The sequence below is a fragment of the Paracoccus sp. Ld10 genome, from assembly GCF_045064235.1.
In the GTDB taxonomy this organism is placed as follows: domain Bacteria; phylum Pseudomonadota; class Alphaproteobacteria; order Rhodobacterales; family Rhodobacteraceae; genus Paracoccus.
Genome location: NZ_JBISHD010000003.1, coordinates 1 through 110,814 on the forward strand (window position 1 = coordinate 1; position 110,814 = coordinate 110,814).

General features: G+C 66.3%; 113 protein-coding genes, 1 tRNA gene and 2 pseudogenes (1 of these 116 only partly in view). 56 read left to right on the forward strand and 60 right to left on the reverse strand.

Going from position 1 to position 110,814, the window contains the following annotated elements:
• The 3 genes and pseudogenes from ACJJVR_RS00560 to ACJJVR_RS00570 all read left to right on the forward strand — a co-directional run.
• A partial coding sequence (locus ACJJVR_RS00560) for a transposase (RefSeq protein ID WP_405401368.1) occupies positions 1-182 on the forward strand: 182 nt, incomplete at its 5' end.
• A gap of 427 nt (positions 183-609) precedes the next feature.
• A pseudogene (locus ACJJVR_RS00565) lies at positions 610-1,137 on the forward strand (transposase); the annotation flags it as partial.
• A 275-nt stretch (positions 1,138-1,412) separates the two neighbouring features.
• Positions 1,413-1,559, forward strand: coding sequence for a hypothetical protein (locus ACJJVR_RS00570; RefSeq protein WP_405401623.1), 147 nt, complete (start codon positions 1,413-1,415; stop codon positions 1,557-1,559).
• Between the two features lie 298 nt (positions 1,560-1,857).
• On the opposite strand, the gene ACJJVR_RS00575 is transcribed toward ACJJVR_RS00570, so the two are convergent.
• The 11 genes from ACJJVR_RS00575 to ACJJVR_RS00625 all read right to left on the reverse strand — a co-directional run bounded on the left by ACJJVR_RS00575 (position 1,858) and on the right by ACJJVR_RS00625 (position 17,394).
• On the reverse strand, positions 1,858-2,508 hold the full coding sequence (locus tag ACJJVR_RS00575) for a GNAT family N-acetyltransferase (RefSeq protein ID WP_405401371.1): 651 nt from the start codon (positions 2,506-2,508) through the stop codon (positions 1,858-1,860).
• 473 nt (positions 2,509-2,981) lie between these two features.
• Entirely contained in the window at positions 2,982-4,463 is a 1,482-nt protein-coding gene (locus ACJJVR_RS00580; protein ID WP_405401374.1) for a mannitol dehydrogenase family protein, read from the reverse strand.
• An 81-nt stretch (positions 4,464-4,544) separates the two neighbouring features.
• On the reverse strand, positions 4,545-4,769 hold the full coding sequence (locus ACJJVR_RS00585) for a hypothetical protein (protein WP_405401375.1): 225 nt from the start codon (positions 4,767-4,769) through the stop codon (positions 4,545-4,547).
• The gene (locus tag ACJJVR_RS00590) at positions 4,766-5,770 is read right to left on the reverse strand and encodes an ABC transporter ATP-binding protein (protein WP_405401376.1); all 1,005 of its coding nucleotides are present in this window, start codon (positions 5,768-5,770) and stop codon (positions 4,766-4,768) included. Before ACJJVR_RS00590 ends, ACJJVR_RS00585 begins: the two co-directional genes overlap by 4 nt.
• A 10-nt stretch (positions 5,771-5,780) precedes the next feature.
• A complete protein-coding gene (locus ACJJVR_RS00595) occupies positions 5,781-6,605 on the reverse strand; it encodes a carbohydrate ABC transporter permease (protein WP_405401378.1) in 825 nt (274 codons plus the stop codon).
• 10 nt (positions 6,606-6,615) lie between these two features.
• Entirely contained in the window at positions 6,616-7,485 is an 870-nt protein-coding gene (locus ACJJVR_RS00600) for a carbohydrate ABC transporter permease (RefSeq protein WP_405401380.1), read from the reverse strand.
• 63 nt (positions 7,486-7,548) lie between these two features.
• Positions 7,549-8,874 carry an ABC transporter substrate-binding protein gene (locus ACJJVR_RS00605; RefSeq protein ID WP_405401381.1) on the reverse strand — a complete coding sequence of 442 codons (1,326 nt, stop codon included), beginning with the start codon at positions 8,872-8,874 and terminating at the stop codon, positions 7,549-7,551.
• Positions 8,875-9,005: 131 nt separating this feature from the next.
• Positions 9,006-9,962 carry a sugar-binding transcriptional regulator gene (locus ACJJVR_RS00610; protein WP_405401383.1) on the reverse strand — a complete coding sequence of 319 codons (957 nt, stop codon included), beginning with the start codon at positions 9,960-9,962 and terminating at the stop codon, positions 9,006-9,008.
• On the reverse strand, positions 9,959-10,609 hold the full coding sequence (locus ACJJVR_RS00615; RefSeq protein WP_405401385.1) for an HAD family hydrolase: 651 nt from the start codon (positions 10,607-10,609) through the stop codon (positions 9,959-9,961). The genes ACJJVR_RS00610 and ACJJVR_RS00615 overlap by 4 nt, the downstream gene beginning before the upstream one ends.
• Positions 10,610-10,684: 75 nt before the next feature.
• Positions 10,685-15,304, reverse strand: a complete 4,620-nt coding sequence (locus ACJJVR_RS00620) for a DUF3320 domain-containing protein (protein WP_405401386.1) — start codon at positions 15,302-15,304, stop codon at positions 10,685-10,687.
• Positions 15,305-15,459: 155 nt separating this feature from the next.
• The gene (locus ACJJVR_RS00625) at positions 15,460-17,394 is read right to left on the reverse strand and encodes a TonB-dependent receptor plug domain-containing protein (protein WP_405401388.1); all 1,935 of its coding nucleotides are present in this window, start codon (positions 17,392-17,394) and stop codon (positions 15,460-15,462) included.
• Between the two features lie 189 nt (positions 17,395-17,583).
• Between ACJJVR_RS00625 and phnC the strand changes: the two genes are divergently transcribed.
• From phnC to phnE (ACJJVR_RS00645), 4 genes are all read left to right on the forward strand, one after another.
• The gene (phnC, locus tag ACJJVR_RS00630; protein ID WP_405401390.1) at positions 17,584-18,402 is read left to right on the forward strand and encodes a phosphonate ABC transporter ATP-binding protein; all 819 of its coding nucleotides are present in this window, start codon (positions 17,584-17,586) and stop codon (positions 18,400-18,402) included.
• A 19-nt stretch (positions 18,403-18,421) separates the two neighbouring features.
• Positions 18,422-19,321 carry a phosphonate ABC transporter substrate-binding protein gene (phnD, locus tag ACJJVR_RS00635; protein ID WP_405401392.1) on the forward strand — a complete coding sequence of 300 codons (900 nt, stop codon included), beginning with the start codon at positions 18,422-18,424 and terminating at the stop codon, positions 19,319-19,321.
• 62 nt (positions 19,322-19,383) lie between these two features.
• Complete coding sequence (gene phnE / locus ACJJVR_RS00640) at positions 19,384-20,229, forward strand: phosphonate ABC transporter, permease protein PhnE (protein WP_405401394.1); 846 nt, start codon at positions 19,384-19,386, stop codon at positions 20,227-20,229.
• The gene (phnE, locus tag ACJJVR_RS00645) at positions 20,226-21,539 is read left to right on the forward strand and encodes a phosphonate ABC transporter, permease protein PhnE (RefSeq protein WP_405401396.1); all 1,314 of its coding nucleotides are present in this window, start codon (positions 20,226-20,228) and stop codon (positions 21,537-21,539) included. The genes phnE (ACJJVR_RS00640) and phnE (ACJJVR_RS00645) overlap by 4 nt, the downstream gene beginning before the upstream one ends.
• On the opposite strand, the gene phnF is transcribed toward phnE (ACJJVR_RS00645), so the two are convergent.
• Positions 21,536-22,243 carry a phosphonate metabolism transcriptional regulator PhnF gene (gene phnF, locus ACJJVR_RS00650; protein WP_405401397.1) on the reverse strand — a complete coding sequence of 236 codons (708 nt, stop codon included), beginning with the start codon at positions 22,241-22,243 and terminating at the stop codon, positions 21,536-21,538. The two genes, phnE (ACJJVR_RS00645) and phnF, sit on opposite strands and share 4 nt — an antisense overlap.
• A gap of 87 nt (positions 22,244-22,330) precedes the next feature.
• Between phnF and phnG the strand changes: the two genes are divergently transcribed.
• Genes phnG through phnN form a run of 8 tightly spaced genes read left to right on the forward strand, consistent with a single transcriptional unit; the run spans position 22,331 to position 27,798 of the window.
• Complete coding sequence (gene phnG / locus ACJJVR_RS00655; RefSeq protein ID WP_405401399.1) at positions 22,331-22,768, forward strand: phosphonate C-P lyase system protein PhnG; 438 nt, start codon at positions 22,331-22,333, stop codon at positions 22,766-22,768.
• Complete coding sequence (gene phnH / locus ACJJVR_RS00660; RefSeq protein WP_405401400.1) at positions 22,765-23,313, forward strand: phosphonate C-P lyase system protein PhnH; 549 nt, start codon at positions 22,765-22,767, stop codon at positions 23,311-23,313. Before phnG ends, phnH begins: the two co-directional genes overlap by 4 nt.
• On the forward strand, positions 23,313-24,380 hold the full coding sequence (locus ACJJVR_RS00665; RefSeq protein WP_405401402.1) for a carbon-phosphorus lyase complex subunit PhnI: 1,068 nt from the start codon (positions 23,313-23,315) through the stop codon (positions 24,378-24,380). The genes phnH and ACJJVR_RS00665 overlap by 1 nt, the downstream gene beginning before the upstream one ends.
• On the forward strand, positions 24,377-24,976 hold the full coding sequence (locus tag ACJJVR_RS00670; RefSeq protein ID WP_405401404.1) for an HAD family hydrolase: 600 nt from the start codon (positions 24,377-24,379) through the stop codon (positions 24,974-24,976). Before ACJJVR_RS00665 ends, ACJJVR_RS00670 begins: the two co-directional genes overlap by 4 nt.
• The gene (locus tag ACJJVR_RS00675; RefSeq protein WP_405401406.1) at positions 24,973-25,833 is read left to right on the forward strand and encodes an alpha-D-ribose 1-methylphosphonate 5-phosphate C-P-lyase PhnJ; all 861 of its coding nucleotides are present in this window, start codon (positions 24,973-24,975) and stop codon (positions 25,831-25,833) included. The genes ACJJVR_RS00670 and ACJJVR_RS00675 overlap by 4 nt, the downstream gene beginning before the upstream one ends.
• Complete coding sequence (gene phnK / locus ACJJVR_RS00680) at positions 25,830-26,588, forward strand: phosphonate C-P lyase system protein PhnK (protein ID WP_405401407.1); 759 nt, start codon at positions 25,830-25,832, stop codon at positions 26,586-26,588. The genes ACJJVR_RS00675 and phnK overlap by 4 nt, the downstream gene beginning before the upstream one ends.
• 2 nt (positions 26,589-26,590) lie before the next feature.
• Positions 26,591-27,274: a phosphonate C-P lyase system protein PhnL gene (phnL, locus tag ACJJVR_RS00685; RefSeq protein WP_405401409.1), complete on the forward strand. Its 684-nt coding sequence runs from the start codon at positions 26,591-26,593 to the stop codon at positions 27,272-27,274.
• Positions 27,271-27,798, forward strand: a complete 528-nt coding sequence (phnN, locus tag ACJJVR_RS00690) for a phosphonate metabolism protein/1,5-bisphosphokinase (PRPP-forming) PhnN (RefSeq protein WP_405401411.1) — start codon at positions 27,271-27,273, stop codon at positions 27,796-27,798. The genes phnL and phnN overlap by 4 nt, the downstream gene beginning before the upstream one ends.
• Here the strand turns inward: phnN and ACJJVR_RS00695 are convergent.
• Positions 27,774-28,439 carry a DUF1045 domain-containing protein gene (locus ACJJVR_RS00695; RefSeq protein WP_405401413.1) on the reverse strand — a complete coding sequence of 222 codons (666 nt, stop codon included), beginning with the start codon at positions 28,437-28,439 and terminating at the stop codon, positions 27,774-27,776. The two genes, phnN and ACJJVR_RS00695, sit on opposite strands and share 25 nt — an antisense overlap.
• A gap of 95 nt (positions 28,440-28,534) precedes the next feature.
• On the opposite strand from ACJJVR_RS00695, the gene ACJJVR_RS00700 reads away from it, so the two are divergent.
• The 3 genes from ACJJVR_RS00700 to ACJJVR_RS00710 all read left to right on the forward strand — a co-directional run bounded on the left by ACJJVR_RS00700 (position 28,535) and on the right by ACJJVR_RS00710 (position 30,698).
• Entirely contained in the window at positions 28,535-29,671 is a 1,137-nt protein-coding gene (locus ACJJVR_RS00700; protein WP_405401414.1) for an alpha-D-ribose 1-methylphosphonate 5-triphosphate diphosphatase, read from the forward strand.
• Between the two features lie 351 nt (positions 29,672-30,022).
• Positions 30,023-30,385, forward strand: a complete 363-nt coding sequence (locus ACJJVR_RS00705) for a hypothetical protein (RefSeq protein ID WP_405401415.1) — start codon at positions 30,023-30,025, stop codon at positions 30,383-30,385.
• A 172-nt stretch (positions 30,386-30,557) separates the two neighbouring features.
• Positions 30,558-30,698 (forward strand): hypothetical protein, encoded by a 141-nt coding sequence (locus ACJJVR_RS00710; RefSeq protein WP_405401416.1) that lies wholly within the window; start codon positions 30,558-30,560, stop codon positions 30,696-30,698.
• A gap of 414 nt (positions 30,699-31,112) precedes the next feature.
• Here ACJJVR_RS00710 and ACJJVR_RS00715 read toward each other — a convergent pair whose 3' ends face one another.
• Positions 31,113-31,316, reverse strand: a complete 204-nt coding sequence (locus ACJJVR_RS00715) for a hypothetical protein (RefSeq protein WP_405401417.1) — start codon at positions 31,314-31,316, stop codon at positions 31,113-31,115.
• A 283-nt stretch (positions 31,317-31,599) separates the two neighbouring features.
• On the opposite strand from ACJJVR_RS00715, the gene ACJJVR_RS00720 reads away from it, so the two are divergent.
• Positions 31,600-32,022 carry a VOC family protein gene (locus ACJJVR_RS00720; protein WP_405401420.1) on the forward strand — a complete coding sequence of 141 codons (423 nt, stop codon included), beginning with the start codon at positions 31,600-31,602 and terminating at the stop codon, positions 32,020-32,022.
• Here ACJJVR_RS00720 and bla read toward each other — a convergent pair.
• Positions 32,019-32,879, reverse strand: coding sequence for a class A beta-lactamase (bla, locus tag ACJJVR_RS00725; protein WP_405401422.1), 861 nt, complete (start codon positions 32,877-32,879; stop codon positions 32,019-32,021). The genes ACJJVR_RS00720 and bla overlap by 4 nt on opposite strands.
• A gap of 142 nt (positions 32,880-33,021) precedes the next feature.
• Between bla and ACJJVR_RS00730 the strand changes: the two genes are divergently transcribed.
• Both ACJJVR_RS00730 and ACJJVR_RS00735 read left to right on the forward strand, forming a co-directional pair.
• A complete protein-coding gene (locus ACJJVR_RS00730; RefSeq protein WP_405401424.1) occupies positions 33,022-33,909 on the forward strand; it encodes a LysR substrate-binding domain-containing protein in 888 nt (295 codons plus the stop codon).
• 74 nt (positions 33,910-33,983) lie between these two features.
• Positions 33,984-34,913 (forward strand): bile acid:sodium symporter family protein, encoded by a 930-nt coding sequence (locus ACJJVR_RS00735; RefSeq protein WP_405401425.1) that lies wholly within the window; start codon positions 33,984-33,986, stop codon positions 34,911-34,913.
• Between the two features lie 6 nt (positions 34,914-34,919).
• Here the strand turns inward: ACJJVR_RS00735 and ACJJVR_RS00740 are convergent, their stop codons facing one another.
• Positions 34,920-35,423 (reverse strand): cell wall hydrolase, encoded by a 504-nt coding sequence (locus ACJJVR_RS00740; protein WP_405401427.1) that lies wholly within the window; start codon positions 35,421-35,423, stop codon positions 34,920-34,922.
• A gap of 151 nt (positions 35,424-35,574) precedes the next feature.
• On the opposite strand from ACJJVR_RS00740, the gene ACJJVR_RS00745 reads away from it, so the two are divergent.
• The 4 genes from ACJJVR_RS00745 (at position 35,575) to ACJJVR_RS00760 (ending at position 38,197) form a co-directional block, all read left to right on the forward strand.
• Positions 35,575-35,709 carry a hypothetical protein gene (locus ACJJVR_RS00745; RefSeq protein WP_405401429.1) on the forward strand — a complete coding sequence of 45 codons (135 nt, stop codon included), beginning with the start codon at positions 35,575-35,577 and terminating at the stop codon, positions 35,707-35,709.
• Positions 35,710-36,586: 877 nt separating this feature from the next.
• On the forward strand, positions 36,587-36,988 hold the full coding sequence (locus ACJJVR_RS00750) for a hypothetical protein (RefSeq protein WP_405401430.1): 402 nt from the start codon (positions 36,587-36,589) through the stop codon (positions 36,986-36,988).
• Entirely contained in the window at positions 36,964-37,386 is a 423-nt protein-coding gene (locus ACJJVR_RS00755; protein WP_405401432.1) for a hypothetical protein, read from the forward strand. The genes ACJJVR_RS00750 and ACJJVR_RS00755 overlap by 25 nt, the downstream gene beginning before the upstream one ends.
• Before the next feature lie 616 nt (positions 37,387-38,002).
• Positions 38,003-38,197: a hypothetical protein gene (locus ACJJVR_RS00760; protein WP_405401434.1), complete on the forward strand. Its 195-nt coding sequence runs from the start codon at positions 38,003-38,005 to the stop codon at positions 38,195-38,197.
• 1,165 nt (positions 38,198-39,362) lie between these two features.
• On the opposite strand, the gene ACJJVR_RS00765 is transcribed toward ACJJVR_RS00760, so the two are convergent.
• The gene (locus ACJJVR_RS00765) at positions 39,363-39,608 is read right to left on the reverse strand and encodes a hypothetical protein (RefSeq protein ID WP_405401436.1); all 246 of its coding nucleotides are present in this window, start codon (positions 39,606-39,608) and stop codon (positions 39,363-39,365) included.
• Between the two features lie 115 nt (positions 39,609-39,723).
• Between ACJJVR_RS00765 and ACJJVR_RS00770 the strand changes: the two genes are divergently transcribed.
• From ACJJVR_RS00770 to recR, 5 genes are all read left to right on the forward strand, one after another.
• A complete protein-coding gene (locus ACJJVR_RS00770; RefSeq protein ID WP_405401438.1) occupies positions 39,724-40,236 on the forward strand; it encodes a hypothetical protein in 513 nt (170 codons plus the stop codon).
• Positions 40,237-40,449: 213 nt separating this feature from the next.
• Positions 40,450-41,109, forward strand: coding sequence for an HAD family hydrolase (locus tag ACJJVR_RS00775; RefSeq protein ID WP_405401440.1), 660 nt, complete (start codon positions 40,450-40,452; stop codon positions 41,107-41,109).
• Between the two features lie 55 nt (positions 41,110-41,164).
• A complete protein-coding gene (locus ACJJVR_RS00780; protein ID WP_405401441.1) occupies positions 41,165-42,949 on the forward strand; it encodes a DNA polymerase III subunit gamma/tau in 1,785 nt (594 codons plus the stop codon).
• Positions 42,950-42,952: 3 nt separating this feature from the next.
• Positions 42,953-43,297, forward strand: coding sequence for a YbaB/EbfC family nucleoid-associated protein (locus ACJJVR_RS00785; RefSeq protein WP_405401443.1), 345 nt, complete (start codon positions 42,953-42,955; stop codon positions 43,295-43,297).
• Between the two features lie 46 nt (positions 43,298-43,343).
• Positions 43,344-43,901, forward strand: coding sequence for a recombination mediator RecR (gene recR / locus ACJJVR_RS00790; RefSeq protein WP_405401615.1), 558 nt, complete (start codon positions 43,344-43,346; stop codon positions 43,899-43,901).
• Between the two features lie 96 nt (positions 43,902-43,997).
• Here recR and ACJJVR_RS00795 read toward each other — a convergent pair whose 3' ends face one another.
• The 4 genes from ACJJVR_RS00795 to ACJJVR_RS00810 all read right to left on the reverse strand — a co-directional run bounded on the left by ACJJVR_RS00795 (position 43,998) and on the right by ACJJVR_RS00810 (position 48,344).
• The gene (locus ACJJVR_RS00795; RefSeq protein WP_405401445.1) at positions 43,998-44,450 is read right to left on the reverse strand and encodes an Hsp20 family protein; all 453 of its coding nucleotides are present in this window, start codon (positions 44,448-44,450) and stop codon (positions 43,998-44,000) included.
• Between the two features lie 114 nt (positions 44,451-44,564).
• Positions 44,565-45,860 (reverse strand): glycolate oxidase subunit GlcF, encoded by a 1,296-nt coding sequence (glcF, locus tag ACJJVR_RS00800; RefSeq protein WP_405401446.1) that lies wholly within the window; start codon positions 45,858-45,860, stop codon positions 44,565-44,567.
• Complete coding sequence (locus ACJJVR_RS00805) at positions 45,860-46,897, reverse strand: FAD-binding protein (protein ID WP_405401447.1); 1,038 nt, start codon at positions 46,895-46,897, stop codon at positions 45,860-45,862. Before ACJJVR_RS00805 ends, glcF begins: the two co-directional genes overlap by 1 nt.
• Complete coding sequence (locus ACJJVR_RS00810; RefSeq protein ID WP_405401617.1) at positions 46,887-48,344, reverse strand: FAD-linked oxidase C-terminal domain-containing protein; 1,458 nt, start codon at positions 48,342-48,344, stop codon at positions 46,887-46,889. The genes ACJJVR_RS00805 and ACJJVR_RS00810 overlap by 11 nt, the downstream gene beginning before the upstream one ends.
• A gap of 90 nt (positions 48,345-48,434) precedes the next feature.
• Between ACJJVR_RS00810 and ACJJVR_RS00815 the strand changes: the two genes are divergently transcribed.
• Positions 48,435-49,199, forward strand: a complete 765-nt coding sequence (locus ACJJVR_RS00815) for a DUF599 domain-containing protein (RefSeq protein WP_405401449.1) — start codon at positions 48,435-48,437, stop codon at positions 49,197-49,199.
• On the opposite strand, the gene ACJJVR_RS00820 is transcribed toward ACJJVR_RS00815, so the two are convergent.
• Together ACJJVR_RS00820 and ACJJVR_RS00825 are read right to left on the reverse strand one after the other, a co-directional pair.
• Complete coding sequence (locus tag ACJJVR_RS00820; protein WP_405401451.1) at positions 49,117-50,304, reverse strand: MFS transporter; 1,188 nt, start codon at positions 50,302-50,304, stop codon at positions 49,117-49,119. The genes ACJJVR_RS00815 and ACJJVR_RS00820 overlap by 83 nt on opposite strands.
• Before the next feature lie 98 nt (positions 50,305-50,402).
• Positions 50,403-50,870: a hypothetical protein gene (locus ACJJVR_RS00825; RefSeq protein WP_405401453.1), complete on the reverse strand. Its 468-nt coding sequence runs from the start codon at positions 50,868-50,870 to the stop codon at positions 50,403-50,405.
• Between ACJJVR_RS00825 and ACJJVR_RS00830 the strand changes: the two genes are divergently transcribed.
• On the forward strand, positions 50,856-51,641 hold the full coding sequence (locus ACJJVR_RS00830; protein WP_405401455.1) for an alpha/beta fold hydrolase: 786 nt from the start codon (positions 50,856-50,858) through the stop codon (positions 51,639-51,641). The two genes, ACJJVR_RS00825 and ACJJVR_RS00830, sit on opposite strands and share 15 nt — an antisense overlap.
• 235 nt (positions 51,642-51,876) lie before the next feature.
• Here the strand turns inward: ACJJVR_RS00830 and ACJJVR_RS00835 are convergent, their stop codons facing one another.
• From ACJJVR_RS00835 to ACJJVR_RS00850, 4 genes are all read right to left on the reverse strand, one after another.
• Positions 51,877-52,176 carry a hypothetical protein gene (locus ACJJVR_RS00835; protein ID WP_405401456.1) on the reverse strand — a complete coding sequence of 100 codons (300 nt, stop codon included), beginning with the start codon at positions 52,174-52,176 and terminating at the stop codon, positions 51,877-51,879.
• Between the two features lie 43 nt (positions 52,177-52,219).
• Positions 52,220-52,582, reverse strand: a complete 363-nt coding sequence (locus ACJJVR_RS00840; protein ID WP_405401457.1) for a cell division protein ZapA — start codon at positions 52,580-52,582, stop codon at positions 52,220-52,222.
• Between the two features lies 1 nt (position 52,583).
• Entirely contained in the window at positions 52,584-53,051 is a 468-nt protein-coding gene (locus tag ACJJVR_RS00845) for a hypothetical protein (RefSeq protein ID WP_405401459.1), read from the reverse strand.
• 101 nt (positions 53,052-53,152) lie between these two features.
• A complete protein-coding gene (locus tag ACJJVR_RS00850) occupies positions 53,153-54,916 on the reverse strand; it encodes a BCCT family transporter (RefSeq protein WP_405401461.1) in 1,764 nt (587 codons plus the stop codon).
• Positions 54,917-55,122: 206 nt separating this feature from the next.
• Between ACJJVR_RS00850 and ACJJVR_RS00855 the strand changes: the two genes are divergently transcribed.
• From ACJJVR_RS00855 to ade, 5 genes are all read left to right on the forward strand, one after another.
• Entirely contained in the window at positions 55,123-55,779 is a 657-nt protein-coding gene (locus ACJJVR_RS00855) for a potassium channel family protein (protein WP_405401462.1), read from the forward strand.
• Entirely contained in the window at positions 55,776-57,122 is a 1,347-nt protein-coding gene (locus ACJJVR_RS00860; protein WP_405401464.1) for a TrkH family potassium uptake protein, read from the forward strand. The genes ACJJVR_RS00855 and ACJJVR_RS00860 overlap by 4 nt, the downstream gene beginning before the upstream one ends.
• A 45-nt stretch (positions 57,123-57,167) precedes the next feature.
• Positions 57,168-57,755, forward strand: a complete 588-nt coding sequence (gene hisB / locus ACJJVR_RS00865; protein WP_405401466.1) for an imidazoleglycerol-phosphate dehydratase HisB — start codon at positions 57,168-57,170, stop codon at positions 57,753-57,755.
• On the forward strand, positions 57,755-58,384 hold the full coding sequence (gene hisH, locus ACJJVR_RS00870; RefSeq protein ID WP_405401467.1) for an imidazole glycerol phosphate synthase subunit HisH: 630 nt from the start codon (positions 57,755-57,757) through the stop codon (positions 58,382-58,384). Before hisB ends, hisH begins: the two co-directional genes overlap by 1 nt.
• A gap of 62 nt (positions 58,385-58,446) precedes the next feature.
• Complete coding sequence (ade, locus tag ACJJVR_RS00875; RefSeq protein ID WP_405401469.1) at positions 58,447-60,141, forward strand: adenine deaminase; 1,695 nt, start codon at positions 58,447-58,449, stop codon at positions 60,139-60,141.
• A 57-nt stretch (positions 60,142-60,198) separates the two neighbouring features.
• Here ade and ACJJVR_RS00880 read toward each other — a convergent pair whose 3' ends face one another.
• The gene (locus ACJJVR_RS00880) at positions 60,199-60,786 is read right to left on the reverse strand and encodes a (d)CMP kinase (RefSeq protein ID WP_405401471.1); all 588 of its coding nucleotides are present in this window, start codon (positions 60,784-60,786) and stop codon (positions 60,199-60,201) included.
• A 204-nt stretch (positions 60,787-60,990) separates the two neighbouring features.
• Between ACJJVR_RS00880 and ACJJVR_RS00885 the strand changes: the two genes are divergently transcribed.
• Complete coding sequence (locus ACJJVR_RS00885; protein WP_405401472.1) at positions 60,991-61,749, forward strand: LuxR C-terminal-related transcriptional regulator; 759 nt, start codon at positions 60,991-60,993, stop codon at positions 61,747-61,749.
• Positions 61,750-61,937: 188 nt separating this feature from the next.
• On the opposite strand, the gene tsf is transcribed toward ACJJVR_RS00885, so the two are convergent.
• Together tsf and rpsB are read right to left on the reverse strand one after the other, a co-directional pair.
• Entirely contained in the window at positions 61,938-62,849 is a 912-nt protein-coding gene (gene tsf / locus ACJJVR_RS00890; protein WP_405401474.1) for a translation elongation factor Ts, read from the reverse strand.
• Between the two features lie 83 nt (positions 62,850-62,932).
• Complete coding sequence (rpsB, locus tag ACJJVR_RS00895; RefSeq protein ID WP_405401476.1) at positions 62,933-63,715, reverse strand: 30S ribosomal protein S2; 783 nt, start codon at positions 63,713-63,715, stop codon at positions 62,933-62,935.
• A gap of 262 nt (positions 63,716-63,977) precedes the next feature.
• Here rpsB and eda point away from each other — a divergent pair, with 262 nt between their 5' ends.
• Positions 63,978-64,619 (forward strand): bifunctional 4-hydroxy-2-oxoglutarate aldolase/2-dehydro-3-deoxy-phosphogluconate aldolase, encoded by a 642-nt coding sequence (gene eda, locus ACJJVR_RS00900; protein ID WP_405401478.1) that lies wholly within the window; start codon positions 63,978-63,980, stop codon positions 64,617-64,619.
• Positions 64,620-64,623: 4 nt separating this feature from the next.
• A pseudogene (locus ACJJVR_RS00905) lies at positions 64,624-65,836 on the forward strand (MFS transporter).
• A gap of 2 nt (positions 65,837-65,838) precedes the next feature.
• On the opposite strand, the gene xseA reads toward ACJJVR_RS00905, so the two are convergent.
• Positions 65,839-67,422, reverse strand: a complete 1,584-nt coding sequence (gene xseA / locus ACJJVR_RS00910) for an exodeoxyribonuclease VII large subunit (protein ID WP_405401480.1) — start codon at positions 67,420-67,422, stop codon at positions 65,839-65,841.
• 62 nt (positions 67,423-67,484) lie between these two features.
• On the opposite strand from xseA, the gene purD reads away from it, so the two are divergent.
• The gene (purD, locus tag ACJJVR_RS00915; protein WP_405401482.1) at positions 67,485-68,741 is read left to right on the forward strand and encodes a phosphoribosylamine--glycine ligase; all 1,257 of its coding nucleotides are present in this window, start codon (positions 67,485-67,487) and stop codon (positions 68,739-68,741) included.
• Positions 68,742-68,804: 63 nt separating this feature from the next.
• On the opposite strand, the gene ACJJVR_RS00920 is transcribed toward purD, so the two are convergent.
• Positions 68,805-69,824, reverse strand: coding sequence for a ribose-phosphate pyrophosphokinase (locus ACJJVR_RS00920; RefSeq protein WP_405401484.1), 1,020 nt, complete (start codon positions 69,822-69,824; stop codon positions 68,805-68,807).
• A gap of 82 nt (positions 69,825-69,906) precedes the next feature.
• Between ACJJVR_RS00920 and ACJJVR_RS00925 the strand changes: the two genes are divergently transcribed.
• Positions 69,907-70,506 carry a 2-hydroxychromene-2-carboxylate isomerase gene (locus tag ACJJVR_RS00925; RefSeq protein WP_405401486.1) on the forward strand — a complete coding sequence of 200 codons (600 nt, stop codon included), beginning with the start codon at positions 69,907-69,909 and terminating at the stop codon, positions 70,504-70,506.
• On the forward strand, positions 70,503-71,279 hold the full coding sequence (locus ACJJVR_RS00930) for an alpha/beta fold hydrolase (protein ID WP_405401487.1): 777 nt from the start codon (positions 70,503-70,505) through the stop codon (positions 71,277-71,279). The genes ACJJVR_RS00925 and ACJJVR_RS00930 overlap by 4 nt, the downstream gene beginning before the upstream one ends.
• Here ACJJVR_RS00930 and ACJJVR_RS00935 read toward each other — a convergent pair.
• The 7 genes from ACJJVR_RS00935 to ACJJVR_RS00965 form a co-directional block, all read right to left on the reverse strand.
• Positions 71,276-71,623, reverse strand: a complete 348-nt coding sequence (locus tag ACJJVR_RS00935; RefSeq protein ID WP_405401489.1) for an H-type lectin domain-containing protein — start codon at positions 71,621-71,623, stop codon at positions 71,276-71,278. The genes ACJJVR_RS00930 and ACJJVR_RS00935 overlap by 4 nt on opposite strands.
• A 106-nt stretch (positions 71,624-71,729) precedes the next feature.
• Positions 71,730-72,179, reverse strand: coding sequence for a F0F1 ATP synthase subunit epsilon (locus ACJJVR_RS00940; RefSeq protein ID WP_405401491.1), 450 nt, complete (start codon positions 72,177-72,179; stop codon positions 71,730-71,732).
• Between the two features lie 9 nt (positions 72,180-72,188).
• Positions 72,189-73,613, reverse strand: coding sequence for a F0F1 ATP synthase subunit beta (atpD, locus tag ACJJVR_RS00945; protein ID WP_405401493.1), 1,425 nt, complete (start codon positions 73,611-73,613; stop codon positions 72,189-72,191).
• Between the two features lie 21 nt (positions 73,614-73,634).
• Positions 73,635-74,507 (reverse strand): F0F1 ATP synthase subunit gamma, encoded by an 873-nt coding sequence (locus tag ACJJVR_RS00950; protein ID WP_405401497.1) that lies wholly within the window; start codon positions 74,505-74,507, stop codon positions 73,635-73,637.
• Between the two features lie 11 nt (positions 74,508-74,518).
• The gene (atpA, locus tag ACJJVR_RS00955) at positions 74,519-76,054 is read right to left on the reverse strand and encodes a F0F1 ATP synthase subunit alpha (RefSeq protein ID WP_405401499.1); all 1,536 of its coding nucleotides are present in this window, start codon (positions 76,052-76,054) and stop codon (positions 74,519-74,521) included.
• The gene (locus ACJJVR_RS00960; protein ID WP_405401501.1) at positions 76,054-76,620 is read right to left on the reverse strand and encodes a F0F1 ATP synthase subunit delta; all 567 of its coding nucleotides are present in this window, start codon (positions 76,618-76,620) and stop codon (positions 76,054-76,056) included. The genes atpA and ACJJVR_RS00960 overlap by 1 nt, the downstream gene beginning before the upstream one ends.
• Before the next feature lie 274 nt (positions 76,621-76,894).
• Positions 76,895-77,668, reverse strand: a complete 774-nt coding sequence (locus ACJJVR_RS00965; protein ID WP_405401502.1) for a class I SAM-dependent methyltransferase — start codon at positions 77,666-77,668, stop codon at positions 76,895-76,897.
• A gap of 57 nt (positions 77,669-77,725) precedes the next feature.
• On the opposite strand from ACJJVR_RS00965, the gene gloB reads away from it, so the two are divergent.
• Positions 77,726-78,472 (forward strand): hydroxyacylglutathione hydrolase, encoded by a 747-nt coding sequence (gloB, locus tag ACJJVR_RS00970; RefSeq protein WP_405401503.1) that lies wholly within the window; start codon positions 77,726-77,728, stop codon positions 78,470-78,472.
• Between the two features lie 215 nt (positions 78,473-78,687).
• Positions 78,688-81,012, forward strand: coding sequence for an ATP-dependent Clp protease ATP-binding subunit ClpA (gene clpA, locus ACJJVR_RS00975; RefSeq protein ID WP_405401505.1), 2,325 nt, complete (start codon positions 78,688-78,690; stop codon positions 81,010-81,012).
• An 803-nt stretch (positions 81,013-81,815) separates the two neighbouring features.
• Here the strand turns inward: clpA and ACJJVR_RS00980 are convergent.
• The 6 genes from ACJJVR_RS00980 to ACJJVR_RS01005 all read right to left on the reverse strand — a co-directional run bounded on the left by ACJJVR_RS00980 (position 81,816) and on the right by ACJJVR_RS01005 (position 88,299).
• A complete protein-coding gene (locus tag ACJJVR_RS00980) occupies positions 81,816-81,977 on the reverse strand; it encodes a hypothetical protein (RefSeq protein WP_405401506.1) in 162 nt (53 codons plus the stop codon).
• Between the two features lie 125 nt (positions 81,978-82,102).
• A complete protein-coding gene (locus tag ACJJVR_RS00985; protein WP_405401508.1) occupies positions 82,103-82,333 on the reverse strand; it encodes a hypothetical protein in 231 nt (76 codons plus the stop codon).
• Positions 82,334-82,474: 141 nt separating this feature from the next.
• Positions 82,475-83,134, reverse strand: a complete 660-nt coding sequence (locus ACJJVR_RS00990; protein WP_405401509.1) for an aminotransferase class IV — start codon at positions 83,132-83,134, stop codon at positions 82,475-82,477.
• Positions 83,080-84,210 (reverse strand): aminodeoxychorismate synthase component I, encoded by a 1,131-nt coding sequence (locus ACJJVR_RS00995; protein WP_405401511.1) that lies wholly within the window; start codon positions 84,208-84,210, stop codon positions 83,080-83,082. Before ACJJVR_RS00995 ends, ACJJVR_RS00990 begins: the two co-directional genes overlap by 55 nt.
• The gene (gene mfd, locus ACJJVR_RS01000; protein WP_405401512.1) at positions 84,207-87,686 is read right to left on the reverse strand and encodes a transcription-repair coupling factor; all 3,480 of its coding nucleotides are present in this window, start codon (positions 87,684-87,686) and stop codon (positions 84,207-84,209) included. The genes ACJJVR_RS00995 and mfd overlap by 4 nt, the downstream gene beginning before the upstream one ends.
• A 40-nt stretch (positions 87,687-87,726) precedes the next feature.
• Positions 87,727-88,299, reverse strand: coding sequence for a hypothetical protein (locus tag ACJJVR_RS01005; RefSeq protein ID WP_405401514.1), 573 nt, complete (start codon positions 88,297-88,299; stop codon positions 87,727-87,729).
• A gap of 93 nt (positions 88,300-88,392) precedes the next feature.
• On the opposite strand from ACJJVR_RS01005, the gene hemB reads away from it, so the two are divergent.
• Positions 88,393-89,388 (forward strand): porphobilinogen synthase, encoded by a 996-nt coding sequence (gene hemB, locus ACJJVR_RS01010; RefSeq protein ID WP_405401516.1) that lies wholly within the window; start codon positions 88,393-88,395, stop codon positions 89,386-89,388.
• A 70-nt stretch (positions 89,389-89,458) separates the two neighbouring features.
• Positions 89,459-90,085, forward strand: coding sequence for a YSC84-related protein (locus ACJJVR_RS01015; RefSeq protein WP_405401517.1), 627 nt, complete (start codon positions 89,459-89,461; stop codon positions 90,083-90,085).
• 362 nt (positions 90,086-90,447) lie between these two features.
• Here ACJJVR_RS01015 and ACJJVR_RS01020 read toward each other — a convergent pair whose 3' ends face one another.
• Together ACJJVR_RS01020 and ACJJVR_RS01025 are read right to left on the reverse strand one after the other, a co-directional pair.
• A complete protein-coding gene (locus tag ACJJVR_RS01020; protein ID WP_405401518.1) occupies positions 90,448-91,092 on the reverse strand; it encodes a GntR family transcriptional regulator in 645 nt (214 codons plus the stop codon).
• Between the two features lie 31 nt (positions 91,093-91,123).
• Positions 91,124-91,819 carry a M48 family metallopeptidase gene (locus ACJJVR_RS01025; RefSeq protein WP_405401520.1) on the reverse strand — a complete coding sequence of 232 codons (696 nt, stop codon included), beginning with the start codon at positions 91,817-91,819 and terminating at the stop codon, positions 91,124-91,126.
• Between the two features lie 97 nt (positions 91,820-91,916).
• Between ACJJVR_RS01025 and ACJJVR_RS01030 the strand changes: the two genes are divergently transcribed.
• Both ACJJVR_RS01030 and ACJJVR_RS01035 read left to right on the forward strand, forming a co-directional pair.
• Positions 91,917-92,234 (forward strand): FYDLN acid domain-containing protein, encoded by a 318-nt coding sequence (locus ACJJVR_RS01030; RefSeq protein ID WP_405401522.1) that lies wholly within the window; start codon positions 91,917-91,919, stop codon positions 92,232-92,234.
• Between the two features lie 189 nt (positions 92,235-92,423).
• A tRNA-Ala gene (locus ACJJVR_RS01035) sits at positions 92,424-92,499 on the forward strand.
• Positions 92,500-92,554: 55 nt separating this feature from the next.
• On the opposite strand, the gene ACJJVR_RS01040 is transcribed toward ACJJVR_RS01035, so the two are convergent.
• The 9 genes from ACJJVR_RS01040 to purC form a co-directional block, all read right to left on the reverse strand.
• Positions 92,555-94,357: a hypothetical protein gene (locus tag ACJJVR_RS01040; RefSeq protein ID WP_405401523.1), complete on the reverse strand. Its 1,803-nt coding sequence runs from the start codon at positions 94,355-94,357 to the stop codon at positions 92,555-92,557.
• A 138-nt stretch (positions 94,358-94,495) separates the two neighbouring features.
• On the reverse strand, positions 94,496-95,626 hold the full coding sequence (locus ACJJVR_RS01045; protein WP_405401525.1) for a glycosyltransferase 61 family protein: 1,131 nt from the start codon (positions 95,624-95,626) through the stop codon (positions 94,496-94,498).
• Between the two features lie 714 nt (positions 95,627-96,340).
• Positions 96,341-97,672 carry a glutamine synthetase family protein gene (locus tag ACJJVR_RS01050; RefSeq protein WP_405401527.1) on the reverse strand — a complete coding sequence of 444 codons (1,332 nt, stop codon included), beginning with the start codon at positions 97,670-97,672 and terminating at the stop codon, positions 96,341-96,343.
• Positions 97,673-97,676: 4 nt separating this feature from the next.
• Positions 97,677-98,501 (reverse strand): ABC transporter permease, encoded by an 825-nt coding sequence (locus ACJJVR_RS01055; RefSeq protein WP_405401529.1) that lies wholly within the window; start codon positions 98,499-98,501, stop codon positions 97,677-97,679.
• Positions 98,498-99,379 carry an ABC transporter permease gene (locus ACJJVR_RS01060; RefSeq protein WP_405401531.1) on the reverse strand — a complete coding sequence of 294 codons (882 nt, stop codon included), beginning with the start codon at positions 99,377-99,379 and terminating at the stop codon, positions 98,498-98,500. The genes ACJJVR_RS01055 and ACJJVR_RS01060 overlap by 4 nt, the downstream gene beginning before the upstream one ends.
• A 50-nt stretch (positions 99,380-99,429) precedes the next feature.
• On the reverse strand, positions 99,430-100,164 hold the full coding sequence (locus ACJJVR_RS01065; RefSeq protein WP_405401533.1) for a transporter substrate-binding domain-containing protein: 735 nt from the start codon (positions 100,162-100,164) through the stop codon (positions 99,430-99,432).
• 24 nt (positions 100,165-100,188) lie between these two features.
• Positions 100,189-100,986: an ABC transporter ATP-binding protein gene (locus ACJJVR_RS01070; protein WP_405401534.1), complete on the reverse strand. Its 798-nt coding sequence runs from the start codon at positions 100,984-100,986 to the stop codon at positions 100,189-100,191.
• Between the two features lie 93 nt (positions 100,987-101,079).
• Positions 101,080-101,319 carry a phosphoribosylformylglycinamidine synthase subunit PurS gene (gene purS / locus ACJJVR_RS01075; protein ID WP_405401536.1) on the reverse strand — a complete coding sequence of 80 codons (240 nt, stop codon included), beginning with the start codon at positions 101,317-101,319 and terminating at the stop codon, positions 101,080-101,082.
• 14 nt (positions 101,320-101,333) lie between these two features.
• Complete coding sequence (purC, locus tag ACJJVR_RS01080; protein ID WP_042247558.1) at positions 101,334-102,095, reverse strand: phosphoribosylaminoimidazolesuccinocarboxamide synthase; 762 nt, start codon at positions 102,093-102,095, stop codon at positions 101,334-101,336.
• A gap of 131 nt (positions 102,096-102,226) precedes the next feature.
• On the opposite strand from purC, the gene ACJJVR_RS01085 reads away from it, so the two are divergent.
• Complete coding sequence (locus ACJJVR_RS01085) at positions 102,227-102,541, forward strand: DUF1476 domain-containing protein (RefSeq protein WP_405401539.1); 315 nt, start codon at positions 102,227-102,229, stop codon at positions 102,539-102,541.
• Positions 102,542-102,679: 138 nt separating this feature from the next.
• Here ACJJVR_RS01085 and ACJJVR_RS01090 read toward each other — a convergent pair whose 3' ends face one another.
• The 4 genes from ACJJVR_RS01090 to ACJJVR_RS01105 form a co-directional block, all read right to left on the reverse strand.
• Complete coding sequence (locus ACJJVR_RS01090; RefSeq protein WP_405401541.1) at positions 102,680-103,036, reverse strand: hypothetical protein; 357 nt, start codon at positions 103,034-103,036, stop codon at positions 102,680-102,682.
• An 87-nt stretch (positions 103,037-103,123) separates the two neighbouring features.
• Positions 103,124-104,422, reverse strand: a complete 1,299-nt coding sequence (locus ACJJVR_RS01095) for an MATE family efflux transporter (protein WP_405401543.1) — start codon at positions 104,420-104,422, stop codon at positions 103,124-103,126.
• Positions 104,419-104,919 carry a PaaI family thioesterase gene (locus ACJJVR_RS01100; RefSeq protein WP_042247551.1) on the reverse strand — a complete coding sequence of 167 codons (501 nt, stop codon included), beginning with the start codon at positions 104,917-104,919 and terminating at the stop codon, positions 104,419-104,421. Before ACJJVR_RS01100 ends, ACJJVR_RS01095 begins: the two co-directional genes overlap by 4 nt.
• A gap of 2 nt (positions 104,920-104,921) precedes the next feature.
• The gene (locus tag ACJJVR_RS01105; protein ID WP_405401545.1) at positions 104,922-105,347 is read right to left on the reverse strand and encodes a PaaI family thioesterase; all 426 of its coding nucleotides are present in this window, start codon (positions 105,345-105,347) and stop codon (positions 104,922-104,924) included.
• A gap of 162 nt (positions 105,348-105,509) precedes the next feature.
• On the opposite strand from ACJJVR_RS01105, the gene ACJJVR_RS01110 reads away from it, so the two are divergent.
• The 6 genes from ACJJVR_RS01110 to ACJJVR_RS01135 form a co-directional block, all read left to right on the forward strand.
• Complete coding sequence (locus ACJJVR_RS01110; RefSeq protein ID WP_405401618.1) at positions 105,510-105,857, forward strand: MerR family DNA-binding transcriptional regulator; 348 nt, start codon at positions 105,510-105,512, stop codon at positions 105,855-105,857.
• Positions 105,858-105,964: 107 nt separating this feature from the next.
• On the forward strand, positions 105,965-106,357 hold the full coding sequence (locus ACJJVR_RS01115; RefSeq protein WP_405401546.1) for a MerR family DNA-binding transcriptional regulator: 393 nt from the start codon (positions 105,965-105,967) through the stop codon (positions 106,355-106,357).
• 11 nt (positions 106,358-106,368) lie between these two features.
• Entirely contained in the window at positions 106,369-108,147 is a 1,779-nt protein-coding gene (locus tag ACJJVR_RS01120) for an acyl-CoA dehydrogenase C-terminal domain-containing protein (RefSeq protein ID WP_405401548.1), read from the forward strand.
• A gap of 53 nt (positions 108,148-108,200) precedes the next feature.
• Entirely contained in the window at positions 108,201-108,842 is a 642-nt protein-coding gene (locus ACJJVR_RS01125) for a glutathione S-transferase family protein (RefSeq protein ID WP_405401550.1), read from the forward strand.
• Entirely contained in the window at positions 108,839-110,050 is a 1,212-nt protein-coding gene (locus tag ACJJVR_RS01130; RefSeq protein WP_405401552.1) for an acetyl-CoA C-acetyltransferase, read from the forward strand. The genes ACJJVR_RS01125 and ACJJVR_RS01130 overlap by 4 nt, the downstream gene beginning before the upstream one ends.
• 11 nt (positions 110,051-110,061) lie before the next feature.
• Positions 110,062-110,814: the beginning of a 3-hydroxyacyl-CoA dehydrogenase NAD-binding domain-containing protein gene (locus ACJJVR_RS01135; RefSeq protein WP_405401554.1), read on the forward strand. Its footprint extends 1,419 nt past the window's final position; only the first 753 of its 2,172 coding nucleotides appear in the window; its start codon is at positions 110,062-110,064; its stop codon lies beyond the right edge, outside the window.

Here is a 110,814-nt window from a genome sequence, read left to right on the forward strand (position 1 = left end):
GCCGGAAGTCCCGCAAGAAAACCGGGAAATACGACAAGCGCCGCTACAAAAGGCGCAATCGCATCGAGATCATGTTCGGTCGTCTGAAGGACTGGAGACGTGTCGCCACACGTTACGACAGGTGCCCAGAGACCTACCTCTCCGCAATCGCGTTGCCCGCAACCGTTCTGTTCTGGCTGTGATCAAGAGCGAGTCCTGAACCTAGTGGCTTGTAATTAAGCGATAAGCGCGGTCCCTTCGGGTGCACCAGTCGATACCGTATTTCCACAAGGCATTGCTGCCATGTTGCGGCCAGCTGGCAAGGCCTGCGCTATTCAGATGCGTCTGATCTGTTAGGGGTGATCAGGTCAAGGCGGTCGTGGGCTGTCGCCTCCGCCCGCATCAATCCGACCTTTGCTTGGTCAGTGGCATCCTCTCAGACATCCGCCACGCCACCCGCCGATGGGTCATCAGGGTTCGGAATATGACCTTGCCAGCATGCGCCGGGCGGTCTCAAACTGCTCCTTCCATGGTGGCTTTCAACCAAGGGAAATTACCCTTTTCTCTGCCGCGATGCGGGATTGTCAGTGGTAAGGGCATGACTGCCGTTGGTTCAAGAGAGTGCCCGAACGGGAGTACGGTCCAACGAAGACCAGTCGCAATCGCTGGACGCGGTCGCGCGATACAGGCGTCTTTGTCCGGATCATGGTTGACCTGACCTCGGAGGGCACCGATCCAAAGCAGACCTTGATCGATGACCTGTCTGAAGGCGCACTGCACGGCTTGCAGCCTGCGCGCAAAAAAAAGGCCGCGGTCGACAGATTGGCCAAAAGTAAAGACGGCTTGAAAACAACGCTGCACGTCACCGATGAGAAGGGTCGGCCCATCCGGTTCTTTATGTCGGCAGGGCAGATCAGCGATGATACCTGCGCAGCATCACTATTGGGCATCCTGCCAAAGGCGGAGTGGCTTCTGGCTGACAAAAGACATGACGCCGACTGGCTGCACCAAGTGGCGAAGGATCAGGGGATAAGCGCCTGCATCCCCGACCGGACGTCCCGCACGAAGACAGGCAGGTGCGACAAGCGGCGTTGAAAAAGGCATGTCCGCGTCGAAATCATGTCCCGCCGGACAGTCGGCTCTGCGAAGCGCTGGAGGTTCCGCGCCCTGACTGCCGCCTGGCAGCGCCGTCCGACCAGCATCCCCGAGGGCCATGACGCCACGCGGGTCGCGGTGCCCCTGACTTGCGTCCGGGGCGGCACTCGGACCTGCGGCATACGCCGGGATGTCCCGGACCAAGAACAGGCCTGCACCGAACCGTTGAGCTGTGCGCTGAGACGCCTTTCCGGGCACGGTCTGATGCGCAGGGACAATGGTCACCGCGCGATCATCGCAGATATCGGACCGGTGAACAGTTGCCCATCGCGGCGCCATTGGTTCAAGTCAATCGGGACGTCCCGGCAGAGCGGCCGGATCAGGAATGGCTGGCCGATTTCACGGACATCCAAACCGCCAAGATCTGGCTGCATGTCACGGTCGTTCTGACCGGTCTTCCCGCCGCGCGGCAGGGTGGTCCCTGAAGGCAGATCGCGGCGTGTCCCTGGCCAGAAAGAGCATGGCGAGGTCGGCGATGTTTTCTTTTACCGCTGCAGACGGAACGCACCGCGCATCGCACCCGGACCCGCGCGGGTGTCTGCGACAGCATCGAGCGCATCAGGAACCCGCAGCGGCGCCATCCGAAACCGGGCTTCGGTAGCCCAATGGGATGCGAGGCACGCGCCATGCCAGCCTGACCTCAACTCCACGACACCAGCAGTGTTTGAACGGCATCATACGCAGCGATAGTCTTGTGGCGTTTGCGTCTTCAGGGGTGCCGGATCAGCCCCATGAAACGTTCAGCGGTGGCAACAGGGCAATGTCCTCGATCGCACAGGCGATGCCGTCAACGAGCAGGCCGTAAGGCAGCTCGCAGCCAAGCGGTTGTTGCGCAATCTGTCTGAACCCCAGCTTCTGCGCCAAACGGGCGCTTGCCGCGTTGGGCGCTGCGTGGCCCGTCGTCACCAGGCGTGCATCCAACACCTCAAACGCAGTCCGTATCATCGCATTGACCGCCTCAGCTCCATACCCCTGTCCAGCAGCAGAAGATCGCACCCAATAGGACAGCCGGAACTGGCCCCGTCGCCACAGTGGGACAAGATCGACGGCTCCGACACAGGCGCCCCATGCCCACGCAAAATAGGACAATCGCTCGCGTCGTCGAGCAGCCTCTGCGGATTGTGCCAGACGTTCCGATTGCCATTGCGCGTCGTTTTCCTGGTCAGGCGTCCCCATCACCGGGTGAAACCACGGGAACAGCTCTGCATAGCTTTCGCTCCTTGCCTCGGCCAGCGCTGCGGCGTCATCGACGGCTGTCGGGCGAAGGAGCAGCCGGGATGTCCGAACGACCTGTGGCAGCGCGTATGACGCAGGATCAGCAAGGCGCGCGTATGGCAGTGAACGGGGCTTTCCACGGGCTGATGACATCATCATCTCTTGGCTAGAGAGCGACCGGAATGACCGGCCAGGGCGTGTCGCGTCGATCCTGCTGGACGTTCCGACGGCCTGCTTCCTGTGCAGACAGGTTACTGCGCGAAATGAGGATATTCGAGTGTGCCAGAATGCACTCATCGCGACACCCCACGCAAAATCGGTGATGTGGTGGCCCGATGGCATCATGGCCTGAACCATGAACCGGTTTATCGGGGCGTTCGGCCATGTCGTCCAGGAATGCCGTGCAACCCATGTATCGCGCGCAAACCTGTCCGTCGCGTGGCACCGATAAGACGCAGCACCCGGACGTTGCTCAGCATCTCATCCGTTCAGCCCGCTTTGGGGTAATGCGGTGCACGGCGACGACGCGATGGTTCTGGGATGCGGGCCGGACATCGGGCCGAACCACTGACATGACTGACCCGATCGATCGTTGGGGGCGGCGGGCGCCTGAACGCCGCCGCCCTCAGTTTTCAGCTGTCGGACACGCCCGACGCATAGGCAACCAGTGTTGCGCGCACCCCGTCCCGGCGCAGCGCAGTCAGCGCGTTGCCAAAGGCCGCAACCAATGGGGCCGACGCAGCCAGATCGCCGAATATTGCGTGCTGGGTCAGGAACGCCTGCGGATCGTCCTGCGCGGCCAGCGCATGCAGGCGCAGGGATGCGTGGGCGTCGTCGTTGGGTGCGATGGGGTCGCCCGCCTCGGTCGTGCCTTCGCAATAGCGGCACCACAGTGCCAGCTCCAGCGCCAGCCCGTCGACGGACCCACCCGCGGCCAACCGGTCGCGCAGGGTCGGCAGGATGAATTTCGGCTGCCGGTTCGATCCGTCCAGGCACAGGCGCGGAATGGTGTCGCCGATCCCGGGGTTGGAAAAGCGGCTGATGATCAGCGCCAGATAGTCGTCATAATTGACGCCCGCGATGGGTTGCAGCGTCGGAACGATCTCGTTCGCCTCCAACGCGCGCAGCCAGGCTTCGACATCCTTGTCCGCCATCGCGTCATGCACGAAATGGTGCCCCAGCAAAGCCGAGGCATAGGCGATGGCCGCGTGGCCGCCGTTCAGGATGCGCAGCTTCATCAGCTCGTGTCGGCTGACATCGGCCACGAATTCGGCACCGGCCTCCTCCAGCGCGGGGCGGCCTTGAGGGAAATTGTCCTCCAGCACCCATTGCCGGAACGGTTCGCAGACGACGGGCGCGGCATCCTCGATGCCGAAGCGATCGCGGACCAGGGCGCGTTCGCGGTCGCTGGTCGCCGGCGTGATGCAATCGACCATGCTGTTCGGAAAGGCCACGTCTGCGCGGATCCAATCGGCCAGCGCCGGGTCCGACAGGCGCGCCAGACCGATCAGCGTGCGCGCGCAGACATGGCCGTTTTCCGGCAGGTTGTCACAGGACATCACCGTGAAGGGCGCATGCCCCGCATCACGCCGCGCCCGCAGCGCCGCCAGGATCATGCCGAACACGGTGCGCGGCGCATCCGGGTGGGCCGCGTCATGGACCATGTCCGGGTGGGCCGCGTCGAACCCGTCGGTCTTGGCATCGACGAAGTAACCACCCTCGGTGATGGTCAGCGACACGATGCGGATCGTCGGGTCGGCCATGGCGGCGATGGTCGCGCCGGGGTCGACCTGGACGAAATCAACCATCGAACCAAGCACCTGGGCCGACAGGCCCGCGGGGTCCAGTTCGACCAGCGTGGTCAGCCAGTCCTGTGCGGCCAGCCGGTCGCGCATGGCGGCGTCACCCGGACGCACGCCCGCGCCCCGCAGGGCCCAGTCATGATCGCGCCCCTGGGCGAACAGCCGGTCCAGGTACCACGCCATATGCGCGCGGTGAAAGTTGCCGACGCCCACATGCAGGATGCCGGGGGTCAGCTGCGTGCGGTCATAGGCGGGGCGTGCCACCGTGTCGGGCAGCCCGGCCAGCGCGGATTGAGTCAGTTGAGTGGCCATGATCGGACCTTTCGTCAAAGCGCCCCTTATCCGCTGCGGTTGATGCGCGCGGGGGGCCGGGAATTGCACAGGATGCGGCGGTCAGCCGTGGTGGCTGCGACAGCCGACATCGTGGGTCGGAGCCATGATCGTCGCGGCGAACGCCGCCATGCCCCCGTTGTTCGCCGGACCCGCGATGCGACAGGACGCGAATGGTCCATGGCCGCATGCGCTGGCCCGACGTGGCAGGTCCAGGGGCCGCCGCCCCCGACCGTCAGCGCCGCGCGCGGCCCCGACGGTCAGGGCAGGCAGTGCCCATTGCATCATGCCACCCGGTCGCCCGCGGGGGTGAAGCGGTGCATCTGGGCGTCGTCGGGGGTCAGGTAGACCGTGTCGCCGTGGTGCAGGTCGATATCGCCGCCCGCGCGCACGGTGATCGTTTCGGCCAGGCCCGTATCCTCGACATAGAAGAACGTGTCGGACCCCAGGTGCTCGCTGACGCCGACGCGGCCGCGCCATTTGCCCTGATCGGGCGACACGGCGATATGCTCGGGCCGGATGCCGATGGTGTGGGCGCCGTATTCCGCAGCCGCCGCACCCTCCAGCAGGTTCATCTTGGGGCTGCCGATGAAGCCCGCGACGAACAGGTTTTTCGGTGCGCGGTACAGCTCCATCGGGCTGCCGACCTGTTCGATATGGCCGGCGCGCAGCACGACGATCTTGTCGGCCATGGTCATCGCCTCGACCTGATCGTGGGTGACATAGATCATCGTGGTTTTCAGCCTGTTGTGCAGTTCGCTGATCTCCAGGCGCATGCCGACGCGCAGGGCGGCGTCCAGGTTCGACAGCGGCTCGTCGAACAGGAAGGCCGCGGGTTCGCGCACGATGGCGCGGCCGATGGCAACCCGCTGGCGCTGGCCGCCCGACAGCTGGCCCGGCTTGCGGTCCAGATAGTCGGTCAGGTTCAGCGCCTTGGCGGCCGCCGTGATGCGGCGGTCCTGTTCGTCCTGCGGGACGCTTGCCATGCGCATCGGAAAGGCGATGTTCTTGCGCACCGTCATGTGCGGGTACAGCGCATAGCTCTGGAACACCATCGCCAGCCCGCGATGCGCGGGCGAGGTCTGGGTGGCGTCCTTGTCGTCGATCAGGATGCGCCCTGCGGTCGTATCCTCCAGCCCCGCGATCAGGCGCAGAAGGGTCGATTTTCCGCAGCCCGAGGGGCCGACGAACACGACGAATTCGCCGTCGTTGATATCCAGATTCAGCGGCGGGATGACTTCGACATCGCCAAAGCGCTTGGTCACGTTTTCAAGGGTGATGCGTCCCATGATAATCCCCTTATTTAACCGCGCCGAAGGTCAGGCCGCGGACAAGTTGTTTCTGGCTGAACCAGCCCATGATCAGGATCGGCGCGATTGCCATGACGGAGGCCGCCGACAGTTTCGCCCAGAACAGGCCCTGCGGGCTGGAGAAGCTGGCGATGAAGGCCGACAGGGGTGCCGCGTTGGTGGTGGTCAGCTGGATGGTCCAGAACGCCTCGTTCCACGCCAGGATCACGTTCAGCAGCATGGTGGACGCGATGCCGGGAATGGCCATCGGTGTCAGCACGTACAGGATCTCGTCGCGCAGACCGGCGCCGTCCATGCGCGCGGCCTCCAAGATTTCGCCCGGAATTTCGCGGAAATAGGTGTACAGCATCCAGACCACGATCGGCAGGTTGATCAGCATCAGCATGACCGTCAGGCCGATCCGCGTGTCCATCAGCCCGGTGCGCAGAAAGATCAGATAGATCGGCACCAGCACCGCGACGGCGGGCATCATCTTGGTGGACAGCATCCACATCAGGATGTCCTTGGTGTGCTTGGTGGGCGAGAATGCCATCGCCCAGGCCGCCGGGATCGCCACGATCAGCGCCAGGATCGTGGACCCCACCGCCAGGATGACCGAGTTGGTGAACGGCTTCCAATAGTTGTTCTGGGTCTGCACCGCCTCGAAACTGGACAGCGTGAAGGACGGGATCAGGTTGAACCCCGAGATCGCCTCCTGTTCCGTCTTGAGGCTGGTGATGATCGTGTAGAGGATCGGAAAGAAGATCACCAAGGCGACGATCCAGGCGGCGATGGTATAGCCGACCTTGGTGCGGGTGTTCACTGCGCGTGCCATGGGGTGCTCCTCAATCCAGGTTCTTGCCGACGGCGCGCATCAGAAAGAACGCGACGATATTGGCCAGGACGACCGCGATGATGCCCCCGGCGGCCGCACCGCCGATGTCAAAGTTCAGACGGGCCGCGCGATAGATCAGATAGGTCAGGTTCGTGCTGGCATTGCCCGGACCGCCATTGGTGGTCACCAGGATTTCCGCATAGATGCCCAGCAGGAAGATGGTCTGGATCAGCACCACCACCGTGATCGCGCGCGCCATGTGCGGCAGGGTCAGGTGGATGAAGCGGCTGACGGGCCCCGCGCCGTCCATCTCGGCGGCCTCCATCTGTTCGCCGTCCAGCGATTGCAGGGCGGTCAGCAGGATCAGCGTGGCAAAGGGCAGCCATTGCCACGCCACGATGATGATGATCGAGGTCAGCGGATATTGCGCGAACCAGTCCACCGGCTGCAGGCCCAGGGCCCGCGAGATGTCGGCGAACACCCCGTATGACGGGTGCATGATCATGTTCTTCCAGATCAGCGCCGCCACCGGCGGCATCACGAAGAACGGAGAGATGATCAGGATCCGCACGACCCCCTGACCCCAGATCGGCTTGTCGATCAGCAGGGCGATGGCGATGCCGCCGACGACCGTGATCGCCAGCACGCCCAGCACCAGCGCCAGCGTGTTCCAGACCGCATCCAGAAAGGCCGGGTCGGTATAGAAGTACGAATAGTTGAACCAGCCCGCCCAGGTGATCGATGCGGGGTTCAGCAGGTTATAGTTCAGGAACGAATAATACAGCGTCATCCCCAACGGGACGATCATCCAGATCAGCAGCAGGATGATGGCAGGTGCGCGCATCAGGCGCGCAAGACTTGCGGTCTGGCGAGTGGCCATGGCTTGCGTCCTTCGGGGGAAATGGGGGGTGCGCCGCCCCACCGGGGGGCGGCGCGGAACGGCTTACTTGGGATAACCCGCGCGGGCCATCTCACGGTTGGTCGTGGCCTGTGCAGCCGCCAGCGCATCCTCTGCGGACATCTGGCCCGCCAGCGCCGCCGAGAAGGTCTGACCGACCGCCGTGCCGATGCCCTGGAATTCCGGGATCGCGACGAACTGGCCGCCGGTATACGGAATGTCCTGGACCGACGATTTCTGCGTGTCGGCGGCCTTGATCGATTCCAGCGTCATCGCCGCGAACGGCGCCTCGGCCTGGTAATCGGGGTTCTCGTACAGCGAGGTCCGCGTGCCCGGAGGTGCGGCGCGCCAGCCCTCGGTCTCGGCGACCATGGTGGTGTATTCCTTGCTGGTGGCCCAGGCCACGAACGTCTTGGCCGCTTCCTGCTTCTGGCTGGAGGCCGGGATGGCCAGGTTCCACGCCCACAGCCAGTTGCCGTGGTTGTCGACACCGTCCTTGTTCGGGAACTGGGCGAAACCGACGCTGTCGGCCACGGTCGAATCCTCGGGGTCGGTCACAAAGCTGGCGGCGACGGTCGCGTCGATCCACATGCCGCACTTGCCCTGCTGGAACAGCGACAGGTTCTCGTTGAAGCCGTTCGACGACGCGCCCGGAGGCCCGTATTCGTTCATCAGCGTCAGATAATCGGTCAGCGTCGCCTGCCATTCGGGGCTGTCGAACTGGGGGGTCCACTCGGTGTCAAACCAGCGCGCGCCATAGCTGTTTGCCATGGCGGTCAGGAATGCCATGTTCTCGCCCCAGCCCGGCTTGCCGCGCAGGCACATGCCATAGACCTCGTTGTCCTTGTCGGTCATCGCCTCGGCTGCGGCGGTGATCTCGGTCCAGGTCGGGTTGTCGGAAATCGTCACGCCTGCGGCCTCGGCCAGGTCGGTGCGGTACATCACCATCGCCGATTCGGCATAGAACGGCGCGGCGTACAGCGTATCGTCGACCGACAGGGCCTCGCGCACGGCGGGGACCAGATCGTCCACGTCATAGCTTTCGGGAAGGTCGTTCATCGGCGTCAGCCAGTCCTGTGCCGCCCAGATCGGAACCTCGTAGGTGCCGATGGTCAGCACGTCGTACTGGCCGCCGTTGGTGGCGATGTCGGTGGTGACACGCTCGCGCAGGATGTTCTCTTCCAGCGTGACCCATTCCAGCTGGATGTTCGGGTTCGCTTCGGTGAACGGCGCGGTCATCTGCTGCATGCGGATCATGTCGCCGTTGTTCACGGTCGCGATCGTCAGGGTCACGTTGTCCTGTGCGGCGGCCATGGTGCCGACGGCGCACAGGGCGGTTGCGCCCAAAAGGGCGCGGAATGTCGTGGTCATATAGTCCTCCCTTGGCGGTTGGGCATTTGCCCGTCCGATGGGCATATCTTCGCCATATTTGATGAATCTGTCAACGCACATTCCCCGCCGCACTGCAGCGAAGGCCTAAATCCTTGACGATGCGACAGATCTTACGCCAGAAGGCGCTCCGCGGTCGCCTCGGAGGTCACCAGACCGTTGATCAACCCGCCGACCATAGCCGCCCGGATCGCCTGCAGCTTGGTCTGGCCCGATGCGACCGCAACCACGGACCGATCGCTGCCCGCAGGCAGCGGCGCGGATGCGACACGGCGGTTGAACTCACAGTCCATCACCTGCCCCCCGGCGTCATAGACCCAGCTGGTGATCTCTCCGACGGCACCGGCGCGGGCCAGCTGCTCCATCTCGGTCGCGGACAGAAAGCCGTCGACATGCAGCGGTGCCGTCATGTCCATCTGGCCGATCCCCACCAGCGACAGGTCGGCCCGCGCGCACAGATCCATCGTGTTGCGGGCGGCCTGCTGGCTCTGCATCGCGGCCAGTTCGCCGGGGTCGCGCGCCAGAACCGGCAGCGGATAGGGGAAATGCGGCGCGCCGATGCGTTCCGCCAGTCGGATCGTGGCGTTGTAGGGGGTGGCCGAACCGTCCTCCATCATGTTGCCAAGGCGGGACACCACGACATGCTGGGGACAGGTCATGCGGGGCAACTGTTCCACCACCGCGCGCAGGTTGCGCCCGGTGCCCAGGCTGACGATCCGCCGTTCAGGCGATTTCAGCACGCGTTCCAGATGGGCCGCGGCAGCAATGGCGATGCCCGCCAACAGGTCCGGCGCCTCGGGGTCCGATGGCGCGACCTCGGCCATCAGCAGGCCGTACCGGTCCTGCAGCGCGCGGGCCAGATCCATGCAGCGCCCGATCGGATGGTCCAGCCGGACCTTGACCAGCCGTTCGGCCAGCGCCATCGCCACCAGCCGTTGCGCGGTCTGGCGACTGACGCCCAGCTTGCGCGCGATCTCGTCCTGGGTGTTGCCGGCGACATAGTACAGCCAGCCCGCGCGCGCGGCGTCGTCCAGGCGGGTCGTTTCGGGGGTGAAGTGGTTCTGGGTCATGCCCGCACCTGCATCTGCGCCAGCAGGTCGGGGAACTGCGACCAGCAGTCGAACCCCTCGTCCGCGGCGGGCTGGTCCACCAGGTGCGCCCCGCCGCGATACTGCAGCACCCGCATCCCTGCCGCGCGGGCGGCCTGCAGGCCGGGCTGGCTGTCCTCGATGACCAGCGCATGGGCGGGATCGACGCCCATCCGGGCGGCGGCGAACAGGAACAGGTCGGGGGCGGGCTTGCCGCGCGCCACCTGGCTGGCCGTGAACACGTTCGCGCCAAACCGATCCGCCAGGTCCAGCACCGCCAGCGTGCGCGCCACCCGCGGCGGGCTGGACGAGGTCGCGATACAGACCGCCACATCGATCCGCGCCAGCATCGCGGCAAAGCCCGGCGTCGCCCGCAGATCGGCATCGAACCGCGCCAGCAGGCGGGCGCGATAGGTCGCCTCGAAATCGTCGGGCAGGGCCACGGCAAAGCGGTCGCGGATCGACGCCGCGACCGTGGGAAAGCTGCGTCCCAGGAAATCGCGGCGCACGTCGTCGGGGGTCACGACGATGTCCAACCGTGCCAGCTGGTCGATCAGAACCTGCGCGGACAGCACCTCGCTGTCGGCGATGACGCCGTCGCAGTCGAAGATGATCAGGTCCACGCGCATCGTTCCGGCTCCTTTGCCCTGTGCCGCAGCCATAATCCCATTCCGCCCGACGCGAAACAGCCGTCTGCGCCCCCGTCAGGCGGCAGCCATCCCCAGCAGCACGGCCGAGATCGCCTCGGACAGCTCTGGCCCGACGCGCTGGAACCCCAGCAGGCGGGCCACCGCGCGGGTCAGCTGGTCGGGTGTCATGCCGCCGTTTTCGGTGCGGATCATGCGTGCGGCGGCGGCGATTTCCTGCGGAGGCAGGCAGGCGGCCTTGAGCAGGCTGCCGCTCTGGTCGCTGCGGTCGCGGATGGGCGGGCTGTCGGCCTGCGCCTGCGTCATCAGGAAATCACCCTGTCGCATCAGGTCGGCGTCGCGGCGCAGCGCCAGCGCGGTGGCGCGGGCCACGGCCTCTCCGATCCGGCTGCCGGTGCGGGTCTTGCCGAATGCCGCGGCGATGCGGCGGGCGACCTCATCGGCATGGACCGGGCCTTCGGTGCGGATGACGGTGGCGGCCAGGTCGGCCAGAACGGCGTCCGGCTGGTCATGGGGCTCTCCCTCCGGCGGGGCCTGCAGGACCGCGCGGCGATAGGGCGGCGCGGACAGCGACGGCTGCGCCAGTTCCAGGGCCGGTTCGGGTTCAATCTGCTTGACCGGGCGTGCGGCGTGGTTCGCCCCGCGTGGCCGGATGCCGTCCCGCGCCGCGTCGCGGGCATCGGACAATGCAGCGCGCAGACGCGCGATCTCGGCCTCGCGGCGGTGGAACCAGTCCGTGCTCCAGATGCGGTGGAACCGCCAGCCCAAATTCTCCAGAATATCCTGGCGCAGGCGGTCGCGTTCGCGGGCCCACAATGCGCCATGATAGGCCGCGCCATCGCATTCGACCGCCGCCAGATACTGTCCCGGACGGTCGGGATGGCGCACGCCCAGGTCGATGCGGAACCCCGCGCTGCCGACCTGCGGATCGGCCAGATAGCCCAGATCGCGGATCACGCGGGCCACGTCCTCCTCGAACGGGCTATCGGGGGCCAGCCCCGTGGGGCTGCGTTCCTCGATGATGCCCGACTGCGCAAAATCCAGGAACCGTTTCAACACGCGCGGCCCCTCACGCGTCGTGCGCGACGGGTCGATCTGACCCGGATCGAACGAAGCAAAGACCTCGCACCGGATGCGCGCGCGCGAAAACAGCACGTTCAGGCGACGTTCGCCCCCCTCGCCGTTGACAGGCCCGAACTGCATCCGCGTCAGCGGACCGTCCGGTTCCGACGGGCCATAACCCACCGAGATCAGGATCACGTCGCGTTCGTCGCCCTGCACGTTCTCGATGTTCTTCACGAACACGTCCTCGGCCCCGCCCTCGCGCAGCAACGCGTCCAGCGCCGGGTCGCGGCGGCGGGCGGCATCCGCCACCTCGGTCAGCATGTCGGCCTGCGCCTTGGAAAACGCGACCACGCCCAGGGACAGGCCCGGCCAGTTGCGGGCGTGGTCGGCCATCGCGGCAACCACGGCCTCGGCCTCGATCCGGTTCGTGCCCGCACGCCCCTGCCCGCTGCCGCGCGCGGCATAGGCGCCGGATACGCGGCGGAACTTCAGCCCGTAATCGTGGTCCAGCTGCAAAGGCGACGGCGGCAGCACCAGCCGGTCGTCATAGAATTCCGCGTTCGACACCCGGATCAGCGACGGGTCGCGCGACCGGTAATGCCATTCCAGCATCCGCGACCGCAGGCCCCGCGCCTCGCAAAGCGACAGGATGCTCTCCATGTCGGCCACGTTCGCGCCCTGGGGGCTGTCCTCGGGCTCGTCCTGATCATCCGCGTCATCGACCAGCCGGTCAAAGAACGACGTCGGCGGCAGCTGTTTCTGATCGCCCACCACGACGATCTGGCGCGCCCGCGCGATGACGCCCAATGCGTCCTCGGGGCGGATCTGCGACGCCTCGTCGATGACCAGCAGATCAAATCTGACCGCGTCGGGCGGCAGGAACTGGGCCACGGAAATCGGGCTCATCAGCATCACGGGCTTGATGCGCTGGACCATCGCGCCGGCGTTGCGCATCAGCCAGCGTACCGGCTTGTGCGCGCGGCGGCGGGCGATCTCTCCACGGATCAGGCCCATCTCTCCCTGCGTGCCGCGGGGCAGTTGGTCGAAATGGCGCGACAGGATCAGATTCTTGGTGGCGTCGATCCGCTCTGCCTCCAGCTGGCGGAACAGACCCACCATATCGTGGCGGTCCAGCATCGGCAGATCGTTCAGCGCCGGGCGCGCCTGCCGGGCGGCGTTCCAGCGCGCCTCGGCGCAGGCATAGGCGAACTCGATCGCGGCTTCCTGCGGGGCCAGCCGCCCGGCGCGCACGGCCTCGACCACCGCGCCCGCGCCGTGGCGGTCGGCGCTCCGCGCATTGCGCGCTAGATCGGCCCATTCGGCATATCGGGCGGGCGCCTCGGCCATGCCCGACAACGCGGCCTGCCAACCGGCGATGGGCGCATCGCCAGCAACGCCGGCGGCGACCGTGTCCAGGTCCAGCCGGTCGCGGACCCGTTCCAGCGCCGCCCGCGCGGCCCGCACGGCGTCCGTCAGCGCGTCGCCCTGTCCCGCCGGGTTGGGGATGTCGGCCAGTGCCTGCATGACCGCCGCACCGTCCGGCAAAGCATCGCCCAATTCGGCCAGCCAGCCTGCCACCGCCACCAGCCGCGCAAAGGGCGTGCGCTCGCCCCGCCAGTCGGCCCCAAGCGTCGCCGCCAGATAGCCTTCGTCCTCTGCCAGCAGGCGGCGCAGGCGGCGCAGGGCCACCAATTCGTCCGCCAGTGCCAACCGATCGGCGGCCGCCGAAGGCATCGGCTGGACCAGCAGCGCCAACAGCTGCGCCGATGCACCGCGATAGGGGCCGAACAACCGGCCAAAGAACGACCCTACCCCCCGCGCCAGCCCGGCGCGCAGCGGCGTGGGGTCCAGATCCGCGACGGCGGGCGTGAACCGGGTCAGTGCCCGTTCCTGCGCCGCCGCCCAATCCGCCCCGGCCTGCAGCGCCTGAGCCAAGCGGGGATCGCGGGCGGCCGTGAACAGCATCGCCGCATGATCCGCCGCCCCGTCGGGTGCACGCGCCAGCAGGCGCAGCACCCGCGCCCGCGCGTCGGCCTGATCCAGCGTCGGCTGACCCATCGCCGCGACCGATTGCAGCGCCGCCAGCGCCGTGCGCAGGTCTTCACCAAGTCGCGCCAGATCGGTCGGCTGCAGGTCCAGCGCACCCGCGCCCCGGAACGGATGCGCGTCGGGCGGCCCCGCCCGGTCGCGTGCCGCCACGAAACGGGCGATCGCTTGCGCCGCCTGATCGCGCGCCGCGACGTCCAGCATCTCCAGCCCGTCCAGCGGGATGGCGGGCGGGCGCGCGCCCTGCCCGATGAACCCGATGATCTGCGACAGCGCAGCATAGGGCGCCTCGTCCCCGGGCGGCAGAGGGTCGTGCAACAGGGCCGTGACCGCGTTCAGCATGTCGCGGGTCTGGCGCAGCCGCGCGGGGTCGGCCGTGGCGGGCAAGGCATGCGCCCCGGCCATCAGGGTGCGGCCCAGCTCCTGCGCCAGCGCCTTTTTGTTGGCGCTGCGCGAATGCAGCTCCAGGCAGATGTCGCGCAGGCCCGCGCGGGCCAGCCGGTCGTGGACGACCGACAGCGCGGCCATCTTTTCGGCCACGAACAGCACGGTCTCGCCGTCATGGGCGGCGGCAGCAATAATGTTGGTGATGGTCTGGGACTTGCCGGTGCCCGGGGGGCCCTGCACGACCAGACTGGCGCCCGCGCGGACCTCTTCGATGACCTTGGTCTGGGACGCGTCGGCGTCGATCACCTGGATGATATGCGCCGGGTCCAGACGGTCGTCCAGACGGTCGCGGTCCCCGAACAGCGGCGTGTCGCCCGCGAACCCCTGTGCCAGCAGCCCGTCCAGCAGCGGGTTGCCGTCGAACGCGCCTTCGGGCCAGTTGGCCGGGTCCAGATCGCGGTGCATCAGCAGTTTCGCAAAGGAAAAGAACCCCAGCTGCATCCCGTCGCGGTCCACCTGCCAGTCGCGCTGGCCGGATACGGCATCCTGAACCAGGGTCAGATAATCGCCGGGGGTCCAGGTGTCGTCTTCGTCGATCTCGGGCAGCTGAATGCCGAAATCCTGGCGCAGGCGTTCCTGCAACGGCAGGTTGGCCGTCAGGTCATCCTCGCGCGCCATCAGATCAAAGGTCGAGCTGCGGTCGTTCCGGACCAGCTGCACAGGCAACAGGATCAGCGGCGCCTCGCGCACGACCTCTGATCCGGGGGCCTCGCGCCAGCGCAGGAACCCCATCGCCAGATACAGCACGTTCAGGCCCTGTTCCTCCTCCGCCGTGCGGGCGTCGTGGGACAGGCGCAGCAGGCGGCGGGCCAGCGCCTCGGGGCCCAGGGGGGTCTCCAGCTGGCTGTCGGACAGGGTCTGCGCGCCGGGCGCCGCCAACAACAGCACGCCGTCGGGCGTGGCCGTATCGCTGCCCATCGCGCGAAAGCGCATCCGCTTGCCCTGAATGCGCAGCAGGCGCCAGACCTCGTCGCTGCGTTCGTGGATGATGTTCAGACAGCTTGCACGCTGATTGTCGCGATTGACGTGGATCAGGCGGTTGCGGGTTCCCGTCTCCAGCAGCTTGCGGCGGGCGGCATCCAGAATGCGGGTCAGGGCGGCGGGCTGGGATTGGGTCATCGGTCCGGGTCTTGTCGTTGCGCGTCCGACCCCAACAGGGGCGGAAGGGGAACATAACCGCAACCTTGGCGAAAGACGAGGGATTCCAGACGGAAAACGCCACTTCCTCGGAATATTCGGGGATGCGGCTCGGTTGCCCGGACCGCATCAGGGCCTTAGAACCTCAGATCGGCGGTCACCGCGACGGTGCGCCCCGGTTCCAGCTGCTGCACGACCGACGTGAAATCCGCCCCATAGGTCGCACGATCGGCATAGGCGCGGTCGAACAGGTTGTTGACCTCGGCGCGCAGCGTCACGTTGCGGAACGCGGCGGGTTCGTATTCCGCGAACACATCCACGACCGTATAGCTGGGCCAGTCGCTGTCGACATCGTCGCCCTGCCCGTCTTCCTCGAATGCGTGCTGGATCACGCCGCCCAGGGTCACCCCTGCCATGACCTGATGGCGCGCCTCCAGCGACAGCATGCCACCCGGCACGGTCCCCAGTTCGCGCAGATCAAAGCTGGACGCGGCCTGTCCGTCCAGTTCCACATCCGTGTCGCTATAGCGCAGCGCGGCAAAGCCCCCCTGCCAGTCGCGGCGCGCGGACAGGCGGAACCCCCGGCTTTCCAGATCGCGCGACACCAGACCCTTGCGGATGGCGTCGATGCGGGTCTGGAACAGTTCTGCGCCCAGGGTGGTCGCACCCTGCCGCCATTCCACGCCCATCACCCCGTTATGCGCCCGGGTCGCGTCCAGCGCGTCATAGGCATCATCGGGCAAAAGACCGTCGCTGAACTCATAGACCGAGGCCAGCTGTGTGCCCCCAAACACCGTCGACAGCCCCGCGTTCAACGCCAGCGCATCGGTCGCGTGCCATGTGACGTCGGCATTCGCGCTGGTCCCGTCGGTGTCCAGCTGCTGTCCGCCCGCACCGGTAAAGCGGCTGAAATCATGGCGCAGCCCGGCGCTGTAGTCGATGTCGCCCGCGGTCCCGCGCGCCTGCACGAACAGGCCCGTGGTGGTGCGATCCTCGCGGTATGACGATGCCTCGCCGTCGTACACGCCGTCATAGGTGGCGCGGGTGCGGTAATTGTCCACGCCGGCGGTCAGTTCGACCCCGTTCACCGTCATGCTGTTCTGGACCACGATGCTGACCGTATCGGCATCGCCGTTGTTATAGTCGGGATCGGGCGCGTCGGCGGTGGGCAGGTCGATGGTGTCCAGTTGATTGCGGCTGCGCGCGATGCGGATTTCCGGGTCCAGCAATCCGTCCGCGACCGTGCGGCGCAGGGTCAGGGTCTGGGTCGACTGTTCCAGCGTATAGCGGCGCGTCTCGGGGACCGGGCGGCCGCCGACGGTGCCGGTAAAGTTGGCGCGGTAGGGGCGCAGCGCGTCGTCCTCGAACCGGATCGCGCCCAGTTCGGCCCGCCAGTCGCCGAATTCCGCCCCCAGTTTCAGCGCCTGGCTGGACAGGTCGGCGCCGGTACGCGGTACGGTAAGGCCATTGCCGTCCTCATACGCGTCGCCCGTCGCGCGCTTGGCATAGATCAGCGCATCGACCGGACCCTGCCGTCCGTACAGCGTCACCGACCCGGTCGCCGTGCCGTCATTGTCGCCATAGCCGACGGTGACGCGCCCGCCACGGGTCTGTCCGTCCTCCAGCATGTCGATGGCCGATTTCGTCTCGTATGCGATGCTGCCGCCCAGGGCCGCGAAACCGGCATCTGCCGGGGCCACGCCCGGATCGACGCGCGCGGCCTTGAGCAGGCCAGGATCGATCATGTTGGTGCCGGTGTGGTGGAACATGCGGTTGTTCTGGGCCGCCCCGTCGACCGTGACCGACAGCTGCTGTTCGTCGATGCCGTTGACAAAGACCCGCTCTGATATGGCGATGCCGCTGCTGACGGTGACACTGGGTTCGGCGCGGAACACGTCCTCGATGGTGCCGATGCGGGCATCCTCGATCTGCTCGGTGCTGGGCGCGATCCGGGCCGGCACGTCGCCGTCGGCGGTCAACGTGATCTCGTCCAGCAGGATCGGTTGGGACAGGGCGGAAAGGGGGGCAAGCGCCGTGCCCAGCATCAGGGCGGCCATGCGGTGTCGCGTCATCGGTTTCTCCATCGAACGGGGCAATGGCTGGCGATGGCGCGGGGCCGGGCTGGCGACGCCCTCCCCATAGGGGAAAACCGATCGGCTGTTAAGCCCGTATCTCACGGCCCTGTCACGCGATCGTCACCGTCATGTCGGATGGGTGTCACGCCACGCCGCTAGACGGCCCCCATGACATCGAGAGGCCCCATGCTGGACATTCGCGACGCAACCCGCATCTTTGGCAGCAAGGCTGCGGTCGACACCGTTTCCTTTCGCATCGACGGCCCGGCCTTTGTCGGCATCATCGGCCGGTCCGGCGCGGGGAAATCCACGCTGCTGCGCATGATGAACGGGCTGACCCCCGCCACCAGCGGCCGGATCATGGTCGAGGGGCGCGACGTCGCCGCCCTGACCGGCGCCGCCGCCCGCCAGTGGCAAAGCCAATGCGCGATGATCTTTCAACAGTTCAACCTGGTGCCGCGCATGGACGTGGTGTCGAACGTGCTGCACGGCATCCTGAACCGGCGTGGCACGCTGCAGACGGTGCTGAACCTGTGGCCGCGTGCCGACATCGTCCGCGCGCTGGCGATCCTGGACCGCCTGGGCATCGCCGAACAGGCCCCCAAGCGCGCCGAGGCCCTGTCGGGCGGCCAACAACAGCGCGTGGCCATCGCCCGCGCCCTGATGCAGGACCCCCGCATCATCCTGGCCGACGAACCCATCGCCAGCCTGGACCCGATGAACGCCCAGATCGTGATGGACACGCTGAAGCGTATCAACGTCGAGGATGGCCGCATGGTCATCGCCAACCTGCACACGCTGGACACCGCGCGACGCTATTGCGACCGGGTGATCGGCATGCGCGACGGGCGCGTGGTGTTCGACGGGGTGCCCGCGCAGCTGACCACGGGCGTGGCCCGCGACATCTATGGCGCCGACGCGGATTTCAACGAAAGCGCGACCTCGACCGCCATTCCCACCGATACCAGCGCGGATGCCGAATTCGCCGCCCGCATGCTGGCCTGATCCCGAACCGGAGAGCACCATGACCCGACTGCTGACCCTGCTGGCCACCACCGCGGCCCTGACCACCCCCTTGCACGCGCAAGAGATCACCGAATTCCGCATCGGCCTGTTGGGCGGAGAGAACGCCCAGGACCGCATGGCGTCGAACGAATGCCTGCGCACCTATGCCGAAGAGGCTCTGGGCGTGCCCGTCCGCCTGTTCACCCCCGCCGATTACAACGGCGTCATTCAGGGCCTGCTGGGCGGTTCGCTGGACATGGCGTGGCTGGGCGCGTCGGCCTATGCCGCCGTCTATGTCGCGGACGAGGACGCGGTCGATCCGGTGCTGGTCAAGACCAACCTGGACGGCAGCTATACCTATCATTCGATCGGGTTCGCCCGCGCCGACAGCGGCATCACCTCGCTGGACGACATGAAGGGCAAGTCCTTTGCCTTTGCCGACCCGAACTCGACCTCGGGGTTCCTGATCCCCAATGTCGAACTGCCCGAACAGGGCTATTCGATGACCGAGGGCGAGTATTTCAGCAGCATCGCGTTTTCGGGCGGCCATGAACAGTCGATCATCGGCGTCGTGAACGGCGATTTCGACGCGGGCGTCACCTGGGCCGACGGCCAAGGCGCGTGGGAGGACGGCTATAATTCGGGCGCGCTGCGCCGGGCGTCCGATGCGGGCATCGTCGACATGAACGACATTGTCGAGATCTGGAAATCCTCGGCCATCCCGGAAGGTCCGGTGGTGCTGCGCAAGGATCTGCCCCAGGACGTGCGCCAGACGATGATCGATCTGGTCGCCGGTCTGCACGAGGCCGACCCCGAATGCGCCTATGGCGTCGCCGCCGGCGAGACCGCGGGCTTCAGCCCCGTCACCCACGCGGAATACGAGACGATCATCGCCATCCGCCGCGCCGAGATGAACTGATCGCCACCCCATCCAGGCCGGGCCCCGCAACGGGCCCGGCCTTTGCATATCCAGGAGGCAGCATGGCACTGGCCGATATCCAGCATGACTATCTGGCGCTGACGCGGCGGCGGCGCATCTATGGCGGGCTGCTGGTCGTTATTTTCGTCGCGATGATGGTGTCGGGGTTCCGCGTGGCGGACGCCCGCAATGCCGGCGGTTTCTGGCAGGGGCTGCATCAGGTGGGCGATTTCCCCGCGGCCCTGGTGTCCGAGGCCGTCCAGAAGGCCGCCAACCTGCCCGGCCACATGATGCGCGCCCTGCCCGCCCTGGTCGAGACGCTGAACATCGCGCTGGTCGCCACGCTGCTGGGCTGCATCGCGGGAACGGCCCTGTCGCTGGCCGCCACGCGGGGGCTGGCCCGCTGGCCGCGCATGGTGCCGGTCGCGCGGCGGGTGGCGGACGTCTGTCGCGCCATCCCCGAGATCGTCATCGCGCTGGTGCTGATCTTCATCTTGGGTGGCGGACCGGTGCCCGCCGTCATCGCCATCGCCATCCACACCACGGGCGCGATGGGCAAGCTGTTCTCCGAAGTGAACGAGAACGTCGACCTGAAACCGGTCGAGGGGCTGGCATCGGTCGGCGCCACCTGGTCACAGCGCATCTGGCTGGGCGTGTTCCCCCAGGTCGCCCCCAACTATCTGTCCTATGGCCTGCTGCGGCTGGAGGTGAACATCCGCGCATCCGCCATCCTGGGCTTCGTCGGCGCGGGCGGCATCGGGTACGAATTGCGCAACGCGATGACATTCGGCCAGGGCAAGTTCGACCAGGCGGCGGCGATCTTTCTGCTGCTGTTCTCGACCATCGTGGTCGTGGACCAGATCTCGGGCATCGCCCGCAACCGCCTGACGCATGGGGCCCCCGCATGACCGCGATGACGCTGCACGACCGCACGATCCACCTGATGGACCGCAAGCGGCGCATGGCGCTGGCCGTGCCTGCGCTGATCCTGGTTTACCTCGTTTACGCTGCGATCAGCTTTGACCTGGCCGGGCTGACGCAGCGGGCGCGGCTGGACAACGCGGCGGTGCTGCTGGCCGACACGGTCAGCCACAAAATCCACGTGACCCGCGACAACCGCCGCGACGCCCTCTCCGTCAGCGTCGAAGGCAGCGCCCGCGCGGCCTTTGCCCCCGACAGCCTGCCGGACTGGGTCGCGGCACAGGGGTCGCGGACGGTGATCGACCTGGGCGCGGGCCACACCGTCACCTATGACGGGCCGCGCACCACCTATGACATTCCGGATTACGGGCCGGTCACGCTGACCGTGGGCGACGGCGTGGCGCTGGACACGCCCGACGGCCAGGTGCCGGCGTTCATCAACGCCAGCCCGGCCCGCGTGACCATCACCACCGACCGCGGCCGCGTCACCGCCACCCGCGCCCGCACGGAAACGCTGCGTTATTTCTGGGGGTGGGAGATGTTCTTTTTCGACCTGACCAGCCCGATGGCAGGGATGTCCGCGGGTCAGGTCGCGATGGCGGTCCTGTGGGGCGACCGGATCGACCCGTCCCAGCCCAACCTGTCGCTGGCCCTGTCTGAATTCTGGACCAACAGCATCTGGCAGCACGGCGCCGTAGCCTGGGCCCTGGCCGAGACGATCCTGATGGCGTTCCTGGGCACCTTTGGCGCGGCCTTCGTGGCGCTGCCGCTGGCGTTTCTGGCGGCGCAGAACTTTGCGCCGTCGCGGGCGCTGCGGTTCGCGGTGCGCCGCGTGTTCGATTTCGTGCGCGGTGTGGACGCGCTGATCTTCACGATCATCCTGTCGCGCGCCTTTGGCCCGGGCCCGTTGACCGGAGCGCTGGCGATCCTGCTGACCGACACCGGCAGTTTTGGCAAGCTGTTCTCCGAGGCGCTGGAGAATGTCGACAACAAGCCCATCGAGGGCATCCGGTCCACCGGCGCGGGTGCGCTGCAGCGGTACCGCTTCGGCGTCATCCCCCAGGTGATGCCGGTGCTGCTGTCGCAGATGCTGTATTTCCTGGAGAGCAACACCCGCAGCGCGACGATCATCGGCGCGATCACCGGGGGCGGCATCGGGCTGATGCTGACGCAGGCGATCCAGACCACGCAGGACTGGGAAAAAGTCGCGTATTACATCGTGCTGATCGTGGTCATGGTCATCGCCATGGACAGCCTGTCGGGATGGCTGCGGCGGCGCCTGATCCGCGGCGACTAATCCGCCAGGACCAGCGACACCCGGTCGCCCGCAAACCAGGTTCGCCCGTATTCGACAGGCCTGCCCTGGTCGTCGACATTCACCGCCACCGACCGCAGCACCGGAGCCCCCTGCGGGATCTGCAGGGCCACCGCCTGCGTGGCGGTGGCCAACTTGGCGGTGATCCGGGTGCTGGCGCGGGTGTAATCGGCAACCCCACAGGCGGCCAGCGCCGCGGTGATCGACCGATGGTCGCGCGCGTGTTCGCAAAACCCCGCCAGCCATCCCGGCAACACCGACCGGAACAGCGCCAGCGGCTGGCCGTCGGCCAGCGACAGTCCCTCGACCACGTGGACCGGATCGCCGGGGGACAGGTCCAGCACCTGTGCCTCGGCCCCGTCGCAGGGCCGCGTTTCCAGCCGGGTGAACCGGTGCGACCCCGTGCGCCCCGCCGCCGCCAGGTTCTGTGAAAACCGCACCCGGCGACCCAGCGCATAGTCGGTCGGCCGTGCGGTCACGAACACCCCCGCCCCGCGCCGCGCATGGACCAGCCCCCCGTCGGCCAGTTGCGCCAGCGCGTGCCGCACCGTGTGGCGGTTGACGCCGAACCGGGTGGCCAACGTCGCCTCGGACGGCAGGCGGTCGCCGGGGGGATAGTGGCCCGAGGTGATCTCAGCGCGCAGCGTATCGGCGATGGCCTGCCACAGGGGGGTCTTGTCCGTCATTAAAAATTCACACGGTTTTGGTTGAGACGATCACGCGGTCGCGCTATCACCTGTCTAGTTGTATAGATAATGGGACACCTCGGCAAGATGTCAGCGACACCCCACACCGACCGACGCGACTGGCTGTCGATCCTGGCCCGCAGTGCCCCGGCCCGGTTGGCGCAACTGCTGCCGGACCTGCCCGACCACGTCCTGATGCGCGCGCCGGAAACCGGCACCGTGATGGTCCAGGGCCGCGTCAGCGCCACCGGCGCGCCCTTCAACATCGGAGAGATGACCGTGACACGCTGCGCGCTGCGCCTGCCCTGTGGCACCCATGGTCACGGCCATGTGCAGGGGCGGTCCCATGCCCATGCCCGTCGGGCTGCGGCGATGGATGCGCTGATGCAGACGGACCCCACGACATACGCCCCCCTGATCGCCACCCTGCGCGACGACGCGCAGGCCGCCCGCGACACCCGCGCCGCCAAGGCCGCCGCGACCCGGGTCGAATTCTTTACCCTGCAACGCGGAGAGGACACATGACCGGCCACGGATTCACAGACCCCGCGCGGCAATCGGCCCAGGGGTTCCGCGTGCTGATGGAGGCGATGGCCCGGCCCGGCACGATCCACCGTCTGGATCTGGCCCATGCCCCCGGTGTCGGGCCCGCCGCCGCGACCGTGCTGCTGTTGCTGGCCGATCCGACCACGCCGGTGCATCTGGCGGGCGATCTGCCCGATCTGGGCCCGTGGCTGCGGTTTCACGCAGGCTGCCCGATGGCCGATGCGCCGCAGGCCGCATTGGCGGTGGGGCGTTGGGCGGATCTGCTGCCGCTGGACCGCTTTGCCGTGGGTCTGCCCGACTATCCCGACCGTTCGGCGACCCTGATCGTGGAGCTGGACCGGCTGGACGCGGACGGGCCCAGCCTGCGCGGGCCGGGCATCCGCGACCGCGCGACCCTGTCCCTGCCCGCGACGGAACCGTTTCGTGCCAATCGCGCCCTGTTCCCGATGGGGCTGGATTTCGTCCTGACCTGCGGCGACCGGCTGTCCTGTCTGCCGCGCAGCACCCGCGTGGAGGCCGCCTGATGTATGTCGCCGTCAAGGGTGGCGAACGCGCCATAGACAACGCCCATGCCTGGCTGGCCGAGGAGCGCCGCGGCGACCCCGACCTGCCGCTGATGTCCGTGGACCAGATCAAGGCCCAGATGGCCCTGGCCGTGAACCGCATCATGGCCGAGGGGTCGCTGTATGACCCCGATCTGGCCGCGCTGGCGATCCGGCAGGCGCGCGGCGACCTGATCGAGGCCGTGTTCCTGATCCGCGCCTATCGCACCACGCTGCCGCGGCTGGGGGCGTCGGTGCCGGTGGATACGGGCGCGATGGCGGTGGACCGGCGCATCTCGGCCACGTTCAAGGACCTGCCCGGCGGTCAGGTGCTGGGGCCGACATTCGACTATACCCATCGCCTGCTGGATTTCGCCGATCAGGCGGCGGTGGACCCCGCGCCAATAGCCGAACCCGACACGGGGCCGGTGCCGCATGTCATGGCGATTCTGGACCGCGACGGGCTGATCGAACCCACCCCGCGCGACGACACCCCCGCCCCCGACCTGACCCGCGAGCCGTTGGAACTGCCCGCGGACCGGCCCCTGCGCCTGCAGGCACTGGCCCGCGCGGACGAGGGGTTCGTGCTGGGCCTGGCCTATTCGACCCAGCGCGGATACGGCCGCACCCACGCCTTTGTCGGCGAATTGCGCATCGGCCGCGTGCCCGTGCAGATGCACATCCCCGAACTGGACCTGACCATCGACATTGGTGAAATCGAGCTGACCGAATGCGAAACCGTGAACCAGTTCAAGGGTTCGCGCACCGAACCTGCGCAGTTCACGCGCGGATACGGGATGGTCATGGGACAATCGGAACGCAAGGCCATCGCCGTCAGCCTGGTCGACCGCGCCCTGCGCTGGCAGGAGCTGGGCGAGGATTTCACCGGTGCCCCCGCGCAGGACCAGGAATTCGTGCTGTCGCATTGCGACAACATTCAGGCGACGGGTTTTCTGGAACACATCAAGCTGCCCCATTACGTCGATTTTCAGGCCGAACTGGAACTGGTCCGCCGCCTGCGGGCCGACATCGCAAAGGACACGCAATGATCAAGGCCATCGTTTTCGACATCGGCAACGTGCTGGTCCGGTGGGACCCGGTGGCCGCCTTTCTGCCCCTGCTGGGCGACCGGGCATCGGTGCTGGCGTTTCTGGACCGCGTGGATTTCGCCGCGCTGAACCTGCGGGCGGATGGGGGCGAACGCTTTGACGATCTGGCGTTGCAGATCGCGGACCCCCACGACCGCGCGGCCTTTGTGGCCTATCGGTCCGGGCACGGGGCCTCGATCCGCGAGCCGATCGAGGGATCATGGGCGTTGCTGGACCGCCTGCGGGCGCGGGGCCATGCGCTCCACGCGATCACGAACTGGTCCGCCGAGACATGGCCCATCGGCCTGGCGACCCACCCGCGGCTGGCCACGGCCTTTGGCGTCACCGTCGTGTCGGGGATCGAGGGCGTGCTGAAGCCCGACCCGCGCATCTTTGCGACGTTGTGCGACCGCGCGGGCGTGACGCCCGACCAGTGCCTGTTCATCGACGACAGCGCCCGCAACGTCGCCGGCGCACGGGACGCGGGGATGGCCGCGCATCATTTCACCGACCCCGCCACGCTGGAGGACGACCTGATCGGGCGGGGCCTGCTATGAGCGATTACAACTTTGCCTATCTGGATGAACAGACCAAGCGGATGATCCGCCGCGCCATCCTCAAGGCGCTGGCGATCCCCGGATACCAGGTGCCCTTTGCCAGCCGCGAAATGCCCATGCCCTATGGCTGGGGCACCGGCGGGGTGCAGTTGACCGCCGCCTGCCTGACGCCCGACGACCGGCTGAAGGTCATCGACCAGGGCGCCGACGACACCACCAACGCGGTCAGCATCCGCAAGTTCTTTGAGCGCACGGCGGGCGTCGCCGTCACCACCGCGACCACCGACGCGACGCTGATCCAGACCCGCCACCGCATCCCGGAAACGCCCCTGACCCAGGGCCAGATCCTGGTCTATCAGGTGCCCATCCCCGAACCCCTGCGCTTTCTGGAGCCGCGCGAAACCGAGACCCGCAAGATGCACGAGCTGGAGGAATACGGCCTGATGCACGTCAAGCTGTACGAGGACATCGCCCGGCACGGCCAGATCGCGACCTCCTATGCCTATCCGGTCAAGGTCGAGGGGCGCTATGTCATGGACCCGTCGCCGATCCCGAAATTCGACAACCCCAAACTGTCGGACAGTCCGGCGATCCAGCTGTTCGGGGCGGGGCGCGAACAGCGCATCTATGCCCTGCCCCCGTACACCCATGTCGTCAGTCTGGATTTCGACGACCACCCGTTCAGCGCCTCCAAGGCCGATCATGCCTGTGATCTGTGCGCATCCGACACCAGCTATCTGGACGAGGTCGTGACCGACGATGCGGGGGGACGGATGTTCGTCTGTTCAGACACCGATTTCTGCACCGCGCGCGTTACCGCGGGTCACAAGGGCCGACTGGCCGCGGAGGCCGCATGACCGCCCCCATCCTGTCAGTGCAGCATCTGGAACGCCGCTATGGCGCGCGGATCGGCTGTACCGATGTCAGTTTCGATCTGTGGCCCGGAGAAGTGCTGGGCATCGTCGGCGAGAGCGGATCGGGCAAATCGACGCTGTTGTCCTGTCTGGCGGGGCATCAGCGCCCCGATGCGGGCACCGTCACCTATGACGGGCGCGACGTGCTGGGCATGGCGGAAACGGAACGCCGCAGGCTGGCGCGCACCGAATGGGCCTATGTCCACCAGCATGCCCGCGACGGGCTGCGCATGGGGGTCAGCGCGGGGGCCAATGTCGGCGAACGGCTGATGGCCGTGGGCCAGCGCCATTACGGCGACATCCGCGCCGCCGCCGTCGACTGGCTGGACCGGGTCGAGATCGCCGAGGACCGCGTGGACGACCGCCCCTCGGCCTTTTCGGGCGGGATGCAGCAGCGGTTGCAGATCGCGCGCAACCTGGTGACCGGGCCGCGGCTGGTGTTCATGGACGAACCCACGGGCGGGCTGGATGTCAGCGTCCAGGCGCGGCTGCTGGACATGCTGCGCGGGCTGGTGCGCGACATGGGCCTGTCGGTGGTCATCGTCACGCATGACCTGGCGGTGGTGCGGCTGCTGGCCGATCGGCTGATGGTGATGAAATCGGGCCGCGTGGTCGAACAGGGCCTGACGGATCAGGTTCTGGACGATCCGCAGCATGCCTATACCCAGCTTCTCGTCTCTTCCGTCCTGCAGGTGTGACCATGATCCATGTCGACAATCTGTCCAAGTCGTTCACGCTACACAATCAGGGCGGCACGGTCATTCCGGTCATGGCGGGGGCGTCGCTGCATGTGGGTCCCGGCGAATGCGTGGGGCTGGTGGGTCAGTCGGGTGCCGGCAAATCCACGCTGATGCGGATGATCCAGGGCAACTATCTGGCCGGCGGCGGCAGCATCCGCATCGCGGGTACCGAACTGGTCGGCGCCGCGCCCCGCACGGTGACCGCCCTGCGCCGGGGCACGTTGGGCCATGTCAGCCAGTTCCTGCGCGTGCTGCCCCGCGTGCCCGCCGTGGACGTGGTGGCCGAACCGCTTCGCGCGCTTGGCATGCCCCCGGCGCAGGCCCGCGAACGCGCCGAATGCCTGCTGTGGCGGCTGAACATCCCGCGTCGGCTGTGGGGCCTGTCGCCCACCACCTTTTCGGGCGGCGAGCAACAGCGCATCAACATCGCCCGCGGCTTTGTCCATCCCTATCCGGTGCTGTTGCTGGACGAGCCCACGGCCAGCCTGGACGCCGCCAACCGCCAGGTCGTCCTGTCCCTGATCGCCGAGGCCAAGGCCCGCGGCGCCGCCATCCTGGGCATCTTTCACGACGCCGAGGCGCGCGACGCGGTCTGTGACCGGCTGGTGGACGTGACCGGGTTCACGCCGGCGCGCGCGGCATGATCGCGGCGATCGTCGGCCCGTCGGGGGCGGGCAAGGATACGCTGATCGCGGGCGCATGTGCCGCCTGGCCCGACCTGCGCCTTGCACGGCGGGTGATCACCCGCCCGTCCGACGCTGGAGGAGAGGATTTCGACGGCGTCACCCCCGCCCGTTTCGACGCCCTGCGCGACGGGGGTCATTTCGCGTTGGACTGGCAGGCGCATGGCCTGTGCTATGGCATCCCGCATGATCAGCTGACCGGTCCGGCGGTGATCTTCAACGGCAGCCGGGCGGCCCTGCCGCAGGCGGTGGCGCGGCTGCCGGGGCTGCGGGTGATCCTGATCACCGCCCCCGCGGATGTGCTGGCGCGCCGTCTGGCCGCCCGCGGGCGCGAGGGGGCGTCCGACATCGCCGCCCGCCTGCAGCGCGCCGATTTCGCCATGCCGCCCGGCATCCCTTACCTGACGGTATGCAACGACGCCTGCCCTGCGCAGGGGACCGCGCGCCTGCTGGCCGCGCTTCAGCCCGACAGAGGCGCGCGGTGACGCAGATGGAACCGGCCCTGCGCGTCCTCGGCCACCAGACACAGATCGGCGATGATGAACGGCTGCGGCAGGACCGGGTCCAGCCATGCCTGCGCCGCCGCCTGCACGGCGGGCCGTTCCGCAGGCGACAGCCGGTCGGTCAATGTCAGGTGGAACCGGAATTCCTCCATGACAAAGGGATAGCCCCACCGGTCCAGCAATTCGCGCTGGCGCGGTGTCAGGCTGTCGGGGCGGCGGCGGGCGATCTGGTCCGGTGTCAGCGGCGCACGAAGCGGGTCGGTGGCGCGCACCACCGCATCGGCCAGCGCGATCAGCGCGGCCTGTCCGTCCGTGGGCATCAATGCCAGGAACCCGTCCAGATCGCGCAGCGCCAGTGTCCCGCATTCCACCGTGGGCAGGCGCGCCGCCATCGCATCGAGCGTCGCAATCAGCCGCGCCTCGGGAACGACCGGGTGAAAGGGCGCGCGGATCGTGCCGTGGAACCCGTATTTGCGGGGCTGGTCCACCGGCCGCGCCGGCAGCGACCGGTCGTCGACCGCGCAACCGCGCGCCAGATCCCAGCCCAGCCAAGCCGCCGTGCGGTCCGCAAAGATGCCGGGTTGCGGCGCGTAATAGACGGCATATCGTGTGAAATCCTGCATGCGCGGCACCCTAAGACCGTTTTGTCACATGGCTGTGACAGCTCTCTGCCAGATGACGCCCTTCGACATGATCCTTCAAGACGGAACCCGACCGCATGACCGACATCATCCTTGCCAACGCCCGCCTCGTTCTGCCGACCGAGGTGGTCCACGGCCACCTGGTCCTGCGCGACGGCCTGATCGCCGAGATCGGCCAGGGCCGCGCCCTGCCCGCGGGCGCGCTGGATTGCGACGGCGACCTGCTGATGCCGGGCCTGATCGAGCTGCACACAGACAACCTGGAACGCCATATCGAACCGCGCCCCGGCGTCGACTGGCCCCATGCCCATGCGATCATCGCCCATGACGCCGAACTGGCCAGCGTGGGCATCACCACCGTCTTCGACGCGCTGCGGGTGGGGTCGGTCATCACCTCGAACAACGCGGGCTACGGCGAATACGCCCGCGCCCTGGCGGACGAGATCCTGGGCCTGCGGGCGCAGGGCGCGCTGCGCATCAGCCATTTCCTGCATCTGCGGGCCGAGATCTGTTCCCAGACCCTGCCCGAAGAAATGGCCAAGTTCGGCCCCCAGGACCGCATCGGCATCGTCAGCCTGATGGACCACACCCCCGGCGAACGCCAGTTCCGCGACATCAGCAAGCTGCGCGATTACGTCTGCGGCAAGAAGGGCCTGTCCGACGCCCAGTTTCTGGACCATGTCGCCGACCAGCAGGCCCTGCGCGCCCGCGTGGGCGACCTGCACGAGGCGACCGCCGTGTCCGAGGCGCGCCGCTATGGCGCAGTGCTGGCCAGCCATGATGACACCACCGCGCCTCAGGTCGCGGTCAGCGCGGGCCACGGCTGTCATTTCGCGGAATTCCCCACCACGGTCGAGGCCGCGCAGGCCTGCCGCGACCACGACATCCGCGTGATGATGGGTGCGCCCAATCTGATCCGCGGCGGATCGCACAGCGGCAACGTCGCGGCCAGCGATCTGGCGCGGGCCGACCTGCTGGACATCCTGTCGTCGGACTATGTGCCGTCGTCGCTGTTGTCGGGGGCGATGATGCTGGGCGACCTGTGGGGCGATCTGGCGCGCGGCATCGCGACCGTGACGCAGGCGCCCGCCCACGCGGTAGGCCTGCACGACCGCGGCCGATTGGCCCTGGGCGCACGGGCCGACGTGATCCGCGTGGCGCCCGTGGGCGGGGCCGCATCGGTGCGCGGCCTGTGGACGCGAATTGCCGCCTGACCTGCCGACGACCCGCGCGGCGATTGGGCGGGCCCTGACAATCCGCCTGATGCACGGGGTCGGGGCGCCGATTGGCCCGCGACCGGACTGGACCCCATGCTGACCGTGTCAGCCTTGCGCCCATGGGTTCGGGAACGCGTTCGTGATGCGTGGGCGCATGTCATGCCATCGGTCATGTGCGTGAGCCATGGCCGGGACATGATCCGTTAACCTGTCATGTGTCACGGTCTTTTGGCGGAATTTCCATCCGGGGTTCGGGTCGCGGTTCCTGTGTGATGCAACGCCATCCCTGGTCAGTCGGCATACCCCAAGCTGCTCGATATCGCCGTCGATCCGTCGCAGGGTCCGGCTTTGCTTTTGGGTGACCATGCCTGCCGGCTGATTATTCTGCTCCCGAACACTATCGCCCTGCCGATCCGGCGATCGGCTCGCCGTGCCGGGCGCTTTCGGGGACGAAATATCAATCGTGATCCGGTTTGGATCGACGCTCTGCGCGGCCTGTCCGATCGCGGTCCGGCCAATGACCATATCATCGCCGCAATACGTCCAGCGGTCGCGGGCTGGTCCATTTCCCGCAATGCGTTGCACAACGGCTGGTCGTTGCGCTGGCGTCACCCGGACACCGTTGGTGAACACGGCGCGCAGTTTGATGCGCCAGACAATGCCGTGACCGTATCAGGGACGGGCGAGCCGGCAGGAACGGCGCCCACATGACCGAACGAAATCGCAACGCCGTTATCATTGAATGTACCCGTGGCTGCAGGGCATCGACCTGCGGGATCTGAGCCGTCCGGCTGGGGTGCTGGATTTTGTCGCGCGCAAGATCGAATGGATGGACAGGACATGACCGAACCCTCGCGACCCGCCCCTGCGTGGGTTGCGGGCCGTGGCCACCACCGTCATCGGCCTATGGCATGGGCCGCAGCGGGGTTTCGTGTCGATCACCCTGCCGCAGCGGGCCGCCGATCAGGGCATCACCACGACCAACGCGGTTTGGCCACGACGATCGATTTCCGATCCGCGCTAAAGCAGGTCTGGCAGATGCGCTGGCTGTGCCCCGGGGGACGCTGCCCCTACGCCCCAATACCGCCAAAATGTGTTTAAGCCGCATTATATCTTAGGCTTTCGGCTGTCAGGTGCGCGAATCCCACTCTTTACGGTGGGGGTTCTCTCCAATGGAGCCACCCTTACCGCGATCGCACGGGTGCAGCGTGCGCGTGTCGGCGTTCCCTACGGCTGCCCCCGCTGCCAATCGCCGCCGCGACCCGGCTGGATAGCACCCATGGCCGCTAAGGTGGCCTTGGCGGATGGTCGTCCGCCAACGGTTGATCGGCGTGTCGCCATGCTGTCGATACCAGACGTGACGGTAAAGGTGCTGTGGGATGCGCCAGCTGCCCGCATCCGGGCCTATGCCCGTCTGACCGGTCAGGCCGCTGAACGTTCAGGCAGGGCAATCGGCTCGGCCAATATCGCGCCGCACACGCCACAGGTTACCGTCCATCCGACCCGGACCCTGGTCGGCGACACTGTCGCCCATGCCCCTGCCGACGTAAGCCCGGCCCGGATCGCAGCCCACGTCGGCCAGACCGTGCCCCGGCACCGCGCTGGCATTGCATGTCGGCATCACCCGCGGGGTCATCGTCACGTTTCGGGACGCCGCAACGCGGCGGTTGGTGGCGGATGCGCCGGTCACCCTGACCGCGAACGCCCTGCTAAACCGCCGTTCTGCGGGGCGCGGGGAATTGCTGTCGCCCGCGACTGCGTCGAAATTTGATCTGATAGACGGCACCGCCAAGATCGCACCGCGCCTGCCAGTGCCCACCGCCATGGATGCCGGTCAGGGTCGTTCGGCCCTGCGCCCCCGGGTCCGGACCGCTTGACGGACAGGCGCGCGGCGGGCCAGCGTGCGGATCATGGAGGATGCGACGATGCAGCAGCAGATGGCCGTTCTGACCCTGGGGGTCGCCAACCCGGAGCGGTCGGGCCGCTTTTACGGCGCGGGCTTTGGCTGGACGCCGGTCTTTCAGAACCCCGAAATCACGTTCTATCAAATGAACGGCTTTATCCTGGGCACCTTTCTGACGGCCAGTCTGGAGGCTGACATGAACCGCGCGAACCGGGGCCAACCCGGCGCCTGTGCGATGGCCCATAACGTGGCGCGGCGCGATGACGTGGCCCCGCTGATGACGCGGCTGGCGGAACACGGCGGGCGCGTGTTGCGGCCCGCCGATGCGCCCCCGCATGGCGGGTTCCGGGGCTATGTGACCGACCCCGACGGCCATGCCTGGGAAATCGCATGGAACCCGGCCTGGCCGATCGACGCGGACGGCCACGTGACGTTCGCGCCCTAGGGCTGTCCGATGGTGTCGACCATTGCCGCACCGATCCGGGCGATGGCGCGGTTGCGTGTCGCCATGTCGGCATCGTTGCCCGTCAGATAGACCGAGGCCACCCACGCGTCCCCCTGCGGCGGGCGGATCACCGCGATGATCGACCGCGACCCGTACCCGCCTGCGCCCGTCTTGTCGCCGATCTGCCAGCCGTCGGGCAGGCTGGCGCGGATCAGGTCGTCCGCGACCGCATCGGCCTGCATCCAACCCTCCAGCTGGCCGCGCGAGGGGTCGGACAGAACCGGACCCAGCACCAGCGCCTCCACCGTGTCGATCATCTGTGCAGGGGTCGTACTGTCGCGCGGATCGCCGGGCGTGGCTTCGTTCAGGTCGGTTTCCCACCGATCCAGCCGGGTGGTGTCGTCACCGATGGTGCGCAGATATTCGGTCAGGCCCCCCGGCCCGCCGACCCGGTCCAACAGCAGGTTGCCGGCGCTGTTGTCGCTCTGGGTGATCGTGGCGTGGCACAGCTGGGCCACGCTCATGCCGTCATCGACATGCAATTCGGTCACCGGGGAATAGGTGACCAGATCGTCGGCGCCATAGGCGATCACCCGGTCTAGCCGCTCCTCCCCCGCATCGACCAGCGCCAGGATCGCGCCGCACAACGGCACCTTGAAGGTGCTGGACAGGGGAAACCGCTCGTCCATGCGGTATCCGTGCGTTTCGGTGTCGTCATGACGGCGCAGGGCGACGCCGACGCGCCCGCCCAGATCCGCCTCGACCGCGCGGGCGGCCTGTTCGATGGTCTCGGCGGCCAGCGGCCCGGCCAGACAGCCAACAAGGACCGCCGCAGCGGCAATGGGAATACGGTTCATGTGTCACCTGTGTCATCGGCCGCGAAACGAGGCGCGGCATGGGAAAACTTATGCGGTGCAGCCTGCGCGACGGGTCTATCCCGTTGACAGCCTGCCGCTCAAACGACAAATCCTGACGGTGCGCATAAGCTGAGGTGATGCCGTGGACCGTCCGAACCTGCCCCTGAACGGGCTGCGCGCCTTCGAGGTCGCCGCGCGACAAGGCAGTTTCACCCGCGCCGCGATCGAGCTGCGGGTCACCCAGGCCGCCGTCAGCCAGCAGATCCAACGGCTGGAGGATCTGCTGGGCCACCGCCTGTTCACCCGCGCCTCGACCGGACTGATCCTGACCGACATGGGGGCGGCGCTGCACCCGGTGCTGACGCGCAATTTCGACCAGATCGGCGCGGTGCTGGACCGGTTTCAGGCCGGCCGCCACCGCGAAACGCTGCACCTGGGCGTGGTCACGACCTTTGCCACCGGCTGGCTGATCGACCGTCTGCCCGCGTTCGAGGCCGCCCATCCCGACATCGCCCTGCGCCTGTTCACCCACAACAACCGCATCGACATCGCCAAAGAGGGTCTGCACATGGCCATCCGTTTCGGTGACCGGCTGGCGTGGCAGGGGCTGGACGCGGATCCGCTGATACACGCGCCGCTGACACCGCTATGTGCGCCCGCCTTGCGCGACAGGTTGCGCCATCCGCGCGACCTGGCGGGGCACCGGCTGCTGCGGTCCTATCGCGCGGACGAATGGGACCGCTGGTTCGCGGCGACCGGCACGCCATGTCCGCCGCTGGACGGGCCGGTGCTGGACAGTTCGGTCGCGCTGGCCGATCTGGCCGCGGCGGGCCTGGGCATCGCGTTGCTGCCAGCGGCGATGTTTTCGCGCCAGACGGATGCGGGCGCGCTGGTCCAGCCCTTTGCCACGCGCATCGATGCCGGTCGCTATTGGCTGACCTGGCCGCGGGGCAGGCCACCGACCCCCGCGATGCAACGCCTGCGCGACTGGCTGCAGGGCCAGACCGGATTTTCCGCCACCACGGGTTGAAGCCCGCCGCGGGCGGCACTATGGCCGACGCCGAAACGTCACGGCGCAGGAATGCTGTGCCACAGGAGGCTTTGGTGAAATCATTGGCATCACTCTCGCGGTTTGTCGGCAATACCTTTGCGGCATGGGTCGTCCTGTTCGCGGTGTTGGGCTTTCTGCTGCCCGACGTGTTCCGCCAACTGACGCCCTGGATCGTCACGCTGCTGGGGATCATCATGTTCGGGATGGGACTGACCATCTCGGGGCGCGACTTTGCCGAGGTGCTGCGCAGGCCCATGAATGTCGGCGTGGGCGTCGCATCACAGTTCCTGATCATGCCGCTGCTGGCGGTGGCGCTGACCATGATCATCCCGATGCCCCCCGAGGTGGCGGCGGGCGTCATTCTGGTCGGTTGCTGCCCCGGCGGCACGTCGTCGAACGTGATGACCTATCTGGCCCGCGGCGACGTGGCGCTGTCGGTCGCCTGCACCAGCGTGACCACGCTGATGGCGCCGATCGTGACCCCGTTCCTGATGCTGATGCTGGCCAGCGAATACCTGCCCGTCGATGCCTGGGCGATGTTCCAGTCCATCGTCAAGGTCGTGCTGTTCCCGCTGGCCCTGGGCTTTGCGGCGCAGAAACTGCTGCCGGCCTTTGTGCGGGCCGCGGTGCCCGCCCTGCCGCTGGTCAGCGTGACGGGCATCGTGCTGATCGTGGCGGCCGTGGTGGGCGCGTCCAAGGGCGCGATCGTCCAGTCGGGGCTGATGATCTTTGCCGTCGTCGTGCTGCACAACATGCTGGGTTATCTGATCGGCTTTGTCGCGGCACGGCTGGCCGGGCTGGACCTGGCCTCGCGCAAGGCCATCGCGATCGAGGTCGGCATGCAGAATTCCGGCCTGGCCGCGGCACTGGCGACGGCCTATTTCTCGCCGCTGACGGCGGTGCCGGCGGCGATCTTCAGCGTGTGGCACAACATCTCGGGCGCGGTCGTCGCCAACATCCTGTCGCGGATGAAGACCCGCTGACGGGCCTCAGCGCCCGGTGATGCCCTCGATCTGCGCGGGCACGCGGGGCTGGGTGACCAGTTCGGGGCGGCGGCGTTCATAGAACGCGTTGCCGCCCGTCGCCACGACATAGTGCATGTTGTTATAGGACGCCCGATAGCTGGCCGCGTGAAAGAACTGGGCGTTCTGGATCATCGGGTGGCGTTCACCGCGCAGCACCGACACCGCCGCCTCGCGCAGGCGCGGTGCCGATGCGCGATCCATCCGCCGGGTCAGGACGCCGGGCGCGAACTGGTTCTTTTGCCCGACCACGCCGCAGACCGACCGCGGATAGTTGCCCGATTGCGCCCGGTTCATGACCACGCTGCCGACCGCGATCATCCCGTCGCGGCTGGAACGGTTCGATTCGAAATACATCGCGCGCTCCATGCATTCCAATTCGCTCTGACGCTTGAAACCGCCGCAGGCGGTCAGCGATGCCAACACTGCCAGCAGCGCGGCCCCGCGCAGCATTCCATTCAAATGACCCATGCCCATCCTGCCCCTGCAGCCTTGTTGTTTTGCAAACCCTAGCAGCAGGCAGCCTGTGCGGACAACTGCCCGCACGATGGTGACGATGTCAGATCCCCGCGTCCGCAGGGCACCCTTATCATCGTACGGGGGGATGATACCTGTGCCCGCCATGATGGTCACGGAAGACATCGTTCCGGGCCGCGAACCGGTGGACAAGTTCGGGCGCATCGCGTCCTGCGATGTGGACCTGACGATTGCCCAGGCCCGCTTGACCAAGACCGCCATGACGCAGAGGTCATGTTGATCGACGGGCCGACCCCTGCCCTGAGCGATTGCGACAGACCTGCCGTTCGCCGCCATCCCCAATACCGACAGCGCGCGGCGAGGCGTGATCCGTGTCAGCCATCGTCTGTCCGGATTTTCAACATCGGCGACAACAATACCGTGTTTCGGGACGGCTCCCTTATCGGTGCCGGAACATTGGACGACAGCGACAGAAGCCGGCTGGTCGGGGACCAACCCGGGACCACGGGCTTCATCGCGGAAAACTCCCCGCGTACACACCAGCCGCCGCCGATCGCGCAGAAATAACACCGCAGCACCCGCGCAATATCCGACGGGATCGGGCCGGACAGCGACATTGGACCCCTCGTTCGGCCCGTTGGGACACACCGCCGGCATGATCACCAGCGCCGGGTCGACAGCGCACGCCCCCGTCATGCCTTCGACGCCGCGCTGTTCTGTGCGACGAGGACCGCAGGCGGTGCGGCGTGGTCCCGACGCGCGCAAACCTGCGCCTGGCCACGTTGGACCGTGTGTCCGTTCACGACCGCCCGCGCCAGGAACCGTGCCGCCATCCGGATGATCGAACGTTGGACATCTGCACCGCGCATTGGCCGGTGGACGCATCCACACGCGGCTCCGGTGCCAGGCGCGAAACACATCGCGTGACGTCCGGTTCTGCCCGTACCGGCGGGACAGTCTGTCATGGTTTCGTCGGACAAGGCGCGGGTCGCGGCCGGCCACGTGATCGTCATGTATGGCGGGCATAATGGATCAAGCCGCGATGTCGGTCGCAACGCCGCTGCATCTGCCGGCCCGAGACGCGGGGTCGGGCACCGTCGGTGGATACAGGATAGATCCAGGCAGGTTAGAGGATCACGTCACCACCGCATCGGCACATGATTCCGGCGCGGATCGCACGTGACCCACGGCGATACGGCACCCTGATCGCACTTGCGCGGCTGCGCAGCGTGGTGTCGATCATCATCGCGAATTTCCCTGGGTGTCGGACCATTGTCGACCTGCCGCGCCAGAGATGTATCAGCGGTATTCTGGTCATCAAAACAACGTTTGTGATCCTGATCCGCGACGTGAGCCTGTCGGTCGGATCGGTGATGGCGCTGGTGGGCGTGGTGTCGGCCAACACCGCCATGACGTCGGGCGGGGCTTGTTCGCGTCGCGCCCTGTCTGTTGCCGATCCCAATCGCCGAGGGCCGGATCACCGGCATCGTGATGAGCGCGGTTCGCGGTCCTGGTTTCTGTCGCGGCACTTGGGATGCTGTCGGCGGCCCGCAACGTGACGCTGATCCATTCGGGCGGTTGCCCGGTTCCGGTGCTGACCGACAGACATCGCAGGATCTGCACGGGCATCATCACTGGCATCCCGGTGCCGATCATCCTGTTCAGTACGGTCTTTGCGTTGACGCGTTTCGTCCTGACGCAGACCCGCCTTGGGCGACAGGTCCATGGCCTCGGCGGCAACCCCAATGCGGCTCAAATGTCCGGCCTGTCCCTCCGTGCCATCTCCTGCGCGGTGGCGGGATCGCATGCTATCTGCATGCCATCGCGGGGGTTGCGATCTGTCGCACCGGCCTTGGCGGGTGGCGTTGGCCGGGTCAACGTCACACATATCGACGCCCTGCCGATCAATGCGCTTTGGGTCGAAGTCCATGCTCAGCGATTGATAAAGGGGTGCTGACCAAAGCCGTCGTGATGCTGGACCGGTGCAGCACGACCGACAACGATTATCCAACGCGTGCCGGGACATGATGTCACCAAGAGAAAACCAGATCACGATAAGGATGACACCGTCCACCAGCGCGCGGGCGCAGGACGACATGATCGGACACCAGCATGGCCGGCCATGTCCCAAGGGCCCCGTTCATGTGACTGTGCTGGGCGGCGTGCGACAGCCATCAGGCCTGCTGAATTCGGCATGACCGAACAGCCCGGTATTGTGTGATCCTGGCACGTCAGACAGGCAACGGGTCGCGCGCCTAGGCGGGGGACCTGATAAAGAATGGGCTGACCGACACGGTTATGGCGGGCCAGATGGATGCAGTCCTGCAGGACAGCGAAAGCGCGGGCGTTCGGTTCCAGTCAAGTGGCGATCAGGGCGGTCAGGCCTGACGGTAAGCCCATGAAGGCGATCTGTAAGTTGTATCCGAACATGCCATGGAACAACCGTGCGAACACAGAGTACAACGGGCACTGGCCCCCGGTGAGGAAAGAGATTGTCGACACCCTGTTGGCCGTGCGCCAGTAGAATCAATTTCCTTCGACGACGGCGGGTCGGCCACCGGGATCAACCGCCCTTGGGAAAGGGCCTGCGCGATGGCCGCATCGCTCCATTTCAGCCTGGCCCGCATGGTCGTCCTGACGAAGAGGCGCTGATCCCCAGTGCCCAGTTTGCGACACCTGACGACATCGAAACCGCGATGCTGTTTATCGCATCAGGTGCAATCGCGATGATCGACAGGGCCGCACCTGATGATCCATGGCGGATCTAGGGTGCGATGCCGGATAACGAGGTGACGGCCTGACGGATACAGCGCTTTCCCAACCACCCTGACGATATCGGGGGCAAGACCAATGCCCGGCTCCCCAAGGCCCGTCGCGGTCCTGTTTGCAAAGGCTTTTTCAACCCGCCCGACTTCCTGTTCCGCTTTGCGCCCCGGGATCCCAGTGTCGGCGTCGTGACCAAAGGCGGCTCGGCACACAGGACCGCGCCGTCATCCGGTCGCGCGGTAGAGCGGTCGCGCGGCTGGGCGCGATCGTCGCAGAACTGGCCAGGGTGATCGTCGCGAACAATATGCATCTGTCCAAGATCGATGGCGTGTTCGTGGAAAGACCGCAATATCAGCATCACCAAGGGGTCCGGTCGCGCGGCTGCCCGACTGTCGGGCAAGCTGTTGAGCGCCGCCGTCATGGTACTGTCGGACGTGTTTATGTCGGCAATCGGCGGGCCGGTTGGGCCACATTACGGGTTCATGGGCCGCTCCATCCATGACCGGACGGCAAGCGACGCCGACGGATTTACGACGATGCTGAACCCCGGTCTGGCTAGTGTCACCAGACATGCGACGCTCCGGCGACAAGGCCGTGATTGACGCCCTGACCCGCCCATAATGGCCTTTGAGATGGCGCGCAGGGCCAGCATCGCGGCGGCACTGCAGCCCACGGCGCAAACGGCGCGACGAGGCGTTAGGGCATCGGTGCAAGATCGCCAGGCCGGGCCGCGCGGCGCGGTCGTGGGAACGGTCACGGGGGGCATGTCGATGCTGGCAGACAGCATGGGATGCCGGCTGGCACAGCCACGCCGTACCGGGACCGCGAGCAACGTGGGCGGCCCGTGCCAATCCCATCCGGCTTGCAGACCTTTCCGCGCCAAGATCCGATCCACCCCTCCCGCCACCTGTCCGGGCGCATCGCGGCAAGGCAACCCTATCTGACCGAGAGGGGTGGAATTCGGCAATCCCGGTCGCAGCGTGCCGTCGGAAAGTTGTTTCGTCGCCCATGCGTGGGCGTCGCATGTCGAAGCGCCTTCAACCAGACGCCGGCGCAGGGGCTGGCCTTTGCCGCGGCGTCGCTGCGCAGCGCGGTCGCCACCACGTCCGGCCTATTACATGCCAGCACGCTGCATCCGCGTTTGGCGCGGCAATGCAGGTGCCCCTGTCACGCGAGGCAAGTGTTTTTTTTACCGCCATGGCAGCGGATACCGCCGCCTGCGATCAGCCCAAGTCCCGCGACAGGGCCATGGTCGACGAACAGGTGCAGGCGGCCGACCCGGGCCTGCGCAACGCGGGTCGCGGGATCGATGCGCGCGTTTGTGGTCGCTATGATGGCGGTGCCGGCCTTGGCAAGGCAGATCGTTCCGGGGATTTCCTGACTGCAGCCGGACAGCACGATCCACGGCGGCATTACCGGGTGCCTGATCGAAGGTCATGCCCACCCGATCGTATGCTGGAGGAGCAGACCATCGGCACAGGCCCGGACAACCTGCGGTCCGTCCCACACCCGATCGGGTTCAGGGGGCATGGACCAGGCGATCCTGGCCGCGCCGCGCGGTCACCACGTCACCGTGATGCTGGCCGAGTCCGGCACGGCACGCCTGGCCTTCGCCCGCACGCGCCAACCCCTGCCGGACCGCACGCGCATCAAAAAGGTCATCAACCGTTCTGATGATGCGGTCACCGATACAGTGGCAGGCCCGCCGGAGGCGCACGGGGATGACCCGCGTCGTCGGCGCGCCCTGCGCCGCGCGCGCGAAAAGGGGCGCGCGTGCAGGGACGGTCGGCTGGGTCAATGGCGACACGCCGGCGGCACGGCGCGGTATGGCGGGGACCGAAGGCTTTCGTTGGAAACCTGTGCGTTCCAAACACTGCAGACCGACCAGCGTTGCTGCGAGATGGGGCTTGCGGTGAAGCCCGGCGCGTCCGTGGACAGCCAGAAGCCCGGCCTTCGTCGCAGCGCAGCCCACCTGATGGTGAAAGGAACGCGCCCCGCCGAAGGCAGGCCGCGCGCAGGGTCCAAGCGTATTGGACGATGATGGGGCACGACCATACCCCGGTGACCATGGCTTGCGTTTCGATCAACGGCCTGATGCTGGACCGCGAACGGACATCGCTGATCGACGGGCGGTTTCATTCCACGGCATGGATCACCATCAGGGATAGCGATTTCAGCGTGCATCGCAGCCATGCCTTGCCGATCCCGGCGCGGATCGCCATGTTAGCGCCTGACAGACGTGAAAGGACGACCGATGACCCCCCGCCGTTTCGATGCCGTGATCTTTGATCTGGATGGCACCCTGCTGGCCACCGAACAGATGACCATCGAAACCGGAGAGGCGGCGCTGGCCCGAATGGGCCGGGTGGCCCCCGACGGGCTGCTGGCATCGCTGGTGGGCATCGACGAGCCGACCTCGCGCGGGATCCTGCGTGAACATCTGGGTGCCGATTTCGACTTTGCGCACCTGGACCGCATATGGGCCGAAGCGTTGATCGAACGGCGAGACCGTGACGGCATTCCGCTGCGCCCGCATGTCCACACGCTGCTGGACGCGCTGCGCGCGGCGGGGCTGCCCTTTGCGATCGCCACGTCCAGCACCCGCGATCAAGCGCGCGAAAAGCTAGCGGCAGCGGGGCTGACCGACAGTTTCGACATCGTGGTGACGCGCAGCGACGTGCCCAGCCCCAAACCCGCCCCCGACGTCTATCTGCTGGCGGCAGAGCGTCTGGGGATCGACCCGGCCCGCTGTCTGGCCTTCGAGGACAGCGATGTAGGCGCCATCGCCGCACGCGCGGCGGGCATGACCGTCGTGCAGGTGCCCGACATGGTGCCCCTGTCGGGACAGAATGCCGACTATCTGGCGCATGACCTGATCGCGGGGGCGCGCGGCATCGGTCTGCTGGCGGCCTGACCCGGTTGTGGCCCCCGCGACGCCCCGCTAAGGTGGCGCTGTGCCCGAGGGATCGATGACCGACACCAAGCCCGCCTACCAGGTTCTGGCCCGGAAATACCGGCCCGAGACGTTCACCGACCTTGTCGGACAGGACGCGATGGTCCGCACGTTGAAGAATGCATTCGCCGCCGACCGCATCGCGCAGGCATTCGTGATGACCGGCATCCGCGGCACCGGCAAGACGACCACCGCGCGCATCATCGCCAAGGGTATGAACTGCATCGGACCTGACGGCGAGGGCGGCCCCACGACCGAACCCTGCGGCATATGCGAGCATTGCGTTGCCATCGCCGAGGGTCGCCATGTCGACGTGATGGAGATGGACGCCGCGTCCCGCACCGGGGTGGGCGACATCCGCGAGATCATCGAATCGGTGCACTATCGGGCGGCATCGGCGCGGTACAAAATCTACATCATCGATGAGGTCCACATGCTGTCGACCAGCGCGTTCAACGCGCTGCTGAAGACGCTGGAGGAACCGCCCCCGCATGTGAAGTTCATCTTTGCCACGACTGAGATCCGCAAGGTTCCGGTCACGGTCCTGTCGCGGTGTCAGCGGTTCGACCTGCGCCGGATCGAGCCCGAGGTGATGATCGCCCTGCTGAGCCGGATCGCGGGGGCCGAGGGCGCGACGATCACCGACGATGCGCTGGCGCTGATCACCCGCGCCGCTGAAGGGTCTGCCCGCGACGCGACCAGCCTGCTGGACCAGTCGATCAGCCACGGCGCGGGGGAAACCACCGCCGAACAGGTGCGCGCCATGCTGGGCCTGGCCGACCGGGGCCGCGTGATCGACCTGTTCGAGATGGTGATGCGCGGCGATGCCGCAGCGGCCCTGACGGAGCTGCAATCGCAATATGCCGACGGGGCCGACCCGGTTGCCGTGCTGCGCGACATGGCCGAGATCACGCACTGGATTTCCGTCGTTAAGATCACGCCGGACGCGCTGGAGGATCCGACGATCTCTCCGGACGAACGGGCGCGGGGCAAGGATCTGTCGGAGCGCCTGCCGATGCGGGTCATGTCGCGGATGTGGCAGTTGCTGCTCAAGGCGCTGGAGGAGGTGTCCGCCGCGCCCAACGCGATGATGGCCGCCGAGATGGCGATCATCCGCCTGACGCATGTGGCCGACCTGCCCGACCCCGAGGCGCTGATCCGCCGCGTGCAACAGGCTCAGACGGCGGGCGATTTCGCACGCGGACCTTCGGTGGCGGGCGCGCCCGCGGCCCAAGCCCCGCAGGCGATGCGCCGCGCCCGCCCGGCACCGGCGGTCCAGGCGCACGGTTCCGTGGCACAGGCCCTGGCCGTCGCGCCGGAACTGGTCGAGAGCTATCCCGATTTCGCCTCGGTGATCGAGCTGATCACCCGGATGCGGGACATGACGCTGCTGGTGCTGGTCGAGCGCCACGTGTCGCTGGTGCGCTATGGCCCCGGCCGGATCGAGTACCAGCCCCGCAACAACCCGCCCGCCGATCTGGCACAGCGGCTGGCCGAGCGCCTGCGCGGCTGGACCGCCGGGCAGCGTTGGGCCGTCACAATCACGAACGAGGACGGCTATCCTACCATCGCCGAGACCCGCGAGGCCCAGGCCCGTGCCGACCGCGACCGCGCCCTGACCCTGCCAATCGTGCAGCAGGTGCTGGCGGCCTTTCCCGGCGCGACCCTGACCGGTATCACCCGCGCCGCCCCCCAGATTCAGGTCGCCGACCTGCCCGAGGGTGCGGCCAATCCCCATGACGCGACCAGCGGCCCCGTCGCCGAAGTCGAGGAATGGGACCCCTTCGAGGATGAGGACTGAACGATGATCAAGGGATTGGGCGGCTTTGGCGACATGGCCAAGATGATGACAGCCGCCAAGGACATGCAGGAGAAGATGGGCCGGATGCAGGAAGAGATGTCCCGCATCACCGTGACCGGCGAATCCGGCGCGGGACTGGTGCGCGCGACCTGTACCGCCAAGGGAGAGCTGACCGCGCTGGAGATCGACCCGTCGATCTTTGTGCCATCCGAAAAGGAGGTCGTCGAAGACCTGATCCTGGCCGCCATCAAGGAGGCCCAACGCGCCGCCGAAGAAAAGATGCAGGCCGAGATGTCGCGTATGACCGAAGGCCTGGGCCTGCCCCCCGGCATGAAGCTGCCCTTCTGATCGCGTGGAGCAGGGCGGCGACGACATCCAGGCGCTGATCGCACTGATGGCGCGGCTGCCCGGACTGGGGCCGCGGTCGGCCCGGCGCATCGTGCTGCAACTGGTGCGCCGGCGCAGCCAGCAGATGGTCCAACTGTCGCAACTGCTGGATCGCGTTGCGCGGAACTCACGCGAATGCGTGGTCTGCGGCAACATCACCGACCGCGACGAATGCGCGATCTGCACCGATCCTGCCCGCGCGACCGGAGAGATCTGCGTGGTTCAGGACGTGGCCGACCTGTGGGCGTTGGAACGGGGCCGGGCATTCCGGGGGCGCTATCACGTGCTGGGCGGCACCCTGTCGGCGCTGGATGATGTCGGCCCGGACGATCTGGGCATCCCCACCCTTCTGGCGCGCATCCATGATGAAACGATCACCGAGGTGATCCTGGCTCTGAACGCTACAGTCGACGGCCAGACCACCGCCCATTACATCGCCGATGCGTTGGAGGGATCGACCGTCGCCGTGACCGGCTTGGCCCAAGGCGTGCCCATCGGCGGAGAGCTGGACTACCTTGACGACGGCACCATCACCGCCGCCCTGCGCGCGCGTCGCAAGCTCTAGTTTAAAAAGGCCGCGTTCGGGAACGCGGCCTTTCCATCGGATCGTGGGCGGACGGGGGGTCCGGGGGGCTGGCCCCCCGTCCGTCGCGGGACGCAATCAGGCGTCCAGCTGGCTCACCCGCGGTGCGGATTTGGCGATCTCGACCCGGCGCGGCTTCAGCGCCTCGGGGATCTCGCGGACCAGATCGATATGCAGCATCCCGTCGACATGGCTGGCGCCGTCGACGCGGACATGGTCGGCCAGCGTGAACTTGCGTTCAAACGCGCGCGTTGCGATGCCGCGATGCAGGAAGGTCCGGCCCTCGTCCTCATCCGCACGGCGGGCCGAGACGATCACGGCACCGTCACGCATCTCGACGTTCAGATCGTCGGCGGCAAAGCCTGCCACGGCGATCGAGATGCGATAGGCATCCTCGCCTGTCTTCTCGATGTTGTAGGGGGGATAGGTGGTCGTGGCCACGTCGGCGGTCATGGCGCGGTCCATGACGTCGGCCAGACGATCAAAGCCGATAGAGGCCCGGTACAGCGGGGTCAGGTCGAAATTACGCATGTGTCACATCCTGTTCAAAGCGATGCAGAGATTGCCCCCCGAAACCGGGCGGGCAGGGAAACCGACGCCATCATGGCCGCCGGTGTCCTGAATCTAGATCGCCCGAACCGTGTTTCAAGCCCCCAGTGCTGCGGGTTTTGGCCCACCCGTGGCCCAGTCCAGCAGTTCCACCGTATGCACCACCGGAACCGTCGTACCGCCGCCGATCTGCATCATGCAGCCGATGTTGCCCGCCGCGATGATCTGTGGCGATACGGCCTCCAGCGTCTCGACCTTGCGGGCCTTCAACTCTGACGACAGCTCCGGCTGCAGCAGGTTATAGGTGCCCGCCGATCCACAGCACAGATGCGGGTTCGCCGGCTCCAGCACGGTAAAACCCATGCCCGACAACAGGTCCTTTGGCGCCGATTTGATCTGTTGACCATGCTGCAACGAACACGCCGAATGATAGGCGACGCGCATCCCCTGCCCCTGGTCGCCCACACGGTCGGGCAGGCCCAGCCCCACCAGGAACTCGGTCACGTCGCGGGCAAGACCCGCCACGCGGCGGGCGTCGGCCTCCATCGGGTCGCCCTTGAACAGGTGGCCATAATCCTTGATCGTCGTCCCGCAGCCCGACGTGTTGATGATCACCGCATCCAGCGGTCCACCATCTTCGGCGGCCAGCAGGCGACGGATGCTGTCGCGGGCGCGGGCCTTGCCGTCGGCCTCCTGCCCCATATGCAGGGTCAGCGCACCGCAACAGCCAAAGCCCTGCGGGATCACCACCTCGACCCCCGCCCGCTGCAGCAGGCGGATGGTGGCGTCGTTGATGTCGGTGTTCAGCGTCCGTTGTGCGCAGCCGATCATCAACGCGACCCGCGCGCGTCGGGCACCCTGCGCCGGAAAGGTCTGGCCGCGATCGTTGCGGCTGGCCGGGGGGATCGATTTCGGCGCCATGTCCAGCATCGCGCGCAGGCGCCGGTCCGGCATCAGCCCCTTGAACGGTCGCGCGATCCGCGCGCCCATCAGCGCCAACCGGAACCGCCCCGGATGCGGCAGCACAAATTTCAGCACCCACCGCAGCGCCCGGTCCGCGACGGGGCGGCGATAGGTTTCCTCGATATGCTCGCGGGCATGTTCCAGCAGATGCCCGTAATGCACGCCCGACGGACAGGTCGTCATGCAGGACAGGCAGCCCAGGCAGCGGTCGATATGCTTGACGGTCTTTTCATCGGCCGGACGGCCTGATTCCAGCATTTCCTTGATCAGGTAGATGCGGCCACGGGGGCTGTCCAACTCGTCCCCCAGCACCTGATAGGTCGGGCAGGTGGCCGTGCAGAAACCGCAATGCACGCAGGTCCGCAGGATTTTGTTCGACCGTGCGGTCATCGGGTCGGACAACTGTTCCGGAGAAAATTCGGTCTGCATCAGGCGGGGTTTCCAAACAGGCCGCGCGGGTCGAAACGCGATCGCAAATCGCGTTCCAGCCGGTCGGTGAGGGCGTCGGGTGCGGGCAGGATTGCCGGCGCGCCGGTGATGCGGCGGGCATGGCCCGAAAAGGTCGGGAGGTCGGGCATCTGGCCGCGCGGCAGGCGCACATGGATCAGCGCACCGCCCCAGTCCAGCGACCGGGGTTCCGGCAGGCGGGCCAGCAGAAAGGGTGCCTCGCTTGGCCGACAGGTGATGCGCCAGATATCGAGGTCGGGATCATGGATGTTTCGGCACAGCAGGTCCCAGGCTTCGGGGTCGCCGTCCTGCACGGTGCCGAAGGACGACAGTCGCGCGGTCAGATCCGCGGCACGGGCCTTGACCGAGGCAGCCAGCCCCTCCAACCGGATCAGCGCGCCGTGGCCGGGCAGCCAGGCCGCACCCGACACGTCAAAGGGCCCGCCAAGCGCGCCGGACAGCGCAGGCACCGCCGCCGCCGCATCCAGATCGGGCAGGGCCAGCGTTGCGGTGACAGGCGGCAGAGGGGCGGTGCGAAAGCTGATTTCGGTCAGGGCGCCAAGCGTGCCACGGCTGCCGGCCATCAGCTTGACCAGATCATAGCCGGTGACGTTCTTCATCACCCGCCCGCCATTGCTGATCACCTGACCCTGTCCGTCGACAAAGCGCACACCGATCATCGCGTCGCGCGCGGCTCCGGCCTGAACCCGGCGCGGACCGCTGGCATTGGTCGCGGCGACGCCCCCGATGGTCGATCCAGGCGCGTCCGAGGGTTCGAACCCCAGCATCTGGCCTTCTGCTGCCAAGGTCTGGCGGACCTCCTCCAGCGTGGTGCCAGCGCGCACAACCAGGGTCAGCGCCTCGGGTTCATACAGGGTCACGCCGGTCAGGGCGGTGGTGTCGATACGATCCCCCTGCCCCTCTCCGGGCCACAGGCGCGTGGCGCCGCCTGACACGGACACGGGGCCGCGGGCGTCGCGGATCATCTGGGCCAACTGACCCTCGGTTTCAGGCCGCATCGGCGGGCCTGTTCAAACGGCGGTCGCGACGCGGCGCGCTGACGTCCAGCGGGAACACCTTGGCGGCATTCAGCAGCCAATGCGGATCGAACGCATCCTTGACCAGCATCTGCGCCTCCAGATCGGCGGGGCGGAACTGTTCGCTCATCAGGTCCCGCTTTTCGATGCCAACGCCGTGTTCGCCGGTCAGGCAGCCGCCGACCTTGATGCACAGGCGCAGGATATCGGCACCCAATTCCTCGGCCAGGTCCAGGTCGCCGGGCTTGTTGGCGTCATAGATGATCAGCGGGTGCATGTTGCCGTCGCCCGCGTGGAACACGTTCGCAACGGCCAGCCCGTATCGCTGCGACAGATCGCCGATGCCGGCCAGCACAGTGGGCAGCGCCGTCACCGGAATGGTCCCGTCCAGACAGATATAGTCGCCCATGCTGCCCATCGCGCCGAACGCCGATTTCCGACCCTTCCAGATTCGGGCGGATTCATCGTCGGACCGGCTCTCGCGGAACTCGACCGGGTCAAAGGTCATGGCGATGTCGCGGATCAGGGTCAGCTGTTCGTCGATCTCTGCGGACGTCCCTTCGACCTCGACGATCAGCAGGGCCTCGCAGTCGGGATAGCCCGCGCCGGAAAACTCCTCGGTCGCCTTGATGCAGGGGCTGTCCATGAACTCGATCGCGACGGGGATGATGCCCGCGCGGATGATCGCGGCCACGCAGGCACCCGCCGTTTCAGCCGCGTCAAAGCCAATCAGCGCGGGACGTGCGCCCGCAGGTTTGGGCAGGATGCGCAACGTGGCCTCGGTCACGATGCCCAGCTGGCCTTCGGACCCGCAGACGACGCCCAGCAGGTCCAGACCCGGCCCCTCGCCCATCGGCCCGCCCAGATGCACCACCGACCCGTCCATCAGAACGGCGGTCACGCCCAGCAGGTTGTTGGTCGTGACCCCGTATTTCAGGCAATGCGCGCCGCCCGAGTTCATCGCGATGTTGCCGCCGATGGCGCAGGCCAGCTGGCTGGAGGGGTCAGGCGCGTAAAAGAACCCCAGACCGTCCACCGCGCCGGATACCGACAGGTTGGTGCGCCCCGCCTGGACGCGGATCAGCCGGTCGCCGGGGGCGATCTCCAGCACGTCGGTCATGCGCGACAGGCCGATGACGACCGCATCAGCCGTGGGCATGGACCCGCCCGCAAGGCTGGTTCCCGCGCCACGCGGCACCACCGGCACACGCAGGTCGTGACACAGGCGCAGCAGGCGCGATACCTCTTCGGTGGTGCGGGGCAGAACGACGGCCAGCGGCGCGCAGCGATAGGCCGACAGCGCGTCGCACTCATAGGCCCGTGTTTCCGCGGGGTCGTCGATGACGGCATCGGGCAAGGCCTGCCGCAACGCGTCGGTGATCACCTGCCTGCGCGCCAGAACGGTCGCGTCGGGTGGGGGCATCTGCATCATGGCCGGTTCTCCTCCCTGCCTGTCGCATCACGCTATGCCGCGCCGCGGGGGGTTTCAAGGCGCGACGTCCGGCCCTAATGTCGCGCCATGAACCTGCTTGACCAGTTTGCCGTCCATCCACTGGCCCTGCGCGACATGGTCGCGCTGGCTTTTCTGTTCACGTCATGGCTGGGCATCGGTTGGTTGACCGAACGCCCGCCCGCGGGGCAACCGTCGGTGTCCGTGCTGATGATGCGGTATCGCCGCGAATGGATGCGCCATTTCGTCGACCGCGAACCGCGCATCTTTGACGGCAACATCCTGGCCAGCCTGCGCGAAGGAACGGCCTTCTTTGCCAGCGCCTGCATGATCGCCACCGGCGGGCTGCTGGCGCTGATCGGCAATGGCGACCGCCTGCGCAGCGTCGCCAGCGGGCTGGAGCTGAACCCGGCATCGGATACGGGGTGGGAACTGCGGCTGCTGGTGCCGATGTTCTTTGTGGTGAACGCGTTTCTGAAATTCGTCTGGGCGCACCGGCTGTTCGGCTATTGCGCGGTCATGATGGCGGCGGTCCCCAACCGGGCCGACCACCCCGAGGCGATGGACCGCGCCATGCAGGCAGCCGACCTGAACATCACCGCCGCCCGCAGCTTCAATGCCGGGCTGCGCAGCGTCTATTTCGCGCTTGGCGCGCTTGGCTGGCTGACCGGGGCATGGACGCTGATGCTGGGCACGGCGATCGTGTTGTGGGTCACGTGGCGGCGCGAGTTCGCGTCGACCTCCCGGCAGGTCATCCTGCGGTCGTTGCCGCCCCCGGTGCTTTCCGTTCCTGTCGAACAGCCAGCGCCAGAACGACGGCCCCCGCAGCCGTAAGCGCCACACCGACCAGCCCCGGCGCCCGCCAACCCCAGCCCGCCGCCAGCGCCATCCCGGCCAGGAACGGCCCAAGCGCGTTGGCCGCGTTGAAGGCCGCGTGGTTCATCGCCGCCGCCATGTTCTGCGCCGAGCCTGCGACGTCCATCAGCCGCGTCTGCAGCGGAATGACCAGACCCGCGCCGGCCGCGATCAGGAACGACGACAGCACCATCAGCGGCCAGTTACCCACGGCCAGCGCGGCAAAGCCCTGGGTCGCGGCCATCGCGGCCAGGCTGGCGAATGCCGCGCGGTCAATGCCCAGAATTTCGGTCAGGCGTCCGGCGCCCCAGGTCCCAAGCGTGCCGCCGATGCCGAACACAGCCAGCGTCAGCGGAATGACGTATCCCGGCGCGTCGGTCGTGGCCAGGATCGCCGCCGTCAGAAAGGCATAGACCGCGAACAGCCCGCCGAACCCGATGGCCCCCACCGCCAGCACCCACAGGACGCGCGGGTTGCGCAGGGCCGCCAGTTCGTCCCAGGGGCGGGCGTCGGGGTTGCCGCCCACGCGGGGCGCCACGCGCAGGATCAACCAGGCCGACAACAGCGCAATCACGCCGGGCAACGCGAACCCCCACCGCCAGCCGATGCCCTGGCCCATCCAACCCGCCAGCGGTACACCCACGATATTGGCGACCGTCAGGCCCAGAAGGACGCGTGCCGCGCCGCGCGCCCGCTGACCCGCGGGCAGCGCGTCGGCCGCATACAGCATCGCCACGCCCAGAAACCCGCCATGCGGCAGGCCAGCCAAGAAACGCACGCCGACCAGCGCCGCCAGACCCGGCATGAAGGCCGCCAGCAGGTTCACCACCCCATAGAACGCCATCAGTGCCGCCAGATAGCGTCTGCGCGGCAGACGCGCGCCCAGCATCGCCGTGACCGGTGCACCCACCACCACCCCAAGCGCATAGGCGCTGATGACATGGCCTGCCTGCGGTTCGGTCAGGGCCAGGTCGGCGGCGAAATAAGGCAGCAGCCCCATCGCCGCGAATTCCGACGTGCCGATGGCAAAGGCGCCAAGCGCCAGCGCCAGGATCGCGGCGCGATAATCAGGGGTCGAGGTCATGGGGTGTTCCTGGGCCGGGGGTCAGTTCCTCACACCAGCTTGGGCCGTGTTTGGCAAGCCCCACACCGGCAGATCGGCATTGCATCATATGCAATGGGTCACAACAATCCGCGCTGCACCGCGACCCATATCGCCAATGCGGTCACGATCAACACCCCGAACGCGACCGCTGCGCCAAAGCTGACGGCCCTGCCCTGCCAGCGCGTGATCTCGCCCAACGGGCGCAGATGCGCGCTCAGCGCCGCGTGATCGCGCGCCAGACGGTCAGTGGGCAGCTGTCGCGCGACCTTTGGCTGGGCGGACATGCGGTCGGCCTCTGCCAGGCGGGCGGCGCGGCGGCGAAGGCCCGCAGGCAGCGCACCGCCCCGGCGGCGCAGCATCACGTGCAGCGGCGGGCGTTCACCACGCCGTGCGCCACCGAACCGCGACGCGATCAGGACCGCGATCTGATCGGCCATGGCGGGGATGTCCTGAAAACTGTGATCCTTGCGCATCATGGCGACAGGATAGACGGGATGGAAGCCGCGCGCCAGACGCCGTAAGCTGGCGTCATGAAGCTGAATCACACCGTCGCGGGCCCTCAGGGCGCCCTTCCCGTCCTGCTGGTGCATGGACTGTACGGCCAGGGCCGCAACCTGGGCGCGCAGGCCCGCAGGCTGGCGCAGACGCGCCGCGTGGTCACCGTCGATCTGCGCAATCATGGCGACAGCCCCTGGGACATGGACGCCGGCTATTCCGCGCTGGCGGGCGATCTGGCCGATCTGATCGGCGATCTGGGTGGACGGGCGGACGTGGTCGGCCATTCGATGGGCGGCAAGGCCGCCATGGCTCTGGCCCTGACGCGGCCAGAGCTGGTGCGGCGGCTGGTCGTCATGGACATCGCGCCTCTCGCCTATGACCACGACCAGACCCGCCACATCGACGCGATGGAGGCGCTGGACCTGTCCGCGATCAGCCGCCGCAGCCAGGCCGATGCGGCGATGGCGGATGGAGTACCCGATCCGGGTGTGCGGGCCTTTCTGTTGCAGAACCTGGACCTGAAGGCCGCGCCGCCTGCATGGACGCTGAATCTGTCCGCCTTGCGCGCGGCCATGCCGCAGATCGTGGGCTGGCCCGCGGACTTGCCGCAGGGCAGTTTTCCCGGCAAGGTCATGGCCCTGCGCGGCGCCCTGTCCGATTACGTCGACGATGACAGAGAAACCGCCCTGCGCACGCATTTCCCGCAGGTGCGCGTCGTTACGCTGAAGGACGCCAGTCACTGGCTGCATGCGGATGCCCCCGAGGCCGTGGCGGAAACGCTGGTCAGCTTCCTGGGGGACGGCAGCGAAGAGTCATAGGGAACCGCTGCGCGTGCGTGATCGCAAGGAAACGGACCTTGCGGCGCCTGCCGTATCGACATGCGATCCCCGGAACAGTCCGTGCTGCTGCCGGACATGATTTGAACCGGTTCGCACGGCGGTCAGGATCATCATCGATCGTCCCGCAGAGCATCGACCGCGACCGTTGGCGCAGCGTTGTGTCCCGCACAGGGCCCGGCATGGCGGCAATCTGTCCATGCAGTACGCGCCGCCCCTAGCAGCGCAGATCGACCATGACCACGGCCGAATTCGGCCCGCCCTGCGGCGTCAGGCTGTTGGGTATGGGACGGCATCCCGTGGCCTGTGCCGCGGCAGTCATCATCATGTCGGGAACGCGCCCGCGATCGGCGCGGTGCAGCCGATCAAGGCGAATCACCTGTGCCTCGGTTCCGCGGGGATAGACGGCAAAGCGCATCCCCTGAACCGTGACGTCCTGGCGCGCTGCGGCCAGAAAACCCGGCGACGGGGTGGTACAGCCCGACAGGGCCAGCATCAGGACAAGGGGGGCGGTCATGCGCATCATGCCCCCATTATCACACGCCGGGATTAATGGCAGGTTAACCCTGCTGCTGTTCCTCCAGCCGATCGGCAAGTGATTCGGCACGGGCGGCCAGTTCGGCCATCGCCTCGCGCAGGTCGGCGGGGATCACGGGAACCTCGACGCGGGGCGGGTTCTGCTGAAGCCTGTTCACATGGCGCTCGGCCTTTTCGGCGCGATCCTCCAGCGTGGCAAAGCGGTCGGCCAGCATCAGCCCCGCCAGCAACAACAACCGCGGTTCGGGGACGCGCCCGGCCTGTTCCAAGATCTGACGCGCCTCTCCGTCCAGGACGGCGGCGGCACGCTGCAACAGGCGCTCTTCGCCATCGGCGGCGCCGATGCGGTATTCCTTGTGTCCGATGGTGAATTCGACCTCGGCCATCTCAGCGCTCCTCGTGGTTGGACGACAGATCCTCGGGCAGACCGCCCGCATCGCCCCCGGCCTCGTCCGGCACGGTGCCGTCCAGGATGGGTGGTTCGTCGGCCAGCAGGCGCTCCAGCTCTGCCATGATCTCGCTCATCTGCGCCATCTCGGCGGCGCGGGCGGCGCGCAGGGCGGACAGTTCGGCCTGCAGCGCGGCCATCTGTTCATCGGCACCGATGCCCCCGGTCGCCTGCGCGTCCAACAGGTCGTGGTTGGCGGTGATCAGTGCTTCGTTGGCGGCGGACAGGTCGGCGGCCTGTTCGGTCGCGGCGTCCAGACGGGCCTGCAGATCGGCCAGAACGCCGTCTTCGGCGGCCACGGTCGCAGGGGGTGTCGGATCGGCAGGACGCGGGGCCGCGTCAAGCATCTTGTCCATCCGGTCAAGCGCGGCGCGCAGCCTGCGTTCGCTGGCAGTGATGTCGCTCATTGCGCGGGTCCTTTGGTGGCGTCTGTCAGACGTTTTCGCATTGCAGGCCCCGTAAGACAAGAACGGGCGGGAAAACCCGCCCGTTCGTTGATCACATGGGTTCAGCGCAGCTCTCGATGCTCGGCGATCAGGCCCTTGACCAGCGCATAGCACGCCCCCAACAGCACGATGGCAAAGGGAAAGCCCGTGGACACGGCCATGGCCTGCAGTGCGACCAGACCACCACCCATCAGCAGGGCGATCGCGACCGCCCCCTCGATGGCGACCCAAAAGATGCGCTGCGGGACGGGGGCGTTGATCTTGCCGCCCGCCGCGATCGTGTCGATCACCAGCGATCCGCTGTCCGACGAGGTCACAAAGAACACGATCACCAGAACGATCCCCACCAGCGAGGTGATGGAGGCCAGCGGCAGCTGCCCCAGCATGGTGAACAGCTCCAGCTCCAGCGGGGCGTCCAGGATGCCGGCGAACCCGCTGACGGTCATGTCGATCGCGGTGCCGCCAAGCGCCGTCATCCACAGGATCGAGATCAGCGAAGGCACGATCAGCACCGCGATCAGGAACTGCCGCACGGTGCGGCCGCGGCTGACGCGGGCGATGAACATCCCCACAAAGGGTGACCAGCTGATCCACCACGCCCAATAAAATGCGGTCCAGCCCTGGCGGAAGTTGTCGTCCGTGCGGCCGAAGGGGTTCGACAGCGGGATCAGTTCGGCCCCATAGGCGCCAAGGTTGCTGAAGAAGCCGCCCAGGATGGTCAGGGTCGGCCCAACCGCGATGACAAAGGCCAGCAGCACGATGGCCAGGACCATGTTCAGTTCGGACAGGCGCTTGACGCCCTTTTCGACGCCCAGCATGACGGACGCGCCCGCGACGAACGTGATGCCGACGATCAGGACGATCTTGTTGATGCTGTTGTTCTGAAAATCGAACAGATAGGCCAGCCCGGCCATCGCCTGTTCTGCACCAAGACCCAGCGACGTCGCCAGACCAAAGATTGTGGCCAGCACGGCCAGGATGTCGATGACATGGCCCGGCCAACCCCAGATGCGTTCGCCAAAGATCGGATAGAAGACCGACCGCAACGTCAGCGGCAGCCCCTTGTTATAGGCGAAGAGCCCCAGCGCCAGCGCCACGACCGCATAGATCGCCCAAGGGTGCAGACCCCAGTGAAAGATCGTCGCGGCCATGCCGATGCGGCGCGCGGCCTCGGGGTCGTCCAGGGCCGCGCCCAGCGGTGCCCAGTCGGTACGCACGCCGCCTTCGGTGACGGTGCCGCCCAACGCGGCCTGGAAATGGCCCAGCGGCTCGCTGACCCCATAGAACATCAGCCCGATGCCCATGCCCGCCGCAAACAGCATCGCAAACCAGCCGGTCAGGCTGAAATCGGGCGTGGCATCGGGTCCGCCAAGACGGATCCGGCCAAGCGGCGACACGATCAGCGCCAGGCACAACAGCACGAACACGTTGCCGGCCAGCATGAAGAACCAGTCGAGGTTGGACGTCAGCGCGTTGCGGATGCCCCCGAAGATCGGCTCCAGTTGGCCCGGAAACATCAGCGTGACGACCGTAAAGATCACCACCGCCGCGGCAGAGATGCCAAAGACCGGGTTATGGATGTCAAAGGGCAGCTTGCCCTGATGTTCGATATTGTCCTGACCGATGGTATAGTCGGTCTCGATGATCTCTGTCGGGCCCTCCGGCTCGGGCAGCGGCTCGATGCCGTCATCGGGTGCGGGCTCCGCCTTTGGTGGCGGGGCCTTGGGCGTCAGGGGCGGGTAACGTCCGCTCAGCGCGTCCTGTTCGCGCGTCCGGTCGCGGGGTGTGCCCGGCGTTCCCGGACCTTTCGGTGGTGTCTGTGACATCTGTCCCTTTCAGATTTGGTCTCGATCGGGTGGCAGGTCCTTGGACCCTTGGCGGAAATCCGCCGCGGAGGCTCACTCTTTCTCACATTTCGGTCAGAAAGGCCACTGTCCGGCATCTGGTTCCCTGCACCACAGGCGTTCCCTCCGTTGACTTTGTCCTCGACCGGGACAAAGCATTCGCGCTTTGCGCCCTGACGGAGACCCCAATGGGAAAAGTGAGTCGCAGCTTTGTCGTCATCGGGCTGGGCGCGTTCGGCAGTGTCGTAGCCGCGGAACTGGCGCGCTTTGGCAACCAGGTCATGGGCATCGACAAGGATCCGCGCCGTGTCGCGGCGCTGGCCGAACAACTGCCCGCATCGCTGATCCTGGACGCCACCGACGAAGGCGCGCTGCGCGAGGCTGGTGTCGACCGCTATGACGTGGGGCTGGTGTCGATCGGCAACAACCTGGAAAGTAACGTGATCGCCGCGATGAACCTGCGGCTGGTGGGGGTGGGCACGGTCTGGGCCAAGGCCGACAACCGCACCCATCACCGCATCCTGTCCAAGATCGGCGCCGACCGCGTCGTCATGCCGGGGCTGGAGATGGGCCGCCACACCGCGCAGATGCTGAACAACCCGGCGGTCCAGGACTATGTCAGTTTGGGCAACGGCTATTCGGTGGTGAACCTGATGATCCCGCACCGCCTGTCGGGCCGGACCCTGTCGCAGCTGAACCCCGGCCCGGGAATCGAGATCCTGGGCATGATGCGCGGCACCGAATATCGCGACATTCGCGGCGACGACCCGGTCCTGCAGGCCAACGACCGCCTGCTGCTGCTGGGCAAACGGGTCGATCTGACCAGCTTTGGCGACCGGCTGTGAAACGCCCCCGTCCCACGGCCCTGCGCCGTTGGCTGGCACGCACGCCGCCACCCGCGGTGCTGGCGGTGGGCTATCTGACGCTGATCACCGTGGGCGGGCTGCTGCTGATGCTGCCGCCCATGACGCATGTGCCGATCACGCTGTCGGACGCGCTGTTCACCGCGACCTCGGCGGTGACGGTGACGGGGCTGAACGTGGTCGACACCGAACTGGTCTTTGCGTTCTGGGGAGAGCTGGTCATCGCGGTGCTGATCCAGATGGGCGGGCTGGGCCTGATGACATTCGCGGTGTTGATCTGGTCCGCCCTGGGTCGTCCCCTGGGCATCACCCAAGGAACCTATCTGCGCGAGGACCTGAACCAGACATCCTATGTCAAGCTGACGCGACTGGTCTGGACGATCCTGCGCATCGTGGTCATGGCCGAGGTGGCGGGCGCGATGCTGCTGTGCCTGTCCTTCATGCCGCATCATGGCCTGGGACCGGGGCTGTGGCACGCGATCTTTCACTCCGTCTCGGCGTTCAACAACGCGGGCTTTTCGACGTTTTCGCCGGGGCTGACGGGGTACGCGCTGGACCCGGTGGTGAACGTCGTGATCCCGGTCCTGTTCATCGCGGGGGGCATCGGATACGTCGTCATCGCCGATCTGTACCAGCGCGCGTTCTGGCGCGGCTGGTCGCTGCATACGCGGATGATGATGGTCGGCACCGCGGTCCTGATCGTCGGCGGCGTGGCCATGACCGCAATCCTGGAATGGGACAACCCGCGCACGCTGGCGCAATATGACAGCATCACCGCCCGCCTGACCGTCGCGTGGTTCCAGGGCGTGACCACCCGCACCGCCGGGTTCAATTCGACCGACATCGCGGGGTTGGAGGATTCGACCTCGTTTCTGTACATGATCCTGATGATCATCGGCGCGGGTCCGACATCGACCGGGGGCGGGCTGAAGGTCACGACCGTCTTTGTCATGCTGCTGGCGACCTGGGCTTTTCTGCGCCGCCGGACCGAGGTGACGGGGTTCGGACGGTCCATCCCGCTTGGCGACGTGCTGAAGGCGATGGCGCTGATGGCGATGGCATCGGCCGTCATCGTCACCGCGATCTTTCTGTTGCTGATCAGCGAAGGGGACGATTTCGTCGATATCGCGTTCGAAGTGTCGTCTGCCTTTGGCACGGTCGGGCTGTCGCTCGCCTATACGCCGGAACTGTCGGATTTCGGACGGGCGGTCATCATGGTGGTGATGTTTCTGGGCCGGGTCGGGCCGCTGACCTTGGGGTTCTTTCTGGCCACGCGCATGGTGCCGCGCGTGCGTTACCCCACAGGCCAAGTGCATCTTGGCTGATCCGCGCGCCGCGCCTATAAGGCGCGGTGACAGGAAGGACATCCCATGCGCCAGGCGACCATCACCCGCAAGACCTCGGAAACCAGCATCGAGGTGACGCTGAACCTCGACGGCACCGGGGTCTATGACAACCGCACCGGCGTGGGGTTCTTTGATCACATGCTGGACCAGCTGTCGCGGCATTCGCTGATCGACATGACCATCCGTGCCGACGGCGACCTGCATATCGACGACCACCACACGGTCGAGGACACGGGCATTGCCATCGGCCAGGCCCTGGTCGCGGCGCTTGGCGACAAAAAGGGCATCCGCCGTTACGGCAGCTTTCTGCTGGCGATGGACGATTCGCTGATCCGCGCCGCGCTGGATCTGTCGGCGCGCCCCTATCTGGTCTGGAACGTCGATTTCCCGTCCGAAAAGATCGGCACCTTTGACACCGAACTGGTGCGCGAGTTCTTTCAGGCGCTGTCGACGCATGGTGGCATCACCCTGCATGTCGACCGCATCCACGGGTTGAACAGCCACCACATCGCCGAGGCCGCGTTCAAGGCCGTGGCCCGTGCGCTGCGCGAGGCGGTCGAGCCTGACCCGCGCATGGCGGGCGTTCTGCCCTCGACCAAGGGGGCGTTGTGATGCGGGTCGCGCTGGTCGATTACGACAGCGGCAACCTGCATTCGGCCGAAAAGGCGTTCCAGCTGATGGGCCGCGACGCGGGCGCCGAGGTGGTCGTGACATCCGACCCCGACGTGGCCGCGCGCGCCGACCGGATCGTGCTGCCCGGCGACGGGGCATTCCCCGCCTGCCGCACCGCCCTGGGCGAGGTGGACGGCATGGCCGAGGCGATCCAGGATGCGGTGATCACCCGCGGTGTTCCCTTCATGGGCATCTGCGTCGGCATGCAGATGCTGGCGACGACCGGTCACGAATACCGCCAGACCCCCGGCCTGAACTGGATCGGCGGAGAGATCCGCGCCATCGCCGCCCCCGGCCTCAAGGTGCCGCATATGGGCTGGAACGATCTGGTCGTCGACCACCCCCACCCCGTGATGGAGGGGATCGTCACAGGCGACCACGCCTATTTCGTGCACAGCTGGCAGTTCCAGGTGACCGACCCCGCGCATCTGCTGGCCCATGTCGATTATGGCGGCCCGGTCACGGCGGTGGTCGGGCGCGACAACATCATCGGCACCCAGTTCCACCCGGAAAAATCCCAAGCCGTGGGCCTGCGCCTGATCGCGAACTTCCTGCGCTGGAACCCCTGAGGCGACCACTGGATTTCCTGCCGTCTTTGGGGTTTGGTACCGCAAACGGACAGGAGACACCGATGGACGATCTGGAACGCCGCATAGCCGTGGCCCGCGGGGACCGTCCCGCCGACCTGATCCTGCGCGGCGGCCGGGTGTTCGACCTGATGACGGGCACGATGATGCCGGGCGACGTGGCCATCTGCGGCGATCGGATCGCGGGCATCGGCGATTACGACGGCGACCGGGTGATCGACGTCACCGGCCTGGTGCTGGTGCCGGGCTTCATCGACACGCATCTGCATGTCGAAAGCAGCCTGGTCACGCCCTTCGAATTCGATCGCTGCGTGACGCCGCGCGGCGTCACCACCGCCATCTGCGACCCGCACGAGATCGCCAACGTCATCGGACTGGACGGCATCCGCTATTTTCAGCAGGCGTCCGAACACCTGCTGATGGACCTTAGGGTCCAGCTGTCCTCCTGCGTACCGTCGACCGAGATGGAGACGTCGGGCGCGCGGATCGACGCGGACGATCTGGCGCAGGTCATGGGCCACCGCTCGGCCATCGGGCTGGCCGAGTTCATGAACTATCCCGGCATCATCCACCGTGATCCGGGCGCGATGGCCAAGCTGCGCCTGTTCAAGGGCGGCCATGTCGACGGCCACTGCCCGCAGTTGTCGGGCCTGGACCTGAACGCCTATATCGCCGCCGGCATCCGCACCGAACACGAGGCCACGACCGCCGAAGAGGCACTGGAAAAGCTGCGCAAGGGTATGCGCGTGCTGATCCGCGAAGGTTCGGTCAGCAAGGATCTGGATGCCCTGCAACCGATCCTGACCGACGCGACCAGCGCATACCTGTGCCTGTGCACCGACGACCGCAACCCGCTGGACATCGGCGAACACGGGCACCTGGACTATATGATCCGCCGCCTGATCGCGCTTGGCACCACGCCGCTGGCGGCCTATCGCGCCGCGTCCCTGTCCGCGGCCGAGGCGTTCGGCCTCAAGGATCGCGGGCTGATCGCGCCGGGCCTGCGCGCCGACATCGTGGCCATCGACAGCCTGGAGGGGTGCCACGCGCAACTGGTGCTGACAGGCGGACGGGTCGTGGATGACGCGGCCTTTGCCGCGCGCAACACGGTGGCCCCTGTCGGGCGAGCGTCGGTCAATGCGCCAAAGGTCGCCGCGCAGCATTTCCGCTGCACCGGCAACCGGACGGAAACCCCGGTGATCGGCATCCTGGAAGGCAAGATTATCACCGAACACCTGACCATCAACATTCCACCCCAGGACGGCGACAAACGCCCCGATCCGTCCCGCGACCTGTCCCGCATCGCGGTCATCGAACGGCACGGCAAGAACGGCAACATCGCCACAGGCTTTGTGCAGGGGTTCGGGCTGGAACGGGGGGCCATCGCCTCGACGCTGTGCCACGACCACCATAACATCGCGGTCGTCGGCGTGGATTATGCGGACATGGCGCTGGCCGCCAACCGTCTGACCGACCTGGAGGGGGGCTTTGTCGTGGCCTTTGACGGCCAGATTCTGGCGGAACTGCCCCTGCCCGTCGCGGGGTTGATGAGCCTCGACCCGTTCGAGACCGTCCGTGACACGCTGATCGCCCTGCGCGCCGCGGCCCGCACACTGGGCACCACGTTGGAAGAGCCATTCCTGCAACTGGCCTTTCTAGCCCTGCCGGTCATTCCCGCGCTCAAGATCACCGATCGCGGCATGGTCGACGTCAACAAATTCGAGATCATCGCCCCCTGAGCGCTGATTGGCCTGAATACGCGCGGAGGCGGGCCCAGAGACAGGACGGCAGCCCCCCTATTGACCGCGGACGCGCAGGACCTCGGCCACGGCACGCGCCACCGCATCATCGATGCTCAGCATGCTGGTATCCAGCACGACCGCATCCGCCGCGCGGCGCAGCGGTGCGGCCGCACGTTGGCTGTCGCGCATATCGCGCTCGCGCAGTTGCGCCAGCATTTCGGCGGCATCCGCGCCCAGTTCAGCGGCACGCCGCGCCGCCCGCACCTCGTCGGACGCGACCACGTACAGCTTGACCGCCGCGTCAGGGCAGATCACCGTGCCGATATCGCGCCCGTCCAGCACGGCGCCCGGTTCCTGCGCGGCAAAGCGGTGCTGGAACGCGACCAGCGCGGCACGCACCTCGGCTATCGCCGCGATCCGGCTTGCGGCCTGCCCCGCCTCCGCACTGCGCAGGTCAGGCCGGGCCAGGTCATCCGCATTCAGCGTCTGCGCAGCGGCGACCGGATCGCCGCCCTTCGCACCCGTCGCGCGATACAACAACCCGGTATCCAGGTGATGAAATCCGAATCGGTCGGTCAGGGCGCGGGCGATGGTGCCCTTGCCCGATGCGGCGGGTCCGTCGATGGCGATGATAAAGGGCATTGCAGGCAATCTGTGCGTTGGAAAGAGAACGGGATGTCCGGCATCCTTCGCATGCCGGCGTCCACGCGTCCAGCATCCCCGACCCGTCCTCCACGCGCCCCGGGGATCCAAGGGCCGCTGATTGCGTTCACGACATTAGCTCTTGGCAATTGACGCGCTGCGCAGTCCTATGCACCTTTGAGAAAGAATTGAGTTTTAAAATAGATGTTATCAGGTTTCATAGAGCAACTTCTGGACGCCCCCACCATTCCCGACATCCGCGCCGTATTTCTAAGGGCGGTCGGACATCTGGGGTTCGACCATTTCTTTTACGCCGCACGTTTCATGCTGACGGTGCCAAAGGTGCTGCTGCGCGACAACCCAGTCGTCTTCAGCAATCTGCCGACCGAACTGATTGAACAGGCCCAGAAATTGCGGGACCTGGATCAGGACACGTGGGTGGAATGGGTGCGCAACAATGACGGCGATATCGCGGCGCAGGATCTGCAGGATCTTTTTGGACCGTCCCGTTCACTGGCGTTGGCGGCGAGCCACGGATTAGGCCATGCACGGATCATCAGCCTTCGTGACAAGGTGCTGCACAGCGTAGGTGCGGTCGTGGTCGCGCCGCATCCCGGCGCAGACGCTGACCACCTGCGCGATTGCTGGACACGGTCAGGGCGCGAGGTGCGTGTGCTGGCCTGGGTGATGCACATGCGCATCGCCACGATGCAGCGCAACCTGCCCAAGGTCACCCTGACCCCGCGCCAGCGCGAGGTTCTGGGATGGCGTTCCGCGGGCAAGACCGTGGGCGAGATCGCGGTGATTCTGGGCATCACCGCCGCCACGGTGGAAAAGCACATGCGTCTGGCACGCGAAGCCCTGGGGGTCGAAACCACGCCGCAGGCCGTCCTCAAGGCCCACGTGACGCATCAGCTGTTCCAGCCCGCTGAGGCCTCGCTGACGTTGGGCGGCAAGAGGTAGGGTTTTCCACCGTTTCCACCGACGGTGAAACCGCGTCACATCACCGCGTTCCGTGAGTGGTGACACGCAAGTGTCAGGAACGGGCGGCGTCCGGCTGGGTTGCCTTGGCCGGACGTCGTCACCAGACACCCGAAACGCGAAATGCCGGCCATAGGGGCCGGCATCCGTGTCATTGCATCGTCAAAAGATCAGGCGCCGCTGAGGGTCTTGGCGACCTCGGCTGCGAAATCCTCTTCCTTCTTTTCGATGCCTTCGCCGACCATGACGCGGGCATAGCCCGTGATCTGGACGCCGGCTTCTGCCGCGGCCTGCTCGACCGTCAGATCGGGGTTCATCACGAACGCCTGGCCCATCAACGTATTCTCGGCCACGAACTTCTTCATCCGGCCCGGGATGATGTTGTTCTGGATCACGTTCTCGGGCTTCGGCTTGGCCGAAGAGGCATTCTCTTCCAGCGCCTTGGCGGTCTGAACCTGCAGCTCGCGCTCCAGCGCGGTGGGGTCCATGGTCGCCTCGGACAGCGACACCGGGTTCGTCGCCGCGATGTGCATGGCGAACTGCTTGCCCACGGTCTGTGCCTTGTCCGCCGGACCCGACAGCGCAACCAGCACGCCGATCTTGCCCAAGCCATCGGAAGCGGCGTTGTGCACATAGGACACGACGGTCTCGCCTTCCAGGACCTGCACGCGGCGCAGGGTCAGGTTTTCGCCGATGCGGGCGATGGCGCCGGTCACGACGTCCGCGACAGGCTTGCCGCCCAGATCGGCCGCCTTGAGCGCCTCGATTTCGTCCGCACCATTCAGTGCGACACCGGTGATGTCACGGACCAGCTGCTGGAAATCGGCGTTCTTGGCGACGAAATCGGTTTCCGAATTGACCTCGACGGCCACGCCGCGGCCACCCGAAACCTGCACGCCCACCAGACCCTCGGCGGCGACGCGATCGGCCTTCTTGGCGGCTTTCGCCAGACCCTTGGTGCGCAGCCAGTCAATGGCCGCTTCCATGTTGCCGTCGGTTTCGGTCAGGGCCTTCTTGGCGTCCATCATGCCTGCGCCGGTGGTCTCGCGCAGTTCCTTCACCATCGCTGCGGTGATTGCCATGTCCATCTCCTATGTGTTCAACGCGTCAGGCGGGGCATATCCCCGCCTGACGACAATCCGATGAATGGGTGGTTCCGGGCGGATCAGGCCTCGGCTGCGGCCTCTTCGGTGGCCGGCTCGTCCATCAGCTCTTCCGGCGCATCGGCCAGCGAACCCAGGTCGACGCCCGACGCACCCATGTGCGCGGTCATGCCGTCCAGGGCCGCACGGCTGACCAGGTCGCAATACAGCGCGATGGCGCGTGCCGCGTCGTCGTTGCCCGGAATGATATAGTCGATGCCATCGGGCGAGCAGTTGGTGTCGACGACGGCCACGACCGGAATGCCCAGCTTCTTGGCTTCCAGGATGGCCAGGTCTTCCTTGTTGACGTCGATCACGAAGATCAGGTCGGGAAGGCCGCCCATGTCGCGGATGCCGCCCAGCGAGGCTTGCAGTTTGGTCTGCTCGCGCTCCAGCTGCAGGCGCTCTTTCTTGGTCAGACCCTCGGCGCCACCGGCCATGGTCTCATCAATCGCCTTCAGGCGGTTGATCGACTGGCTGACGGTTTTCCAGTTGGTCAGCGTGCCGCCCAGCCAACGGTGGTTCATGTAGAACTGTGCCGACTTTTCAGCTGCTTCCGCGATGGAACGCTGTGCCTGACGCTTGGTGCCGACGAACAGCACGCGGCCGCCTTTGGCAACGGTGTCGCGCACGACCTGCAGGGCTGCATCCAGCATCGGCAGCGTCTGGGTCAGGTCCAGGATGTGGATGCCGTTGCGGTCACCATAGATGAACTCGCCCATGCGGGGGTTCCAGCGTTGGGTCTGGTGACCATAGTGAACGCCAGCTTCAAGAAGCTGACGCAGCGAGAATTCGGGAAGCGCCATGAGGAGTTCCTTTCCGGTTTGCGCCTTGGCAGGGGGTCTCAGGGCGGATGCCCCAACCGGTGGACCTTTGCGGATATGTCCCGCAAGGCCCTCCCCTGCCTGTGAAGTAGGCGCGCGATAGCCCTTGTGCGGGCGAAACGCAAGCGGTTTCGCTGTGGCATTCCTGCAGATGGCCCTGCGATCGGCATTGGCGCGCCCTTGCATCGGGCCGGGCTTTGGGTTCAGGTTCGCGCCACATCCATTCATTATCAATAGGCTCGCCATGACCCCCCAAGATCAGTCCCGGCAGACGAAATCCCTGTGCCAGCTGGCCCCGGTGATCCCGGTCATCGTCATCAAGGACGCCGCCCATGCCGAGGCGCTGGCACGCGCGCTGGTCACCGGCGGCCTGCCGGTGCTGGAGGTCACGCTGCGCTCGGACGCGGCACTGGACGCGATCCGCGCCATGAGCCGCGTGGACGGCGGCCATGTCGGCGCCGGAACCGTGCTGACCCCCGACGACGCCAAGCGCGCCAAGGACGCGGGCGCCAGCTTTGCTGTATCCCCCGGCCTGACAGACCGCCTGATTGCGGCCTGCGAAGAGCTGGAGCTGCCGTTGCTGCCCGGCGTCGTCACCGCATCCGAGGTCATGTCCGCAGCCGACGCGGGCTTTGACATGCTGAAGTTCTTTCCGGCCGAGGCCGTGGGCGGCGCGCCTGCGCTGAAATCGCTGGCAGGCCCCCTGCCCCGCATTAGCTTTTGCCCCACAGGCGGCGTGACGCCTCAGAACGCGGCCAACTATCTGTCCCTGCCCAACGTGATCTGTGTCGGCGGCAGCTGGATCGTGACCGACGCGGACATGGCCGCCGGCAACTGGCAGGCGATCGAGGATCGTGCCCGCACCGCGTCGGCCCTGCGCGGCTGACACGATGGATCTGGCGCGCGCCCGGCGCAATGTCGTCGTCCTGGTTCTGGCGCAGGCAATCCTGGGCGCGCAGATGTCGGTCATCTTTATCGTCGGCGGGCTGGCGGGTCAGATCCTGTCGCCCCACCCCTGTCTGGTGACGCTGCCCCTGTCGATGATCATCCTGGGCTCGACCCTGTCGGCGCGGCCGCTGGCACGCTTCATGCAGGCGCGCGGGCGACAGGCGGGGTTCCTGCTGGCAGTGGCGGCGGGGGGTCTGGGCGCGGCCGTGGCGGCGGCCGGGCTGTGGTTGGGGTCGTTCGGGCTGTTCATGGCCGGTTCGGCCCTGACCGGAATCTATATGTCGGCACAGGGTTTCTATCGCTTTGCCGCCACCGACACCGCGCCCGAAGATTACGCGCCCAAGGCCATCAGCCTGGTCATGGCCGGGGGGCTGGCCGCTGCGATCATCGGGCCCGCGCTGGTGCGGATGACCAGCGACCTGACAGCGGTACCGTTCCTTGCGACCTATCTGGCGGTGATCGGGCTGAACCTTGCGGGGCCGCTGCTGTTCGCGTTCCTGGACATTCCCCGCCAACATGGCCAGCACATGCGCGCTGACGATGTTGGCGGCATCCGCCGGGCGCCCGATGGGGCAGATCCTGCGGACCCCTGCCATTGCCGTCGCGATGGTGTGCGGGATGGTATCCTATGCGCTGATGAACCTTGTGATGACCTCGACCCCGCTGGCGGTGGTGGGCTGCGGCTATGACACGGCGGATGCCGCCAACATCGTCAGCGCGCATGTGCTGGCCATGTTCGCGCCCAGCTTTTTCACCGGCCACCTGATCGCCCGGTTCGGGCCGGAACGGATCGTCGGGCTGGGGCTGGCGATCCTGGCCTCGGCGGGGGCGGTGGCGCTGTCCGGCGTGGCTCTGGAACAGTTCTACCTGGCGCTGGTGCTGCTGGGGATCGGCTGGAACTTTGGCTATATCGGGGCTACGACCATGCTGACCCGCGCCCACGCCCCCGAGGAACGGGGCCGCGTTCAGGGCATGAACGATTTCGTGGTCTTTGGCGGGGTCTTTCTGGCGTCGCTGTCGTCGGGCGGGCTGATGAACTGTTCGGGCGGCTCGATCGTCGCGGGCTGGAACGCGGTCAATCTGGCGATGCTGCCCTCTCTGGTGCTGGCAGGCGGGGCGCTGATCTGGCTGGTCATGCGCCCGCGCCCCGCCTGAGGTCAGATCAGCGTCTTTTGCTCTGGCGGGGCAGGCTTGCGCCGTTTCGGCTTTTCGGGGGTGGCGTCCGGGCGCACGGCCAAGCGAAGATCGCCCGCGAACTGCAGCTCCATCCGGGGGGTCCGGGCCGCCGCTTCGGGCGTGGTGACCACCCCGCCATCGGGGCCGCGCACGATCACGAACCCGCGCCGCAACGTCTGGTCGTGCCCAAGCGATTGCCGCATCCGGTCCAGCCGCGCCAACGCATCCTGCCGCCGCAGGCGGGCGCGGGTCATCGCCGCGACCAGACGCTGATCCAGATCGGCCAGCCGCGCGCCCTGCTGCGCCACCGCGCGCCGTGTGGTCGCCACGACCCGCGTCAGCGAATTATCCAATCGGTCGCGCAGCTGCGCCAGCCGGTCACGCGGGCGTTCCAGCCGCCGGATGCGGGCGCCGTCCAGCCGCATCTGCGCCCGGTCCAGCCCTGCCCGCTTGCCCTGCGTGAACTGGCGCAACATCGCCGCCGGCATCGGACGCGAGGCCAGCTGTTGCCGGCGCGCTCGGGCCAGTTGCCGCAGCGCCGGTTCCAGCCGCCCACCCCACAGGTCCAGCCGCTGCCGCGCGCCTTCGGTCAGGGCGGCGGGGCGGCCCAGGGCGCGGGACAGATCGCGCAGGCGTTGACGCGGACGCTGAATCGCCTGCGCGTTGCAGCGCGCCATCCGCGCCCCGGTTTCCGCCAGACGCGCGGCCAGATCGGCGCGGACAGGCACGGCCATCTCGGCGGCTGCGGTGGGCGTCGGCGCCCGCATGTCCGAGGCGAAATCGATCAGGGTCGTGTCCGTTTCATGTCCCACGGCGGAGATCAGGGGAATGGCGCTGACGGCAACCGCGCGCACGACCGACTCCTCGTTGAAGCCCCACAGATCCTCCAATGACCCGCCGCCGCGGGCCACGATGATCAGGTCGGGCCGTGGGATCGGCCCGTCCGGCGTCAGCGCGTTGAACCCCTGGATCGCGGCGGTCACCTGCGGCGCGCAGCCCTCGCCCTGCACGGCCACGGGCCAGATGATCACGCGGGTCGGAAAGCGATCGCGCAGCCGGTGCAGGATGTCGCGGATGACCGCGCCCGAGGGCGAGGTCACCACCCCGATGACCCGAGGGAGGAACGGCAGGGCACGCTTGCGGTCCTGATCAAACAGCCCCTCGACCGCCAGCGCCTTGCGGCGCTTGTCCAGCATCGCCATCAGCGCGCCGGCGCCTGCAGGTTCGATCTGATCGACGATCATCTGGTATTTCGACTGACCCGGAAACGTTGTCAGGCGTCCCGTTGCGATGACCTCCATCCCCTCCTCGGGGCGCTGGATCAGGCGGGCGGCCTGCCCCTTCCAAGTGACGGCGGCCAGCACGGCGCGGTCGTCCTTGAGGTCGAAATACAGGTGCCCCGATCCGGGGCGGGACACGCGGCCGATCTCGGCCCGCACGCGAACGCGGCCGAACTGGTCCTCGATGCTGCGTTTGACCGCGCCGGATAGTTCGGACACGGTGAATTCATGCGCGTTGCTGCCCGGCTCGGGGGCATCGTCCATGTCGTCGTCCAGCAGGTCCATGCGTCTTGTTCCCTTGTCCCGGCCAGACTAGAACGCCGCAAGGTCAAGCGAAAGGGCGGCAGATGAATATCCTGATCCTGGGCGGCGGCGGGCGCGAACATGCGCTGGCATGGGCGATCCGGCAGAATCCGAAATGCGACCGCCTGATCGTGGCACCCGGCAATGCGGGCATCGCGGGCGTTGCCGAATGCGCGGACCTGGACGTGCTGTCGCGTGCCGAGGTGCTGGATTTCGCCGAAGGCAACGCCATCGATTTCGTCATTGTCGGCCCCGAGGCGCCGCTGGCTGCAGGCGTGTCCGACGCGCTGCGCGATGCGGGCTTTCTGGTCTTTGGCCCGTCGCAGGCCGCCGCCCAGCTGGAGGCATCCAAGACCTTCACCAAGGAAATCTGCGACGCCTGCGCCGCCCCCACCGCAGCCTGGGCCCGGTTCACCGACGCCGCCGCGGCCCGCGATCACGTGACCGCCCAAGGCGCGCCGATCGTGGTCAAGGCCGATGGGCTGGCCGCCGGCAAGGGCGTCACCGTGGCCGAGACGATCGATCAGGCCCATGCCGCCATCGACGACATCTTTGACGGCGCGTTCGGCGACATGTCCGTCGTGATCGAGGAATTCATGGACGGCGAGGAGGCCAGTTTCTTCATCCTGTCCGACGGCACCGATTGTCTGGCCATCGGCACCGCCCAGGACCACAAGCGCGTGGGTGATGGCGATACCGGGCCGAACACCGGCGGCATGGGTGCCTATAGCCCCGCCCCGGTGCTGACACAGGCGATCCAGGACCAGGTGATGGACCGCATCGTGCGCCCCACCATCGCGGAAATGGCCCGACGCGGCATGCCGTTCCAGGGAGTGCTCTATGCCGGGTTGATGATCGCGGACGGTCAGGCGCGGCTGGTCGAATACAACGTCCGTTTCGGCGACCCGGAATGCCAGGTGCTGATGATGCGGCTGGGCGGGCAGGTGCTGGACCTGCTCCTGGCCTGTGCCGAGGGGCGGCTGGCCGACACCCCCGTCACCTGGGCCGACGATCACGCGCTGACCGTGGTCATGGCGGCCGACGGCTATCCCGGCGCCTATGCCAAAGGGACAGTGATCGGCGGGCTGCAGGCCCTGCCCGAGACCAGCTTTCAGATGACCTTTCACGCGGGTACGGCCAACCGTGACGGCGCGGTCGTGGCCACGGGCGGCCGCGTGCTGGCCTGCACCGGGCGCGGCGCGACCCTGGCTGATGCGCATCAGCGCGCCTATGCGCTGGTCGATGCGATCGACTGGCCGCAGGGGTTCTGTCGCCGCGACATCGGCTGGCGCGCGCTGTGATCGCATCATCCAAGGGCCGGCCCCGCGACGGGGCCGGCCCTTGGATGATGCCGGGCGATCGGGTCAGATCGGCGAATACAGCCCTTCGTAGATCGGCAGCAGGGTGTCCGTCTCGAACAGGCTGCTGACCGAGGTGCCGTTCCAGATGTTCAGGATCGCCTGCGTGAACATCGGCGCGGTGGGCACGATGCGGATGTTGGGCGCATTCCTGACAGCGTCCGTGGGCTGGATCGAATCGGTGATCACCAGCGATTTCATGACCGAATTCGTGACGCGTTCGACCGCCGGGCCGGACAGGACGCCGTGGGTGATATAGGCGTGGACCTCGGTCGCGCCGTTGTCGGTCAGCACCTGCGCCGCCTTGACCAGCGTGCCGGCGGTGTCGCAGATGTCGTCGACGATGATGCAGGCCTTGCCGGCCACGTCACCGATCACGGTCATCTCGGCGATCTCTCCGGCCTTTTCGCGGCGCTTGTCCACGATGGACAGGGGCGCGCCGATCCGGGTGGCCAGTTCTCGCGCACGGGCCACACCGCCCACGTCGGGCGACACGACCATCAGATCGTTCATCCGCCCCTTGAAGTGATGCTGAACGTCCAGCGCAAAGACCGGCGCCGCGTACAGGTTGTCCACCGGCACGTCAAAGAACCCCTGGATCTGGGCCGCGTGCAGGTCCAGCGTCAGGACGCGGTCGACGCCCGCCTCGGTCAGCAGGTTGGCGACCAGCTTGGCGCTGATCGGCGTGCGGGCCTTGGCGCGGCGGTCCTGACGGGCATAGCCGAAATAGGGGATCACCGCCGTGATGCGCGCGGCCGACGACCGGCGCAGCGCGTCGGTCATGATCAGCAGCTCCATCAGGTTGTCATTGGCCGGGTTCGACGTGGGCTGGATGATGTACATGTCCTCGCCGCGGACGTTCTCGTAGACCTCGACAAAGATCTCCTGGTCGTTGAAGCGCTCGACGCGGGCGTCCAGCAGGTTGACGCTCATGCCGCGATGCATGGACATGCGCCGCGCGATGGACTTGGCCAGCGGTCGGTTGGCGTTTCCGGAAATCAGCTTGGGTTCGGTCATGACGGGCATTGGGCGGGCCTTTGGCGGTTGCGTCAGATTGCGGTTGCCTTAGCACCGGGCTAGCGTGCGGCAAACCCGGAAAGGACATGGCATGGCCCATATCGACTACTATCTCGCGACGATCAGCCCCTGGTGCTACCTTGGTGGCACACGACTGGAGGACATCGCGGCCCGTCATGGTGCGACCATCACCTACAAGCCGCTGGACGTCATCCAACTCTTTGATCGCACGGGCGGTGTGGGCCCGGCCAAGCGCCATGTCAGCCGCCAGGAATATCGCAACCAGGAAATCCCGCGTTGGGCCGACCATCTGGGGTTGGAGATGAACCAGAAGCCTGCCTTCTGGCCTGTGAACATGGCGCCATCATCCTATGCGATCATCGCCGCGCAGAATGCGGGCGGCGGCGATCTGGGCGGACTGGTCCACGCGATCATGCGCGCCTGCTGGGTTCAGGACCATGACATCAGCGACGACGCCGTGCTGCGCAATCTGCTGCAGACCCATGGTTTCGATCCGAAACTGGTCGATACTGGCCTGCTGGTCGGCGCCGAGGCCTATTCCCGCAACCTCGAGGAGGCCGTGGCCGCGGGCGCCTTTGGCACGCCCTTCTACATCGTGCGTGACACCGATCAGCGGTTCTGGGGCCAGGACCGGCTGGACTTTCTGGACCGCCATCTGGCCACGCTGTGAGCGGACTGCACCTGCGGCACTGGCCGGGCGATCCCGACCGTCCAGCGCTGGCGCTGCATTGCATGATGGGCAGCGGGTCCGGCTGGGGCCCGATCGCGCGGCTGCTGGACGGGCGCATCGACCTGCGCGGTTTCGACATGCCCGGCCACGGGCGCAGCGACGACTGGCAGCCACAGCCCGACGGACCGGATTACCACACGGCCGTCACCCGGCTGGCTGCCGCGATGATCGACCGGCCGATGGACCTGATCGGCCACAGCTTTGGCGCGACCGTGGCGCTGCGCATCGCGGTCGCCGCCCCGGACGCCATTCGCAGCCTGACCCTGATAGAGCCGGTACTGTTCGCCGCCCGCCCCGACCCCGCCCAGGACGCGATGGACGCCCGCATGGCCGCAATGCTGGACGACGGACAGGACGACGCGGCCATGGCTGCGTTCCTGTCGGTCTGGGGCGCGCAGGAACCTGACCGCCTGCCCCCAGAGGCCCGTGCCCAGATGGTGCGCCAGATCCGGCTGGTCGCGGCAACCGGCGACGCGCTGCGCCATGACAGCGCCCGCATCCTGCGCGAGGGTGGACTGGAACAGGTCGATGCGCCGGTGCTGTTGATCCAGGGGGCGGACAGCCCTGCCGTGATCGGCGGCATCATCGACGCGCTGGCCGACCGCCTGCCCGACGTGGGCCGCGCAACGGTGCCGGGCGCAGGACACATGGCCCCCCTGACCCACCCGGACCTGGTCGCGGGGCTGATCGGGGTGAATCTGGACCGGGCCTAAAGGATGAAATCCTGTTCGTCCGGCACGGCCCCGATGGCCATCCATTGAACCCGCATCCGCGCGATGCGGGTGTCGCCCCATGTGCGGAACAGGATATCGAAACCGGTCAGGGTCACGTTCTCGACCTGCAGGTCGCCGCGCTGATTGCGGTCGCTGTCCAGGTCCCACATCCCGATGCTGAGATGCACAATGGGCGGTGCCACGAAACGGTCGTCAAACTCGACCTTCTGGCGGTGTGACCGGTCACCCGTGCCTGTCCACATCGGTCCCTGGGTGTCGAAATCGGACACCATCATGACCTCACCGCGTGCAATCCCGATCTCGTGGCTGGCAAATCGTATCATCAGCATATTCCCGTATGCGGCACAACGATGCTAGCGACCGTCGGAACGAAAAAAAAGCCCCGGCTTTGCCGGAGCTTTTCGGGCCACCAAACGTCGGTCAAACGGATCAGTCAGGAACCGTCGACTGGTTTGGGTCCAGCCCGATATGCGTGCCAAGCGCCTGCATGTCGCCCAACAGTTTGACGGCGGCGGTCACGACCTCTTCGCCAACATGTTCGCGCCGATCCTTGGCGCTGCGATGGACGCGGTGGGCGTCCTTCATCATGTCGTTATAGATGTCCTGTGTGATCTCGTCGCGCGGGTGACCGCGCTCCGCGAGCAGGCTGACGCTGTCCTGGTTGATCTCGGCAAAGCCGCCGGTGACGGCGAATTCGCTGGTGGTGCCGTCGGCGCCGACCAGGATCACCATGCCCGGACGCAGTGTCACGATCGTGGGCGCGTGGCCGGGCATGGCGGTCAGATCGCCATCGCTGCCCGGCAGACGCACCTCGCGCACGGGAACGGAAGCAAGGCTCCGTTCCGGTGACACGAGGTCGAACTGCATGGTATCGGCCATTCTGCCCCCTTACGCCGCTTCTGCGGCCAGACGCTGTGCCTTGGCTTTCACGTCTTCGATGTCGCCGACCATGTAGAAGGCCGATTCCGGCAGGTGGTCATACTCGCCTGCAACGACTGCCTTGAACGAGGCGATGGTTTTTTCCAGCGGAACCTGAACGCCGTCCGACCCGGTAAAGACCTTTGCCACGTCGAAGGGCTGCGACAGAAAGCGCTGGATCTTGCGCGCACGGGTCACGGTCAGCTTGTCCTCTTCGGACAGTTCGTCCATGCCAAGGATCGCGATGATGTCCTGCAGCGACTTGTACTTCTGCAGGATACCCTGAACGTCGCGGGCCACCTGATAGTGCTCTTCGCCCAGGATCTGCGGATCCATCAGACGCGACGAGCTGTCCAGCGGGTCCACGGCCGGATAGATGCCCAGCTCCGAGATGGCACGCGAAAGGTTCGTCGTGGCGTCCAGGTGGGCAAAGGTCGTGGCGGGTGCCGGGTCAGTCAGGTCGTCGGCCGGGACGTAGACGGCCTGGATCGAGGTGATCGAGCCGTTCTTGGTCGAGGTGATCCGCTCCTGCATCACGCCCATGTCGGTCGCCAGCGTCGGCTGATAGCCCACGGCGGACGGGATGCGGCCCAGCAGCGCCGACACTTCGGAACCGGCCTGGGTAAAGCGGAAGATGTTGTCCACAAAGAACAGCACGTCCGTGCCCGACGCATCGCGGAACTGTTCCGCCAGGGTCAGACCGGTCAGCGCGACGCGCATGCGGGCGCCCGGCGGTTCGTTCATCTGGCCATAGACCAGCGCCACTTTGGAATCGACCAGATTATCAGGAACGATAACGCCCGATTCGACCATCTCGTGGTACAGGTCGTTGCCTTCGCGCGTGCGCTCACCGACGCCGGCGAACACGGAGTAGCCCGAGTGCACCTTGGCGATGTTGTTGATCAGTTCCATGATCAGAACCGTCTTGCCCACGCCGGCACCGCCGAACAGGCCGATCTTTCCGCCCTTGGAATAGGGAGCCAGCAGGTCGATGACCTTGATGCCGGTCACCAGGATCTCCGAACTGGTCGCCTGTGCGGCAAAGTCGGGCGCAGGCTGGTGGATCGCACGGGTTTCGCTGGCGGCCAGCGGTGCACCCTCGTCCACCGGCTCACCGATGACGTTCAGGATCCGGCCAAGCGTCACGTCGCCCACCGGCACCATGATCGGGCCGCCGGTGTCCGACACCGATTCGCCGCGGATCAAACCCTCGGTCGCGTCCATCGCGATGGTGCGGACCGTGTTTTCGCCCAGATGCTGAGCCACTTCCAGCACCAGCGTCTTGCCGTTGTTATGCGTGATCAGCGCGTTGAGAATTGCCGGCAGTTCACCCTCGAACTGCACGTCCACGACGGCCCCGATGACCTGCGTGATTTTACCCTTGGCATCAGCCATGTCGTCACCTCTGATTTACGGTCAAAGCGCCTCGGCGCCCGCGATGATTTCGATAAGTTCGGTGGTGATCGCTGCCTGACGCGAACGGTTGTACTCCGTCGTCAGCCGGTCGATCATGTCGCCCGCGTTGCGCGTGGCATTGTCCATCGCACTCATCCGCGCGCCCTGCTCGGACGCTGCATTCTCCAGAAGCGCCGCAAAGATCTGCGTGGCCACCGATCGGGGCAGCAGATCCGCCAGCAACTCTTCCTCGCCCGGTTCGTAGTCATAGAGTGCATTCGTCGTGGACGCGCCCTCGGGGACTTCGGCGGGGATGATCTGGCGCGCGGTCGGAACCTGGCTGATCACCGACTCGAACCGGTTATAGAAAATCGTCGCGACGTCGAAATCGCCGGTGTCAAAGCGCGTCAGCACCTCGTCGGTGATGCCGCGGGCCGTATCGTAACCCATGCGCTTGACCTCGGAGAGGTCGACATGGTGCACGAACAGGCTGCCGTAATCGCGCTTCAGCTGCTCACGGCCCTTCTTGCCGACGGTGAGGATGGCGACCTGCTTGCCCTCGGCCCGCAGCTTCTCGGCGTGAACGCGCGCCAAGCGCACGATCGAGCTGTTGAAGCCACCGGCCAGACCGCGTTCCGCCGTCATCACCACCAACAGGTGCCGCTTGTCGTCGCCCGTTCCCGACAGCAGCCGGGGTGCGCCCGACTGACCTGCCGCATTCGCGGTCAGGCCTGCCATGACGGCCGCCATGCGGTCGGCATAGGGGCGCGCGGCTTCCGCCGCATCCTGCGCACGGCGCAGTTTTGCGGCGGCGACCATCTGCATCGCCTTGGTGATCTTCCGCGTGTTCTTGACGCTTCCGATCCGGTTCTTGAGATCCTTGAGACTGGGCATCTATTCCCCCCTCAGGCGCGGGTGCGGTTGTATTCGTCCAGCGCCGCCTTGATCGAGGCTTCCAGCTCTCCGCCGATCTTGCGATCGTTGCGGGTCATGTCGTCCAGCAAATCGGACTTCTGGCTGCGCAGGAACTGAAGCAGACCGTCTTCCCAGGCAACGACCTCGCGCACGGGCACGTTGTCGATGAAACCCTTGGTGCCGGCATAGATCACGATGACGATCTCGGCGTTGGTCAGCGGGCGGTACTGAGGTTGCTTCATCAGCTCGGTCAGACGGGCACCACGGTTCAGCAGGCGCTGAGTCGCGACGTCCAGATCCGAACCGAACTGGGCAAAGGCCGCCATCTCGCGGTACTGCGCCAGTTCCAGCTTGACCGGACCCGCGACGGACTTCATCGCCTTGGTCTGGGCCGCCGAACCGACACGGGACACCGACAGACCGGTGTTCACGGCGGGACGCACGCCCTGGAAGAACAGATCGGTCTCCAGGAAAATCTGGCCGTCGGTGATCGAGATCACGTTGGTCGGGATGAAGGCCGACACGTCACCGCCCTGGGTTTCGATGATCGGCAGCGCCGTCAGCGAACCCGAGCCGTACTCTTCGTTCATCTTGGCCGAACGCTCCAGCAGGCGCGAATGCAGATAGAACACGTCGCCCGGATATGCTTCGCGTCCGGGCGGACGGCGCAGCAGCAGCGACATCTGGCGATAGGAAACGGCCTGCTTGGACAGGTCGTCATAGATGATCAGCGCATCCATGCCGTTGTCGCGGAAATATTCGCCCATCGCGGTACCCGAGAAGGGTGCCAGGAACTGCATCGGCGCCGGGTCGGACGCGGTCGCTGCCACGACGGTGGTATAGGCCATGGCGCCGGTTTCTTCCAGCTTCTTGACCAGCTGCGCCACGGTCGACCGCTTCTGGCCGATGGCGACATAGATGCAGTGCAGGGTCTTCATGCCCTCGGCCTCACGGCCGTTATAGCTCATCTGGTTCAGGATCGTGTCCAGCGCGATCGCGGTCTTGCCGGTCTGACGGTCACCGATGATCAACTCGCGCTGGCCGCGGCCGACGGGGATCATGGCGTCGACTGATTTCAGGCCGGTCGCCATCGGCTCGTGCACCGATTTGCGCGGCATGATGCCGGGGGCCTTCATGTCGGCGATGCGGCGCTCGGTCGTCTCGATCGGGCCCTTGCCGTCGATCGGGTTGCCCAGGCCGTCCACGACGCGACCCAGCAGGGCCTTGCCGACCGGAACGTCCACGATCGAGCGCGTGCGCTTGACGGTGTCGCCTTCCTTGATGGAGCGGTCGTTGCCGAAGATCACGACGCCGACGTTGTCGGTCTCGAGGTTCAGCACCATGCCGCGAATTCCACCGGGGAATTCGACCATCTCGCCGGCCTGGACCTTGTCCAGACCATAGACGCGCGCAATGCCGTCACCGACGGACAGGACCTGACCAACTTCGGCAACTTCGGCGTCCTGGCCGAAGTTCTTGATCTGCTCCTTGAGGATCGCCGAAATTTCGGCAGCCTGGATTCCCATTATCCGACCTCTTTCATGACATTCTGCAGGGAAGCGAGCTTGGAGCGGACCGAACTGTCGATCATCTGCGAGCCCAACTTGACAATCATGCCGCCGATGAGGGTCTCATCGACGCGCGTGTTCAGCTTGACCGTCTTGCCGGATTTCTCGGCCAGGGTCTGTTTCAGGCGGTCCATCTGCGCATCCGTCAGCGCGATCGCGCTGGTGACGTCGGCCGTGACCTCGCCGCGTTCCGTCGCGATCATCTGCGCCAACCGGGCGGTCAGATGCGGCAGCACGAACAGACGACGATTCTTCGCCATCAGCTGCAGCGTGTTGGCCAGCACCGGCGACAGCCCCATGCGGGTCGTCAAAGCACCGATGGCGCGGGCCTGCTGGTCGCGGGAATAGATCGGGCTGGCGATCAACTCGCGCAGCTCGGCGCTGTCGTGCAGGGCGGTGTTCAGATCATCGGTCTGGGTGGCAAGGGCGTCCAAGCCCCCGCTTTCCTTCGCGATCTCGAAGACGGCCTGCGCATAGCGTCCGGCGATGCTCTGGGAGATGGAAACAGAGTTGGCCACGGTCATCCTTTACGGTTTGCGCAAACCCCGCTGGCGGGCCGGGCTGTTGCCTGGTCTGTCGCGGGGTGCGGGTCGCGGTCGCGCGGCTGATGGAAGGTCGCGCGTAAATCTGGGGCGTCTCTAGCAGGTGATTTGACGCCCGGCAACCGTCCAGGGCCCTGAAACGCGGGCGTTTGCGACAAAGGGCGCAGGATGGGCGAAACCCGACGCGGGCAGCGCTAACAGACCGCCCCGGCACCCCGCGATGCGCTGCGGCAGGATGTCGCACCACGGTACGGTTTCAGTCGATTTCGCGTGCTGTCGGTGCGGTCTGCGGACGCGGACGGGCCACCCCGTCAAGGATCTCCCGCGGGCTGGGCACATGGATTCGCACCCCCGGGCCAATCGGCGCGCGGGCGTGCTTGGACAGCTCGACCAGGATGACACCGGCGATCAGAACCCGGCTGATGCGCGCGCCGGTGCGTTCCCAGAACTGTGCGCTGCGCAGCCAGAATCGCCGGTCGGACGGCGGGATATAGACGGCGCTGCCATGCCAGTCTGGCTGAAATCCGGCGCGGCGCATCTGCGCCTCTATCTGCCCGGTGGTATAGGACCGTCCAAAGCCAAAGGGCGTCGCGTCGGATGCCGCCCACAGGCCCGCGCGGTTCGGCACCATCAGCATCATCCGCCCCCCCGGCCCCAGGCATCGCCATGCCTCGGCCAGCAGTTCGCGCGGATGCTCGCTGGTTTCCAGCCCGTGCAGGACCACCAGCCGGTCCAGACTGCCTGTTTGAATTGGCCAGGCCGTCTCGTCGCAAAGGACGGCATGATTGGGCATTCCCGCGGGCCAACCCATCACCCCCTGCGGCCCCGGCATCAGCGCGGTCACCCGCCGTGCGGTCGGCAGATAGGGCCGCAGCATCGGCGCGGCGAACCCGAATCCGGCCATGGTCATGCCCGCACTGCGCGCGGGATCCCACTGTGCGGTCAGCCGATCGCGCAGGATGCGTTGCACCACGCGCCCCAGTGCCCGCTGATAGTAAAAGCGCCGCAGCTGGTCGATGTCATGGTGCATTGCGTGCAGGTCCCGGTTTTGACAGGCTCAGGTGAACACATGGTTAAGGATTTGCCAATGCCGCTGGAACTGGTCACGCTGCGCTGTCTCAGGGACAACTATGCCTATCTGGTGCATTCCGACGCGGGCACCGTGCTGATCGACGCGCCCGAGGCCATGCCGATCCTGACCGAACTGAACGCACGGGGCTGGGGTCTGGACGCAATTCTGCTGACCCATCATCACGACGACCACATCCAGGCCACGCCAGAGATCGTCGCGGCCACCGGCGCGCAGGTGATCGGGGCGGCGGCGGACACGCACCGCCTGCCGCCGCTGGATGTCGCCGTCGCCCCCGGCAAGCCGCTGGAGGTGCTGGGCGAACCGGTCCACGTCATCGACGTGTCGGGTCATACCGTGGGGCACGTGGCGTTCCATTTCCCGCACAGCACGATGGCCTTTACGGCGGACAGCCTGATGGCGATGGGCTGCGGCCGCCTGTTCGAAGGTGACCCTGCGATGATGTGGGACAGTCTGACGCGGCTGAACGCCCTGCCCGGCGATACGCTGATCTGTTCGGGGCACGACTATTGCACCGGCAACGGCGCCTTTGCCCTGTCGGTCGACCCCGACAACGCCGCGTTGCAGGATCGTCTGTCGGCGATCGCCCAATCGCTTGTGCCTTGTGCGCCGGCGACGCTGGACCTGGAGCGTGCGACGAACCCGTTCCTGCGCCCCGCCCCGATTGGCGCGGCGCTTGGGATGGCCGGAGCCGATGACGCGCAGATATTTGCCCGCCTGCGTCGGATGAAGGATGGATTCTGAACACTGCGGCATCCACGCACGGGGCCGTGTGGTGGTGGCGCTTGAAATGCAGGCTTTGCGACATCACATCTGCCTCAACCGTGGGAAAATCGTGGCATCTCTCTGAAAAACCACTTGAAGCCAGACGAAATCCACCAAATCTTAACCTTACCGTGACAGTCTGGGCAGGTGGGCCACGAATGCCCATACCGCCAGCCGACTGACAGGAGACGACCGTGCCAAGTTTCTCGACCTCCCTGGAACAGGCCATTCACCAGGCGCTTGCGCTGGCGAACGAACATCGACACGAGCTTGCAACGCTGGAACACCTGTTGCTGGCGCTGACCGAGGAACCCGATGCGGTCAAGGTCATGCGCGCATGCAACGTGGACCTAGAGGATCTGCGCAAGACGCTGGTCGATTTCATCGAAGATGACCTGTCGACCCTGATCACCGACGTCGAAGGATCCGAGGCCGTTCCCACGGCCGCGTTCCAACGCGTCATTCAACGCGCGGCGATCCACGTGCAAAGTTCCGGCCGGCAGGAGGTCACTGGCGCGAACGTGCTGGTCGCGATCTTTGCCGAACGGGAATCGAACGCGGCCTTCTTCCTGCAGGAAATGGACATGACCCGTTACGACGCGGTCAACTTCATTGCGCATGGCGTGGCCAAGAACCCGTCCTTCAACGAACCCCGCAAGGTGGTCGGTTCGGACGAGCCGGTCGAGCAGGCCAAGGCCGAGGCGACTCCCGACCCCAAGGACGAGACCGCGCTTGGCAAGTACTGCGTCGATCTGAACGTCAAGTCCAAGAAGGGTGACGTCGACCCCCTGATCGGCCGCGAGCCCGAGGTCGAGCGCGCCATTCAGGTCCTGTGTCGCCGCCGCAAGAACAACCCCTTGCTGGTGGGCGATCCCGGCGTGGGCAAGACCGCCATCGCCGAGGGCCTGGCGCTGAAGATCACCCGTGGAGAAACCCCCGAGGTTCTGGCCGGTGCCACGATCTTTTCGCTGGACATGGGTGCGTTGTTGGCCGGAACCCGGTATCGGGGCGACTTTGAGGAACGGCTGAAGGCCGTCGTCAAGGAACTCGAGGCGCATCCCGACGCGATCCTGTTCATCGACGAAATCCATACCGTCATCGGTGCGGGCGCAACCTCGGGTGGGGCGATGGATGCGTCCAACCTGTTGAAGCCCGCGCTAGCCGGCGGCAAGCTGCGCTGCATGGGGTCGACGACCTACAAGGAGTATCGCCAGCACTTCGAAAAGGACCGCGCGCTGAGCCGTCGGTTCCAGAAGATTGATGTGAACGAGCCTTCGGTGCCCGACACCGTCAAGATCCTGATGGGTCTGAAACCGCATTTCGAGGCGCATCACGACCTGCGCTATACCAATGATGCGATCAAGTCGGCGGTGGAACTGGCCGCGCGTTACATCAACGACCGCAAGCTGCCCGACAGTGCCATCGACCTGATCGACGAGGCCGGTGCGGCCCAGCATCTGGTCAGCGAAAGCAAGCGGCGCAAGACGATCAGCCCCAAGGAGATCGAGGCCGTCGTTGCCAAGATCGCCCGCATTCCGCCCAAGAACGTCAGCAAGAACGACGCCGAGGTTCTGCGCGATCTGGATGCCGGCCTTAAGCGCGTCGTGTTTGGTCAGGACAATGCCATCGAGATGCTGTCCAGCGCAATCAAGCTGGCCCGCGCTGGCCTGCGCGAGCCGGAAAAACCCATCGGCAACTATCTGTTCGCGGGTCCGACCGGCGTCGGCAAGACCGAGGTGGCGAAACAGCTGGCCTCCAGTCTGGGGGTGGAGCTGATCCGTTTCGACATGTCGGAATACATGGAGAAGCATGCCGTCAGCCGTCTGATCGGTGCGCCTCCGGGCTATGTCGGTTTCGATCAGGGCGGACTGTTGACCGATGGTGTCGACCAGCACCCGCACTGCGTGCTGCTGTTGGACGAGATCGAAAAGGCGCATCCGGATGTGTTCAACATCCTGCTGCAGATCATGGATGCGGGACGTCTGACCGACCACAACGGCCGGACCGTTGATTTCCGCAACGTAATCCTGATCATGACCTCGAACGCGGGGGCTGCGGATCAGGCCAAGGCGGCGATCGGGTTCGGACGAGACCGGCGCGAAGGCGAGGATACCGCCGCGATCGAACGGACGTTCACCCCCGAGTTCCGCAACCGCCTGGACTCGGTCATCAGCTTTGCCCCTCTGTCGCGGGACGTGGTCGTCCACGTGGTCGAAAAGTTCGTGCTGCAGCTGGAAGCCCAGTTGATGGACCGCAACGTCCATATCGAACTGACGCCCGAAGCTGCAAACTGGCTGGCCGAAAAGGGCTATGATGACCGCATGGGCGCCCGCCCGTTGGGTCGCGTGATCCAAGAGAGCATCAAGAAGCCCCTGGCGGAGGAATTGCTGTTTGGTCGCCTGACCAAGGGCGGTGTGGTTCGTGTGAAGATCGAGGATGACAAGCCCGCCTTCGACATCACCGGCCCGGATGCCCCGCGGATCGGCAAATCCAAAACCCCGCTATTGACCGCCGAATAGGCCTCGAAGGGCCCCGCCGCTCTGGCGGGGCCGTTTCTATTGGGGGAGGTTCGCCAAGACGGCATTAGTATATTGCCGCGGCAGTGTTACGTCTCTTCTCTCCGCGTGATCTGACTTGACTTGACACGCAAGAGTATTGGAGCGCGCATCTCTCTACCCGTTTCCAGTTGCCTCGCAATGAGAGCAAAAAGTCAATTCACATCACAGCACACGGAGGCGATGCTGGGATGTGTGGTGTATTGCTTTAAAGTCGGTCCAAATACCGCTTCATGACGTGCCGGACAGGGCGGCATCCCGCTCTTTCTTAGCGAACTGCGGCCACGGCCCCCACGCCCCGTTCGGCATTGCCTGCCAACCCGTCGTTGCACGGGATTTCTTTCCGGGCGTTAGCGCATTACCATGTTCCCTATTTCGTAGCGCTAATTCAAATCTAACGCAGGATCGTCACGAGACTTCGAGCCACAGCAGCCATGCCCGATGTCGGTCCACGGCGCGCGATCCAGTGCCATGCCTCGGCCCGTCACCGGCACGCTGTTTGTTGTCTGTCCCATGAACACGCCAGCAGCGCTAGATAAGCGCCCATCTGACACCAGAGCCCCTACCCATGATGATGCCTCATCCGCCGTCCAGATAAGTCAAGCTAACACGCGGAGAGCTGTTCGCAATGGCACAGGATGGACTAAGAGTGCGTCCTGTGGACTGCCTTGTCACTGTCTGCCCCAATATTGAGGGACACCAGTTGCCCTGCGCCTAGCCACGCGCGTCAGAGGCCGCCAAATTTGCATCGTCTGCGACCAACCGTCTCATCGCCTTATGCTGACGCTGCTGCCCAAGGGCGCACCGACCCGCAAAAGCGGCGCGATTGCTATTGCAACACGTGGACGCTCCTTGTTCAGGTCGATCATCGTTGCCTCGAACCGAGGCTTTGTCAGGGTGCCGATCCCTAAGCTGACGTTGCGCAGCATGCCCGCGGGCGGTTCTTGTCATTGATAGTTTTCGACAAAAAGGTTATCGATTATCCGCGGCATTCTGATCTGTGGGCTCCGCACTGACGTGACATAGGTGGGACGAAACATGCCGACGCGCATCATCAGCGCCATGCCGGCGCGTCGTTCATGTCCGTCAGGTTGCTCTGCGATGACCGCGCCGCCTTCATGTGCCGGGTCACGACGCAAATCAACAGAAACCCTGACGCAGAAAAATTGATTTTATACCAATGGAATAGCGGCCCCGCCCGCCGCCATTGCCCAGCAACCGCACCAATCGCAGCCGCTGCAGAGGACGCGAGATTCAAAAGAATGTCAGAATGACGGTCGATCAATCACCACGCGTTTTGCACCGCGCCGGCCCCCAGTCACCCAATCTTTTCCCTTACCGACGCGCGACGATGGCCAGATCGTCGGACAATCCCGTCAACTGACGCCATTCTGTCGCAAAACCCGTAATGCGGTGCAGGGGCGCCTCAATCGGCCGGGACAAGCAGCGCCGGGATCAAGCCACGCAACGCGTTTCCGCAATAGAGGTGTCCGTTTTGCAGGTCGTCCACGGTCAGCAACGCCTCCTCGGCGCGGGCATCCGCCATCAACGTCCCGCGCAGGACGCCCGGCAGCAATCCGCTGCTTTGGGGCGGCGTCAGAAAGCGGTCACCACGGCGCAGGAAAATGCTGGTGATGGTGCCCTCACACAGATGACCTTGCCCGTTCGACAAAAGCGCCTCGTCGATGTCAGGCGGCAGCCTTGCGCGGGCAGCGTCATAAATCGGTCGATGCGATGTCTTGAACCGCAGCCACGGATCTGTGGCATCAAGGCGCAGATCCGAATGGATCACGCGCCAAAATTCCGGGTTCGGCGGCAGTGGCGCATGGGTCACGGCCACCCGGCCCGCCTGATCGACCGACAGTCGCGCCCGCAACACCTTGCCCCGCGGCAATCCCGCCAGGACCACTGTCACGCGGTCCTCGTCCAGCGGAAATCCGGTCGCCGCACATCCCAGACGCAAGCGTGCCAGATGGTGCGGCCACAGTGGTATACGACCATCCGCTTCGGCGCGCATGGTTTCAAATACGGTCAGGCCGACGGGGATCGGCCCAGGAATGCGGACTTGCACAACGCCTCCTCCCATTCGGATCCGGCTTGGCTGTCATGCACGATGCCGCCGCCGACATTCAGACGCAACCGTCCCGGCGCGTCGAACCATGGCGATCGGATCGGCACACTGAACCGCATCGGCCCCGCCGGATCCACCCATCCGATGGCCCCGCAATAGACCTCGCGCGGTGCATCCTCCAGTTCGGCAATGATCTGCATCGACCGGACCTTGGGCGCCCCGGTGATCGAGCCGCAGGGAAACAGCGCCGTCAGGATCTGTGCCAACCCAGCCCCCGGTGCCAACTGCCCCTGCACGGTCGAGACCATCTGGTGCACTGTGGCATAGGTTTCGACATGGAACAGTTCCGGCACGCGGACGCTGCCGGGCAGGCAGATGCGGCTGATGTCGTTGCGCAGCAGGTCGACGATCATCAGGTTCTCTGCCCGGTTCTTGGACGATCCGTGCAACGCCTGCGCCATCTGCGCATCCTGTGCCGGGCTGTCGCCGCGGGCGGCGGTGCCCTTCATCGGGCGGGTGGTTATCCGGCGCTCCGCATCGACGGCAAAGAACAGTTCCGGCGACCGCGACAGCACGATGGGCCCGCCCAGATCGACGAAGGCCCCCTCGCCCACCGGCTGGCGGGCGGCCAGCGCGGCATAGATCGCCAGCGGGTCGCCCTCGACCTCCGCCTGCAGCGGAAAGGTCAGGTTGATCTGATAGGTGTCGCCCGATTCAATCAGCCGATGCACCGCCGCGATGGCCGCGTCATAGCGGTCGCGATCCCACAGGGGACGCACCGGGCCGATGGCAACGCCGTCCGGCGGCGGCAGCGGGTCCGCGGGGCGCGGGCCGTCAAAGACCCCCATCACGATCAGCGGCATCTGCCGTTCGGCAGGCATCAGCCCTGCCAGTCGCGGCATCAACGCATACCCCAGTTCATAGGACAGGTACCCCGCCAGCCAGCAACCGCGGTCTGTCGCGGCCTGCATCGCGGCCAGCGCCGGACCGACGCCCGCCGCACTGTCGGCGCGAATGATCGCCTGTGGGGTGGAAAACAGCGTACCGCCGCCCAACGGCCCGGTGTCGAACCGGATCTGGCCACCGGTCACGTCGCGGCCTTTTTCGCGGCGCGGCCTTCCCTGATCTTGGCGGCCAGATCGCGGGCCACGGCAAAGGCACCCTTGATGCGGTCGCCGTCGGTGGCAAAATCGCGTTTCAGCACGATCTTGTTGTCGGTGACCTTGGCGGTGCCGCGTTCGTCGGACAGGAAATCGACCAGGCCTGCAGGGTTGGGGAACTTGTCCTGGTGGAACTGAACGGTGATGCCCTTGGGGCCCACGTCCAGCTTGGCGATGTTGGCGCGCTTTGCCATCGCCTTGATGCGGATCACCAGCAGCAGCGTGTTCACCTCGCGCGGCAGCGGGCCGAAACGGTCGATCAGTTCGGCCGCAAAACCCTCCAGCTCGACCTTGGTCGTCAGGTCGGCCAAGCGACGGTAGAGGCCCAGACGGATGTCCAGATCGGGGATATAGCTGTCGGGAATGGTGACCGGCACGCCAAGGTTCAGCTGCGGCGCCCAACTATCCTCGGGCGTGCCCTCCAGCTCACCGGATTTCAGCTTGGCGATCGTCTCCTCCAGCATGGCTTGGTACAGCTCGAACCCGACCTCCTTGATGTGGCCGGACTGTTCCTCTCCCAGCAGGTTGCCGGCCCCGCGCAGGTCAAGATCCTGGGACGCCAGGTTGAAGCCCGCGCCAAGTCCGTCGATATTGCCCAGGAACTTCAGCCGCCGCATCGCCTGCGGCGTCAGCGGCGCACGCGGTTTCGTGGTCAGATAGGCATAGGCCCGTGCCTTGGAGCGCCCCACGCGACCGCGGATCTGGTACAGCTGCGAGAGGCCGAACATGTCGGCGCGCCAGACGACCATCGTGTTCGCGGTCGGAATATCCAGCCCCGATTCGACGATGGTCGTGGCCAGCAGGACATCATGGCTGCCGTCGTAGAACGCGTTCATGCGGCTATCCAGATCGCCCGCCGCCAGCTGCCCATGCGCCACGATATAGGACAGTTCGGGCATGTTTTCGGTCAGCCAATGCTCGATCTCGGGCAGGTCGGTCAGGCGGGGGACGACAAAGAACGACTGTCCGCCGCGATATTTCTCGCGCAGCAGCGCCTCGCGGATGGTGACGGTGTCGAACTCGCTGACATAGGTGCGGATCGCCAGGCGGTCGACCGGCGGCGTGCCGATCACCGACAGGTCGCGCACCCCCGTCAGCGACAGCTGTAGCGTGCGCGGGATAGGCGTCGCGGTCAGGGTCAGCACGTGGATGTCGCTGCGCAACTCCTTCAGGCGTTCCTTGTGGCCGACGCCGAAATGCTGTTCCTCGTCGATAATCAGCAGGCCCAGGTTCTTGAACCGTACGCCCTTGGCCAGCACGGCGTGCGTGCCCACGACGATATCGACCTGGCCGTCCGACAGGCCGGTACGGGTGGCCGACGCGTCCTTGGCGCTGACAAAGCGCGACAAGGGGCGGACGGTGATGGCGGTGCCGCGAAAGCGTTCGACGAAACTGCGGTAATGCTGGCGGGCCAGCAGCGTGGTGGGGGCCACGACGGCGACCTGCATGCCCTGGCTGGCCGCGATAAAGGCCGCGCGCATCGCGACCTCGGTCTTGCCGAACCCCACGTCGCCCACGACCAGGCGGTCCATCGGGCGACCCATGGCCAGATCGCCCGCCACGTCCTCGATCGCGGACAACTGGTCGTCGGTCTCGCTGTAGGGGAACCGTGCTGCAAACGCCTGCCAATCGTGATCGTCGGGTTCCAGCACCGGTGCAGCACGCAGCAGGCGTTCGGCGGCGACGCGCATCAGCTTGTCGGCGATCAGCTTGATGCGCTCTTTCAGCTTGGCCTTGCGGGCCTGCCATGCACCGCCGCCAAGACGGTCCAGCAGGCCCTCCTCGTGGCCATAGCGCGACAACAGCTCGATGTTCTCGACCGGCACGAACAGGCGGTCACCGCCCGCATATTCCAGCGCCACGCAGTCATGCGGCACCTTCATCGCCATGATCGTCTCGATGCCGGTGTACCGGCCGATGCCGTGTTCGACATGCACGACCAGATCGCCCGGCGACAGGGTCTGGGTGTCCTTGAGGAAATTGTCGGCCTTGCGCCGTTTTTTCGCGCCGCGGATCAGACGGTCGCCCAGCACGTCCTGTTCGGAAATCACCGCCACGCGGCCCAGGGCGGTGCCGTCGGCCACGAACCCCTCGTCCAGAGGCCAGACGGTCAGGCCGATGCTGCCCGGCTGATCAGCCAGGTCGCGGATGTCGGCGATGGGCTTGGCGCCCGCCAGCCCTTCGTCCGTCAGCAGGCCGGACAGGCGTTCGCGCGCGCCGTCGGAAAAACTGGTGATGATCACGCGATGGGTGCGCGCCAGCGCCTTGATGTGATCGGCCAGCGCGCCGAACAGGTTGATCTGCTCCGCCTGCCGTTCGGGGGCGAAATTGCGCCCCTGCCGCCCGCCCGCGTCCAAAACGCCCGGCCCGGGCGGCTGCTGCAGGACCGACAGACGCAGCACCCGGTGCGGGCCCAGCCACGCGTCCCATTCGCGGTCCGTCGGAAACATCGCGTCCGGGGGCACGGGTTTGTAGACCGTGTCGGCCCGACCCTTGGCGGCCATTGCGGCGCGGCGGGCCTCGAACTGTTCGCGGATCATGGTGCGGCGGGCGTCGATCACCTGGCCGATATGATCGTCCAGCACAACCGATGCGCCGGGAAGATAATCGAACAGGCTTTCCATGCCGTCGTGGAACCACGGCAGCCAATGCTCCATCCCCGCGGTCTTGCGGCCCGCGCTGACGCTTTCGTACAGCGGGTCGCTGGTGCCGCCGCCATATTCGGTGCGATAATTCTGCCGGAACCGGGTGATCGAGGGTTCGTCCAGGATCACCTCGGACATGGGGGCCAGTTCGATCCGGTCCAACTTTTCGGTGGTACGCTGCGTGTCGGGGTCGAACCGTCGCGCGCCGTCCAGCACGTCGCCGAACAGGTCCAGGCGGATCGGGCCGGTGGTGCCGGGGGGATAGATGTCGATGATGCCGCCGCGGATCGCGTAATCGCCCGCATCGGTCACGGTCGCGGTCTGTGCGAACCCCATGCGGACCAGGAAATCGCGCAACGCGGCCTCGTCGATGCGGTCGCCGACGCGCGCGATGAATGCCGTGCCACGCACCAGATCGCGGGCCGGAACCCGCTGCAGGACCGCGTTCAGCGTGGTCAGCAGGACGAACGCCCCCTTGATGCGCCCCTGCGCCAGCCCGGCCAGCGTCGCCATGCGCGCGGCCTGAACCTCGGGGGCGGGGGAAATGCGGTCATAGGGCGTCGTGTCCCAGGCCGGAAAATCCAGCACCGGCAGATGCGGTGCCATAAAGGCCAGCGCCTGACGCATGGCCTCCATGCGGCGGTCGTCGCGGGCCACGTGGATCACGGGGGCGCCACGGTTTTCGGGTCGCGCCGCCTCGCGCGCGATCAGCGCGGCGTCATAGCCTTCGGGCGCACCGGACAGGATCAACGTGTCGGACATGGATGCTGACCTAAGCGGCTGCGCGGGGAAGTCAAGCGGGCTAGAAGCCTACGGGATGCAGGACCGTCCACAATGCCCCCCACAGCGCCGTCACCGCGACGGCGATCATCGACAGGATCGTCACGAACCGCTTGTGCCAGACCATCGCGCGGGCCGCATCGCCCGCCGCCTGCGACACGGGGGCGCGCCCCTCCTGCGCGGCGTGGACCAGCGGCACCAGTCGCCGCGCCAGACGCACACGCATCCAGAACAGCGCCCAGAACGGCAACAGCAGCAGCGTCAGCGCCTGCGCCATCTCCAGCCAGAAGACGAATCCCAGCACCGCCAGTGATGTCATCAGAAAACTGGTCACCCCCAGGAACACCGCCCCCTCGCGCGGGCCCAACTGCCAGCGGGGCAAGATCAGCGACAGCCAGTCCAGCAACGTGATGACCGCCGGACCCTGTCCGTCATCGCCCGCCAGCGCAGCGCGGGCGCGGGCCAGAACCTCGGACGGGATGCCAAGGACGGTGCGGCCGGTGGCCGACCACATGCCGATCAACGCAAGCCAGAACCAGATCGTCGAAAAGGACCGGCTGCCCAAGAGCCCGATCAGGTTATCGAATTGCGGCACGGGCAGTTCCTTGTCCTTGTCTTCGCGCGACCTTAGAACGGGTTTCGACCAAGGAAAAGCGGCACGGTTGCCCCACCCCAGACAGGAGGCCCCATGGCCAGCCCGATCATCGCCCCCTTCCCCGCCGGCCGCCTGCGCCGGTTGCGCCGCAACGCCAACATCCGCGCGATGGTGTCCGAACGGAACCTGACCCCGGCCAACCTGATCTGGCCGATCTTCGTGACCGAGGTCGCCGGCGCCGAGGGCGAGATCGCGTCCATGCCCGGCGTCGAGCGTCTGACCCTGGACGGCGCCAGACGCGCCGCCGAACGGGCCGCCCGGCTGAACATTCCGGCGATCTGCATCTTTCCGCATTCCGATCAGGCCAGCCGCACCGACGACTGCGCCCGCGCGTGGAACCCCGACAACATCGGCAACCTGGCCATCCGCGCCATCAAGGAAACCGTTCCCGACCTGGTCGTGATGACCGACATCGCGCTGGACCCCTATAATGCCAACGGCCATGACGGGCTGGTCCGCGACGGAGAGGTCCTGAACGACGAGACGATCGAGGCGCTGGTTCGCATGGCATTGGTCCAGGCCGATTGCGGCGCGGACATTCTGGGGCCGTCGGACATGATGGACGGCCGCATCGCCGCCCTGCGCGCCGCATTGGAACGCCACGACCACAAGAACGTCGCGATCCTGTCCTATGCCGCGAAATTCGCCAGCGCGTTCTATGGTCCGTTCCGCGACGCGGTGGGCGCGTCGGGGCGTCTGGTGGGCGACAAGAAGACCTATCAGATCAACCCCGCCAACCGCGGCGAGGCGATCCGCTGTGTCGCGCGCGACCTGGCCGAGGGCGCGGACATGGTCATGGTGAAACCGGGCATGCCCTATCTGGACATCTGCCGCGCGGTAAAGGACGAATTCGGCGCGCCGACATTCGCCTATCAGGTCAGCGGCGAATACGCGATGATCGAGGGGGCCATCCGCAACGGCTGGTTGTCGCGCGACGCGATGGTGGAAAGCCTGCTGGGTTTCCGCCGTGCGGGCTGTGACGGGGTGCTTAGCTACTTTGCGCCGACAGTCGCCGAAATGCTGGCATGACGCGGGACGCTGGCGTATCCTGCGCGCCAACGGGCCGAGACGAGCCCCGCACCCCGACACGAGGCGACACATGACCAACCCGATCCACCTGTCCCGTCGCAACCTGCTGCTGACCGGGGGCGCGGCCCTGCTGGCCGCCGGCTGCAGCAATGCGGTCGGCAGCGACGCGGCCGCCCAGCTGGATGCGCGCGTGGACCAGACGCACCAGTACCTGGTGACCACCTATCCCGCATCCCAACCGTTGCTGGAGAACGCGCGCGGCGTGCTGTACATGCCCCTGATGACCGAGGCCGCGCTTGGCTTTGGTGGGGCCTATGGCCAGGGCGCACTGAGGATCGGCGGGCAGACGGTGGATTACTACTCCGCCACCCGCGCCACCGTGGGGCTTCAGGCGGGCGCACAGCAATATGCGCATGTGTTGATCTTCCAGGACGAACAGGCGCTGACCGCGTTCCGCGCCGCACCCGGCTGGACCGCGGGTGCCGGGGCCTATTACGCGCTGCCGTCTGGCGGCATGGCCGTGGGCGCCGACACCTTCAGTGCCCAGTTCCCGGTCGTGGCGATGATATTCGGCCAATCGGGCCTGATCGCCGGCGCGGCGATCGAGGGGACGAAATACAGCCGTGTCATCCCTTCGGCCCTGCCCGACGTCCAGTTCGGCACCATGAGCCTGCCGCCCATGGGCATGCAGGGCTAGGATGGTGCGCGGTCATCGGGCAGTCCGATGACCGCGCGTTCTTGACCAGAACAACCATGGAACACCCGCGCGGTCGGCGCAGGATGCCATCGTGGTTTTACACCGTTCGTTCAGCTGGCAGGGCAAACGATCTGATCGGCGCAAGGCTGCCCGCCGTTCCTGCAACCGCAGCGCTCCGGCACAGCCCGCGCGCCAGACGCACAGGTCACAGCGCGGCAATTCACGGTCTGCGCCAAACGCCCCCCGGGCAATCGCGGCAAATGCGGGCGTCAGGGGACGGCGCATGCCCCACAGCCCCGATTGCCGCGCATCATTCAGCCATGCTGTACCGTCGCGACGCGCAGGCAAGGTCCGCGGTTCCGTCAGCTGCCCTCGGTCGAGGTCAGGTGCCGCAGGCCGTGCGTGACGTCCGCCCGGACCGCCAGCCGCAGTGCGGGCTCATCCCCTGCGCGCAGGGCGGCCAGGATCATGCGGTGATGGCGGGGGGGCTCGTTCCGGCGCACACGCCCGTACAATGCGCGCATGGTCGGCCCCAGCTGCAACCAGACGGTCTCCAGCATGGCCAGCATCGCGGGCGCCTGCGCCCGCAGGTACAGCATCCGGTGGAAATCCAGATTGCAACGAATATAGCCCACCGCGTCATGGCGTTCGACCGCATCCGCAATCTGCCCGTTCATCACCGCCAGCCGGTCGATCAGTGCGAAATGCGCCCGTGGCAGGGCGCGGGCGGCCAGTTCCGGTTCGATCAGCGCGCGCAGGGCGGCCAGTTCCTCGATCCGGTCGTCAGACAGGGCGGGGGTGGCCACGCGGCCCGATCCCGACAGGGTCAGCGCGCCTTCGGCCACCAGACGGCGAACCGCTTCGCGCGCGGGGGTCATGGACAGGTTGTGATCGCGGGCGATGCCGCGCAGGGTCAGGGCCTTGCCCGGCGGCAGCTCTCCCAGCATGATCTGGCTGCGCAGGCCGCGATACAGGCGTTCATGGGCGGTGGGATCGGTCGGGCTCATGGCCATGATGTGATCACAAATTCGGGCCGCGTCAATCGCGGAACTGCCACAGCATCAGGTCACCGCCCTGTGCGCGCAGCCAGGCCCGGTGGGGGGCGTGTCCGGGCATCAGCGTCTCGACCTGCGCCCAAAATCGGGCAGAGTGATCCATATGCGCCAGATGCGCGACCTCATGCGCCGCGACATAGTCCAGTACCACAGGCGGGGCCATCGCCAGCCGCCATGAAAACATCAGCCGTCCGTCATGGGTACAACTGCCCCATCGCGACCGCGTATCGCGCAGCGCAATCGCCGCATAGGGCCGCCCCAACGCACCCGCAAACCGGTCGCACGCGACCCGCAGGCGCTGCATCGCCAGATGTTTCAACCACGCGGCCGCGACCGCGCCTGTGGGCCGCCCGTCGGGGATCAGCAGGCGGTCATCCTGCACCTGCGCGCGCCGCACCGGTGCCGGGGTCAGGATCAGCGCCCGCCCCTCGACCGGCAGAGCCGCGCCGGGGACAGCCACCTGCCGCACGGGCAGGCGCGCGACCGCCGCCCGCAGCCACTCCCGACGTGATTGCGCGAAATCCCGGCCTTGGGTCAGGGGCACGCCCACAGGCAGGGTCAGCACCGCGCCCGACCCGTCACGGGGCACCCGCAGGGTCATGCGCCGCGCGCGCGCAGACCGCCGCAACCGCACCGTAAGCCCGTCTTCTACAAAGATCCGCTGATCGCCGCTTGCCATGCCCGCCTTGGCCTGCCAGATAAAGCCTTTGACACCCTCTGGCCTCTGTGGCAGGGGATCACCCGATTTCCCCTAATCGCGGCTGAAGGAGAATACCATGCCCAAAGAGGAATGGGGCACCAAACGCCTGTGCCCGCATTGCGCCACCCGTTTTTACGACCTGAAGGCAGATCCGATGACCTGCCCGGCCTGCGGGAACACGTTCACGCTGACCAGCCTGACGGACGGTCGCGGCAAGACGCTGGTGACCGAAAAGACCGCAGCGGCGACCGATGACGACGAACTGGTCGACGACGAGGAGGATATCGCCGACGACTCGAACGAGATCGACGACGACCTGCTGGAAGAGGACGACGACGACGGCGACGTGTCGCTGGACGACATCGCCGATGTCGCGGGCGACGAAGAAGAATAACACCCAAGGCCGCGCCCGAAATGGCGCGGCCTTATCCATTCCGGAACCCGGCTGACGCCCGTGTCGGGCTGTCGGCAGGGAATTTCCGGAAACTGTGCGGCACGGCGGATTTTCCACTTGCACCCCGTACCGCCCCCTCATATAGACCCCACACGCGGCGGCGCAGACGCGCTTCGCGGACCTCACGGTGGGGCCATAGCTCAGTTGGTAGAGCGCTTGAATGGCATTCAAGAGGTCAGGGGTTCGATTCCCCTTGGCTCCACCATTAATTCTCTTTCTTCGCATCTGGCATGTTCGCTGCGCCCTTCAGGCGCGCGTCGTCATGACCATGCCTCGGCCTCCAGCACGAACCCCGGCAGCCAGCGGTACAGCATCGTGTCGGGCAGATGCACCGCCGGTCGGGACAGGGTCGTGCGCAACAGGCCGCGATGCGCGGGGTAGGCATTGCCCTCAAGCCGCATGTTCTGGCGCTGCATCGCATAGCGCACCCCGGTGACGGGTCCGGCCACGGTCAGATGCATGTCATGGCCCTCATGGGTCAGTGCGGTGATCGCACCACCACCAGCGACCTCGACCCCCAGAAATTCGTCGATGCCGACCCCGCCATAGGGCGACGACCCATGAGCCGCCAGCGCCTCGTCCGGCCGCAGCGCAAAGCGCAGGGTGATCCGGTCCCCCTCGCGCCGGGCGGTCGGACACGGAATCGTCCAGCCCCGGCCCGCCATCGTTTCCCGCAACGCCCATGCCGCCAGTTCCCCCATCATGCGGGAATGATACAGGTCGGGATGCACGCGGTCCGACAGCGCCGATGGATAGATCGGCCCAACCATCACGGCATCATCGTGCCCCGCCACGAACCGCAACTGGTCGGTCGCCGCATGGGTGGTGTCGCTGCCATGATGGGAATGGTCCGAACCCGCGGTCTGCATCAGCAGGATCATCTTGCGCGCGGACGGGTAAAGCGAATCCAGCCGGGACCGGACACGGTCCCAATGCACCTGCAGGGCGGCCAGGTACATGCCCGGCGCCGCCTGTCGATCGGCCTCTCCCTGGATCCAAAAATAGACGACCGTCGCGGGCATCCTGCCCTGTCGCAGATAGGCCAGATGCGTCCCCTCGATGACCTTGTCCATGTTATGACGAACCACGCTGTCGGGGTCGTCCAGAACGGTGACTGTCTGCCCGGATACGGGGCTGCCCGCGATCGCGATCGGCGCAAGCCGGCGCTGATCGGGATCATCGCTGTTCTGCCCGGCCAGCGCCTGCGCCATCGACAGGGCCGGCGGCATCGGACCCGCAATTTTGACCCGCGCCATGGCAGCATTGGTGATATCGACCGGCCCCTCGCGTTTTTGCAGACCCTGAATGTCAATAACGCGCCTTGTCGGTCCGGTGTGAATACCACCAACCATCTGCACATCAGGGCGGCCAAGGTCGGCAAGTGCCAACTTGTCGTGGGCGGGTGCGTCAGGTCCCAGGGCAAGGGACTGACCGTTGAAATGGATCAGCAGGGGCGATGCCTCGGTCGATTGCCCATCCGGGCTGCGCCATGACGACATCCACGCATGCACGTCATCATGGCTGTCCGTCTCTAACGTCTGCAGGCGCAGCGAGTGCAGGATCATGGGCGCTTTGTGCCCGATATGCACCTGACGCACCTGAAATTCGTCGACAGGATCATGAGCCGCGCCTGTCTCGATCAACCCATCACTGTGATACGTGACCAAATGGCCGTCTGCGGTCAGAACGAAACACAAGGTCTGGCGACGATCCAGGTGACGCGCAAAATCCATGCGCGCCGCACCGGCGCGGACAATCCATTGTGTCCCCATGTCGCGGAACGACAGGTTTCGCCCATTCGCATCGATCAGTGCCAACAGCGTTTCGTGCGGCGACGGTTGATGCTGTGAAAAGGTGATTTCCAGCAGGATGGCTTTGGCGCGCACATATGCAGTCGCGGGCGGGATGCATCGCAGGCTGGTGCCGGCGGCGATCGTGACACCCTCCGGTCTGGCCGTCACGACATTGACCTGCGGATGGACCCTGAGGGTCAGGTCGCCCTCACCCCCGACCGCCACTGAGGCGACCTGCGTGCCGGGCGCATCCGGCAATGCCACGGCCATCGAAGGAGAGATCGAGACCGTCGATAGAGACGCATCCCGGTCGGGACATCATCACGCGCCGCAGTCGGCCATGACGTCATCCGTTCCTGTGGCAGCCCGTATATTCAGATTGCGATGGTGCCTGCAGAGCCTGTTCCGTCAAGCGGAGGCCACAGCAATTCGTTTGGCCTGACGGTCCAGATTTTCGTCCAGCGGACGAAACGCCTGGCCGTTCAGGTCGGCGATACGCTGCAGGTCGGCATCGCGCTGGCTGTCGGTCAGCGCGGGCCAAGGCGTATCGCCCGTGATCATGCCGCGGTCGCGCAGAACCTGCCATGTCCGGGGGAAATCCATCTCTCCAAACGATCCGCGACCGGGACGCAGCGCGCCACCCTGAACCCAGTCCCGTTTCAGGGTGTTCACCTCGAACGCGGTCATTCCTGTGAAAGTCTGCAACTGGCGCACGAACCCGGGCGCGAAATCCATGCTGCGCCGCGTCAGGATCGCCACGCGCTGCGCCGCGTTGCCGACATAGGCCATCATGTGCAGCGGAGAGCAGTCCACCGTGATGATATCCCGTGCAGCCTTGTAATGGGCGATCTGGACAGCTGCGGGGTGTTTCTGCGGGTGGAACATCTGATATCCCTCATCCGCCAGATAGCCCTCCAACAGGCTCTCGGCGATCAGGCCGCCACGCTGCGCCGGCAGCAGGCTGCGAGAGACATAGATCCGTTCGGGACCGGCAGGGTCGATGCCCGCGCCCGCGTGCGTTCCGACATAGTCGCGGAACTTGGCACTGCCTGTGGTCAGGTCACCCATGCCGACACCTTGCCGCGGTACATGCAAGCGTTCGACCCGCGTGGGGGTCACGACACAACGGATCGGGACGTCCAAGCCCAACGCATCCATCAAAGGCCGCAACGCCTTGATCATGTTGTCAAGGTTCCCCGAGACCTGTTTCGGCGTGAACAGCACGCCGTCGATCTGTCCGCGCAGAACATTCAGCGCCCATGCGCGCGCAAAGCTTTCGGTGATGAAATGTCCGAAATGCCCGTACAGGGTGCCGCCGAACATCCACGTGCCGGGCAGCGTCTCGACCGTATCGGGCATGGCGGGGGCCGAATTTACGGGCTCCAGGCTGTTGGACCAGCTGATCGAGTTCGCCACCATCTGCCCGTCGGGCGTCAGCACCCCCGACGCCTGCTGGCGGCCTCGGCCGTCGACCGGCGGCGGCACCACGATCGCGCCTTGTACCAGAACCAGATCGTCAGGTGCTTCAAGGTCAAACATGGTCGCAGGCTCCGATGACTGGAATTCTTTGGGATGAAATTAAGGCAGTACGCTCAACCGCTAAGGGAACGCTACAGGACCAGAACTATCCGGTCCAGATAGTAGCGTCATTCAGGCGCTATCCCGCCAAACAGACTGATCCGCACAGTCGGGGGCGGCATATTCAATAATTGTATTTTATGTCAATGGTTTATCGAAGAGGATCCGCGACTGGCTTACCGCCCTGCCTTCCGGATGTACATAAATTGCAATCGATAGGTCACAAAGGCCGGGCAGCTGCACCGCATCCGGGGATTTCAGTCTGGGACGACCTCCAGCCACGGCCGTGCTTTGGCCCATGGCAGATGCCCCATTTTCCCGGCGCTGTTTGACCCCAAAAGGGTCAATGCCACGACGTTTGCTCGACGATCACGGGAATCGGCGCGGATGTCAGGCGCGGGCATGGCCAACACGCATTGCCGAATGGCGGTACCGATGCCGCGACGAACATGCTGATCGAAGACCGGTTTCCCCAAATCGGCAACGAACGCCAGTGTTGCCGCCTATATCGGTGATCAGCGGCAGTGACAGCAGCCTTGACGGCGCAGCGATCCAACGACGCCTTGGTGACCGCAACCACCGGTGCACCATGGCAGTTGCTGTGGGTGATCATTCCATCAAATGAACTTTACCCGATCATTCATCATGCGCACGCCGGATGGGACAGTGCTGTGATCAAACCGTGTCCAGATACAGCTCCACCGTCTCCTCGTCGGACAGTTCGGCCATATAGTGCAGTTCCTGGCGCTTGGTCATCAGATAGTTGTCGACCAGATGCGCAGGCAGGATGCGGCGGATTTCCGGGCAGGTGTCGAACGCGTCGATCGCGGCACCCCAATCGCCGGGCAACTGGGCCAGTTTCTGGTCATAGGCGTTGCCCTTGAAGGGCGCGGGCGCGACCAACTTATCCTCGATCCCGTTCAGGGCGGCGCCCAGAATGGCGGCGATAGTCAGATAGGGGTTCACATCGCCCCCCGCCACGCGATGTTCGATCCGCCGGGCCTTTGGGCCGGATGCCGGAATGCGGATCGCGGCCGTGCGGTTCTCATAGGCCCAGCCGATCCCGGTGGGGGCGTGGGCGTTGGGGACCAGGCGGTCATAGCTGTTCTCGTGCGGGGCGAACAGCAGGGTCGATCCGGGCATGGCGCGCAGACAGCCGGCGACGGCCTGGCGCAGCGCCTCTGTCCCCTCTTCGCCGCCATTGTCAAAGATGTTGCGCCCTGCCCGGTCCAGGATCGAGAAATGCATGTGCATCCCGTTACCCGCGAACATCTCGTATGGCTTGGCCATGAAGCTGGCGGCAAAGCCGTAGGTGCGCGCGATCCCCTTGACCAGCATCTTGAACAGCCAGGTGTCGTCGGCGGCCTTCAACGGGTCGGCCTGATGCATCAGGTTGATCTCGAACTGACCCGGACCTGCCTCGGATATGGCGGTGTCGGCGGGAATGTCCATCGCCTCGCAGGCATCATACAGCGTGGTAAAGAACTGGTCGAACGCATCCAGCGCACGCAGCGACAGGACCTCGCCACCGGTGCGCCGCTTGCCCGATTTCGGGCTGGGCGGCACGCGCAGCGTCCTGCCGCTGTCATCGATCAGAAAGAATTCCAACTCGGTCGCGACCACCGGCACCAGCCCGGCCGCGACATAGCGTTCGGCCACGCGGGCCAGCGCCTGCCGCGGATCGCCGTCATAGGGCGTGCCGTCGGGATGAAACATCCACAGCGGCAGCAGGCCCGTGGGCGCGTCCAGCCATGGCATGGGCAGGAAACCGCGTTCGGTTGGCAGCAGCAGCCCGTCCGGGTCGCCGGATTCAAAGACCAGCGGGCTGTCCTCGACATCCTCGCCCCAGATGTCCAGGTTCAGGACCGAATAGGGAAACTTGGTCCCCTCATCCAGCAGCTTTCCGGCATAGCGGGCGGGCACGCGTTTGCCCCGCGCGACACCGTTCAGGTCTGCTGCCGCGACGCGGATCGTCTTGACCTCGGGGTGTTCGCGCAGCCATTCCATGGGATTATCTCATCAACTGGGGACGGTACCGGACGCGACTGGTCGCACCCGGCAGGTGCCGGTTCAGCCGCCTGTTCACCCTGCCGAAAACCCAGATCAAAGCCAAGGTGGCGGCAATGAAATAAGCGGCAGCGATAGGATAGGCGACAAAGGGGTTGAACGTCCGGTCCGCGAAATAGCTGGCGTAATACAACGCGTCGCCTTTTTGCTGGAACGCCGGAAATCCACTGAAATAGACAAGGGTCGTGGCGTGAAACAAAAAGATCGCCTCGTTCGTATAGCTGGGCCAGGCCAGACGCAGCATGGTTGGCCAGATGACGCGGCGGAACCGTTTCCAGCCGGTCAGGCCATAGGCGTCAGCGGCCTCGACCTCTCCCTTGGGGACGGACATCAGCGCGCCGTGAAAGATCTGCGCGCTATAGGCGGCGGTGTTCAGGATCAACACGATCAGCGCCCCGGCCCAGGCCCGCGTCAGCCAGCTGGTCTGGATCGTCATTCCCAGGATGTCGATGCCCGCACGCGGCAACAGCACCAGCGATTCATAGGCGATGAAGAACTGGATGAACAACGGGCTGCCGCGAAAGACAAAGATGAACGCATCCGCGGGCTTGCGCAGCCAGGGGTTCGCACTGGTCCGCGCCACCGCCAGCGCGGTCGCGATGACAAAGCCCACCGACAGCGCCAGGATCGCGAAATACAGGTTCCAGATCAGTCCCGACCCGATCAGCGTCGCCTGTTGGCACAGGGTATAATCCGCACGCGGCAGCAGGCGTTCGCCGATGCCGATCGAGCGCAGGCCATAATCCATGATCGTCTGGACACAGCTCATGCCGGGGTCCCCTTGCGCAGCGCCTCGCCACCCATGGTGGCCTGACCGCGCGACAACCGCGCCGTGACGCGGTCAAGGACGCGCCCCGAAATCCACGTCATGCCCAGATAGAACACCAGGATACCCAGGAAATAATACAGCCGCCAGTCCGGGTGCGGATAGGTAAAGGCGCTGGTCTTGGACCCGCCCAGTTCGCGCGCCCAATAGACGATGTCCTCGACCCCCAGCAGGAACAAGAGCGGCGTGGCCTTGATCAGGATCATCCACAGGTTCGACAGCCCCGGCAGGGCATAGGTCCACATCTGCGGGATCAGGACACGGCGGTTCACTTGGGCGGGCGACATGCCATAGGCTTCGGCCGTCTCCAGCTGGGCGCGCGGGACGGCCTGCATGGCCCCCGACAGCACGTTCGCGGCAAAGGCGCCAAAGACGATGGCAAAGGCGATGACCGCCAGAAAGATACCATAGGCGTCATGCACCCAGGGCGCGGCACTGTTCAGCGGCAGTTTCGCTGCGGCGCAGACGACGAAATCGTTGCCCTGACGCACCGGGGCGTCGGTATCGCACAGCGCCTGATGACGGACCCATTCAAAGGCCTGGTCCAGCGCAATCGGCACGAACAGAAAAAAGATGATGTCAGGCACGCCGCGCACCATCGACGTGTACAGACCCCCGAACCACCGCACCGGCGCGATGCGCGAGCGGCTGGCCATGGCGCCGCCGAAACCGAACAGCAGCGCGATGGGCGCGGTGATCGCCAGCAGCACCAGAACCGTCCCAAAGCTGGCATAGAACAACAGGTGCGTGCCCGATGTCAGGTAACACGACAGCCAGCCAAGCCCCTGCAGCGGGGACGGATCGGTGCAATATGCAAACATGGGATATCCCGAAGGGCCGCCGCGGAACAGGCCCGCGGCGGCGGGTCAGATCATTCGAACAGCTGCGCGTCGTCGCCGAACCATTTGGTGATCAGCGCGTTCAGGCTGCCGTCTTCCTTCATCGCGGTGATCTGGGCGTCGAATTTCTCCAGCAGCTCGGTGTCGGACTGGCGCAGGCCCATGCCGATACCCTCGCCCAGTGCGACCTGGTCCTTGCCCTCGACCCAGACCAGCTCTCCGTTCGATTCCTCGACGATGGGGGCCAGAAAGTCGCGGTCGGCCAGGATGGCGTCGGCCTCTCCGTTACGGACGGCGGCCACGGCCTGGTCGGGGTTCGGAAACTCCAGCAGCGTCGCATCGGTCTCGGCGACATAGCCCGCCTGGATGGTGCTGGTCTGCGCGGCCACGACGGCGCTGTCGACCTCGACGTCCGCCGACAGTGCGGCATAGGCCGAAGGCGTCGCGGGCGTATAGGGCTGGGTAAAGGCGATGACCGCCTGGCGTTCCTCGTTGATGTTCATGCCGGCCATGATCGTGTCATAGTTCGACGACACCAGGTTCGGGATGATCGAATCCCAATCGTTGCGGACCCAGGTGCATTCCAGTTCGGCGCGGGTGCACAATTCGTTGCCCAGCTCGATCTCAAAGCCGGTGACCTCACCGGTGGCGTCGTCGATGAAGTTGTAGGGGGCATAGGCGCCCTCGGTCCCCATGCGGATGGTCTGTGCCTGCGCAAGACCGGCGGTCAGCATCAGTGCGGTGGCGGCAATGGTCAGCGATTTCATTCGAACGTCTCTCCTGTTGGTTTCTTATGTCGCCATCGTCGCCGACAGGAACTGGCGCAGACGGTCGGTCTGCGGGTTCCCGAACAGCCGGTCCGGCGGGCCTTCTTCGCAGACCACGCCCTGATGCAGGAACACGACGTGGTCGCTGACATCGGCGGCCAGCCGCATGTCATGGGTGACCAGGATCATCGTGCGATGTTCCCCGGCCAGATCCTTGATGACGCGCACGACCTCCTGCTGCAGCTCGGGGTCCAGCGCGCTGGTGGGTTCGTCGAACAGCAGGGCCTTGGGCTGCATGCACAGCGCGCGCGCGATGGCGGCGCGCTGCTGCTGGCCGCCCGACAGCTGGGCGGGCCAGGCATCGGCCTTGTCGCCGATGCCGACCTTGGCGAGCAGGTCGCGGGCGCGGGCCTCGACGGTGGCGCGGTCCTCCCCCAGCACGGTGACCGGGGCCTCCATGACGTTCTGCAGAATCGTCATGTGGGCCCACAGGTTGAACTGCTGGAACACCATCGACAGATTGGTGCGCATCCGCGTGACCTGGGCGCGATCGGCGGGGTGCCGGTTCTGGCCCTGCCCCTTCCAGCGGACGGGCTCGCCCTCGAACAGGATCTCTCCGTCCTGGCTGTTCTCCAGCAGGTTGCAGCAGCGCAGCAGCGTGGATTTGCCCGAACCGGACGACCCGATCAGGCTGATCACATGACCGCGCGGGGCGGTCATGGAGACGCCCTTGAGAACGTCAAGCTGGCCATAGGATTTGTGCAAGCCGTTGATCGCGATGACCGGGGCGGCGTTCTGAGGGGACGGGGTCTGGTTCATCATCCGCACATTGGGCGTCAAACGGGTGCGTTTTGCAACGGGCTGCAGGGGGCTACCTGCCGATAATGGCAGGCTGCCGCAGCGTCAGTCGAAAGCTTACGCAATCTCGATCGAATATTTCTCGATCACGGTGTTGGCCAGCAGGCCCTCGCACATCCTTGCGACCTCGGCGCGGGCGGCCTCGGCGTCGGTGGCGGTCAGGTCCAGCTCGATCAGCTTGCCCTGACGGACGCCGGTGACGTTCTGATGGCCAAGCCCGCCCAGGGCATGGCGGATCGCCTCGCCCTGGGGGTCCAGGACGCCGTCCTTCAGCATGATGGTGACACGTGCTTTCATGGCGGCAGTCCCTCTCAGTTGATCGCGGTGGGTTTCAGGCTGGTCGTGTTGGCGGGCATCAGGCCCAGCCTGCGCGCCACCTCGGTATAGGCGTCGGTCAGGTTGCCCAGATCACGGCGGAACACGTCCTTGTCCAGCTTCTGCCCGGTCTTGACGTCCCACAGCCGACAGCTGTCGGGGCTGATCTCGTCCGCCACGATCAGGCGCATGAAATCATTGTCCCAGACCCGCCCGACCTCGATCTTGAAATCGATCAGCTTGATGCCGGCGCCATAGAACACACCCGACAGGAAGTCGTTGACGCGCAGCGCCAGCGACACGATGTCGTCCAGGTCCTGCTGGGTCGCCCAGCCGAACGCGATGATGTATTCCTCGGACACCATCGGGTCGCCCAGCTCGTCGTTCTTGTAGCTGTATTCGACGATCGGGCGCGGCAGGGCGGTGCCCTCCTCGATGCCCAGACGCTTGGACAGCGAGCCGGCGGCGAAATTGCGCACGATCACTTCCAGCGGGATGATCTCGACCTGACGGATCAGCTGTTCGCGCATGTTGATGCGGCGGATGAAGTGGTTCGGGACGCCGATATTCGTCAGCCCGTTCATGAAGAACTCGGACAGGCGGTTGTTCAGCACGCCCTTGCCTTCGATGGTGGCGCGCTTTTGCGCGTTGAAGGCGGTCGCGTCATCCTTGAAATACTGGATCAGCGTGCCGGGCTCGGTGCCTTCGTAAAGGATCTTTGCCTTGCCTTCGTAAACTTTCTTGCGCCGCGGTGCCATGGGCCCACCGTCCTTTCGCATGTCCCTGAAGATGCCGCTTAGCGCGGATTGCCCGTCGGGGGCAAGTCGAGCCTTGCGACAACGCGCGCCGATGGGCATATCTTGTGCGACATGCCGCACAGGAGAGCCCGATGACCACGTTCAACGACCGAGAGCGCGCCCACGAATCGAAATTCGCCCATGACGCCGACCTGCGCTTCAGGGCAGAGGCGCGGCGCAACCGCCTGCTGGGCGAATGGGCAGCCGAACAGCTGGGCAAGACCGACGATGAAGCGCGCGCCTATGCGATGACCGTGGTCAGCGCCGATTTCGACGAGCCCGGAGAGGAAGACGTCTTCCGCAAGGTCGAGGCCGACCTGACCGGCGTCGCCGACGCCGCCACGATCCGTGCGCAGATGGCCCGCCTGATGGACGAGGCCCGCCGCCAGGTCATCGACGAGGCATAGGCGCCAGTCACATCGTTCATTCAGAAAGGGGGCGCGATGGCGTCCCCTTTTTCGTGCACCCGATCGTGCATGCGGCGATCCCGTCGCGACAGGCACCGGCCCCTGTGTCGTGCAGGACGCCGCAGGCCATCCGGACCATCAGCGACAGCGTGCGCCCGAAACGGTACGTCCATCCTGCAGCACGATCTCGACCTGCCGGTCGGTCACGCGCAGTCGCACGGTCTCTGCACCATAGCTCTCTCCCTCGGACATGATCGCGTAGGTCGCGCTGCTCCATCCGTCCGGCAGGGTGTTCAGCGGCGATTGTCGGTCGTAATGGGTTTCGGTCAACGAAAATGTCCCCGCGCCGATGGCGATGATCCCTTCTCCGCCCGTCTGAAGGGGGCAGTTCCTCTCGTAGCCGGACATGGCATAGTGGCGGCCCTGGGCATGGGCGCCGCTGGCGGCAAGGCAGGTCAGCGCAATCGCTGTGGCAACTGTACGGGCGGCAGTCATGAAACATCTCTCCGACAATGATCGGATCACTGTGCCGGCCAGATCTGGCCATGCAACCTGAAAACGCTTAAAATTTCCGCGGTCCGGTCAGGCTGCAGCGGCCTCGGCGTTGGGATAGCGACGCAGCATCGTCACCGCCCGGGCCAGGTTCAGCGCCATCAGCGCCGCCCACAACCCGTGATTGCCCCAGAACGGCGGCAGGATCAGGACGCAGGCGACGAACACCGCCACCGACCGGATCATCGCGTTGCGCATGTCCTGCGTCAGCGTGGCTCCGATGAAGATGCCGTCCAGCATCCAGCCCGCCACACCGATCAGCGGTGCCAGCCCCAGCCACGGCAGATAGACGCGCGCCGCCTGTCGCACCGCGTCGGACGTGGTCAGCAGGTCGATGATCGCGCCCCCCGCGATGATGAAGACCAGCCCCAGAACAACCGCGCCCCCCAGCCCCCAGGCAGATGTCAGCAGCGCCGCCCGCCGCACCCGGTCGGGACGGCGCGCGCCCACGGCCTGCCCCACCAGGCTTTCGGCGGCAAAGGCGAACCCGTCCAGCGCATAGGCGGTCAGCGCCACGAACTGCAGCAGCACCTGGTTCGCGGCCAGCGGCACGTCGCCCTGCCCCGCGCCCAGGAACAGAAAGCTGGTCATGCACCCCTGCAGCAGGACCGACCGGATCATGATGTCGCTGTTGACCCGCGCCAGCCGCATCAGCCGGTCGCGTGCCCACAGCCCCGCCGCACGCCGCGCCTGCCCCAGCACGTGCCGCGCCAGCCACAGGCCCAATGCCATGCCGCCGACCTCGGCGATCAGCGTGGCCCAGGCGACCCCCGCGACGCCCAGCCCGAGGCCCAGCACGAACCACAGGTCCAGCGCCACGTTCAGTCCGTTCTGCAACAGCTGCAGCCCCAGCACCGCCCGGGTGCGTTCGACCGCGATCAGCCAGCCGGTGATCGCATAGAGGCCGATGGTGGCGGGCGCCCCCCAGATGCGGATGGCCAGATAGTCGCGGGCCAACGCCTCGACCGCGTCGGATGCCGGGGCCAGCCGAAAGGCCGCCCAAAAGATCGGCGCCTGCAGCGCGATGAACACCAGCCCCGCGGCGGCGGCGATGGCCAGCGCGCGCAGCAGGTGGGCACCGACCTCGGGCGTGTTGCCCGCGCCATGTGCCTGCGCCACCAGCCCCGACGTGCCCATGCGCAGGAACCCGAACACCCAATAGATGGACGTCAGGATGATCGCGCCGATCCCCACCGCGCCGATGGCCTGCGGCTGGCCCAACTGGCCCACGACGCCCGTGTCGACCAGCCCCAACAGGGGCACCGTCAGGTTCGACAGGACGATGGGCACCGCGATGTGCAGCACGCGGCGATGGGTCAGCAGGGTCAAGGCTGCGGCATCAGGAAATGCCCGGTGGCCTGGGCGATCAGACGGGCGCGGTTGTCCTGCCATGCCTCGACATGGACGGACGCATAGCGCCGTCCCGACCGCACCACGCGGGCGCGGGCATAAGCGTCGCGCGGCAGGCCCGACCGCAGGTAATCAACGGTGAAATCGATGGTCTTGGGCAGCCGCGGCAGGCTGTCGGGGACGGCGGCGTCGGGGGCGATGCGGCCCGACTCCAGGTCCTCCCACATGGCGGCCCAGCCCAGTTCGATGATCGCCGTGACCTCCAGGAACGCCGCCGTCACCCCGCCGTGGATCGCGGGCAGCATCGGATTGCCGATCAGCTTGTCGTCATAGGGCAGGATCGCCGTCAGCTCGTCCCCGCGCCGGTCAAAGCGGATGCCAAGCCAGGTCATGTAGGGCACGCCGGTGACCATCGCTGCCAGTGCGGAATCGCGACGCGACTTGATCTGGTGCAGGGGTTCGTTGCGGTCGCCCATGATCACCGCTCCGCCGTGAAGGCCGCCGTGGCGGCGGCGACGGGGTTGTCGGAATCCTCGTCCAGCGCCACGGCGCGCACAAACGCCACGCTGCGCGTCATGTGATAGCATTCGGCCCGTGCGGTGATCCGCTGTCCCGGCATCGCCGCCCGCATGTAGTCGATGCGCAGGTCGATCGTCGCGGTCGATCGCGGATTTGTCGGATGTGCCATCACCGCCGCCCCGCAGCAGGTGTCCATCAGCGCCGACACAACGCCCCCGTGGATCACGCCGGTGCGCGGATCGCCAACCAGGTGTTCGGCCCAGGGCATGCTGATCGTCGCGCGCCCCGCCCCGATTTCGTCCACGCGCATGCCCAGCGCGCGCGCATGGGGGATCGCCTCGATGAATTGCTGGGCGATGCGGGCGTGATCGTCGGGATCGGGCATGGGGCGTCCTTTTTTGCGCTAGGGGTAGCGTCCCGCCGGGACCCGCATCAAGCCCCGGCGCGCGATTCGGTTGAGAAAGGATGCGGCTGCGCTTAGGTTGACGCCAAGGGAAATCTTCGACGGAGGGACCGGGTGACCGAGGACCGCATCAGCTTCAAGGACATGTGCGCACGGTTCGAGGTGACGCCCCGCACGCTGCGCTATTACGAATACATCGAACTGCTGCAGCCCCGAAAGGAAGGCCGTGCCCGGTTCTATGGCCCGCGCGACGTTGCCCGGATGACGCTGATCCTGCGTGGACGCCGTTTCGGTTTCAGCCTGGAGGAGATCCGCCAATGGTTGCAGATCTATGACAAAAAGGGGTCGCGCGAACAATATCAGGTCTGGATCGACATGGCCGATCGTCAGCTGGCGGTGCTGGATGGGCAGATCGCCGACCTGACGGCGGCGCGCGCCGATCTGGACCAGCTGCGCCAGGCCACCATGGCAGAACTTGCGAAAATGACCTGACGCAGCGGCACGCGTCCCAGTGACGCCGCGTCTTGCTTACGTCCGCGTCAACTTGATCCTATGGTCAAGGCAGGACGGAAAGCCGGTTTTAGGAGGAGCCGCACCAAATGTCCGATGATCTGATGACAATCCGCCAGATGTGCGACGCCTTTGAGGTGACCCCGCGTACGCTGCGTTTCTACGAGGCACGAGAGCTGATCTTTCCCCAGCGCCGCGGCCAGCACCGTCTGTATGACAGGCGCGACCGGGCCCGGCTGATCCTGATCCTGCGCGGCAAGCGCTTTGGGTTCAGCCTGGAACAGATCCGCCAGCTGCTGCAGCTGTACGAACCGGGCGGCACGAACCGCGCGCAGGTTGCGGCCACGATCGACATCGGTCGTGACCGTCTGGCGGACATGGAACGGCAATATGCCGAACTGAGCGAGGCGATCGCCGACCTTCGCCAGCAGATCTCGGATGCCACGGGCCGGCTTTCCGCAGCCCCCATAGAACAGCCGTAAAGGATCCCGCCATGCCCTCGTACACGCCCCCGATCCGCGACCTGCAATTCGTCCTGCACGACGTCCTGAAGCTGTCGCAATCCGACCTGCCCGGCCATGACGAGTTGGCCCCCGATTTCACCGAAGCCGTGCTGGAGGCCGCCGGCAAGCTGGCCGCCGAAGTGCTGGCGCCGCTGAATCTGTCGGGCGACCAGCAGGGTTGCGTGCTGGAAAACGGCGTCGTGCGCACCCCCGACGGGTTCCGCGCCGCGTTCGATCAGGTCAAGGAGGGCGGCTGGACCGCGCTGGACTGCGACCCCAATTATGGCGGTCAGGGCATGCCCTACACGATGGGCGTCGCCACCGGAGAGATGTTCGTGTCGGCCAACATGGCCTTCAACATGTATCAGGGCCTGACGCACGGTGCCTATTCCGCGATCCACGCGCATGGCACCGACGAACAGAAACAGACCTGGCTGCCCAAGATGGTCAGCTGTGACTGGACCGGCACGATGAACCTGACGGAACCGCATTGCGGCACCGATCTGGGCCTGCTGCGCACCAAGGCCGAACCGCAGGACGACGGCAGCTATCTGGTCACGGGGCAAAAGATCTTTATCTCGGCCGGCGATCACGACATGGCAGAGAACGTCGTCCACCTGGTGCTGGCCAAGGCGCCCGGCGGAGGCGAGGGCACCAAGGGCATCAGCCTGTTTATCGTGCCCAAGTTCCTGGTGAACGCGGATGGCACTCTGGGCGACCGCAACGGCGTGTCCGTGGGCGCGCTGGAACACAAGATGGGCATCCATGCCAACGCGACCTGCGTTATGAACTATGACGGCGCGCGCGGCTGGCTGTTGGGCGACCTGCACAAGGGCATGCGCGCCATGTTCACCATGATGAACGAGGCCCGTCTGGGCGTGGGCCTGCAGGGCTATGCCGCCGCCGTGCCTGCGTATCAGAACGCGCTGGCCTATGCCAAGGACCGCCTGCAGGGCCGTGCCGTGACCGGTGCCCAGAACCCGCAGGGCGCGGCCGATCCGCTGATCGTCCATCCCGACATCCGCCGCAGCCTGCTGGACCAGAAGAGCTTTATCGAGGGCGCACGCGCTCTGGCCCTGTGGGGGGCGCATCTGATCGACCGCAGCCACATGGCCGGCGACAAGGACGCCGAAGGGCTGGTGTCGCTGATGACCCCCGTCATCAAGGGCTTCCTGACCGACAAGGGGTTCGAGGCGACGGTGCTGGCGCAGCAGGTTCTGGGTGGCCACGGCTATGTCGAGGAATGGGGCATGAGCCAGTTCGTCCGCGACGCCCGGATCACCATGATCTACGAAGGCGCGAATGGCGTGCAGGCGCTGGATCTGGTCGGACGCAAGCTGGCGCAGGATAGCGGCAAGCATGTCATGGCGTTCTTTGACCTGGTCAAATCCTTCTGCAAGGAGCAGTCCGCAAACCCGGCGCTGGCCGCCGATTTCATCGAACCGCTGAAGGCCGCGTCCAAGGACCTGCAGGCGGCATCCATGTTCTTTATGGAACGCGGCATGAAGAACCCGAACGATGCGCTGTCGGGCAGCTATGACTTCATGCACCTGTTCGGTCATGTGACCCTGGGCTACATGTGGGCGCGCATGGCTGTCGCCTCTCAGGCGGCGCTGGACGCGGGTACGGCTGACCCTGACTTTCACAGGACCAAGCTGGCGACCGGACGCTATTACATGAAGCGTCAGTTGCCGATGACGGGGACGCATCTGGCACGCATCCAGTCGGGCGCCGAGACCGTCATGGCGCTGGAGGCCGAAGCTTTCTGAACCCTTGAAACAGGACCATGCCGGGGGCCGCGCCCCCGGCGGCAGGAGGAAAGATGACCGCAGATCTCTGGTGCTTTGGCGAAAGCGGCAATGCCTACAAGGCGGCGCTGACCCTGGAACTGACGGGGCACGACTGGCGCCCCGTCTATGTCGACTTTTTCAACGGAGAGGCCCGGACGCCTGCGTTTCGCGCGCTGAATCCCATGGGCGAAGTCCCGGTCTTTCGCGAGGGCAGCCTGACGCTGACCCAGTCGGCGGTCATCCAGATGCATCTGGCCGACCAGCACGGCAAGTACTGGGGCAGCGACCGCAACGAGACGCTGCGCTGGCTGATGTTCGACAACCACAAGGTTTCGGCATCGGGCGGGCCGGCACGGTTCCAGCTGAACTTCATCCCGCAGAACAAGCGCCCCGCGGGTGCCGCCGAGTTCCTGCAGGGTCGCCTGCTGGCGGCGCTCAAGGTGCTGGACGCGCATCTGGCCGACCGCGACTGGGTGGCCCCGGGCGGGCCGACCATCGCCGATCTCGCGCTGTGCGGTTACCTCTATTATCCCGAACCCTTTGGCTTTGACCGCGCCGAATGGACGAATATCGACCGCTGGCTGGACGGCATCGCCGATCTGCCCGGCTGGAAGCACCCCTATGACCTGATGCCCGGCAACCCATCGGACCGGGCGACCGAGGAGGACATATGACCGACGCATACATCTATGACGCCGCCCGCACCCCGCGCGGCAAGGGCCGCCCCGATGGAAGCCTGCACGAGGTCACCTCGCTGGCGCTGTCCACGCGCCTGCTGAACGCCGTCAAGAAACGCAACGGCCTGGAGGGCCACGCGGTCGAGGACGTCATCTGGGGCAACGTCACCCAGGTCAAGGAACAGGGCGGCTGTCTTGCGCGCAGCGTCGTGCTGGCATCCGATCTGGACGAGCGCATCCCGGGCCTGTCGATCAACCGCTTTTGTGCATCGGGCATGGAGGCCGTGAACCTGGCCGCCAACCAGATCAAGGGTGGTGCGGGCCAGGCCTATATCGCCGGCGGCGTCGAGATGATGGGCCGCGTCGCCATGGGCAGCGACGGGGCGGCCATCGCGGTCGATCCGGGCCTGGCCATGCGGTCCTATTTCGTGCCGCAGGGGATCAGCGCCGACATCATCGCCACCGAATACGGATTCAGCCGCGACGAGGCCGATGCGCTGGCGGTGGAAAGCCAGCGCCGTGCCGCGCAGGCGTGGCAGGAAGGCCGTTTCAGCAAGTCCATCGTCCCTGTGCTGGACCAGAACGGGCTGACCATCCTGGACCGCGACGAATACATGCGGCCCGGCACCTCTGCCGAAGATCTGGCCAAGCTGCGCCCCGCCTTCAAGGAAATGGGCGAGATGATGCCCGGTTTCGACAAGGTCGCGATGCTGAAATATCCGCACCTGACCCATGTCGATCACATCCACCATGCGGGTAACAGCAGCGGCATCGTCGACGGCGCCGCCGCCGTGCTGATCGGCACCCGCGAGTTCGGCGAGGCCCATGGCCTGAAACCCCGTGCCCGCATCCGCGCCACTGCCAAGATCGGCACCGACCCCACGATCATGCTGACCGGCCCGGTGCCGGTGACCGAAAAGATCCTGAAGGACAGCGGCCTGTCCATCAGCGACATCGACCTGTTCGAGGTCAACGAGGCCTTTGCATCCGTCGTGTTGCGCTTCATGCAGGCGTTCGACGTGGACCATTCCAAGGTCAACGTGAACGGCGGCGCGATCGCCATGGGGCACCCCCTGGGCGCGACCGGCGCGATCATCATCGGCACCCTGCTGGACGAGCTTGAGCGGCAGGACAAGACCATGGGTCTGGCGACCCTGTGCATCGCGTCCGGCATGGGCGCGGCCACCATCATCGAACGCGTGTGAGGAGCCCGGACATGACCGATTTCACGATGGAAAAAGGCGCCGATGGCGTCGCGGTGATCACCTGGGACGTGCCGGGCAAGTCGATGAACGTGCTGTCGATGGACGGCGCGACCGCGCTGAGCGGGCAGATCGACGACGCGCTGGCTGATGATGCAGTCAAGGGCATCGTCATCACGTCGGGGAAAAAGGACTTTGCCGCCGGGATGGACCTGAAGGTCATCGCGGGCATGAAGGACGCGAACGGCGCGCAGGGCGTGTTCGACGGCGTGATGACGCTGCACCATCTGCTGCGCAAGATCGAGCTGGCGGGGATGGACCCCAAGACCAAAAAGGGCGGCAAGCCGATCGCGTCGGCCCTGCCCGGCACCGCGCTTGGCATCGGGCTGGAGCTGCCGCTGGCGACGCATCGGATCTTTGCCGCGGACAATCCGCGCGCCAAGATCGGCCTGCCCGAGATCATGGTCGGCATCTTTCCCGGTGCCGGCGGCACCACCCGCCTGACGCGCAAGCTGGGCGCGATGATGGCCGCGCCGTTCCTGTTGGAGGGCAAGCTGTCTGACCCGAAAAAGGCCAAATCGGCGGGGCTGATCGACGAGGTCGCAGCCGACCCGCTGGCCGCCGCCAAGGCCTGGGTGCTGGAGGCCAAGGACGCCGACATCGTCAAGCCGTGGGATGCCAAGGGCTACAAGATGCCCGGCGGAGAGCCGTTCCACCCGGCAGGCTTCATGACCTTTGTCGGTGCATCCGCGATGGTGCATGGCAAG

Excerpts from the sequence above, each read along its gene's own strand:
- phnH (WP_405401400.1), top strand. The coding sequence starts at position 22,765 with ATGACCGGCCACGGATTCACAGACCCCGCGCGGCAATCGGCCCAGGGG.
- ACJJVR_RS01055 (WP_405401529.1), bottom strand. The coding sequence starts at position 98,501 with ATGAGCTGTGTCCAGACGATCATGGATTATGGCCTGCGCTCGATCGGC.
- ACJJVR_RS00750 (WP_405401430.1), top strand. The coding sequence starts at position 36,587 with ATGATTCCGGCGCGGATCGCACGTGACCCACGGCGATACGGCACCCTG.
- ACJJVR_RS00950 (WP_405401497.1), bottom strand. The coding sequence starts at position 74,507 with ATGCCCAGTCTCAAGGATCTCAAGAACCGGATCGGAAGCGTCAAGAAC.
- ACJJVR_RS00585 (WP_405401375.1), bottom strand. The coding sequence starts at position 4,769 with ATGATGCAATGGGCACTGCCTGCCCTGACCGTCGGGGCCGCGCGCGGC.
- ACJJVR_RS00990 (WP_405401509.1), bottom strand. The coding sequence starts at position 83,134 with ATGGGAGGAGGCGTTGTGCAAGTCCGCATTCCTGGGCCGATCCCCGTC.
- ACJJVR_RS00815 (WP_405401449.1), top strand. The coding sequence starts at position 48,435 with ATGAACCTGCTTGACCAGTTTGCCGTCCATCCACTGGCCCTGCGCGAC.
- eda (WP_405401478.1), top strand. The coding sequence starts at position 63,978 with ATGACCCCCCAAGATCAGTCCCGGCAGACGAAATCCCTGTGCCAGCTG.
- ACJJVR_RS01090 (WP_405401541.1), bottom strand. The coding sequence starts at position 103,036 with ATGACTGCCGCCCGTACAGTTGCCACAGCGATTGCGCTGACCTGCCTT.
- phnC (WP_405401390.1), top strand. The coding sequence starts at position 17,584 with ATGCTGGACATTCGCGACGCAACCCGCATCTTTGGCAGCAAGGCTGCG.
- ACJJVR_RS00785 (WP_405401443.1), top strand. The coding sequence starts at position 42,953 with ATGATCAAGGGATTGGGCGGCTTTGGCGACATGGCCAAGATGATGACA.
- ACJJVR_RS00935 (WP_405401489.1), bottom strand. The coding sequence starts at position 71,623 with ATGATACGATTTGCCAGCCACGAGATCGGGATTGCACGCGGTGAGGTC.
- ACJJVR_RS00820 (WP_405401451.1), bottom strand. The coding sequence starts at position 50,304 with ATGACCTCGACCCCTGATTATCGCGCCGCGATCCTGGCGCTGGCGCTT.
- ACJJVR_RS00575 (WP_405401371.1), bottom strand. The coding sequence starts at position 2,508 with ATGATGATGTCATCAGCCCGTGGAAAGCCCCGTTCACTGCCATACGCG.
- ACJJVR_RS01120 (WP_405401548.1), top strand. The coding sequence starts at position 106,369 with ATGCCCTCGTACACGCCCCCGATCCGCGACCTGCAATTCGTCCTGCAC.
- ACJJVR_RS01060 (WP_405401531.1), bottom strand. The coding sequence starts at position 99,379 with ATGTTTGCATATTGCACCGATCCGTCCCCGCTGCAGGGGCTTGGCTGG.
- ACJJVR_RS01015 (WP_405401517.1), top strand. The coding sequence starts at position 89,459 with ATGACCAACCCGATCCACCTGTCCCGTCGCAACCTGCTGCTGACCGGG.
- ACJJVR_RS00745 (WP_405401429.1), top strand. The coding sequence starts at position 35,575 with ATGATGGTCACGGAAGACATCGTTCCGGGCCGCGAACCGGTGGACAAG.
- atpD (WP_405401493.1), bottom strand. The coding sequence starts at position 73,613 with ATGGCTGATGCCAAGGGTAAAATCACGCAGGTCATCGGGGCCGTCGTG.
- ACJJVR_RS00980 (WP_405401506.1), bottom strand. The coding sequence starts at position 81,977 with ATGCTGCGCAACGTCAGCTTAGGGATCGGCACCCTGACAAAGCCTCGG.
- ACJJVR_RS01130 (WP_405401552.1), top strand. The coding sequence starts at position 108,839 with ATGACCGACGCATACATCTATGACGCCGCCCGCACCCCGCGCGGCAAG.
- ACJJVR_RS00770 (WP_405401438.1), top strand. The coding sequence starts at position 39,724 with ATGGACCAGGCGATCCTGGCCGCGCCGCGCGGTCACCACGTCACCGTG.
- purS (WP_405401536.1), bottom strand. The coding sequence starts at position 101,319 with ATGAAAGCACGTGTCACCATCATGCTGAAGGACGGCGTCCTGGACCCC.
- ACJJVR_RS01065 (WP_405401533.1), bottom strand. The coding sequence starts at position 100,164 with ATGAAATCGCTGACCATTGCCGCCACCGCACTGATGCTGACCGCCGGT.
- ACJJVR_RS00805 (WP_405401447.1), bottom strand. The coding sequence starts at position 46,897 with ATGCGGCCTGAAACCGAGGGTCAGTTGGCCCAGATGATCCGCGACGCC.
- phnK (WP_405401407.1), top strand. The coding sequence starts at position 25,830 with ATGACCGCCCCCATCCTGTCAGTGCAGCATCTGGAACGCCGCTATGGC.
- ACJJVR_RS00740 (WP_405401427.1), bottom strand. The coding sequence starts at position 35,423 with ATGGGTCATTTGAATGGAATGCTGCGCGGGGCCGCGCTGCTGGCAGTG.
- ACJJVR_RS01045 (WP_405401525.1), bottom strand. The coding sequence starts at position 95,626 with ATGTTTGACCTTGAAGCACCTGACGATCTGGTTCTGGTACAAGGCGCG.
- ACJJVR_RS01125 (WP_405401550.1), top strand. The coding sequence starts at position 108,201 with ATGACCGCAGATCTCTGGTGCTTTGGCGAAAGCGGCAATGCCTACAAG.
- ACJJVR_RS01040 (WP_405401523.1), bottom strand. The coding sequence starts at position 94,357 with ATGGCCGTGGCATTGCCGGATGCGCCCGGCACGCAGGTCGCCTCAGTG.
- ACJJVR_RS00795 (WP_405401445.1), bottom strand. The coding sequence starts at position 44,450 with ATGCGTAATTTCGACCTGACCCCGCTGTACCGGGCCTCTATCGGCTTT.
- ACJJVR_RS00845 (WP_405401459.1), bottom strand. The coding sequence starts at position 53,051 with ATGAGCGACATCACTGCCAGCGAACGCAGGCTGCGCGCCGCGCTTGAC.
- ACJJVR_RS00960 (WP_405401501.1), bottom strand. The coding sequence starts at position 76,620 with ATGACCGTGGCCAACTCTGTTTCCATCTCCCAGAGCATCGCCGGACGC.
- ACJJVR_RS00695 (WP_405401413.1), bottom strand. The coding sequence starts at position 28,439 with ATGCAGGATTTCACACGATATGCCGTCTATTACGCGCCGCAACCCGGC.
- glcF (WP_405401446.1), bottom strand. The coding sequence starts at position 45,860 with ATGCAGACCGAATTTTCTCCGGAACAGTTGTCCGACCCGATGACCGCA.
- tsf (WP_405401474.1), bottom strand. The coding sequence starts at position 62,849 with ATGGCAATCACCGCAGCGATGGTGAAGGAACTGCGCGAGACCACCGGC.
- hemB (WP_405401516.1), top strand. The coding sequence starts at position 88,393 with ATGGCCAGCCCGATCATCGCCCCCTTCCCCGCCGGCCGCCTGCGCCGG.
- ACJJVR_RS00755 (WP_405401432.1), top strand. The coding sequence starts at position 36,964 with ATGCTGTCGGCGGCCCGCAACGTGACGCTGATCCATTCGGGCGGTTGC.
- phnE (WP_405401396.1), top strand. The coding sequence starts at position 20,226 with ATGACCGCGATGACGCTGCACGACCGCACGATCCACCTGATGGACCGC.
- gloB (WP_405401503.1), top strand. The coding sequence starts at position 77,726 with ATGCCGCTGGAACTGGTCACGCTGCGCTGTCTCAGGGACAACTATGCC.
- ACJJVR_RS00610 (WP_405401383.1), bottom strand. The coding sequence starts at position 9,962 with ATGACCCAGAACCACTTCACCCCCGAAACGACCCGCCTGGACGACGCC.
- ACJJVR_RS01100 (WP_042247551.1), bottom strand. The coding sequence starts at position 104,919 with ATGGGCGACCGCAACGAACCCCTGCACCAGATCAAGTCGCGTCGCGAT.
- phnG (WP_405401399.1), top strand. The coding sequence starts at position 22,331 with ATGTCAGCGACACCCCACACCGACCGACGCGACTGGCTGTCGATCCTG.
- ACJJVR_RS01110 (WP_405401618.1), top strand. The coding sequence starts at position 105,510 with ATGTGCGCACGGTTCGAGGTGACGCCCCGCACGCTGCGCTATTACGAA.
- ACJJVR_RS00615 (WP_405401385.1), bottom strand. The coding sequence starts at position 10,609 with ATGCGCGTGGACCTGATCATCTTCGACTGCGACGGCGTCATCGCCGAC.
- ACJJVR_RS00675 (WP_405401406.1), top strand. The coding sequence starts at position 24,973 with ATGAGCGATTACAACTTTGCCTATCTGGATGAACAGACCAAGCGGATG.
- ACJJVR_RS01115 (WP_405401546.1), top strand. The coding sequence starts at position 105,965 with ATGTCCGATGATCTGATGACAATCCGCCAGATGTGCGACGCCTTTGAG.
- phnN (WP_405401411.1), top strand. The coding sequence starts at position 27,271 with ATGATCGCGGCGATCGTCGGCCCGTCGGGGGCGGGCAAGGATACGCTG.
- ACJJVR_RS00700 (WP_405401414.1), top strand. The coding sequence starts at position 28,535 with ATGACCGACATCATCCTTGCCAACGCCCGCCTCGTTCTGCCGACCGAG.
- ACJJVR_RS00965 (WP_405401502.1), bottom strand. The coding sequence starts at position 77,668 with ATGCACCATGACATCGACCAGCTGCGGCGCTTTTACTATCAGCGGGCA.
- ACJJVR_RS01020 (WP_405401518.1), bottom strand. The coding sequence starts at position 91,092 with ATGAGCCCGACCGATCCCACCGCCCATGAACGCCTGTATCGCGGCCTG.
- ACJJVR_RS01050 (WP_405401527.1), bottom strand. The coding sequence starts at position 97,672 with ATGGAATGGCTGCGCGAACACCCCGAGGTCAAGACGATCCGCGTCGCG.
- hisB (WP_405401466.1), top strand. The coding sequence starts at position 57,168 with ATGCGCCAGGCGACCATCACCCGCAAGACCTCGGAAACCAGCATCGAG.
- ACJJVR_RS00855 (WP_405401462.1), top strand. The coding sequence starts at position 55,123 with ATGGGAAAAGTGAGTCGCAGCTTTGTCGTCATCGGGCTGGGCGCGTTC.
- ACJJVR_RS00850 (WP_405401461.1), bottom strand. The coding sequence starts at position 54,916 with ATGTCACAGACACCACCGAAAGGTCCGGGAACGCCGGGCACACCCCGC.
- ACJJVR_RS01030 (WP_405401522.1), top strand. The coding sequence starts at position 91,917 with ATGCCCAAAGAGGAATGGGGCACCAAACGCCTGTGCCCGCATTGCGCC.
- ACJJVR_RS00665 (WP_405401402.1), top strand. The coding sequence starts at position 23,313 with ATGTATGTCGCCGTCAAGGGTGGCGAACGCGCCATAGACAACGCCCAT.
- ACJJVR_RS00775 (WP_405401440.1), top strand. The coding sequence starts at position 40,450 with ATGACCCCCCGCCGTTTCGATGCCGTGATCTTTGATCTGGATGGCACC.
- ACJJVR_RS00590 (WP_405401376.1), bottom strand. The coding sequence starts at position 5,770 with ATGGGACGCATCACCCTTGAAAACGTGACCAAGCGCTTTGGCGATGTC.
- purD (WP_405401482.1), top strand. The coding sequence starts at position 67,485 with ATGAATATCCTGATCCTGGGCGGCGGCGGGCGCGAACATGCGCTGGCA.
- phnF (WP_405401397.1), bottom strand. The coding sequence starts at position 22,243 with ATGACGGACAAGACCCCCCTGTGGCAGGCCATCGCCGATACGCTGCGC.
- xseA (WP_405401480.1), bottom strand. The coding sequence starts at position 67,422 with ATGGACCTGCTGGACGACGACATGGACGATGCCCCCGAGCCGGGCAGC.
- ACJJVR_RS00595 (WP_405401378.1), bottom strand. The coding sequence starts at position 6,605 with ATGGCACGCGCAGTGAACACCCGCACCAAGGTCGGCTATACCATCGCC.
- ACJJVR_RS00810 (WP_405401617.1), bottom strand. The coding sequence starts at position 48,344 with ATGCAGATGCCCCCACCCGACGCGACCGTTCTGGCGCGCAGGCAGGTG.
- ACJJVR_RS01085 (WP_405401539.1), top strand. The coding sequence starts at position 102,227 with ATGACCACGTTCAACGACCGAGAGCGCGCCCACGAATCGAAATTCGCC.
- ACJJVR_RS00780 (WP_405401441.1), top strand. The coding sequence starts at position 41,165 with ATGACCGACACCAAGCCCGCCTACCAGGTTCTGGCCCGGAAATACCGG.
- bla (WP_405401422.1), bottom strand. The coding sequence starts at position 32,879 with ATGAACCGTATTCCCATTGCCGCTGCGGCGGTCCTTGTTGGCTGTCTG.
- ACJJVR_RS00670 (WP_405401404.1), top strand. The coding sequence starts at position 24,377 with ATGATCAAGGCCATCGTTTTCGACATCGGCAACGTGCTGGTCCGGTGG.
- ACJJVR_RS01025 (WP_405401520.1), bottom strand. The coding sequence starts at position 91,819 with ATGGCAAGCGGCGATCAGCGGATCTTTGTAGAAGACGGGCTTACGGTG.
- ACJJVR_RS01105 (WP_405401545.1), bottom strand. The coding sequence starts at position 105,347 with ATGCCCGATCCCGACGATCACGCCCGCATCGCCCAGCAATTCATCGAG.
- ACJJVR_RS00600 (WP_405401380.1), bottom strand. The coding sequence starts at position 7,485 with ATGGCCACTCGCCAGACCGCAAGTCTTGCGCGCCTGATGCGCGCACCT.
- recR (WP_405401615.1), top strand. The coding sequence starts at position 43,344 with ATGGCGCGGCTGCCCGGACTGGGGCCGCGGTCGGCCCGGCGCATCGTG.
- ACJJVR_RS00835 (WP_405401456.1), bottom strand. The coding sequence starts at position 52,176 with ATGACCGCCCCCCTTGTCCTGATGCTGGCCCTGTCGGGCTGTACCACC.
- ACJJVR_RS00625 (WP_405401388.1), bottom strand. The coding sequence starts at position 17,394 with ATGACGCGACACCGCATGGCCGCCCTGATGCTGGGCACGGCGCTTGCC.
- ACJJVR_RS00880 (WP_405401471.1), bottom strand. The coding sequence starts at position 60,786 with ATGCCCTTTATCATCGCCATCGACGGACCCGCCGCATCGGGCAAGGGC.
- purC (WP_042247558.1), bottom strand. The coding sequence starts at position 102,095 with ATGGCACCGCGGCGCAAGAAAGTTTACGAAGGCAAGGCAAAGATCCTT.
- ACJJVR_RS00580 (WP_405401374.1), bottom strand. The coding sequence starts at position 4,463 with ATGGCCACTCAACTGACTCAATCCGCGCTGGCCGGGCTGCCCGACACG.
- ACJJVR_RS00830 (WP_405401455.1), top strand. The coding sequence starts at position 50,856 with ATGAAGCTGAATCACACCGTCGCGGGCCCTCAGGGCGCCCTTCCCGTC.
- rpsB (WP_405401476.1), bottom strand. The coding sequence starts at position 63,715 with ATGGCGCTTCCCGAATTCTCGCTGCGTCAGCTTCTTGAAGCTGGCGTT.
- atpA (WP_405401499.1), bottom strand. The coding sequence starts at position 76,054 with ATGGGAATCCAGGCTGCCGAAATTTCGGCGATCCTCAAGGAGCAGATC.
- phnD (WP_405401392.1), top strand. The coding sequence starts at position 18,422 with ATGACCCGACTGCTGACCCTGCTGGCCACCACCGCGGCCCTGACCACC.
- hisH (WP_405401467.1), top strand. The coding sequence starts at position 57,755 with ATGCGGGTCGCGCTGGTCGATTACGACAGCGGCAACCTGCATTCGGCC.
- ACJJVR_RS00765 (WP_405401436.1), bottom strand. The coding sequence starts at position 39,608 with ATGCCGCCGTGGATCGTGCTGTCCGGCTGCAGTCAGGAAATCCCCGGA.
- ACJJVR_RS00840 (WP_405401457.1), bottom strand. The coding sequence starts at position 52,582 with ATGGCCGAGGTCGAATTCACCATCGGACACAAGGAATACCGCATCGGC.
- phnE (WP_405401394.1), top strand. The coding sequence starts at position 19,384 with ATGGCACTGGCCGATATCCAGCATGACTATCTGGCGCTGACGCGGCGG.
- ACJJVR_RS00605 (WP_405401381.1), bottom strand. The coding sequence starts at position 8,874 with ATGACCACGACATTCCGCGCCCTTTTGGGCGCAACCGCCCTGTGCGCC.
- ACJJVR_RS00940 (WP_405401491.1), bottom strand. The coding sequence starts at position 72,179 with ATGGCCGATACCATGCAGTTCGACCTCGTGTCACCGGAACGGAGCCTT.
- ACJJVR_RS00885 (WP_405401472.1), top strand. The coding sequence starts at position 60,991 with ATGTTATCAGGTTTCATAGAGCAACTTCTGGACGCCCCCACCATTCCC.
- ACJJVR_RS01070 (WP_405401534.1), bottom strand. The coding sequence starts at position 100,986 with ATGATGAACCAGACCCCGTCCCCTCAGAACGCCGCCCCGGTCATCGCG.
- ade (WP_405401469.1), top strand. The coding sequence starts at position 58,447 with ATGGACGATCTGGAACGCCGCATAGCCGTGGCCCGCGGGGACCGTCCC.
- ACJJVR_RS00925 (WP_405401486.1), top strand. The coding sequence starts at position 69,907 with ATGGCCCATATCGACTACTATCTCGCGACGATCAGCCCCTGGTGCTAC.
- mfd (WP_405401512.1), bottom strand. The coding sequence starts at position 87,686 with ATGTCCGACACGTTGATCCTGTCCGGTGCGCCCGAAGGCTATGACGCC.
- ACJJVR_RS00620 (WP_405401386.1), bottom strand. The coding sequence starts at position 15,304 with ATGACCCAATCCCAGCCCGCCGCCCTGACCCGCATTCTGGATGCCGCC.
- ACJJVR_RS00720 (WP_405401420.1), top strand. The coding sequence starts at position 31,600 with ATGCAGCAGCAGATGGCCGTTCTGACCCTGGGGGTCGCCAACCCGGAG.
- phnL (WP_405401409.1), top strand. The coding sequence starts at position 26,591 with ATGATCCATGTCGACAATCTGTCCAAGTCGTTCACGCTACACAATCAG.
- ACJJVR_RS00920 (WP_405401484.1), bottom strand. The coding sequence starts at position 69,824 with ATGCCCGTCATGACCGAACCCAAGCTGATTTCCGGAAACGCCAACCGA.